General features: G+C 70.6%; 110 protein-coding genes and 1 pseudogene (2 of these 111 cut by a window edge). 52 read left to right on the top strand and 59 right to left on the bottom strand.

Annotated elements, in window-relative coordinates; all coding sequences use genetic code 11:
- Positions 1-109, top strand: partial view of a molybdenum cofactor biosynthesis protein MoaE gene (locus MMSR116_RS20160; protein ID WP_039894935.1) — the 3' end only. It extends 359 nt beyond the left edge of the window; only the last 109 of its 468 coding nucleotides appear in the window; its start codon lies off the left edge, out of view; it ends in the stop codon at positions 107-109.
- Positions 110-430: 321 nt separating this feature from the next.
- Here the strand turns inward: MMSR116_RS20160 and MMSR116_RS31425 are convergent, their stop codons facing one another.
- On the bottom strand, positions 431-577 hold the full coding sequence (locus MMSR116_RS31425; protein ID WP_010687496.1) for a hypothetical protein: 147 nt from the start codon (positions 575-577) through the stop codon (positions 431-433).
- 155 nt (positions 578-732) lie between these two features.
- On the opposite strand from MMSR116_RS31425, the gene MMSR116_RS20155 reads away from it, so the two are divergent.
- Complete coding sequence (locus tag MMSR116_RS20155) at positions 733-1,878, top strand: AI-2E family transporter (protein ID WP_010687495.1); 1,146 nt, start codon at positions 733-735, stop codon at positions 1,876-1,878.
- 21 nt (positions 1,879-1,899) lie between these two features.
- Here the strand turns inward: MMSR116_RS20155 and MMSR116_RS20150 are convergent, their stop codons facing one another.
- A complete protein-coding gene (locus MMSR116_RS20150) occupies positions 1,900-3,132 on the bottom strand; it encodes an amidase (RefSeq protein WP_010687494.1) in 1,233 nt (410 codons plus the stop codon).
- 111 nt (positions 3,133-3,243) lie between these two features.
- Between MMSR116_RS20150 and MMSR116_RS20145 the strand changes: the two genes are divergently transcribed.
- The 6 genes from MMSR116_RS20145 (at position 3,244) to MMSR116_RS20120 (ending at position 8,741) form a co-directional block, all read left to right on the top strand.
- Complete coding sequence (locus MMSR116_RS20145; protein ID WP_039894951.1) at positions 3,244-4,233, top strand: extensin-like domain-containing protein; 990 nt, start codon at positions 3,244-3,246, stop codon at positions 4,231-4,233.
- Positions 4,234-4,397: 164 nt separating this feature from the next.
- A complete protein-coding gene (locus MMSR116_RS20140; RefSeq protein ID WP_010687492.1) occupies positions 4,398-4,859 on the top strand; it encodes a hypothetical protein in 462 nt (153 codons plus the stop codon).
- A gap of 2 nt (positions 4,860-4,861) precedes the next feature.
- Positions 4,862-5,524 carry a ribonuclease T2 family protein gene (locus MMSR116_RS20135; protein WP_010687491.1) on the top strand — a complete coding sequence of 221 codons (663 nt, stop codon included), beginning with the start codon at positions 4,862-4,864 and terminating at the stop codon, positions 5,522-5,524.
- Between the two features lie 66 nt (positions 5,525-5,590).
- Positions 5,591-6,439 carry a 23S rRNA (adenine(2030)-N(6))-methyltransferase RlmJ gene (locus tag MMSR116_RS20130; RefSeq protein WP_010687490.1) on the top strand — a complete coding sequence of 283 codons (849 nt, stop codon included), beginning with the start codon at positions 5,591-5,593 and terminating at the stop codon, positions 6,437-6,439.
- Between the two features lie 222 nt (positions 6,440-6,661).
- Positions 6,662-7,948: an outer membrane beta-barrel protein gene (locus MMSR116_RS20125; protein WP_010687489.1), complete on the top strand. Its 1,287-nt coding sequence runs from the start codon at positions 6,662-6,664 to the stop codon at positions 7,946-7,948.
- A gap of 469 nt (positions 7,949-8,417) precedes the next feature.
- Complete coding sequence (locus tag MMSR116_RS20120; RefSeq protein WP_010687488.1) at positions 8,418-8,741, top strand: hypothetical protein; 324 nt, start codon at positions 8,418-8,420, stop codon at positions 8,739-8,741.
- Positions 8,742-8,757: 16 nt separating this feature from the next.
- Here MMSR116_RS20120 and MMSR116_RS20115 read toward each other — a convergent pair whose 3' ends face one another.
- The gene (locus tag MMSR116_RS20115; protein WP_010687487.1) at positions 8,758-9,306 is read right to left on the bottom strand and encodes a GNAT family N-acetyltransferase; all 549 of its coding nucleotides are present in this window, start codon (positions 9,304-9,306) and stop codon (positions 8,758-8,760) included.
- A 191-nt stretch (positions 9,307-9,497) separates the two neighbouring features.
- Between MMSR116_RS20115 and MMSR116_RS20110 the strand changes: the two genes are divergently transcribed.
- On the top strand, positions 9,498-11,012 hold the full coding sequence (locus MMSR116_RS20110) for a peptidoglycan DD-metalloendopeptidase family protein (RefSeq protein ID WP_010687486.1): 1,515 nt from the start codon (positions 9,498-9,500) through the stop codon (positions 11,010-11,012).
- 110 nt (positions 11,013-11,122) lie between these two features.
- Here MMSR116_RS20110 and MMSR116_RS20105 read toward each other — a convergent pair whose 3' ends face one another.
- A complete protein-coding gene (locus tag MMSR116_RS20105; protein ID WP_010687485.1) occupies positions 11,123-11,464 on the bottom strand; it encodes a YidB family protein in 342 nt (113 codons plus the stop codon).
- Positions 11,465-11,669: 205 nt separating this feature from the next.
- Between MMSR116_RS20105 and MMSR116_RS20100 the strand changes: the two genes are divergently transcribed.
- On the top strand, positions 11,670-11,882 hold the full coding sequence (locus MMSR116_RS20100) for a hypothetical protein (protein ID WP_244625498.1): 213 nt from the start codon (positions 11,670-11,672) through the stop codon (positions 11,880-11,882).
- Positions 11,883-11,911: 29 nt separating this feature from the next.
- Here the strand turns inward: MMSR116_RS20100 and MMSR116_RS20095 are convergent, their stop codons facing one another.
- A complete protein-coding gene (locus MMSR116_RS20095) occupies positions 11,912-12,394 on the bottom strand; it encodes a YidB family protein (RefSeq protein ID WP_432419914.1) in 483 nt (160 codons plus the stop codon).
- Positions 12,395-12,444: 50 nt separating this feature from the next.
- Between MMSR116_RS20095 and MMSR116_RS20090 the strand changes: the two genes are divergently transcribed.
- From MMSR116_RS20090 to MMSR116_RS20065, 6 genes are all read left to right on the top strand, one after another.
- A complete protein-coding gene (locus MMSR116_RS20090; protein WP_010687483.1) occupies positions 12,445-13,326 on the top strand; it encodes an alpha/beta fold hydrolase in 882 nt (293 codons plus the stop codon).
- Between the two features lie 132 nt (positions 13,327-13,458).
- Entirely contained in the window at positions 13,459-13,791 is a 333-nt protein-coding gene (gene yajC / locus MMSR116_RS20085; protein WP_010687482.1) for a preprotein translocase subunit YajC, read from the top strand.
- Between the two features lie 57 nt (positions 13,792-13,848).
- On the top strand, positions 13,849-15,453 hold the full coding sequence (secD, locus tag MMSR116_RS20080) for a protein translocase subunit SecD (RefSeq protein WP_010687481.1): 1,605 nt from the start codon (positions 13,849-13,851) through the stop codon (positions 15,451-15,453).
- 233 nt (positions 15,454-15,686) lie between these two features.
- On the top strand, positions 15,687-16,628 hold the full coding sequence (gene secF / locus MMSR116_RS20075) for a protein translocase subunit SecF (protein ID WP_010687480.1): 942 nt from the start codon (positions 15,687-15,689) through the stop codon (positions 16,626-16,628).
- Positions 16,629-16,641: 13 nt separating this feature from the next.
- Positions 16,642-17,040, top strand: coding sequence for an Mth938-like domain-containing protein (locus MMSR116_RS20070; RefSeq protein ID WP_010687479.1), 399 nt, complete (start codon positions 16,642-16,644; stop codon positions 17,038-17,040).
- Complete coding sequence (locus MMSR116_RS20065; RefSeq protein WP_010687478.1) at positions 17,040-17,918, top strand: phytoene/squalene synthase family protein; 879 nt, start codon at positions 17,040-17,042, stop codon at positions 17,916-17,918. Before MMSR116_RS20070 ends, MMSR116_RS20065 begins: the two co-directional genes overlap by 1 nt.
- Before the next feature lie 10 nt (positions 17,919-17,928).
- Here the strand turns inward: MMSR116_RS20065 and MMSR116_RS20060 are convergent, their stop codons facing one another.
- The 7 genes from MMSR116_RS20060 to MMSR116_RS20030 form a co-directional block, all read right to left on the bottom strand.
- Complete coding sequence (locus MMSR116_RS20060) at positions 17,929-18,267, bottom strand: DUF6883 domain-containing protein (protein ID WP_010687477.1); 339 nt, start codon at positions 18,265-18,267, stop codon at positions 17,929-17,931.
- Positions 18,264-18,515, bottom strand: coding sequence for a DUF4926 domain-containing protein (locus tag MMSR116_RS20055; RefSeq protein WP_010687476.1), 252 nt, complete (start codon positions 18,513-18,515; stop codon positions 18,264-18,266). Before MMSR116_RS20055 ends, MMSR116_RS20060 begins: the two co-directional genes overlap by 4 nt.
- A gap of 46 nt (positions 18,516-18,561) precedes the next feature.
- The gene (locus tag MMSR116_RS20050; protein ID WP_010687475.1) at positions 18,562-19,209 is read right to left on the bottom strand and encodes a protein-L-isoaspartate O-methyltransferase family protein; all 648 of its coding nucleotides are present in this window, start codon (positions 19,207-19,209) and stop codon (positions 18,562-18,564) included.
- Complete coding sequence (surE, locus tag MMSR116_RS20045) at positions 19,206-19,970, bottom strand: 5'/3'-nucleotidase SurE (protein WP_010687474.1); 765 nt, start codon at positions 19,968-19,970, stop codon at positions 19,206-19,208. The genes MMSR116_RS20050 and surE overlap by 4 nt, the downstream gene beginning before the upstream one ends.
- Positions 19,970-21,316 (bottom strand): serine--tRNA ligase, encoded by a 1,347-nt coding sequence (gene serS / locus MMSR116_RS20040; RefSeq protein WP_010687473.1) that lies wholly within the window; start codon positions 21,314-21,316, stop codon positions 19,970-19,972. Before serS ends, surE begins: the two co-directional genes overlap by 1 nt.
- Before the next feature lie 344 nt (positions 21,317-21,660).
- Positions 21,661-22,026: a YybH family protein gene (locus MMSR116_RS20035; protein ID WP_010687472.1), complete on the bottom strand. Its 366-nt coding sequence runs from the start codon at positions 22,024-22,026 to the stop codon at positions 21,661-21,663.
- A gap of 87 nt (positions 22,027-22,113) precedes the next feature.
- Positions 22,114-22,557 (bottom strand): OsmC family protein, encoded by a 444-nt coding sequence (locus MMSR116_RS20030; RefSeq protein WP_010687471.1) that lies wholly within the window; start codon positions 22,555-22,557, stop codon positions 22,114-22,116.
- 270 nt (positions 22,558-22,827) lie between these two features.
- Between MMSR116_RS20030 and MMSR116_RS20025 the strand changes: the two genes are divergently transcribed.
- Complete coding sequence (locus MMSR116_RS20025) at positions 22,828-23,703, top strand: ATP-binding protein (RefSeq protein ID WP_010687470.1); 876 nt, start codon at positions 22,828-22,830, stop codon at positions 23,701-23,703.
- A 10-nt stretch (positions 23,704-23,713) separates the two neighbouring features.
- Here MMSR116_RS20025 and dut read toward each other — a convergent pair whose 3' ends face one another.
- Positions 23,714-24,184 (bottom strand): dUTP diphosphatase, encoded by a 471-nt coding sequence (gene dut, locus MMSR116_RS20020; RefSeq protein ID WP_010687469.1) that lies wholly within the window; start codon positions 24,182-24,184, stop codon positions 23,714-23,716.
- The gene (locus MMSR116_RS20015) at positions 24,181-25,062 is read right to left on the bottom strand and encodes an HpcH/HpaI aldolase/citrate lyase family protein (RefSeq protein ID WP_010687468.1); all 882 of its coding nucleotides are present in this window, start codon (positions 25,060-25,062) and stop codon (positions 24,181-24,183) included. Before MMSR116_RS20015 ends, dut begins: the two co-directional genes overlap by 4 nt.
- A gap of 103 nt (positions 25,063-25,165) precedes the next feature.
- Between MMSR116_RS20015 and MMSR116_RS20010 the strand changes: the two genes are divergently transcribed.
- Positions 25,166-25,918 (top strand): DUF429 domain-containing protein, encoded by a 753-nt coding sequence (locus MMSR116_RS20010; protein WP_010687467.1) that lies wholly within the window; start codon positions 25,166-25,168, stop codon positions 25,916-25,918.
- Between the two features lie 12 nt (positions 25,919-25,930).
- Here MMSR116_RS20010 and MMSR116_RS20005 read toward each other — a convergent pair whose 3' ends face one another.
- On the bottom strand, positions 25,931-26,428 hold the full coding sequence (locus MMSR116_RS20005; protein WP_010687466.1) for a hypothetical protein: 498 nt from the start codon (positions 26,426-26,428) through the stop codon (positions 25,931-25,933).
- 504 nt (positions 26,429-26,932) lie between these two features.
- Here MMSR116_RS20005 and MMSR116_RS20000 point away from each other — a divergent pair.
- Complete coding sequence (locus MMSR116_RS20000; RefSeq protein WP_010687465.1) at positions 26,933-27,448, top strand: NUDIX hydrolase; 516 nt, start codon at positions 26,933-26,935, stop codon at positions 27,446-27,448.
- A gap of 45 nt (positions 27,449-27,493) precedes the next feature.
- Complete coding sequence (locus tag MMSR116_RS19995; protein WP_010687464.1) at positions 27,494-28,159, top strand: carbonic anhydrase; 666 nt, start codon at positions 27,494-27,496, stop codon at positions 28,157-28,159.
- A gap of 95 nt (positions 28,160-28,254) precedes the next feature.
- Here the strand turns inward: MMSR116_RS19995 and MMSR116_RS19990 are convergent, their stop codons facing one another.
- Positions 28,255-28,959: a DUF4142 domain-containing protein gene (locus MMSR116_RS19990; RefSeq protein ID WP_039894946.1), complete on the bottom strand. Its 705-nt coding sequence runs from the start codon at positions 28,957-28,959 to the stop codon at positions 28,255-28,257.
- A 437-nt stretch (positions 28,960-29,396) separates the two neighbouring features.
- Between MMSR116_RS19990 and MMSR116_RS19985 the strand changes: the two genes are divergently transcribed.
- The 5 genes from MMSR116_RS19985 (at position 29,397) to nudC (ending at position 33,563) form a co-directional block, all read left to right on the top strand.
- On the top strand, positions 29,397-30,545 hold the full coding sequence (locus MMSR116_RS19985; protein ID WP_039894930.1) for an acyltransferase family protein: 1,149 nt from the start codon (positions 29,397-29,399) through the stop codon (positions 30,543-30,545).
- Positions 30,546-30,569: 24 nt separating this feature from the next.
- Positions 30,570-31,433 carry a universal stress protein gene (locus tag MMSR116_RS19980; protein ID WP_010687461.1) on the top strand — a complete coding sequence of 288 codons (864 nt, stop codon included), beginning with the start codon at positions 30,570-30,572 and terminating at the stop codon, positions 31,431-31,433.
- A 133-nt stretch (positions 31,434-31,566) separates the two neighbouring features.
- Positions 31,567-32,154: a hypothetical protein gene (locus MMSR116_RS19975; RefSeq protein WP_010687460.1), complete on the top strand. Its 588-nt coding sequence runs from the start codon at positions 31,567-31,569 to the stop codon at positions 32,152-32,154.
- A 78-nt stretch (positions 32,155-32,232) separates the two neighbouring features.
- On the top strand, positions 32,233-32,652 hold the full coding sequence (locus MMSR116_RS19970) for an HIT domain-containing protein (protein ID WP_010687459.1): 420 nt from the start codon (positions 32,233-32,235) through the stop codon (positions 32,650-32,652).
- Positions 32,653-32,660: 8 nt separating this feature from the next.
- A complete protein-coding gene (gene nudC / locus MMSR116_RS19965; protein ID WP_010687458.1) occupies positions 32,661-33,563 on the top strand; it encodes an NAD(+) diphosphatase in 903 nt (300 codons plus the stop codon).
- A 6-nt stretch (positions 33,564-33,569) separates the two neighbouring features.
- Here nudC and MMSR116_RS19960 read toward each other — a convergent pair whose 3' ends face one another.
- The 8 genes from MMSR116_RS19960 to MMSR116_RS19925 all read right to left on the bottom strand — a co-directional run bounded on the left by MMSR116_RS19960 (position 33,570) and on the right by MMSR116_RS19925 (position 45,837).
- Entirely contained in the window at positions 33,570-34,070 is a 501-nt protein-coding gene (locus MMSR116_RS19960; protein WP_010687457.1) for a cupin domain-containing protein, read from the bottom strand.
- Between the two features lie 157 nt (positions 34,071-34,227).
- On the bottom strand, positions 34,228-35,700 hold the full coding sequence (gene cysG, locus MMSR116_RS19955) for a siroheme synthase CysG (protein ID WP_010687456.1): 1,473 nt from the start codon (positions 35,698-35,700) through the stop codon (positions 34,228-34,230).
- Positions 35,701-35,908: 208 nt separating this feature from the next.
- Positions 35,909-38,605, bottom strand: coding sequence for a nitrate reductase (locus MMSR116_RS19950; protein ID WP_010687455.1), 2,697 nt, complete (start codon positions 38,603-38,605; stop codon positions 35,909-35,911).
- 175 nt (positions 38,606-38,780) lie between these two features.
- On the bottom strand, positions 38,781-40,385 hold the full coding sequence (locus tag MMSR116_RS19945; protein ID WP_010685795.1) for a sulfite reductase subunit alpha: 1,605 nt from the start codon (positions 40,383-40,385) through the stop codon (positions 38,781-38,783).
- A complete protein-coding gene (locus MMSR116_RS19940; RefSeq protein ID WP_010685796.1) occupies positions 40,382-42,199 on the bottom strand; it encodes a NirA family protein in 1,818 nt (605 codons plus the stop codon). Before MMSR116_RS19940 ends, MMSR116_RS19945 begins: the two co-directional genes overlap by 4 nt.
- Positions 42,200-42,209: 10 nt before the next feature.
- On the bottom strand, positions 42,210-43,463 hold the full coding sequence (locus MMSR116_RS19935; RefSeq protein WP_010685797.1) for an FAD-dependent oxidoreductase: 1,254 nt from the start codon (positions 43,461-43,463) through the stop codon (positions 42,210-42,212).
- 788 nt (positions 43,464-44,251) lie between these two features.
- Complete coding sequence (locus MMSR116_RS19930) at positions 44,252-45,253, bottom strand: CmpA/NrtA family ABC transporter substrate-binding protein (protein WP_010685798.1); 1,002 nt, start codon at positions 45,251-45,253, stop codon at positions 44,252-44,254.
- A complete protein-coding gene (locus MMSR116_RS19925) occupies positions 45,250-45,837 on the bottom strand; it encodes an ANTAR domain-containing response regulator (protein ID WP_010685799.1) in 588 nt (195 codons plus the stop codon). Before MMSR116_RS19925 ends, MMSR116_RS19930 begins: the two co-directional genes overlap by 4 nt.
- 244 nt (positions 45,838-46,081) lie before the next feature.
- Here MMSR116_RS19925 and MMSR116_RS19920 point away from each other — a divergent pair, with 244 nt between their 5' ends.
- The 7 genes from MMSR116_RS19920 (at position 46,082) to MMSR116_RS19890 (ending at position 57,131) form a co-directional block, all read left to right on the top strand.
- Complete coding sequence (locus MMSR116_RS19920; protein WP_010685800.1) at positions 46,082-46,723, top strand: hypothetical protein; 642 nt, start codon at positions 46,082-46,084, stop codon at positions 46,721-46,723.
- A 509-nt stretch (positions 46,724-47,232) separates the two neighbouring features.
- Positions 47,233-49,122 carry a glycoside hydrolase family 15 protein gene (locus MMSR116_RS19915; protein ID WP_010685801.1) on the top strand — a complete coding sequence of 630 codons (1,890 nt, stop codon included), beginning with the start codon at positions 47,233-47,235 and terminating at the stop codon, positions 49,120-49,122.
- Positions 49,119-51,194, top strand: a complete 2,076-nt coding sequence (gene tkt, locus MMSR116_RS19910; protein ID WP_010685802.1) for a transketolase — start codon at positions 49,119-49,121, stop codon at positions 51,192-51,194. The genes MMSR116_RS19915 and tkt overlap by 4 nt, the downstream gene beginning before the upstream one ends.
- An 83-nt stretch (positions 51,195-51,277) precedes the next feature.
- On the top strand, positions 51,278-54,124 hold the full coding sequence (locus MMSR116_RS19905; RefSeq protein WP_010685803.1) for a bifunctional transaldolase/phosoglucose isomerase: 2,847 nt from the start codon (positions 51,278-51,280) through the stop codon (positions 54,122-54,124).
- Between the two features lie 143 nt (positions 54,125-54,267).
- Entirely contained in the window at positions 54,268-55,245 is a 978-nt protein-coding gene (gnd, locus tag MMSR116_RS19900; RefSeq protein ID WP_010685804.1) for a phosphogluconate dehydrogenase (NAD(+)-dependent, decarboxylating), read from the top strand.
- Positions 55,246-55,256: 11 nt separating this feature from the next.
- On the top strand, positions 55,257-55,982 hold the full coding sequence (gene pgl, locus MMSR116_RS19895) for a 6-phosphogluconolactonase (protein ID WP_010685805.1): 726 nt from the start codon (positions 55,257-55,259) through the stop codon (positions 55,980-55,982).
- Between the two features lie 78 nt (positions 55,983-56,060).
- A complete protein-coding gene (locus tag MMSR116_RS19890) occupies positions 56,061-57,131 on the top strand; it encodes an HD-GYP domain-containing protein (protein ID WP_039894187.1) in 1,071 nt (356 codons plus the stop codon).
- Between the two features lie 20 nt (positions 57,132-57,151).
- Here the strand turns inward: MMSR116_RS19890 and MMSR116_RS19885 are convergent, their stop codons facing one another.
- The gene (locus MMSR116_RS19885) at positions 57,152-58,276 is read right to left on the bottom strand and encodes a 2'-deoxycytidine 5'-triphosphate deaminase (protein WP_010685807.1); all 1,125 of its coding nucleotides are present in this window, start codon (positions 58,274-58,276) and stop codon (positions 57,152-57,154) included.
- 265 nt (positions 58,277-58,541) lie between these two features.
- Here MMSR116_RS19885 and apaG point away from each other — a divergent pair, with 265 nt between their 5' ends.
- From apaG to speG, 3 genes are read left to right on the top strand one after another with little or no spacing between them, the layout of a single operon-like run.
- Positions 58,542-58,934 carry a Co2+/Mg2+ efflux protein ApaG gene (gene apaG / locus MMSR116_RS19880; protein ID WP_010685808.1) on the top strand — a complete coding sequence of 131 codons (393 nt, stop codon included), beginning with the start codon at positions 58,542-58,544 and terminating at the stop codon, positions 58,932-58,934.
- A gap of 36 nt (positions 58,935-58,970) precedes the next feature.
- Positions 58,971-60,140, top strand: a complete 1,170-nt coding sequence (argE, locus tag MMSR116_RS19875) for an acetylornithine deacetylase (RefSeq protein ID WP_010685809.1) — start codon at positions 58,971-58,973, stop codon at positions 60,138-60,140.
- On the top strand, positions 60,137-60,703 hold the full coding sequence (speG, locus tag MMSR116_RS19870; protein ID WP_010685810.1) for a spermidine N1-acetyltransferase: 567 nt from the start codon (positions 60,137-60,139) through the stop codon (positions 60,701-60,703). Before argE ends, speG begins: the two co-directional genes overlap by 4 nt.
- A 33-nt stretch (positions 60,704-60,736) precedes the next feature.
- On the opposite strand, the gene MMSR116_RS19865 is transcribed toward speG, so the two are convergent.
- The 4 genes from MMSR116_RS19865 to MMSR116_RS19850 all read right to left on the bottom strand — a co-directional run bounded on the left by MMSR116_RS19865 (position 60,737) and on the right by MMSR116_RS19850 (position 66,084).
- A complete protein-coding gene (locus tag MMSR116_RS19865) occupies positions 60,737-61,993 on the bottom strand; it encodes a hypothetical protein (protein ID WP_010685811.1) in 1,257 nt (418 codons plus the stop codon).
- Between the two features lie 169 nt (positions 61,994-62,162).
- Complete coding sequence (locus MMSR116_RS19860; RefSeq protein ID WP_010685812.1) at positions 62,163-63,206, bottom strand: Hsp33 family molecular chaperone; 1,044 nt, start codon at positions 63,204-63,206, stop codon at positions 62,163-62,165.
- Positions 63,207-63,744: 538 nt separating this feature from the next.
- Positions 63,745-64,725 carry an ornithine carbamoyltransferase gene (gene argF, locus MMSR116_RS19855; RefSeq protein ID WP_010685813.1) on the bottom strand — a complete coding sequence of 327 codons (981 nt, stop codon included), beginning with the start codon at positions 64,723-64,725 and terminating at the stop codon, positions 63,745-63,747.
- A 168-nt stretch (positions 64,726-64,893) separates the two neighbouring features.
- Positions 64,894-66,084, bottom strand: coding sequence for an aspartate aminotransferase family protein (locus MMSR116_RS19850; RefSeq protein ID WP_010685814.1), 1,191 nt, complete (start codon positions 66,082-66,084; stop codon positions 64,894-64,896).
- Positions 66,085-66,352: 268 nt separating this feature from the next.
- Here MMSR116_RS19850 and MMSR116_RS19845 point away from each other — a divergent pair, with 268 nt between their 5' ends.
- Complete coding sequence (locus MMSR116_RS19845) at positions 66,353-66,826, top strand: RidA family protein (RefSeq protein ID WP_010685815.1); 474 nt, start codon at positions 66,353-66,355, stop codon at positions 66,824-66,826.
- A gap of 2 nt (positions 66,827-66,828) precedes the next feature.
- Complete coding sequence (locus MMSR116_RS19840; RefSeq protein WP_010685816.1) at positions 66,829-67,578, top strand: glycerophosphodiester phosphodiesterase family protein; 750 nt, start codon at positions 66,829-66,831, stop codon at positions 67,576-67,578.
- Between the two features lie 151 nt (positions 67,579-67,729).
- Here the strand turns inward: MMSR116_RS19840 and MMSR116_RS19835 are convergent, their stop codons facing one another.
- Positions 67,730-67,993 (bottom strand): hypothetical protein, encoded by a 264-nt coding sequence (locus MMSR116_RS19835; protein ID WP_158169070.1) that lies wholly within the window; start codon positions 67,991-67,993, stop codon positions 67,730-67,732.
- Between the two features lie 43 nt (positions 67,994-68,036).
- Between MMSR116_RS19835 and MMSR116_RS19830 the strand changes: the two genes are divergently transcribed.
- Both MMSR116_RS19830 and MMSR116_RS19825 read left to right on the top strand, forming a co-directional pair.
- Positions 68,037-69,320, top strand: a complete 1,284-nt coding sequence (locus MMSR116_RS19830; protein WP_010685818.1) for a GNAT family N-acetyltransferase — start codon at positions 68,037-68,039, stop codon at positions 69,318-69,320.
- A complete protein-coding gene (locus MMSR116_RS19825; RefSeq protein ID WP_010685819.1) occupies positions 69,317-70,477 on the top strand; it encodes a M20 aminoacylase family protein in 1,161 nt (386 codons plus the stop codon). Before MMSR116_RS19830 ends, MMSR116_RS19825 begins: the two co-directional genes overlap by 4 nt.
- A 21-nt stretch (positions 70,478-70,498) precedes the next feature.
- Here the strand turns inward: MMSR116_RS19825 and MMSR116_RS19820 are convergent, their stop codons facing one another.
- From MMSR116_RS19820 to modC, 3 genes are all read right to left on the bottom strand, one after another.
- Positions 70,499-71,050, bottom strand: a complete 552-nt coding sequence (locus MMSR116_RS19820) for a TetR/AcrR family transcriptional regulator (protein ID WP_010685820.1) — start codon at positions 71,048-71,050, stop codon at positions 70,499-70,501.
- Positions 71,051-71,055: 5 nt separating this feature from the next.
- Positions 71,056-71,523 (bottom strand): DUF1348 family protein, encoded by a 468-nt coding sequence (locus tag MMSR116_RS19815; RefSeq protein ID WP_010685821.1) that lies wholly within the window; start codon positions 71,521-71,523, stop codon positions 71,056-71,058.
- Between the two features lie 524 nt (positions 71,524-72,047).
- Complete coding sequence (gene modC / locus MMSR116_RS19810; RefSeq protein WP_010685823.1) at positions 72,048-73,151, bottom strand: molybdenum ABC transporter ATP-binding protein; 1,104 nt, start codon at positions 73,149-73,151, stop codon at positions 72,048-72,050.
- Between the two features lie 62 nt (positions 73,152-73,213).
- On the opposite strand from modC, the gene MMSR116_RS19805 reads away from it, so the two are divergent.
- Positions 73,214-73,870, top strand: coding sequence for a glutathione S-transferase (locus MMSR116_RS19805; protein WP_010685824.1), 657 nt, complete (start codon positions 73,214-73,216; stop codon positions 73,868-73,870).
- 63 nt (positions 73,871-73,933) lie between these two features.
- On the opposite strand, the gene modB is transcribed toward MMSR116_RS19805, so the two are convergent.
- The 4 genes from modB to MMSR116_RS31420 form a co-directional block, all read right to left on the bottom strand.
- Entirely contained in the window at positions 73,934-74,626 is a 693-nt protein-coding gene (gene modB, locus MMSR116_RS19800) for a molybdate ABC transporter permease subunit (RefSeq protein WP_010685825.1), read from the bottom strand.
- Positions 74,627-74,642: 16 nt separating this feature from the next.
- A complete protein-coding gene (gene modA, locus MMSR116_RS19795; protein ID WP_010685826.1) occupies positions 74,643-75,458 on the bottom strand; it encodes a molybdate ABC transporter substrate-binding protein in 816 nt (271 codons plus the stop codon).
- Between the two features lie 173 nt (positions 75,459-75,631).
- A complete protein-coding gene (locus MMSR116_RS19790) occupies positions 75,632-75,829 on the bottom strand; it encodes a hypothetical protein (protein ID WP_010685827.1) in 198 nt (65 codons plus the stop codon).
- 179 nt (positions 75,830-76,008) lie between these two features.
- Positions 76,009-76,152 carry a hypothetical protein gene (locus tag MMSR116_RS31420; protein ID WP_010685828.1) on the bottom strand — a complete coding sequence of 48 codons (144 nt, stop codon included), beginning with the start codon at positions 76,150-76,152 and terminating at the stop codon, positions 76,009-76,011.
- A gap of 277 nt (positions 76,153-76,429) precedes the next feature.
- Here MMSR116_RS31420 and MMSR116_RS19785 point away from each other — a divergent pair, with 277 nt between their 5' ends.
- Together MMSR116_RS19785 and rmf are read left to right on the top strand one after the other, a co-directional pair.
- Positions 76,430-77,350 (top strand): 50S ribosomal protein L11 methyltransferase, encoded by a 921-nt coding sequence (locus MMSR116_RS19785; protein ID WP_010685829.1) that lies wholly within the window; start codon positions 76,430-76,432, stop codon positions 77,348-77,350.
- A gap of 30 nt (positions 77,351-77,380) precedes the next feature.
- The gene (gene rmf / locus MMSR116_RS19780; protein WP_010685830.1) at positions 77,381-77,569 is read left to right on the top strand and encodes a ribosome modulation factor; all 189 of its coding nucleotides are present in this window, start codon (positions 77,381-77,383) and stop codon (positions 77,567-77,569) included.
- Between the two features lie 40 nt (positions 77,570-77,609).
- Here the strand turns inward: rmf and MMSR116_RS19775 are convergent, their stop codons facing one another.
- Positions 77,610-77,873 carry a hypothetical protein gene (locus MMSR116_RS19775; RefSeq protein ID WP_010685831.1) on the bottom strand — a complete coding sequence of 88 codons (264 nt, stop codon included), beginning with the start codon at positions 77,871-77,873 and terminating at the stop codon, positions 77,610-77,612.
- A gap of 128 nt (positions 77,874-78,001) precedes the next feature.
- Between MMSR116_RS19775 and MMSR116_RS19770 the strand changes: the two genes are divergently transcribed.
- Entirely contained in the window at positions 78,002-79,840 is a 1,839-nt protein-coding gene (locus tag MMSR116_RS19770) for an aminopeptidase P family protein (RefSeq protein ID WP_010685832.1), read from the top strand.
- Positions 79,841-79,959: 119 nt separating this feature from the next.
- Entirely contained in the window at positions 79,960-82,128 is a 2,169-nt protein-coding gene (locus MMSR116_RS19765) for a protein-disulfide reductase DsbD family protein (RefSeq protein ID WP_010685833.1), read from the top strand.
- Positions 82,129-82,134: 6 nt separating this feature from the next.
- Here MMSR116_RS19765 and phoB read toward each other — a convergent pair whose 3' ends face one another.
- The 6 genes from phoB to pstS form a co-directional block, all read right to left on the bottom strand.
- Positions 82,135-82,830, bottom strand: a complete 696-nt coding sequence (gene phoB / locus MMSR116_RS19760) for a phosphate regulon transcriptional regulator PhoB (RefSeq protein ID WP_010685834.1) — start codon at positions 82,828-82,830, stop codon at positions 82,135-82,137.
- A gap of 187 nt (positions 82,831-83,017) precedes the next feature.
- Positions 83,018-83,737: a phosphate signaling complex protein PhoU gene (gene phoU / locus MMSR116_RS19755; RefSeq protein ID WP_010685835.1), complete on the bottom strand. Its 720-nt coding sequence runs from the start codon at positions 83,735-83,737 to the stop codon at positions 83,018-83,020.
- Between the two features lie 114 nt (positions 83,738-83,851).
- Positions 83,852-84,667, bottom strand: a complete 816-nt coding sequence (pstB, locus tag MMSR116_RS19750) for a phosphate ABC transporter ATP-binding protein PstB (RefSeq protein ID WP_010685836.1) — start codon at positions 84,665-84,667, stop codon at positions 83,852-83,854.
- 22 nt (positions 84,668-84,689) lie between these two features.
- Entirely contained in the window at positions 84,690-85,586 is an 897-nt protein-coding gene (pstA, locus tag MMSR116_RS19745; RefSeq protein WP_010685837.1) for a phosphate ABC transporter permease PstA, read from the bottom strand.
- Between the two features lie 12 nt (positions 85,587-85,598).
- Positions 85,599-86,576 (bottom strand): phosphate ABC transporter permease subunit PstC, encoded by a 978-nt coding sequence (gene pstC, locus MMSR116_RS19740; protein WP_010685838.1) that lies wholly within the window; start codon positions 86,574-86,576, stop codon positions 85,599-85,601.
- An 85-nt stretch (positions 86,577-86,661) separates the two neighbouring features.
- Entirely contained in the window at positions 86,662-87,702 is a 1,041-nt protein-coding gene (gene pstS, locus MMSR116_RS19735; RefSeq protein ID WP_010685839.1) for a phosphate ABC transporter substrate-binding protein PstS, read from the bottom strand.
- A gap of 248 nt (positions 87,703-87,950) precedes the next feature.
- Between pstS and MMSR116_RS19730 the strand changes: the two genes are divergently transcribed.
- Positions 87,951-88,196 carry a hypothetical protein gene (locus tag MMSR116_RS19730; RefSeq protein WP_010685840.1) on the top strand — a complete coding sequence of 82 codons (246 nt, stop codon included), beginning with the start codon at positions 87,951-87,953 and terminating at the stop codon, positions 88,194-88,196.
- Positions 88,197-88,208: 12 nt separating this feature from the next.
- Here the strand turns inward: MMSR116_RS19730 and MMSR116_RS19725 are convergent, their stop codons facing one another.
- The 10 genes and pseudogenes from MMSR116_RS19725 to MMSR116_RS19680 form a co-directional block, all read right to left on the bottom strand.
- Entirely contained in the window at positions 88,209-88,409 is a 201-nt protein-coding gene (locus MMSR116_RS19725; RefSeq protein ID WP_010685841.1) for a hypothetical protein, read from the bottom strand.
- A gap of 116 nt (positions 88,410-88,525) precedes the next feature.
- Positions 88,526-90,199, bottom strand: coding sequence for a DNA repair protein RecN (gene recN / locus MMSR116_RS19720; protein ID WP_010685842.1), 1,674 nt, complete (start codon positions 90,197-90,199; stop codon positions 88,526-88,528).
- Between the two features lie 171 nt (positions 90,200-90,370).
- Entirely contained in the window at positions 90,371-91,252 is an 882-nt protein-coding gene (locus tag MMSR116_RS19715; protein WP_010685843.1) for an outer membrane protein assembly factor BamD, read from the bottom strand.
- 191 nt (positions 91,253-91,443) lie between these two features.
- The gene (gene lpxC, locus MMSR116_RS19710) at positions 91,444-92,391 is read right to left on the bottom strand and encodes a UDP-3-O-acyl-N-acetylglucosamine deacetylase (RefSeq protein WP_010685844.1); all 948 of its coding nucleotides are present in this window, start codon (positions 92,389-92,391) and stop codon (positions 91,444-91,446) included.
- Between the two features lie 445 nt (positions 92,392-92,836).
- Entirely contained in the window at positions 92,837-94,573 is a 1,737-nt protein-coding gene (ftsZ, locus tag MMSR116_RS19705) for a cell division protein FtsZ (RefSeq protein ID WP_010685845.1), read from the bottom strand.
- Between the two features lie 92 nt (positions 94,574-94,665).
- Positions 94,666-95,988 (bottom strand): cell division protein FtsA, encoded by a 1,323-nt coding sequence (ftsA, locus tag MMSR116_RS19700; protein ID WP_010685846.1) that lies wholly within the window; start codon positions 95,986-95,988, stop codon positions 94,666-94,668.
- Positions 95,989-96,040: 52 nt separating this feature from the next.
- A complete protein-coding gene (locus MMSR116_RS19695) occupies positions 96,041-96,994 on the bottom strand; it encodes a cell division protein FtsQ/DivIB (protein WP_039894190.1) in 954 nt (317 codons plus the stop codon).
- A pseudogene (locus tag MMSR116_RS19690) lies at positions 96,961-97,883 on the bottom strand (D-alanine--D-alanine ligase). The gene MMSR116_RS19695 and the pseudogene MMSR116_RS19690 overlap by 34 nt, the downstream one beginning before the upstream one ends.
- A gap of 111 nt (positions 97,884-97,994) precedes the next feature.
- Complete coding sequence (murB, locus tag MMSR116_RS19685) at positions 97,995-98,921, bottom strand: UDP-N-acetylmuramate dehydrogenase (RefSeq protein ID WP_010685849.1); 927 nt, start codon at positions 98,919-98,921, stop codon at positions 97,995-97,997.
- A complete protein-coding gene (locus MMSR116_RS19680; protein WP_158169069.1) occupies positions 98,918-99,208 on the bottom strand; it encodes a hypothetical protein in 291 nt (96 codons plus the stop codon). The genes murB and MMSR116_RS19680 overlap by 4 nt, the downstream gene beginning before the upstream one ends.
- A 43-nt stretch (positions 99,209-99,251) precedes the next feature.
- On the opposite strand from MMSR116_RS19680, the gene MMSR116_RS19675 reads away from it, so the two are divergent.
- A complete protein-coding gene (locus MMSR116_RS19675; protein ID WP_010685850.1) occupies positions 99,252-99,635 on the top strand; it encodes a helix-turn-helix domain-containing protein in 384 nt (127 codons plus the stop codon).
- A gap of 15 nt (positions 99,636-99,650) precedes the next feature.
- On the opposite strand, the gene murC is transcribed toward MMSR116_RS19675, so the two are convergent.
- From murC to MMSR116_RS19655, 4 genes are all read right to left on the bottom strand, one after another.
- The gene (murC, locus tag MMSR116_RS19670; RefSeq protein ID WP_010685851.1) at positions 99,651-101,057 is read right to left on the bottom strand and encodes a UDP-N-acetylmuramate--L-alanine ligase; all 1,407 of its coding nucleotides are present in this window, start codon (positions 101,055-101,057) and stop codon (positions 99,651-99,653) included.
- Positions 101,058-101,107: 50 nt separating this feature from the next.
- Positions 101,108-102,217 carry an undecaprenyldiphospho-muramoylpentapeptide beta-N-acetylglucosaminyltransferase gene (murG, locus tag MMSR116_RS19665; protein ID WP_010685852.1) on the bottom strand — a complete coding sequence of 370 codons (1,110 nt, stop codon included), beginning with the start codon at positions 102,215-102,217 and terminating at the stop codon, positions 101,108-101,110.
- Entirely contained in the window at positions 102,214-103,380 is a 1,167-nt protein-coding gene (locus MMSR116_RS19660) for an FtsW/RodA/SpoVE family cell cycle protein (protein ID WP_010685853.1), read from the bottom strand. Before MMSR116_RS19660 ends, murG begins: the two co-directional genes overlap by 4 nt.
- A gap of 525 nt (positions 103,381-103,905) precedes the next feature.
- A complete protein-coding gene (locus tag MMSR116_RS19655) occupies positions 103,906-104,121 on the bottom strand; it encodes a hypothetical protein (RefSeq protein WP_010685854.1) in 216 nt (71 codons plus the stop codon).
- Between the two features lie 405 nt (positions 104,122-104,526).
- Between MMSR116_RS19655 and MMSR116_RS19650 the strand changes: the two genes are divergently transcribed.
- The 3 genes from MMSR116_RS19650 to MMSR116_RS19640 are packed head-to-tail and all read left to right on the top strand — an operon-like array spanning position 104,527 to position 106,663.
- Positions 104,527-105,657 (top strand): S1C family serine protease, encoded by a 1,131-nt coding sequence (locus MMSR116_RS19650; protein WP_010685855.1) that lies wholly within the window; start codon positions 104,527-104,529, stop codon positions 105,655-105,657.
- Complete coding sequence (locus MMSR116_RS19645) at positions 105,654-105,908, top strand: hypothetical protein (RefSeq protein ID WP_010685856.1); 255 nt, start codon at positions 105,654-105,656, stop codon at positions 105,906-105,908. Before MMSR116_RS19650 ends, MMSR116_RS19645 begins: the two co-directional genes overlap by 4 nt.
- 2 nt (positions 105,909-105,910) lie before the next feature.
- On the top strand, positions 105,911-106,663 hold the full coding sequence (locus MMSR116_RS19640) for a DnaJ domain-containing protein (protein WP_010685857.1): 753 nt from the start codon (positions 105,911-105,913) through the stop codon (positions 106,661-106,663).
- Between the two features lie 103 nt (positions 106,664-106,766).
- Here MMSR116_RS19640 and MMSR116_RS19635 read toward each other — a convergent pair whose 3' ends face one another.
- Positions 106,767-108,236, bottom strand: a complete 1,470-nt coding sequence (locus MMSR116_RS19635) for a D-alanyl-D-alanine carboxypeptidase (protein ID WP_010685858.1) — start codon at positions 108,234-108,236, stop codon at positions 106,767-106,769.
- 294 nt (positions 108,237-108,530) lie between these two features.
- Here MMSR116_RS19635 and MMSR116_RS19630 point away from each other — a divergent pair, with 294 nt between their 5' ends.
- From MMSR116_RS19630 to clpA, 3 genes are all read left to right on the top strand, one after another.
- Positions 108,531-108,857 carry a phasin family protein gene (locus tag MMSR116_RS19630; RefSeq protein WP_010685859.1) on the top strand — a complete coding sequence of 109 codons (327 nt, stop codon included), beginning with the start codon at positions 108,531-108,533 and terminating at the stop codon, positions 108,855-108,857.
- A gap of 209 nt (positions 108,858-109,066) precedes the next feature.
- Complete coding sequence (gene clpS / locus MMSR116_RS19625; RefSeq protein ID WP_010685860.1) at positions 109,067-109,453, top strand: ATP-dependent Clp protease adapter ClpS; 387 nt, start codon at positions 109,067-109,069, stop codon at positions 109,451-109,453.
- Positions 109,454-109,490: 37 nt separating this feature from the next.
- On the top strand, positions 109,491-110,369 hold the beginning of the coding sequence (gene clpA, locus MMSR116_RS19620) for an ATP-dependent Clp protease ATP-binding subunit ClpA (RefSeq protein WP_010685861.1). Its footprint extends 1,605 nt past the window's final position; 879 of the gene's 2,484 nt are visible here — the first part of the coding sequence; the start codon lies at positions 109,491-109,493; its stop codon lies beyond the right edge, outside the window.

Here is a 110,369-nt window from a genome sequence, read left to right as displayed (position 1 = left end):
CAAGACCCGGGCGCCGTTCTGGAAGCGAGAGCACCTCGCTGATGGCACCACCGGCGGTTGGGTCGAGGCTGCGGCTCGGGACGACGCCGCGGCCGAGCGCTGGACCTGACCGCCAGGGCCACGGCCGATCGCAACGCCACGGTACACGACACACGCCGGGAAACGTTCGGATCGGCTGTCCAATCCGCCCGCTCATCCTGAGGTGCCGGAGCGCAGCGGAGGCCTCGAAGGAGCCCCCCAGAAGCCACCGCGATCCCTGGAGCCCTCCTTCGAGGTCCGTCGACGCGGGCACCTCAGGATGAGGCGGCGGGTTGAGATCCACCGGACCACCGTCTTGCCGTGTGCCGTGGCGTTACCAGCGCGCGCGGCGTCAAGTCTTCGTTTTCACGCGCCCTGTCGCTGAACCGGCCTCGACGCGGCGAAGCCGCGCCTAGACGATCAGCGCACTGAGGAGGATCGCGACGACCGCTCCGGCCACCGCGATCCCCAACAGCATCACGCTGCTGAGCTGGTCGCCGTTGTCGACCGATCGGCCCAGGCCGAGGGAATAACTCGGGGTCTCGCCGTAGGTGCTCATGCGCGCCATCCTGCCTATGCCGTCGCCGCTGTCCTGCGGCCGCCGAGACAACGCGCAGGCCGCCGTCCGGTCGCACCGCTGTGCATAGTTCTGGCGGCCAGCGCACTTGACCCGGGAGGGCTCGCAGCGTTCGTGAGCCCGGCGCAGGAGCAACGATGTCGGACAGCAGCCCCAAGGAACTGGACGGCCCGGTCGGGCCTTGGCGCGGGACGGCGCCGCTCGCGGCCTCGGGGATAGCCGTCGTCTGCTTCGTGGCGGTGCTGGCGCTCGCCTGGATGTCGGCGGGCACGATCCTGCTGATCTTCGCCGGCATGCTCCTCGGCGTCTTCCTCGATGGGCTGACCCGCGGGCTGGGCCGTGTCCTGCCCCTGCCGCGGGCCCTGCGGCTGTCGATCGCCAGCCTCGCGGTGGCGGCGGCGGTCATCGGCTTCGGGAGCTACGGCGGCGCCACGATCGTGCAGCAGGGCCGAGACCTCGGCACGACGATCAAGGATCAGGCCGGCACGGTCTCCGGCTGGCTCTCCGAGCGGGGCATCGACGTGCCGAGCCTCGCGCCGCAGGCCGGCGGCAAGGACGGCTCGACGGAGTCCGGCCAGAAAGAAGGGGGCCTCGCCGGCCTCGCCTCCGGCCTCCTGAAGGGCGGCGGCTCCTTCGTGTCGGATGCCGGCAGCGTCCTCGGGCCGGCCGCCGCGGTCATCCTGGGTCTGTTCGACGCCCTGGGCAACCTCCTGGTGATCGCCTTCCTCGGGCTCGCCTTCGCGGCCGATCCGAAGGCCTACCGAGACGGCGTCGTCCGGTTCGTGCCGCCCGCGAAGCGCTGGCGCGCCACCCAGGTGCTCGACGGTGCCGGCGAGACCCTGAGGCACTGGCTGTTCGGCCAGCTCATCATCATGGCGGTGATCTTCCTGTGCACCTGGGCGGGCCTCGCCTTCCTGGGGATCGGCGGCGCGCTGATCCTGGGGCTCCAGGCGGGCCTGCTCGCCTTCGTGCCGACGGTCGGGCCGCTGGTGGCAGGCCTCGTCATCATCCTGGCGGCGCTGGCGTCCGGCGCGAAGGCGGTGATCGGGGCGATCGGCGTCTATCTCGCGGTTCAGTGCCTGGAAAGCTACGGCCTCACCCCGTTCATCCAGAAGCGGGCGCTGGACATCCCGCCGGCCACGATCTTCGCCGGGCAGCTGATCCTCGGCGTGATCTTCGGGCTCTGGGGCATCGCCCTGGCCCTGCCGCTCATGGCGGTGATCAAGGTCCTGCTGGAGCAGCTCTACGTGGAGGATACGCTCCACGAGCAGCCGGCCACCTGAGCGGCGGCCTGCGCCACCGCGTCAGCCGCGCAGCCCGTCCTCGATCAGCCGGGCGACGGCCAGCGCCCGGCCGTCGTCGCCGAAGCGCCCGATCACCTGCACGCCCACCGGCAGGCGGTGGCCAGGCACCGGCACGTTCACGCAGGGTACGCCCATCAGCGTCCAGAGCTGGTTGAAGCGCGGGTCGCCGGTGGACGCCAGGGTGGCGGGTGCCGGACCCGACGCCGAGAAGGTCAGGATCGCGTCGTAATCCGCGAAGAGGCCCTTCAGCACCCGCCGGGCGTGGTGGCCGTGGCGGCGCGCGTCGTCGTACTGGGCCGGGCTGATCGCCGCGCCGGCGTCGAGATGCGCCCGCGCCAGCGGCGGCAGCGCGTCGGCCTGCGTGTCGTACTCCCAGGCCAGCGCCAGCCGTCCCTCGTAGTGCTGAATGAGGTTGTGGCGTTCCCAGGCCTGGGCGAGTTCCTCCGGCAGGGCGAGGTCGTTGACCCGCGCCCCGGCCCGCTCCGCGGCCTGCCGGGCTCGGACCAGCGCCGCCTCGGCCTCCGGCGCCGGGGCCCCGGCGAAATCCTGCCGCACGAGACCGATCCGGGGGGCCGAGCCGGCGTCCGCCCGCTCGATCTCCGGGCAGCCGGTGACCAGCGCCAGGGCGTGGGCGACGTCGGCCACCCCGGCGGCGAACAGCCCGACCGTGTCGAGGGCCCAGGAATAGGTCTTCACGCCGACCGTCGGGATCAGCCGGAACGACGGCTTCACCGCCGCGCAGCCGCAGTAGCTGGCGGGCCGGATCACCGAGCCCGCCGTCTGCGTGCCGAGCGCCAACGGCAGCATCCCGGCGCCTACGGCGGCGGCCGAACCCGCCGAGGAGCCGCCCGGCGTGTGACCGGGATCGTGCGGGTTCACCGTGGCGGTCGGGTCGCTGCTCGCGAAGGCCGTTGTCGTGGTCTTGGCGAGGGCGACGGCGCCGAGCTGCTTCAGCCGGCTCACCACGGCAGCGTCGCCCCGGGGCGTCCAGCCCTCGTAGATCGTCGAGCCCATCTGGGTCGGCAGGCCGGCACTGTCGATGATGTCCTTCACGCCCACCGCGATGCCGGCAAGCGGCCCCGAGTCCGGGATCGCCGGCGCCGCGTCGAGGGTGACCAGGGCGTGCAGGTCCGGCTCCCGCGCGGCGATCGCGGCGCGGCACAGGTCGATCGCGCCGCCGGGTGTCAGGGTGCCGGCGGCGATGCGGGCGCGGAGGTCGAGGAGCGAAAGCATAATGCATTCAGTCTACGCCCCGGGGCGCTGTCAACCGAGGCGCCACAGGCTGCGGCATTCCCGAAACGCCGTTGACGAACGCTTTACGGGACCGTGCGCATCGTCCCGATCATGTGGCGTGGCGTATCCCTGTTCTCGGCCCTGGCGCTGTTCGGCGCAGGCCTCACCGCGTGCTCGATCAACCATTTCGAGCGGCGTGACCCGTGGCGTGATCAGGCGGAGCAGGTCTGCCTGGCCAAGAAGCTCGTGGAGCCGTCGGAGTACATCACGCCGATCGCCGCGATGGACGGGCCGGGTCCCTGCGGCATGCAGCAGCCCTTCCGGGTGACGCGGCTCGCCGGCGGCACGGTCCTGATGAAGCAGCGGATGACGCTCGGCTGCCCGGCGCTGGCCGAGGCGGAGGCCTGGCTCGCCGACACGATCCAGCCGGCCGCCAACCTCTACTTCGGCGTGCCGGTGGCCGAGATCAACGCCGGCTCCTATTCCTGCCGCGGCCGCAACAACCAGCCGGGTGCCAAGCTCTCCGAGCACGGCTTCGGCAACGCCATCGACGTCATGTCGATCAAGCTCGCGGACGGCCACGTGATCACCGTGAAGGGCGGCTGGCGCGGCACGGAGGCCGAGCAGGGCTTCCTGCGCGAGATCTTCCTCGGCGCCTGTCAGCGCTTCACCACGGTGCTGGCACCCGGCTCCAACGTGTTCCACTACGACCATATCCACGTCGACCTGGCCCGGCACGATCCGCGCGGGCTGAAGCGGATCTGCCAGCCGCTGATCAAGTTCACCCCGCAGCTCGGCACGAGCGTCGAGCGGCCGCTGTCCCGCCCGGTCCCGCCGCCGCGCCAGCCGGCCGCCCCGCAGGCTCCGGTGGATGTGGAGGAGGACGATCCTTACGGCCTCTCGCCGATGTCGAAGGCCGGCGGCGCGACTCAGGTGGCCCGCGCCCCGGCCCGCCTGCCGGCGGCATCGGCCTACACCTCCGCGCCGCCGGTCCGGCCCGCGCCACGCGTCGCCAACGCCGCGCCCGAGGAGCCGGCACAGGAGTACGACGAGCCGCTTCAGCTCGGCGCGCCGCCGCCGAGCACCGGGCCCATCTACTGAGCGGACGGCTGCCTGTCCGCGTGGCCTTCCTGACGCGCGGTACTGTAGCGGCCGCGCCGCACCGTTCGCCAAAGCGTGGCCGCGCGATCCTCGGAGCTTGACTGGCGGCGCGGTGGCGGCATCGTTCACCGATGCAGGTCCGCACATCCGTCGAGGCACGCGCCATGCGCCCGATCCGTCACGGCTTCGCCCTCGGGCTGGCCCTCCTCTCCCTGGCACAGCCGGCGCTCGCCCGCTCGGCCCGGGAGGATATCGAGCCCGCCGAGGAGCGCGTCTTCCCGTTCGACGCCCAGATCCCCGGCTGCCAAGACCCGTCGGTTCTGGAGCGGGTCTCGACCAACTTCGCCGAGAAGGAGGCGAAGTTCTGGAACTCGTCGATGACGATCCTGTCCTTCGACACGATCGAGCGCACCGCCTGGCGGCCGTGGGGGCTCGACACCTACCCGCGCCGGTTCTGCACCGCGACCGTGACGACCTCGGACGGCGTGCGCCGCAAGGTCGACTACTCGGTCCGCGAGAGCCTCGGCATCATTGGTGCGACCTGGGGCGTCGAGTTCTGCGTCCACGGGCTCGACCGCGACCTCGCCTACGCCTACGCCACCGCGTGCCGGATGGCGCGCCCCTGACCATGCGCGGGCTCGCCGCCTGCCTCGCCGGCCTGATCCTGGCCGGTCCGGCTGCCGCCCAGGACTTCGGCGGCTTCGCCCGGCGCGGCACGCCCGGCGAGTTCGACTTCTACGTCCTCGCCCTGTCGTGGTCGCCGACCTATTGCGCGAGCCAAGGCCAGCGCCGGGACGACGTCCAGTGCGCCCCGGGTCGCGGCCTCGGCTTCGTGGTGCACGGACTCTGGCCGCAATATGCGCGGGGCTACCCCGAGAACTGCTCGGCGGTGACGCGCGCGCCGACCCGGCAGGCCATGGACGTGGCCGGACAGGTCTATCCCAGCGAGGGGCTCGCCCGGTACGAGTGGCGCAAGCACGGCACCTGTTCGGGCCTCGACCCCGCCGCCTACTTCTCCGCTGCACGGGAGGCCCGCCTCGCGGTGACCATTCCGGAGGCGCTCAAGGGCGGCGGCCCGCCGCAGACCCTGGCCCCGATCGAGATCGCCCGGCAATTCGTGGCCGCCAATCGCGGCCTGCGGCCCGACATGATGTCGGTCACCTGCGCCCGGGGGCAGTTGCAGGAGGTCCGAATCTGCTTCGGCAAGGACCTGCGCGGCTTCGCCTCCTGTCCCGAGGTCGCCCGCGGCAATTGCCGCGCGCCGGAAATCACCCTCGACGCGGCGCGCTGACATTTTCGGGCGGTCCGGCGGGGCGCCGCTGGACCTGGAGGCCCGGATCCGCTTCACCGCGCGTCCATGAACTACCGACACGCCTTCCACGCCGGCAACCACGCCGACGTGCTCAAGCATCTCGTGCTGGCGCGGGTGCTCGACCACCTGCGCCGCAAGGACAAGCCCTTCCGCGCGCTCGATGCCTTCGCGGGCCTGGGCGTCTACGACCTCGATGCCGACGAGGCGGCCCGCACCGGCGAGTGGCGGGATGGCTGGGGCCGGATGGACGAGCCCTTCGCGGAACCCGTCGAGGCGCTGCTCGCGCCCTATCGAGCGGCCGTGGCGGCCGTGCGCGCACGCCACGGCGCCACGGCCTATCCGGGCTCGCCGGCTCTCATCCGCGAGGCCCTCCGGCCGGGCGACAAGGGCGTGTTCGTGGAACTCCATCCGCTGGACGCCGCCACGCTGCGGGGGCGCTACGAGCGCGATTCGCGGACCAAGGTGCTGACCCTCGACGGCTGGACCGCCGTCAACGCCCAGATCCCGCCGCCGGAGAGGCGCGGCCTGGTGCTGATCGACCCGCCCTACGAGGTTCCCGGCGAGATCGAGCGGCTCGGCGCCCATCTCGTGCGCGCGGTCGCCAAATGGCCCACCGGCATCTTCCTGGCCTGGTACCCGGTCAAGGATGCCGCCGCCCTCGACCGCATGGTCCGCGACCTCGATGGCGCCCTGGCTCGCCCGGCGCTGCGCCTCGACCTGCTGATCGACCGGCCCGACGACCCCAAGCGGCTGACCGGCAGCGGCCTGATCGTCGTCAACCCGCCCTGGCGGCTCGCCGAGGAGGCGACGCTGTTTCTCCCGGCCCTGGCGGAGCGCTTGGCGCGCCATGACTTCGGAGGTTTTCGTTGCGATCCGTTAGGCCCTTCGGCCTGACCGGGCAGCTTTGGGCGGGCATTCTCAAGCACTGCCGCGGCTCCAACAGTGTTGACTACGCTCCGCCGGGTCGATTGTGGCGAGAAAACCACATTCATGCCTAGACCTATGCCAGCGATACGGAACTGCTCAAAAAATATGCAAATGCTAGTTCTTTGATTTTGTGTCATTCGCCGCGCGATGTCAGCTTGGCCGTAGACGAACCCCAACGAGCTGCGAGCCATGCTGAAGCGTTCAACCCTGACCGGCCTCGCCGCCGTGATGCTGTCCTCCGCCAGCGCCCTGGCGGCTGACTTGGCCGCTCCGGCCCCGGTGCCGGTGCCGCCCCCGGCCGAGCCCTGCAAGGCGACGCTTCTCGGCCCGACCTATGGCGGCGTGATCAAGGCCAATCCCAGCCCGACCTGCTTTTCCGCCGGCCCGCTCGGCGACCTCTACGTCGGGGGCGCCGTGACCGGCTACGGCTACACCCAGACCAACCCCTTCGCGTCGTTCTCGACTCCGGCGGCGCCCAATGATCGGGACCGCGCGGCGCGCTTCGACTTCTCGAACATCCAGGGCATCATCCAGAAGCCCGAGGGCGCGTTCCAGTTCTACGTGCAGGCGGGCGGCTACTCGATCCCGCAGCTCGGCTTCCCGACCCTCGGGACCTTCACCCAGACGGACCTGCTGTTCGGCCCGGTCCCGGTCGCCTTCGGCAAGATCCAGATCAACGACGAGTGGTCCGTCCAGGGCGGCCGGATGTTCACCCTGATCGGCACCGAGCTGCTGTTCACATACCAGAACCTGAACATCAACCGCGGCCTGCTGTTCGTGCAGGAGAACTTCATCAACCAGGGCGTCCAGCTCAACTACGCCAGCGGACCGCTCTCGGTGTCGCTCGCCGGCACGGACGGGTTCTTCTCCAACGAGATCACGTGGTTCACCGGCAACGTCGCCTACAAGCTCGACGACTTCAACACGGTCGGCGTCAACGGCGGTCTCAACCTCGGCCGCACCAACGCCTTCGCCCGGAGCCCGCGCTACCAGTTCGCCACGCCGGGCTTCCAGCAGAACAGCGGCATCTTCGACATCAACTACACCTACGCGAACGGTCCTTGGATCGTCTCGCCCTACTTCCAGTTCACCAATGTCGAGCGGGATCCGCGCATCGGCATCTTCAATTCCGCCTCGACCTACGGCGGGGCGCTCCTGGCGGCCTACTCGTTCACCGACAATTTCTCCCTGGCGGGCCGCATCGAGTACACCGAGCAGTCGGGCGTGCGGGGGTCCGGGACGACGAACCTGCTGGGCTTCGGCGCCGGCAGCAACGCCTTCTCGTTCACCATCACGCCGACCTTCACGTTCGACCGCTTCTTCTTCCGGGTGGAGTACGCGCACGTCGAACTCGGCGGGATCACCCGCGCCGCCATCACCGACGAGGGGCTGCTGATCCCCGGTACCGGCTTCGGCCGGACCGGCAACCGCACCTCGCAGGACCGCTACATGGTCGAGACCGGCATCACCTTCTGATCCGGTGCGCGTCCCGGCCCTCGGGCCGGACCGCAGCAGCCCCCGGCCTCGCGCCGGGGGCTTTTTTGTGCCGACGTTGCGGGTCTAGAACGCGATTGTGCGGGCCTGAATGCGCCTGGCTAGCCCGGCTGCGCGCCCGCTCGATGGGCTTCGCGACGCGGTTCCGAGATGGCACAGGGTGAGTCTGATCCGCCCCAAGCCGAGAGCCGGGCCATTCGATCCGGGTGCGCCCGAACGAACTTCGCGTCCCGAGTTGTTCCTGGAAAGAACCGCGTATCTCAGGTTCAATCAAGATCAAGCTATGATGGCGCGCATCAACGTTGCGTCTCTATTGCCTTAAGCAACAATATAGTGCTTATAAGATGTTCGATCATGATCCGATAGGTCTTCGATAGAACTTGCAATGCTGTGCTGAACGCGTTTACCCTGCGTCCTATGCTGGCCGTCGTCAGATCAGGGACAGGTTCACATGGCTTCGATCGAGGCACTTTCGGCGGCGCTCCGGAGCCTCGCGGCGCCCGGGATGACACCCAAGGCGCTGCGTGCCGCCGTCCTCGAGGAATATCCTGACGCCTCCAAGAAGGAGATCGTGCGCGCGGCCTTCCACGCGCTGATCGAATCACAGTCACAGGAAACCCTCGCGGTGGACACCCTCCACGGCTTTGCCCTGGCGGAGCGCGCGTCCGTCGACGACGAGCCGGTCTCGGTGGCGCCCCGGCGGACGAGGCGGCATCGGCGCGTCGCCGCGTCGGTCGCCGCAACGATCGCCCAACCCGTCGCCGTCGCGGTTTGAGCGCCGCGGGCCGGCGTCAGTCGCGCCGGAGCAGGCGTCGGCCCGGCCGGTGGCCTTCCTCGCCGGTATCGCGGAAGCCGAGCTTCTCGAGCAAGCTCCACGAGGCGAGGTTGGCGGGGCGGCACTCGGCGACGAGGATGCGCGCCGGGAAGTGCCCCCTCAGCGCCCCGAGGATTGCCGAGACCGCCTCGAAGGCAAATCCGCGCCCCCGGGCCGCCCCGCCGATCCAGTAACCGATCTCGATCACGCCCGCGCCGCGCAGGTGCGTCCCCACCACGCCCACAAGCTCGCGCGCCGACGCCTGCGTCGGCTCCGCGCCGGCGACGCGATGCCAGGCGCCGAGGAAACGGTCCTGTCCACGCGCGCCGCTCCGGATCAGATCCTCGGCGTCCTGCAGCGTGAAGGGCGCCGGCAGGAAGTCCACCGCCGCGGTGATCGCCGGGTCGTCCGTGAGCCGGCGGAGGTCCTGCGCATCCTCGGGCCGCAGAGCGGCGATCGACAGGCGAGCGGTCTCGATCCCGGGCAGGACGGCAAGGCTGTCGCGTGCGGCGCGGATGGTAAACATCCCTTCGATGTGGGGTGGAAGCCGGACCGGAAAAGGCACGATTCCAACGGCCCTGATCATCCCGTAGGCCGCACGAAAACCGGACCCGGTCCTTCGCGCAAGGGTCGCAGTTCTGCCGAACGGGAACGGTTGCTTAACCTGAATCCGTCTTCATTGGGGCATCAGGTTGCGTCAGGCAAACGGGTGCGTCGATGCGGGTGCGCGGTACGGGTCAGATGTTGCGGACGCTCTCGCGCTTCGCCCTCATCGGCATCATCGGCGGTGCGGCCGCCGCCTGCTCGTCGGATGCCTCGCGGCTGAGCAATCCCTTCTCGAATCCTTTCGATTCGGAGCCCTCCGCCACCGGCAGCCTGCCGGACGGGACGCTCAAGCCCGCGCCCGCGATCCGCACGGGCCGCATCCAGTCGGAGGCGCTCAGCCCGCCCTCAACCCCGCGCTCGGCCGCGACCCATTCCGCCGCGCTTGCCGCCACACCCGCCGCCGCGCCCGCGACGCGCGTCGCCTCGACCGGCACGGTCGGCTGGAACGCGCAGGGCGGCACACAGATCACCGTGTCGCAGAACGACAGCCTGAACCAGATGTCGACGCGGTTCGGCGTGCCGGCGTCCGCGATCCTGTCCGCCAACGGACTGACCAGTGCCAGCCAGATCACGCCCGGCCGGCAGATCGTGATCCCGGTCTACAACGCCTCCGGCATGAACCCGGCCGCGGCTCCGATGACCGCCCGCCCGGCCCGGGCGGCCGAGGAGAAGCGCGAGGACGCCAAGCAGGTCGAGGCCAAGATCGCCGCCAAGCGCGAGGAAGCCAAGGAGGCGGCCAAGCGCGAGGAGGCGAAGGAGGCGGCCAAGCGTGCCGCCTCCAAGGAAGCCGACCGCAAGGAAGCCGACCGCAAGGAAGCCGACCGCAAGGAAGCTGATCGCAAGGAAGCCCTTGCCCGCGAGGCCGCGGCCCGCAAGGTCGCCGACGCGAAGGCCACGAAGGAGGGCGACAAGCCGCGGCACGTGCGTCCGGGTCAGGTCGCCAAGGCCGACGAGAAGAAGCCCGACGAGAAGAAGCCCGACGAGAAGAAGGCGGATCCCAAGGCCGAGGCGAAGGCCAAGGCCGAGGTGAAGGCCCAGGAAGCCAAGGCCGAGGCGAAGGCTGCCGCCAAGGCGGAGGCCGCCCAGAAGCTCGCCGAGGCGAAGGCTGCCAAGGAGGCTGCGCAGAAGGCTGCCGCCGCCGAGAAGGCCGAGAAGGTCGCCGCCAAGGAGACGCCGAAGGCTGCCGCTCCGGCCGCGCCCGCCGCTCCGGCGAAGCCCGAGCCGGCCGCGACCGGCTCGGTCGCCGACGCGACGCCCTCGGAGAGCTTCCGCTGGCCCGCCAAGGGCCGGGTGATCTCGGGCTATGGCAGCTCCGGCAACGAGGGCATCAACATCGCGGTGCCGGAGGGCACGCCCGTCAAGGCGGCCGAGGAAGGCACTGTTGCCTATGCCGGCTCCGACGTGAAGGGCTACGGCAAGCTCGTGCTGGTGCGTCACGCCAACGGCTACGTCTCGGCCTACGCCCATAACGGCGAGATCGACGTGAAGCCCGGCGACAAGGTCAAGCGCGGCCAGACGATCGCCAAATCCGGCGCCTCCGGCAACGTGACCTCGCCGCAGCTGCATTTCGAGATCCGCAAGGGCGGCGCGCCCGTGGACCCGATGTCCCAGCTCGCCAGCAACTGAGCGGCGCATCCCGATCGCGCGGCGCGGCGGTCCCGGAAGGGGCCGCCGCTCGCCTGTATGGATGGCGTCAGGACAGGCAGGCTCGCGCTCGGTGGTCCCCGACCGCGCGTCTAGGATTTCGGCTCCTGCAGCGTCCCGTCGGGGCTGTGGCGGTCCACCGCCTCGGGGAGCACCCGAGCCAGCGTCGGGAACAGCTGATCCATCGGAATACCGAGCTTCTGCGCCATCTGGCGCACCTGCTCGTTGTCGAGGACTCTGCGCAGGTCGTCCGCGGTGATCGGCTCGTTCGGTCCGCGGCCGAGCCAGGAATTGACCTGGCTCTCGTAACCCGAGCGGCGGAGCTGGTCGAGCAGCGCGTTCAGGCCACCGGGCAGCACCTGCTGGATGATGCCGGGCAACGCCTTGAGCGCCATCTGCCCCAGCGAACCGCCGAGGGAATCGAGCAGGCTCATGCGGGTCTCCTGTCGTTAGTCGCCGGCGGTCACACGGGTGCCCGTCGCCCACCGCGGGCAGGAGGCGGCCGCCGTGCCGCGTGAAGTGTAATTTAGTCGACAGAGGACGGACAGTCGCGCGGAATCCTGGCCCGGAACGCGCTCCTGCAGTCTCGCGGCTATGAAACTCCTGGTCCTGTCCTCTTTACTTTCGTTGTGGATCAGCGTGGCCCTGGCGGCGCCGTCCGGCACGGGCCGTCAAGCGGATCAACACAGCCTGACGGACGCGGTCTTCGTGCGGCCGCTCTACGGCGTCTACCGGCATTGCGGCGGGGCGTGCCTCAAGAGCGGTGGGCTGTCCTGGTACTGCTTCGCCAAGCAGAGTTGCTACCTCAGCTGCGCTACGGCGCCGCCTCTGATGAAATGCGCGGTGCCGTGATGCCCCAGGAACGTTGCGCCCGGTCGGGCCTACGCGCCGACCTGGGTGCTGAAGTTCGGCTGGGGCTTCAGCTTGCCGTCCTCGCTCTGATCCGCCACCGCCGCCGGCAGGAACTCGGACAGAACCGTGGCCACGCGGCCCTCCGGCACGCCGAGGTCGTAGGCGAGGCGTTCGGTGACGCCGTCCGGCAGGCACGCGGCGATCGCGGAGGCCGGCACGGTCTGCCGGCTGTCCGGCCGTCCGCCCGCCGCGAGCCACGACCCGACTGCATCGCCGTGGCCGGTCTCGCGCAGCCGCCCGAGGAAGGCGGCCAGACCGCCGGGATAGAACTTCGCCAGTGCCAGAGCGAGTTTGCCGCTGCCCGCCCCGTCCAGGGCCCGCTCGGCCGCCGCCGCCACGTCGCCGATCAGGTTTCTCGCACCGTCTAGCAGGCCCATGGATCTCCCCGTCACGCTGGTTCGCCGCGTGGCAAGATCGGGCGCGGTCCGGCCCCGGCAAGCGCGTGCGGCAATTGCGCGGGCGATCCGATAGGATGCGCGTCCTGGATATGCGGGAGCCGATGATGAAGCGTGTGCAGGCCGGCGTGCTGGACATCGCCTATCTGGAGTTCGGACCGCCGGACGGACCGCCCGCCGTGCTGCTCCACGGCTTCCCGTACGACGTCCACGCCTGCACCGTGGCGGCGGCTCAGCTGGCCGAGGCCGGCGCGCGCTGTCTCGTCCCCTACCTGCGCGGCTACGGGCCGACCCGCTTTCGCGACACCTCGACGCCGCGTTCGGGCGAGCAAGCGGCGCTCGGGGCCGATCTCGTGGCCTTCCTGGATGCCCTCGGGATCGCGCGCGCCGTGCTCGCCGGCTACGATTGGGGCGGCCGGGCCGCCTGCGTGGTCTCGGCGCTCTGGCCGGACCGGTCCAGGGGGCTGGTGAGCTGCGGCGTCGGCTACAACATCCAGAACATCCCGGCCGCAGGCAGGCCTGCCGCGCCCGAGGCGGAGCACCGGCTCTGGTATCAGTATTATCTCCACAGCGAGCGCGGCCGCGCCGGCCTCGCGGAGAACCGGGAGGCGTTCTGCCGCCTGCTCTGGCAGCTCTGGTCGCCGACCTGGGCGTTCGAGGCTGCGACCTTCGCGGCGACCGCGCAAGCCTTCGACAATCCGGACTTCGTCGACGTGGTGGTGCATTCCTATCGCCATCGGTTCGGCCTCGTGCCGGGCGATCCGGCCCTCGTGGCGGTCGAGGCACGGCTGGCGGCCCAGCCGGAGATCGCCGTGCCATCGATCGTGCTTCTCGGCGCCGACGACGGCGTCGGCCCGCCGCCCGCCACCGACGCGGACGCCCGCCGCTTCACCGGTCCTTACCGGCGTGAGATCGTCGCGGGGGTGGGCCACAACTTTCCCCAGGAGGCGCCGGACGTCTTCGCCGAGGCGGTGCGCGCCCTGCTGTGAGGGCGCGGCCGGACCCACTCGCTTCGGCGTTGCTTTCGGGAAGCCCCTGGCTATAGTCCGCGCGCTTTTCGACCGGTCTGCCCATGCCGAAATCCGGCGGCAGGCCCGCTCGCCACTCGCAGGAGACGCTCGTTGATCACCCCCGCCTTCGCGCAAGGGGCCGGTACGGCCGCTGGCGGAGCGGAGATCGCCTTTCAGGTGGTCCCGTTCGTCCTGATCTTCGTGATCATGTATTTCCTGATCCTGCGACCGCAGCAGAAGCGGGTCAAGGACCACCAAGCGCTGCTGAAGTCCGTGCGCCGGGACGACACGGTCGTGACCAACGGCGGACTGATCGGCCGCGTGACCAAGGCTGCGGATGACGCCGCCGAGATCGAGGTGGAGATCGCCCCGAACGTCCGCGTGCGGGTCGTCCGGTCGATGATCTCCGAGGTCCGCGCCAAGGGCACCGTGAAGGCTGCCTGAACCGCTGGTTGAACCGGCCGGCGCAAAGCGCCGGCCCACAAGAGAAAAAGACGGCCGATGCTGCGCTTCTCCCGTGCGAAGATCTTCGCCACGCTGGGCCTGATCCTGGTGGGGCTGATGCTCGCCGTGCCGAGCTTCTTCTCCCCCGAGCAGCGCAAGGGCTTCGTCGCCAGCCTGCCCTCGTGGTTCCCGAGCTGGATCGTTCCGACGCGCGCCATCGTGCTCGGCCTGGACCTCCAGGGCGGCTCGCAACTCCTGCTCGAAGTCGACCAGAACGAGCTGATCGCCTCACAGGCCAAGGCGTTGCGCGACGACGTTCGCCGCGTGCTCCAGCAGGAGAACGTGCGCGCCGACGGCGGCATCGGCCTGCTCCAGCGGGGCGTGCAGGTGAAGATCGCGGACGACGCGGCGCGCGCCAAGGTCCTGCCGAAGCTCCAGGAGCTGGCGCAGCCGATCACCACGTCGCTCGGCCAGACCGCCGCCCGCACCCTCGACATCGCCGAGCAGCCCGGCGGCGTGGTCCGCCTGACGCTCACCGATGCCGGCATCACCGACCGCACCCGGCGCGCCGTGAGCCAGGGCATCGAGGTCATCCGCCGCCGCCTCGACTCCACCGGGACCACCGAGCCCTCGATCCAGCAGCAGGGCGCCGACCGGATCCTGATCCAGGTGCCGGGCGAGCAGAACCCCGAGCGGCTCGAGAGGCTCCTCGGCTCCACCGCCAAGCTCGAGTTCCGCATGCTCGCCGACAGCCCGTCCGGCGACGTCGACATGCTGCCCTCCAAGGACGAGAAGGGCGCCAAGGTCCCGGTCGAGCGGCGGGTCATGGCCGATGGCGGCGAGCTGACCGACGCGCAGCCCGCCTTCGACCAGCAGTCCCACGAGCCGATGGTGAGCTTCAAGTTCAACCTGCGCGGCGCGCAGCGCTTCGGGCAGGCGACCTCGGAGAATGTCGGCCGCCGCATGGCGATCGTGCTGGACAACGAGGTGGTCTCGGCGCCGGTCATCCGCTCGGCGATCACCGGCGGCTCCGGCCAGATCACCGGCAACTTCACGGTGCAGCAGGCCAACGACCTCGCGGTGCTGCTGCGGGCCGGCGCCCTGCCGGCCAAGTTCACCGTGGTCGAGCGCCGCGTCGTCGGGCCGGGTCTCGGCCGCGACTCCATCGAGGCCGGCAAGCTCGCCACCCTGGTGGCGGCGGCTCTGGTGGTGGCCTTCATGTTCGCCACCTACGGGACCTTCGGCTTCATCGCCAACATCGCCCTGATGGTCCACGTGGGGCTGATCCTGGGCCTGATGTCGGTGCTGGAGGCGACCATGACGCTGCCGGGCATCGCCGGCATCGTGCTGACGATCGGCACCGCGGTGGATTCCAACGTGCTGATCTACGAGCGCATGCGCGAGGAGCAGCGGGCCGGCCGCTCGCTGATCTCGGCGCTGCAGGCGGGCTTCGACCGGGCCTTCGCCACCATCATCGATTCGAACTCGACCATGGCGATCGCCGCCCTGATCCTATTCTTCCTCGGCTCGGGCCCGGTGAAGGGCTTCGCCGTGGTCTTCATCCTCGGCATCCTCACCACCGTCATCACGGCGGTGACGCTGACCCGGATGATGATCGCGGTGTGGTACAAGACCTTCCGGCCGAAGGCCCTGCCGTTCTGAATGAACCCACTTTCGGGAGACGCATCACCGCCGGCCTGATACCGCTGTTCCAAATCGCCCCTCATCCTGAGGTGCCCGCGTCAGCGGGCCCCGAAGGAGGGCTCCAGGGATCACGGTTGTCACTGGAGGGCTCCTTCGAGGCCTCCGCTCCGCTCCGGCACCTCAGGATGAGGGCGAGAGTGGGACAGGCGATCGGGCCGGCGCTGCGATCTTCCCAACGTTAGGTCCGAAAAATGCGCCTGCTCCGCCTCTGGCCCGATGAATCGCATTTCGACTTCATGCGATTCCGGCGCTTCACCTTCCCGCTCTCGGCGCTGCTCTCGCTCGCCACGGTGGCGCTGTTCCTGTCGATCGGGCTGAACTTCGGCATCGACTTCAAGGGCGGCACCCTCGTCGAGCTGCAGGCGAAGTCCGGCACCGCCGACGTGGCGTCGATCCGGCACACGGCGGCGGGCTTCGGCTTCGGCGAGCCGGAGGTGCAGGAACTCGGCAACCAGGGTACCGTGCTGGTACGCCTGCCGCTGCAGCCCGGCGAGCAGGGCCAGACCGCGGTGATGAACAAGGCGCACGCCGCCTTCGACAAAGATTACGACTTCCGCCGCACCGAGACTGTCGGCCCGCGCGTCTCCGGGGAACTCGTCCAGTCCGGCACGCTCGGCGTCGTGCTGTCGGTCGTGGCGGTGCTGCTCTACCTCTGGTTCCGATTCGAGCGGGAGCTGGCGCTCGGCGCCATCGTGGGCACGCTCCACGACATCGTGCTCACCGTCGGCGTGTTCATCATCAGCCGGATCGAGTTCAACATGACCTCGATCGCGGCGATCCTGACGATCGTGGGCTACTCGCTGAACGAGACCGTGGTGGTGTTCGACCGGACCCGGGAGTTGATGCGCCGCTACAAGACCATCCCCACCGTCGACCTGCTCAACCTGTCGATCAACTCGACCATGTCGCGCACGGTGATGACGTCGATCTCGTCCGCCCTGTCGCTGCTGGCCCTGGTGCTGTTCGGCGGCGAGGCGATCAAGGGCTTCGCCGTGGTGATGCTCTGCGGCGTCCTGATCTGCACCTACTCGGCGATCTTCATCTCGACGCCGGTGTTGATCTATCTGGGCCTGATGCTCTCGGGCGCCCGCGCGGCGGCCGAGCGTTCGGGCGTCCCGCAACCGGCGGAGTAGTCCTTTTTCCGAAATGGCCGATCAGCCAAGTCCGAAGAGCTTCGAATCCGGCTTCGTGCCGGGGCGCCACATCATCGACACCTACGGCAATGGCGGCTTCCGCTTCGCCGGCATGTCGCATCGCGGCTCGATCCTGCTGCTGCCCTCGGGCGTGCGGGCCTGGGACGTGACGGAGCCGCGGAACATCGACCGCACGGCGCTGCGCCCGGTCCAGGCCGAGGCGGGAGACATCGAGCTGCTGCTCGTCGGAACAGGCCTCGACATCGCGGCGATCGATCCCGCCCTGCGGGGCTGGCTGAAGGATGTCGGCGTCGGCCTCGACGTGATGCAGACCGGCGCCGCCGCCCGGACCTACAACATCCTGGTCGCCGAGAACCGCAAGGTCGCGGCCGCGCTGATCGCGGTGGCCTGATGCCGGAGGTGGAGGGCCAGACCGCCGAGACAGGGCTCGCCTTCGCGCAATCCCATTGCGAGGGCTTGGTGCGGACCGGCGATCCGGACCGCTACTACGCGACCCTCTTCGCCCCCGCCGCCGCCCGCCCGCACCTCTTCGCGCTCTACGCCTTCAGTCTGACCGTCGCGCGGGTGCGTGAGGCCGCCTCGAACCCGATGGCCGGGGAAATCCGCCTGCAATGGTGGCGCGACGCCCTGCAGGGCGAGGCCCGCGGCGACGTGCGTGCCAACCCGGTGGCGGCGGCCCTGGAGGAGGCGATCCGGGTGAACCGCCTCGGCCGCCAGCCCTTCGTCGACCTGATCGACGCCCGCGTCTTCGACCTCTACGAGGATCCGATGCCCCGGGTGAACGACCTGGAGGGATATTGCGGCGAGACGGCCTCGGCCCTGTTCCGGCTGGCGAGCCTCGTGATCGGCAACGGCTCAGAGCCGGGCGGCGCGGGGGCGGCCGGCCATGCCGGCGTGGCCTACGGGATCACCGGGCTCCTGCGCGCCCTGCCCTGGCACGCCCGCTCCGGTCAGGTCTACCTGCCGGCCGACATCCTCGGCCGCTACGGCGTCACCCGCGAGGATATCGTCACCGGTCGCGGCGGGCCGGGCCTGCGCCGCGCCTGCGCCGACCTGCGCGATCTTGCCCGGCAGCACCTGAAGGCCTTCGAGGCGGCGCGCCCGACCATCGCGCCCTCGGCGGGGGCCGCGTTCCTGCCGGTGGCGCTGGTGGAGCCCTACCTCGCCGCCATGGAGCACGCGTCCTACGACCCGCTCAACACGCCCGTCGAGCTGCCGCGCTGGCGCCGGCTGTGGCGCCTGTGGCGGGCCGCGCGGCGGGTGGGGTGAGCGGTCGCACTCAGGTCATCGGTACGGCGGTGACGAAATGGGCGTGCCCCGTCGCATCGCTGCGCCAGACCGTTCGGATATGCGGATTACGCCCATCCGGCGATAGAATGGGTCCCTCGAAGATCAGTTTGACGTCCCCACGCGCCGAGACCGTTTCGCCGATGTAGGAGGTCTCGGTCGGATGACCGAGCAGCGCCGACGAGAGCGAGAGCGGGTCGCCCAGATGGAACCCGAAACGCTTGAAGAACCGCGCCTTTGGGCCGCCTTCGATGTGGAATTCGTCCAGCAGGTAGCCGTCGATCTTACGCGGGTCGAGCGACCAACTCCGCGGCCAGTCCGGAGGACTCAAGCGTTCGCCCGTTTGACGAGGCGGAGGTCCATTGCCTCGACGGTAGCAAGCGCGCCAGCCGGCTCCGCAAATTCGACCTCGTAGGCCTCGCCGTCACGCCAGACGCCGACGATCGTGCCCTCGGACCCCACCTCCATCGTGACACCGTCATCCGTCACGGCAGCGGCGGTCAAGGCCACCCGATCGAGATCCCGCAGATCCGACCGCAGCTCATTGCGTCTGACGATGTAATGCGCGTCGACCGACATGCCCGAAGGATGACGAGTCGGCCGCCGCGGTGCAAGGGCCACCGGATCAGAGAACCCGCGCCAGTCCAGGCGCCAGAGCTGCCAGACGAATCGGCGCACCCAGCCCTACATCGGCCTCCGGTGAGGCCAGCACGGCGGCCCGGCACAGCCCGTCGCCGCCGAGGCCCGTCACCAGCCGCCCGCCGGGTTCCAGCGCCGCGCGCCAGTGCGGCGGGATCGCGTCGACGCTGCCATGGACCAGGATCCGGTCGAAGCCACCATCCGGCAATTCCGGGGCGAGCCCGTCCGCTTGGACGACGTGCACGTCGGACAGGTCGGCGAGGCGTGCGGCAGCGTCTGCCGCCAGCGTCCCGTAACGCTCCAGGCTCAACACGGCGCCGGCCCCGAGCCGGGCAAGCAGCGCCGACGCGTAGCCCGAGCCCGTGCCGATCTCCAGGACGCGCTGCCCCGGCTCCACCCGCAGCAGCGCCAGCATCAGCGCCACCGTAGACGGCGCCGTCATCGACGCGCCGCAGGGCAGCGGCAGGGCGATGTCCCGCCGCGCATGAACCCGGTGCTCGGGCGGCGCGAAGGCGTCGCGCGACACCTGCTCCATGGCCCGGAGCACCGCGGTGTCGCGCAGGCCCCTGCCCCGCAGCGCCATCACGAAGGCGGCGTTGCCGGCAGCCTCCTCCAGGCTGCCGAGGTCGATCACGCGGCGAAGGCCTGCGCGAAGCGCGTCAGCGTCGGCTCGTCGGTGAGGTCGAGGCGCAGCGGCGTCACCGAGATCCGCTTCTCGGCGATGGCCTTCAGGTCCGAGCCGTGGCCCGGCTCGAACCGCGCCTTGGCGAAGGCCAGCCAGAAATACGGGTTGCCGCGCCCGTCCACCCGCGCGTCGATCGACAGCAGCGCCTGGTTGCGAAAGCCCTGCGCCGCCACCGCGACGCCCTGCACGTCGGCCGGCTCGCAATCCGGAAAATTCACGTTGATCAGGATGCCGGGCTCGATCCCGGTCTCCAGGATCTTCCGGACCACCTTCGCGCCGAGCGTCCTCGCGCACTCCCATTTGAGCGCGCCGCGCCCGCCGGCGCCGTAGGCCTGGCTCATGGCGATGGAGCGGATGCCGAGGATCGTCCCCTCCATGGCGGCCGCGATCGTGCCCGAATAGGTCACGTCCTCGGCGACGTTCTGGCCGCGGTTGACCCCCGACAGGACGAGGTCCGGCCCGTGATCGCCGAGGATATGGCGCACGCCGAGGATCACGCAGTCCGACGGCGTGCCCTTCACGGCGAAGCGCTGCTCCGAGACCTGCCGCAGCCGCAGCGGATCGTTGAGGGAGAGGGAATGCGACACGCCGGACTGGTCGCTCTCCGGCGCCACCACCCAGACGTCGTCCGACAGCTCCCGGGCGATCTCCTCCAGGGTACTGAGCCCCGGCGCGTGGATGCCGTCGTCGTTGGTGACCAGGATGCGCATCAACGGGTGCCCTCGATCCGGTTGAGCCCACCCATATAGGGGTGGAGCACCGACGGGATCGTGATGCTCCCGTCCGGGTTCTGGTAGTTCTCCATCACGGCGATGAGCGCGCGGCCGACCGCGACGCCCGAGCCGTTGAGGGTGTGGACATAGGCCGGCTTGCCGTCCTTGGCCCGGTAGCGGGCGTTCATCCGCCGCGCCTGGAAGTCGCCGCACACCGAGCACGACGAGATCTCGCGGTGCGTGCGCTGCCCCGGCACCCAGACCTCGATGTCGTAGGTCTTCTGACTGGCGAACCCCATGTCGCCGGTGCAGAGGGTCATCACCCGGTAGGGCAGATCGAGCTTCTTCAGCACGGCCTCCGCGCTGGTCAGCATCCGCTCGTGCTCGTCGGCGGACATCTCCGGCGTCGTGATCGAGACCAGCTCGACCTTGCTGAACTGGTGCTGGCGCAGCATGCCGCGGGTGTCGCGCCCCGCCGCCCCGGCCTCGGCCCGGAAGCAGGGGGTGAGGGCGGTGAAGCGCAGGGGCAGCTCCTCCTCGCGGAGGATCGACTCGCGCACGAGGTTGGTCAGCGGCACCTCGGCGGTGGGGACGAGCCAGAAATGCTCGTCGCTGACCGGGGCGGATTCCGTACCGGCCTGCCTCTGCAGCGACTTGACGTAATCGAGGCCCTTGAAGACCGAGAACTGGTCGTCCTCGAACTTCGGCAGCTGCGCGGTGCCGAACATCGCGGCGTCGCGCACCAGCACCGGGGGCGCCACCTCCAAGTACCCGTGCTCCTGCGTGTGCAGGTCGATCATGAACTGGCCGAGCGCCCGCTCCAGCCGGGCGAGCTGCCCCTTCAGCACCACGAAGCGCGAGCCGGACAGCTTGGCGGCCGCCTCGAAATCCATCAGGCCGGCGGCCTCGCCCAGTTCGAAATGCTCCTTGCCCTCGGTCAGCCTTTCGCGGGTGGCGGCGTGGCTGCGATAGAGGACGTTGCCGTGCTCGTCCGCGCCCTCCGGCACGTCGGCCTTCGGCCGGTTCGGGATCGCGGCGAGCCTGTCCGTCAAGGCCGCATCGGCGGCGTCCTGCGCGGCCTTCAGCTCCGGCTCGACGCCCTTCAGCGCCGCCACTTCCGCCATCAGGGAAGCGGCACGCGCCTCGTCCTTGGCCTTCTTGGCGCCGCCGATCTCCTTGGCGAGGGCGTTGCGCCGTTCCTGGTTGACCTGCGCCGCCGAGACGGACGACTTCCGCGCCTCGTCCAGGGCGATCAGCTCGGCCGAGAGCGGCGCGAGGCCCCGGCGGCCGAGGTCGCGGTCGAAGGCGTCCGGGTTCTCCCGGATGGCGCGGATGTCGTGCATCGAGTCGGCTCGGGTCTTCCGCGCGGCGTCAGGCGCGCGGGCCCCGCTTTGCCGCATCGCGTCCGGTGGGACAAGCGCGGGGGAGCAGCCGGCAGAGCGGCGGACCCGGGTCAACGGATTGCAGCGCTTCCGTGCGTCGGCGGCCCTGTGACAACCACCCCGTCGTTCCGGGGCGCCGAAGGCGAGCCCGGAATCCAGAAGCGCGGACCGCGCCATGCCGTGCACGCGTGGCGGGTCCGGCTTCCGGGCCCTGCTTCGCAGCCCGGAATAACGGATCAGCCATTCCAGCATGGGGCCAACTCGTGGTGACCCGAGTTCGCAGCCCTGTAGCGTCCGGTTCGTCCTCAGCCCTTCGGCGGCGCGAGCTTCAACTGGTCGATCGCCCAGAGCCATGTCCCGTCTACCTGTTCGCGGGCGACCTCCACCGAGAACGCGCCGTTGGGAAGCCGCGCGAAGGTCATGGCAAGGCCATCGTTGCGCAGGGGCGGCAGGGTCTCGGGGTTCGGGAAATCCGACTTGCGTGCCAGCAGGTCGGCGTAGAAGGTCCGGATCTCGGCATGCCCGGTCGCGACGACGCGGCCGGCCGCCAGCACCGCGTCGGGTTCGTAGAGCGCGACCAGCCCCTCGACGTCGCCTGCATTGGCGCGCTGGTTGAACAGGCTGGCGAGCGCCTCGGGCGCCCGGGCGGCCTCTCGCGTCTCATCCGACATGGCGTGTCCTCCGGTCGTCGTCCGGCCCTGGCGGCCGTTCGGGTGCTGCGGCAATGCTTCGGGCGGCCGATCTTTCCCCGCTCGGGGTCATTTGAGCCGCGTTCCCTCGCGATCGGCCACCGAAACGGCGACCGGGATCCCAGTCTTCACGCTCTCCGAGACGGTGCAGAACCGTTCGAACTGCTCCAGCACCCGGTCGATCCGCGGCATGTCGGCGGCGGCCGCCCCGAGCTGGATGTGGACGCCGATTCCCGTGATGCGCAGCCGCCCCTCGGCGTTGCGCGCCACCCGGCAGGACGCCTCGGCCGCGACGCCGCGCGCATCCTGCCGGAACTTGCCCAGGGCGAAGACGAGGCTGGCGCAGAGGCAGTTCGCGACCCCGGAGATCAGGAGCTGCTCCGGGAAAGGCCCGGTCCCGCCGCCGATCGGCGGCGCCTCGTCGGTCCGGAGCGCCGGCAGGGCCGCGCTGAAGTCGACGGTGAAGACGTAATCCGCGACTTGGGTGATCCGGATCGTCGGTCCCTCTTCCATCGCGGTCCTTCTCATCGATCAATAAGGCGTCGCGCGACGCTTCGAGGGACGCGGCAGGTCCCCCTCCCGGGCGCGAGCGGCGTTGACGTGAAGGATCTGGTCGTCCGGCGCGGGCGGATCCCCCCGGGTCCCCTCCCCGTCCGATAGCAAACGCCCGATCCGCGTTCGCGTTCGGCAGGCCCGCGCCATGCGTCCGGATACGGATGATTTCCCCGGCTCTTCCCCGTAGAACCGGCCGCCTGACCGACCCGGAAGCGAACACCCGATCCGATGACGAGCCCGACGACCCTCGACGCCCTGATGCCTCTTCTGGAGCGCATCGCCACCGCTCTGGAGCGGACTGCGCCCGCGGTCCCGCCGGCCTTCGACCCCGAGGCGGCCGACGCCTTCCTGTGGGGGCCGGAACGCCGGCTCACGCCGGTGCCGCAGGTGGCGCGTGTGGAGATGGGACTGCTCACCGGCATCGACCGGGCGCGCGACACCCTGGTGGAGAACACCGAGCGCTTCGCCCGCGGCCTGCCGGCCAACAATGCCCTGCTGTGGGGCGCCCGCGGCATGGGAAAATCCTCGCTGGTCAAGGCGGCCCATGCCGAGATCAACGCGCGCCGCCCCGTCGGCAGCCTGCCCATGAAACTCGTGGAGATCCACCGCGAAGATATCGAGGCCCTGCCGGACCTGATGGCGCTGCTGCGGCCCGACCCGCACCGCTGGCTGGTCTACTGCGACGACCTCTCGTTCGACGCCGACGACACTTCGTACAAGTCGCTCAAGACAGCGCTCGACGGCGGCATCGAGGGCCGGCCCGGGAACGTGTTGTTCTACGCCACCTCCAACCGCCGCCACCTGCTCGCCCGCGACATGATGGAGAACGAGCGCTCCACCGCGATCAATCCCGGCGAGGCTGTGGAGGAGAAGGTCTCGCTCTCCGACCGGTTCGGCCTCTGGCTCGGCTTCCACAAGTGCAGCCAGGACGAGTACCTGGCGATGATCCGCGCCTATGCCGAGCGCTACGGTCTCGCGGTGCCGCCGGAGCAGCTGCGCGCCGAGTCCCTCGAATGGGCCACGACCCGCGGCTCGCGCTCGGGCCGGACCGCCTTCCAGTTCATCCAGGATCTGGCCGGTCGGTTGGGGACGACGCTCGACTGAGGGGCTGGGCCTACCGCCCGCTCGACCCGAAGCCGCCCGATCCGCGTGCGGAGGCGGGACCGGCCTCACCCTCCAGTACTGTGAGCACCGGTCGCGTGATGCGCGTGAAGACGAGCTGCGCGATTCGCTCGCCCGGCTCGATCCGGACCGGCTCCGTCGCGTCCCGATTCCAGGCGGAGACCATCAACGGCCCCTCGTAATCCGCGTCGATGACGCCGGTACCGTTGCCCAGCACCAAGCCCTCGCGGTGTCCACGTCCGGAGCGGGGAAAGATCAGCCCGCACCATGCGGGATCGCGGATGAGCACGCTGAACCCCGCCGGAATCAGAGCCGGCTTGGCTTGGGGCGGCAGGACCAGCGGCGCGTCGAGGCAGGCGTGCAGATCGAGGCCTGCCGCGGCCGAGGAGCCCCAGCGCGGAAATCCCCAGCCGGGCAGCCGCGGATCGAGCAGCCGCAGGCCGATTTCCGGCAGCGCGCTCACGCGCCGAGCCGCACGATCGCCTCGGCCATCGCGAGCGTCCGACGAGCGGCCTCGACGTGGAGGCGCTCGACCATCTTCCCGTCGACGGCGACAACCCCGAGGGCGCGGTTCTCCGGGGCGTCGAAGACGTCGAGCATCCGCCGTGCCTCGGCGATCTCCCCGTCATCCGGCCCGAAGGCAACGTTGGCAGGGCCGATCTGGCTCGGGTGGATCAGCATCTTGCCGTCGAAACCGAGGTCGCGACCCTGCGTGCACTCGGCCTCGAACCCGGTCGCGTCCCGGAGATCCGTGAACACGCCGTCGATCGCCGCGATCTCGTAGGCCCGCGCGGCGGCCAGCACAGTCATAAGCCAGGGAATCAGGGCCGCCCGTCCAGGCGGCCGGATGCGAGCTGCCTTGAGGAGGTCGTTGGGACCGATCACGAGGGCGGAGAGACGCCCGTCCACGTCGCGGGCGGCGCCGGCGATCTCGGCGGCGTTCACCACCGCCATCGGCGTCTCGATCATCGCCCAGACCCGCGTGGCGAGCGGCGCGCCGAGGCGGCGAAGGCGGGAACCGACGGCGATCAGCGTGTCCGACGTGCGGACCTTGGGCACGAGGATCGCGTCCGGGGCGACCGGAGCCAGCGCGACGAGGTCGGCCTCGCCGTCCTCGGTCTCGGGCGGATTGATCCGCACCACCACCTCGCGGGGGCCGAAGCCGCGGGCGGCCACGGCCGCGGCGACCTGCGCGCGCGCCGCCGCCTTGGCCTCCGGGGCGGTGCCGTCCTCGAGGTCGATCAGAATCACGTCGGCGGGGAGCGACCGTGCCTTTTCCAGGGCCCGGGCGTTGGCGCCGGGCATGGCCAGCACGCTGCGGCGGGGACGGATCTCGCTCATCACGCTTCTCCCGGGCGGCGGCGGTGCCCGCCGCGACGCGGATAGCTTTCTGCGGGCGGAGGGGCAAGAAGCGCCGAGGGCGCGGGCCGCGGGGAGACACGACATGGCGCGCTGGGTCGCGGGACTGGACGGATGCCGCGGAGCCTGGGCGGGCGCGCTCCTCGATCTTGACGATCCCGGACGACACCGCTGCGGCCTCTTTCCCGACGTGGCCGCCCTCCTCGACGCGCCGGAGCGCCCACTGATCGTTGGGATCGACGTGCCGATCGGCTTGCCCGACCGGATCCTCGGCGGCGGCCGGGCGGCCGATCGCGCGGCGCGCGCCCGCCTCGGTCCGGCACGGTCGTCGGTCTTCCCGATGCCGCCGCGGGCCGCCGTCTACGCGTCCGACTACGACGCCGCCAAGGCCGCCTCGCGCGCCGCAAGCGAGCCGACCTTCGCGCCTTCCATCCAAGGCTACAACATCTTTCGCTACGTCCGCGCGGTCGACACGCTCCTGCGAGCGCGCCCGGAGGTGCGCGGACGGGTTCACGAGGTCCACCCGGAAGTCGCGTTCCACGCCCTCAACGGCGACCGGCCTCTCGGCCTGGCGAAGAAGGGGCGCGACGCCCGGCGGGGCCTCGATCTCCGGCGGGCGCTTCTCGCCGCGGCGGGGCTGCCGAAGACCCTGCTCGATGCCCGCGTCAAGGGCGTGCCCGAGGACGACCACCTCGACGCCTTGGCGGCTCTGGTGGTGGCAGCCGACATCCTCGCGGGGCGGGCTCGGCCTCTCCCCGACCCGCCTGCGCAGGACGCGCACGGCCTGCCGGTTGTCATATGGGCGCCGGCCGTGGGCGAGACTCAGCGGATCCCGTGAGCGCGGTACGTCTCAGCGCGACGAGGCCAGGGCAGGCGGTGGCTTGAACTCGCCGCGCCATTCGGTTGTCTGGTCGGTTTGCGATGCGAAGACGGTGGTGAACGATCCGGTGCCCTTCAGGCCTGCGAACGCCCCCGTCGCCTTGGCGACCTTGAAGGTGCCCATGGCGGTGATCCGACCCTGCGCGTCCGTCACGACACGGCCGGTGAACGGGCTCGTCGCCGCCCCGTTCGGCGTGGCGAAGGTGATCGTGCCCTTCAGCGGACCCTGCCCGCTCTCCAGCGTCACCGTTTCGACGATGGTGACCTGAGCGTTGTCGAGGGGCTGGCCAGGGCTCCTGTTGATGCCGGAGCCGCGCTCCTCGATCTTCATCTTGCCGGGCGCGATCGGCTGCACGTTCTGGCCGTCGTAGTGCAGGGTGAAGGTGCCGCCCATCGGCATGGCAATGGCGCCTGTCGCTCCGGTCAGAAGCAACAGGGCCGTGGTGGAGAAACGCAGCGCGAGCGGCATCGGACATCCTCCATAGAATTGATCTTCGTGGACTTGCCCACATTTAGATTGAGCGAATACTACATTCGCGTAGATAAGATTCGTTGTCAACGCAATTTTCAAAAACGAATACAGCATTCGAAGATGTCAGATTTCATACGCTTTGGAAGCCGCTGTAATCCCTCAGCGGTAGGCTCATTGGAAGACGTTGCGGTCGAACTGTGACGAGCGCCGCATGGAGCTGCGGCCTTCGCGGGATTCGGCGCGGCGTCGGTGATGAAGAGCGCGATCGCGCAAGCCCCCGGACATCGGGACCTTCGACCGCGCTTCGGTCAGAGGCGCCACAGCGCCCGAAGCATTCTCCTGATGGCCACGCACATCAGGCCGCATTCCAGCGGCACCTCCGCTACCCTCACGCGCCCTCGATGGATGAAGGCGAGAGCTGTGTTTTCCGAAGCGGCGCGCGCGCGCCTACGGGACCACAAGCGGTGTCCAGCGCTCAAGTCGCGCCCTAGCTTCGGTCGCATGAGCGCCGCGAACCCTTTCCCGATCCGACACATCGCCCGTGCGGTCGTCCTGGATCCGCACGACCGGATCCTGCTGATCGCCTACGCGTCGGTCCATACTAGAGGCGCGGACGGTGAGCCCCTGCGATTCTGGTTCATGCCGGGCGGCGGCCTGGAGCCGGGTGAGGATCACGTCACGGCCTGCCGGCGCGAACTGGGAGAGGAGATCGGCCGGGACGACGTCGCGATCGGCCCGCTCGTCGCCGTCTGCGACGGGCCGTTTCACCTGTTCCGCCAGTCCCGGGATGCCCGCGAGCGCTACTTCCTGGTCCGCCTGCCCGACGACCGCGTCGACACGAGCCGCCTCGCCGAGACCGAGGACAATCCCGTGATCGGGACGCGCTGGTGGCCCCTCGACGAATTGCGTGCCAGCGGCGCGCGCGTCGAGCCGGCGGGCCTCGCCGACCTTGCAGCCGAAGTCGCCGCCGGGACTATTCCAGCCCAGCCGCGCGTTCTGACTTGGCAGGATCCTTGAGTTCCACTCCGCGAGACGCGGTTTCCTCTAACCGGAGACGAATTGATGTTCCCCGTATACCTGACTGAAGGATACCGGTCTTTCCTGCAGGACCGCTTCCCGACGGAGCGCCGGCGCTTCGCGCAACTCGCCTCGTCCCAGAACCCCGAGATCCTGATCATCAGCTGCTGCGACAGCCGTGTCTCGCCCAGCGCGATCTTCAATGCCGGTCCGGGTGAGCTGTTCACGATCCGCAACGTCGCCAACATCGTGCCGGTCTATCAGCCGGACGGCCAGTACCACGGCACTTCGGCAGCCCTGGAATTCGCCGTCCAGGCCCTGGAAGTGAAGCACATCGTCGTGCTCGGCCACGCCACCTGCGGCGGCATCAAGGCCTACGCCAACAAGGCCAAGCCGCTGTCTCCGGGCGACTTCATCGGCAAATGGGTCTCTCTCGTGGGGCAGGCGGAGTCGAAGGCGGGCGATCCCAGCGCGCCGGACTACCTGACGCAGCTGGAATACGCCGTGGTCAAGCAGAGCCTCGAGAACCTGATGACCTTCCCATTCGTGAAGGAGCGGGTTGACGACGGACGGACCCAGCTTCACGGCGCGCATTTCGGCGTGGCGACCGGATCCCTCCTCGTGTGCGACCCTAAAACCGGCGAGTTCAAGCCGCCGCTGGATACCGCTGGGCTCGCCGTCCGCTCGGTTGCCGCCATCGCGTGCGACTGAGGCCGATCCAACGCAAAAAAGGCGGCGGGCTCGCACCCGCCGCCTGCCGGCCCGGTCTCGGCCGGGCCGCGCGTCGTTCTACTTTGTGGGGCGCCTCACATGGCGCCCGGCAGCCGCTGAGCCTGCTGCATGTGCATCTGCAGGGCCGGAAGGGCCTGCTGGGCGTAGTTGCGCAAGGCCGGGTTCGGGCCGCCCTGGGCATAGGCCTGGGTCATGGCAATCGTCATCTGGTGCGCCTGGATCTGCTGAGCGGCGTACAGACGGTCGAAGCGCGCTCCAGCCGGGGCCGCCGACAATTCGGACAGCATCGCCTGCTGCTCGGGGCTCGGGGCCACCAGAGTCGAGGCGCCCGTGGCCGCCACGTCCCCGCGGCCGATCTGGCCACCCGCCGCGGCACCCCGCGCCGCTCCGGCGCCCGCGCCTTCGAGGCCGCCGACCGGGCCGCCCGCCAGGGTGCCGCCGACCGCACCGGTCGCCGCGCCAACACCGGCGCCCACGGCGCTGCCTGCCACCGCGATCGGAGCCGTCACAAGACCGCCGAGGCCCGGATCGCCACCGGCCATCATGCCGGGCTGACCGCCGGCGAGCGCCACGTTGGCGGCGCGGTGATCGCGGATCACCTCCTGGGCGTAGGACCGAACGCGCGGGTTGCGCGACTTGGACAGGGCGATTTGCGAGGACTGGATCTCGAAGGCGTTCGCCTGCATCGACTGGAGGCGGAAGTCGTTGGCGCCCTGGGCGAAAGCCGGGCTCGACAGCGCCAGGACCAGCGCGGAGGCGGCAGCATAGTTCTTCAGCATCGGGACCTCTGGTTCGAGATGGATGCGCGAACGGGCATGGTCCATACCATGCGGCGAGGCGAGAGCTCGCGTCGACGCGTTCGCGAATTGGTGCGTCAACGAGGCCATCAGCTTATGGTTCCTGCGGTTTTCGCTTCGGGCCAAGTCGGATCCCAACCGGGACGACGGGATCAGTCGGGTGGACGTACGCGTGGAGATCAGCGTTCGCGACTGGACCGCGATGGCCCAGATTGCCTGTTCGAGATGTGCGAACACCGCAGCCTGCACCGGAGGGGGCACACGTCGGCCTCTGCGGCCTTGCCCTGCCCCTCCGCGCAGTGGCCCGACCGCCTTCGCGCATCACCGCTCCCCTCCGGGAGCGGGCGGGAAAGGCGCGGACACGGTTCACCGACCCTCCGTTCGGGGGACGGGACCCCGGCAATCCGCGCGGCCGCCCGGTGATCCTCGTCGGCGTTCAGGTCCTGCGCGCGCTGGCCGCCCTGACGGTGGCGTGGCACCACGCGCGGCATGAGGCGGGCCTGATGGCCGCGCGCGGTGCCGGCCCGGAGCTCGATCCACAGACCCTCCTGCCGTGGTGGGGCGGGGTCGATCTGTTCTTCGTGATCTCCGGCCTCGTCATCGTGCACGCGAGCGACCGCCTGTTCCGCGTGCCCGGCGGCCGGGCGCGGTTCCTCGCCCACCGGGTCGCGCGGGTGGTGCCCCTCTACTGGCTGATGAGCCTGGTCTTCCTGCTCATCGCGCTCGTGCGGCCCGATCTCCTCGGGGAAGCCGCGGGCCTCGTGCGGGATCCCGGCGCGCTCGTGGCCGGTTTCCTGTTCTGGCCCGCGGCCCGTCCGGATGGCACCGTCCAGCCCCTCTACGGGCTGGGCTGGACCCTGAACTACGAAGCCTTCTTCTACGTGATCTTCGCTCTCGGGCTGGGCTTCGGCCGGCGCGGCGCGGTCGCGTGGCTGGCCGCGGTCCTCGTGCTCCTCGTCGCCGCCGGGACGATCGCGTCGGATCTGCCGCTGCCGCTCCGCTTCTGGGCGGATCCCATCGTCCTCGAATTCGCCGCCGGTGCGGGGCTCGCCCTCGCCTATCGTGAAGGTTTTCGGCCGTCCGCTGCAGCCCGGTTCGGGCTCGCAGGCCTCGGTGTGCTCGGTCTTCTCGTGTCCGCCCGCGCCTTGGCAGGCCTCGACGGCGCCGACGGGTTTCTTCGGCCGCTCCTCGTCGGTGTCCCCGCGGCCCTGCTGGTGGCCTCCGCCCTCGGGCCGGGTCGGGATGCGGGAGCGCGCGCGCGGTTGCCGGACGCGGTGCGCGGCCTCGTGGCACTCGGGGATGCGTCCTACGCCCTCTACCTCGTGCATCCCTTCGCCCTGCGGCTCGTGCGCGAGGGCCTGGTCAGGTCCGGCCTCGCGTCGGCGGCCTATCCTTGGGGCGGGATGGTCCTGATGCTGGTGGCGAGCGTCGCGGCTGCGCTGCTGGTCCACCGCTGCGTGGAGCGGCCGCTGACCCGCCGGGTCCGCGCCCTCCTCGATCCCGGCGCCGGGCAGAACCGTGTGGGTGCCGTCTCCCTACCGGTTTCCCACGGGCGCCACCCGGATTAGCCTGCCGCCGAGGAGGACGCCGCCATGAAGACCCTGCTCGTACCCGTCGCGATGCACGATGCCCTGCCCTCCGTCTTCGAGACGACACGGCTGGCGGCGGCGCGCTTCGGCAGCCTGATCGAGGGCGTGTCCCTGCGTCCGGCGCTGGCCGAGTACGTCCCCGTCGACATGGTCGGCGGCATGACCTGGCTGCGGGACGAGGAAGCCGACCGGGCCGAGGCCGAGGAGGCGGGCGGCCGCTTCGTCGCGTTCATGGATGCGGCCGGCATCCCGCGCCACGCCCGCGACGGCCTGTGCATCCCCGAGCGGGTTGCCGACGCGGGCCCACGCTACCGATGGCGCCAGGACGTGCCGACGGGCGACGCCTTCCTGGGCCAGTATGCGCGGCTGTTCTCGGCCACCGTGGTGGGTCGACCGGGAACCACCGACAACGCGCCGCGCATGACAACCTTCGAGACCGCGCTGTTCGAGAGCGGCCGTCCGATCCTGCTCGCCCCGCCCGAGCCGCCGGCGAGTCTGGGCACGTCGGTGTTGATCGCCTGGAACGGCTCCACCGAGACCGCCCGGGCGGTGGCTTTCGCCATGCCGTTCCTGCGGCGGGCCGAACGGGTCCTCGTACTGAGCGTCGAAGGCGGGATGGTGCCGGGCCCGACCGCCCAGGATCTCGCCCAGGCGCTGGCCTGCGAGGGCGTGGACGCCTCGCACCGGGCCCTTCCCTCGGGACGGCGCGTCCCCGGCGAGACATTCCTGGCCGAGGCCAAGGGTTTCGGGTGCGACCTGCTGATCAAGGGGGCCTACACCCAAAGCCGCCTGCGGCAGATGATCTTCGGCGGCGTCACCAGCCACGTGCTCGCCCAGGCCGACATGCCTGTGCTGATGGCCCATTGATGAGGGGCGCATCGCCGACCGCCGAGGCGATGGCCGACCGGACTGCCGCACGGCATCCCCACCGCACACCGGGAACCGCCGCGCCCACGTGGCGTTCGGCTCCCGCATCCGGACGGAAGCGATAAGGAGCCCCGTGACCCGCCTTCTCCTCGCCGCCCTGTTGTCGATGTCCGCCGCCTCCGCCGTCCAGGCCGAGTCGATGCGTTTCCGGGGAACCGTCGTGCGCGCCGACGCCGACCGCCTGGAGATCCGGCGCGGCAGCGGCAGCACACTCACGCTGCGGATGACGCCGAAGACCCGCGTCTACGCGGTCAATCAAGCGACCCTTCGTGCGATCAAGCCGGAGAGCTACGTCAGCGTGGTCGGAGCTCCGGGCGACGGCTCCCAGCGCGCGCGGGCGGTGACGCTTTACTCCCCGTCCGAGCGCGGCTTCGAGGCCGGGACTCAGCCCTGGGACAGCGAGCCCGGCGCAACGCTGACGGCCGGGTGGGTGGCCAATGTGCGTGGGCTGGCGCCGATGCGCTTGGCGCTCGCCTACCGCGATGGCCACTCCGCCTTCGAGATCCCCGCCGACACGCCGGTGACTCAGCTCTCGCCCGGCGAGAAGGCGCTGCTCGAACCCGGCGCCGCGGTGACGATCTTCGCGCGGTCGGAGCCGGACGGCGCCCTCGACGCCGGCACGGTCGCGGTGGGACGCCAGGGCGTCATACCCGGCCTCTGACGGATTGCCTTGGCCTGCGTCATCGTTCCCGACGCCGGACCGCGCGCGGACGCATGAGCTGCGCTAAACCGATCCGCGATGAGCGACTCGGATTTCACCCTCGACCCGCGCCTGGCGGCCGACACCGTAGAGGTTGGCGACTTGTCCCTGTGCCGTGTGCTGCTGATGGATGATGCCCGGTTTCCGTGGCTCATCCTGGTGCCGCGCCGGCCGGACATCAGCGAGATTACCGACCTCTCCGAGGACGATGCGGCGGCCCTGTGGCACGAGATGCGCATCGCCACGCGGGTAATGCAGGCGCTGGCCAAGCCCGACAAGGTCAACATAGCCGCCCTCGGCAACATCGTGGCACAGCTTCATGTGCACGTGGTCGGCCGCTTCCGCTCGGACCCGGCCTGGCCCGGCCCGGTCTGGGGCTTCGAGACCCGCACGCCCTACCCGCCCCACGCCCGCGCCCAGCTCCTCGAACGCGCCGGCGCTCTCTTCACCGCGGCCTGAACCTTCCGATGACCGATCCCCGCGACATCCTCGGCTTCGTCCGCAACCGCCTGGACCGCCATTCCGCCGAGCAGCCCGAGGAAGCTGTCCCGCCTCTTGAGGCGCCCGAGGCACGCCTTGTCCTGCTCTGCGGCGACCGGATCGTGCTGCGCGGACCCACCGCGCTGATCGCGCCCGCGGACGCCGCCGGCCTCACTGATGGCCCGCGCATCTTCCTCGGCCACCGGGACGGTGCTCCCGTCTTCGCCGCCGCGGCGCCCGCCGAGGCGGCGGAGCGGTTCGCCGACGCCGGGACCCGCACCCTCGATCTGCGGTCGATCGCCACCGACGCCGCCGTGGAAGCCGAGGAACTCGGACTTCTGGCGGTAGCCAAGTCGATGCTCGACTGGCACGCCCGCCACGGCTTCTGCGCCAATTGCGGCACCGCCACCACGGTGAAGGCTGGCGGTTTCCGGCGGGAGTGCCCGAATTGCGCCGCCCACCATTTCCCCCGGGTGGACCCGGTGGTCATCATGCTGGTCCGCCGGGCCGATACCTGCCTGCTGGGCCGCGGGCCGCATTTCCGGCCGCACATGTACTCATGCCTCGCGGGCTTCCTCGAGCCCGGCGAGACGATCGAGGATGCGGTGCGCCGCGAAGTCTTCGAGGAGACGCGGATCCGCGTCGGCGCGGTGACCTACCGGACGTCGCAGCCCTGGCCTTTCCCGTCCTCGCTGATGATGGGCTGCGCCGCCGAGGCGCTCGACGACGCCATCGTCACCGACCCGAGCGAGCTGGAGGATGCGCGCTGGTTCACCCGGGACGCGGTCGCCGCCATGCTGGCGGGCACGCATCCCGAGGGCATCCAGGCCCCGCCGCCCATGGCGATCGCCAACTACCTGATGCGCGCCTTCGTCGCCGGCGAGACCTGATCCGGACTAGCCGGGCTTGCCGGCACTCCGGCTCGGGTCGTCGTCCGGGTTGATGTAGTTCAGTCCGAACGGGCCGGAGCCGTTGACCTGCAGTTCGACCGGCTCGTCGGTCGTCCAGAGCGAATGGGGCATGTCCTCGGGCAGGTAGACGAAGCCGCCCACCTTGAGCGCCGAACCTTTGGCCTTGTCGAGGGTACGCCCGTGCTCGTGGTAGATCGAGCCCGAGAGGATCGTCAGCGTCTCCGGCTTCGCGTGGGTGTGCGGCGCGATCACCGTGTTGGCTGGAACCTTCACGCGCAGCACGAACGGTCCGGGCTTCGACGGATCGCCCGCGACCCGGCTGATCTGCGTGCCCTTCGGCAAGTTCGGCGGTCCCGGCTCGTAGATGGCCGCGGCTCCGTCGGGGACGACCACGAGACCGGCATGGTCGTTCTCCGCGGCCGTCGCCGGCGCGATACCTCCGAGGATTGCCAGCGCGGCCGCGGCGTTGATCCAAGTTCGTGTCATTCCATCCTCCCGAGTCGTGCCGGGGATCGCGTCCCCGCGGCTTGTTGTGGCTCCGGCCCTGGTTTTGCCCAGGTTCGGAAGCCGCCGCAGATCGTCGCGGGACGAGCCGGTATCGTCCCGCGGAGCGCCGCCCGCTCAAACCGACTCAGACGCCGCTTCAGACCGCGACGCGGTTCTGCTCGGCCTGGACTAGGAGCGCGCCCCGCATCTCGGCGAAAGCCTCGCCGACCATCAGCAGAGCCGGGCCGTCGAGGCCGGCGGCCTCGACTCGGTCGGCGAGGTCGGTGGCCGTGCCGCGCAGCGCCCGCTGGCTCGGGCGGGTGGCGTTGAACACCAGCAGCGCCGGGGTCGTGGGCGCCAGACCTTCCTCCACGGCGCGCGCCAGCAGCGCCCGCAGGGTCCGCTTGGGCATGTAGACCACCGTGGTGACGCTTGGATCGGCGAGCGCCCCCCAGTTCAGATCGTCCGGCAGGGCGCCGCGACGGTCGTGGCCGGTGACGAATTGCAGGCGGCGGGCGGCATCGCGATGGGTGAGGGACAGGCCGAGGGACGCCGCCGCACCCTGCGCGGCCGAGATCCCGGGGACCACCGTGACCGGGATGCCGGCGGCCCGGCAGGCCTCGATCTCCTCGCCGGCCCGGCCGAAGACCAGCGGGTCGCCGGATTTCAGCCGCACCACCTGCTTGCCGGAGCGGGCGAGCTGGACCATCAGCGCGTTGATGTCGTCCTGGCGGCAGGACGGGCCGTGGCCGGTCTTGCCCACCAGCATGGTGCGCGCCTCGCGGCGGGCGTAGTCGAGGATCTCGGAGGCGACGAGGTCGTCGTAGAGGATGACGTCGGCGTTGCGCAGCGCCCGCAGCGCCTTGAGGGTGAGGAGCTCCGCGTCGCCGGGACCGGCGCCGACCAACGTCACGGCACCGCCCTTCGGGGCGCTCTCGGTCTCGCCGAGCAGCTCGGCGAGGTCCCGGTCCGACGGCGCCCGGTCGGGCTCCGCGAAGGCCCGGTCGGTGAAGCGCTCCCAGAAGGCCCGGCGCTCGGCGAACCCGTGGAAGCGCGCGGTGACGCCGTCCCGCCAGTCGCGGGCCGCGGCCATCCAACGGGCGAAGCCGCGGGGCAGCATCGCCTCGATCCGGGCGCGCACCGTCTGGCCGAAGACCGGAGCGGCGCCCTCCGTCGAGATGCCGACCACGAGTGGCGAGCGGTTGACGATGGCGCCGAACTTCACGTCGCAGAGATGCGGCCGGTCGACCGCGTTGACGATGGCGCCGGCCCCGCGGGCAGCCGCCACGAAGGCGACGCACTCGGCCTCGTCCTCCAAGGCCCCGACGCAGAAGGTCGCGCCCCAGAGGTCGTCCGGGCTCCAGGCGCGTTCGTGCAGCACCACCTGCCCGTCGACGATCTCGCCCGGCACCGCGCGCAGCTCCTCGCTGGGCTCGGGCGCGTAGACGTCGACGTGGGCGCCGGCCGCCGCGAGGACCTTCACCTTCCAGGGGGCGCCGCCGGACGAGCCGGCGAGCACCACCCGCTTGCCGCGCAGGGGGACGAAGACGGGCAGCACCGCCAGCGGCTCCAGGCCGGCGGCCTTGGTCTCGCGGGGCGCGCGGGCTGCGCGCAGGGGGGTCTCAGTCACGGGCCTGTCCTGAATCGTCCTGATCCAACCGATCCCGTCTGCACCCTCATCCCGAGGTGCCGGAGCGTAGCGGAGGCCTCGAGGGAGGGCTCCAGTCGGCCGCGCGATCCCTGGAGCCCTTCTTCGAGGCCCGCACGCGCGGGCACCGCAGGATGAGGTGATCCGACAGGAGAAGCCGATCCATCCTCAACGAGAGTCTATCAGATAATCATGCGGCGCGGGCGGTCTGCCCGGCCAGCATCTTGCGGATCTCCGGTATGCACGAGCCGCAATTCGTACCGGCCTTGCAGGCGGCGCCCACCGCCTCCACGGAGCCGGCGCCTCCGGCGACGGTCGCGGCGATGACGTCCGCACCGACGCCGTGACAGGCGCAGACCACCGGACCCGCCGAGGCGGTCGCCGCGCGGCCCGAGAGCAGCGCCCGCCGCTCGGCGGCGTCGGGCGACTCGGCGGCGAACAGGACCTTGGCGGCCTCCCAGTCCGGCCGCTCGGCGGCGGGGGCGTAGGCGAGGCAGGCGACGAGGCGGTCGCCGTCGTAGACCGCGCAGCGGTAGCGGTCGCGGGCGTGGTCGGCATATTCCGCCAGCTCGCCGCCCGGCAGCGCCTCGCTCTGGATCAGCCCGCGCACCATCAGCGCCACGGCGCGGGAGCTGTCGGCGGTGGCGAACTGCGCGCCCCAGCCGCCGGTGATCGCGGCGCGTGCCCACCACCAGTCCTCGGGCAGCGCCACCTGTCGGCGCGTCAGCAGGAAGCCGCGGGCGCGGTAGCCGACGGACTCGACCGCCGCGGGGGTCGCCTTGAGCTCGGGCTGACCCGAGACCGGGTCGGTCATGCCCCGCACCAGCGCGCCGACCCGGGCCCGCGACGCGAAGGCGCCGCCCCAGTGCATCGGCATGAACAGGCTGCCCGGCACCACCGTGTCGGTCACCGTCACCTCCAGCTCGGCCGCGCCGTGCGCGGTCGTGAGCCGGGCGATGTCGCCCTCCGCGAGGCCGTGGGCCGCCGCGTCGTCCGGATGGACCTCGACGAACGGCACGGCCCGGTGCGCGGAGAGCCGCTGGCTCTTCCCGGTGCGGGTCATCGTGTGCCAGTGGTCGCGGACCCGGCCGGTGTTGAGCATGAGCGGGAACGCCGCCGAGGCCGCGAGCGCGAGGGCCGGCGGCTGCACCGCGACGAAGCGGGCGCGCCGGTCGAAGGTGTAGAACCGGCCGTCGCCGAACAGCCTCGCCTTCCCCTGCGGGGCGCCCCGGAAGCCGGAGCGCTTCGGGATCGGCCACTGCACCGGCAGGGCCGCCTCGTAGGCGGTGTCGCCGATGTCCGCGAGCGCGCCGAGGTCGAAATCGCGGGTGCCGTTGTTCTCGTAGGCCGAGAGCCCGGCATGCTCGCGGAAGATCGCGGCGGCGGAATCGAACGCGAAGGCCCGGCCGTGGCCGAGGCGGCGCCCGACATCCGCCAGCGCCGCCCAGTCCGGCCTGGCCTCGCCGGGGCTCGCGAGGAAGCGGCGCTGGCGCGAGATCCGGCGCTCGGAATTGGTGACCGTGCCGTCCTTCTCGCCCCAGGCCTGGGCGGGGAGAAGCACGGTGGTCCTGGCCCGCCCCCGCGCAGTGTCGGAATCCGCCACCGCCTCGGACACCACGTAGAGGTCGAGGCCGGCGAGCGAGTCCCGGATCGCGTCGGCCCGCGGCATCGAGACCAGCGGGTTGGTGCCCATCACCCACAGCGCCTTGATCTTGCCCCGGGCGATCGCCTCGAACAGCGCCACCGCCTTCATGCCCTCGCCGGTGATGATCCGCGGGGCGCCCCAGTAGCGGCGCACCCGGTCTACCTCCTCGGGGGTGAAGTGCATGTGGGCGGCCAGCATGTTGGCGAGCCCCCCGACCTCGCGCCCGCCCATGGCGTTCGGCTGGCCGGTCAGCGAGAACGGCCCCATCCCGGTCTCGCCGATCCGGCCGGTGACGAGGTGGCAGTTGATGATGCTGTTGCCCTTGTCGGTCCCCTGCGCCGACTGGTTCACCCCCTGCGAGAAGGCCGTGACCACCCGGCGGGTGCCGGCGAACAGGGCGTAGAAGGCCGCGATGTCGGCCTCGGTCACACCGGTGACGGCGGCGACAGCCGCGAGGTCCGGCGCGATCTGGCGGGCGCGGTCGAGGGCGCCGTCGAGGCCGGCCGTGTGGGAATCGATGAAGGCGCGGTCGCGGAAACCGTTGTCCGACAGGTAGACCAGCAGGCCCGAGAACAGGGCGGTGTCGGTGCCCGGCCGGATGCCGAGGAACAGGTCGCATTCCTGCGCGGTCTGGGTCCGGCGCGGGTCGATGACCACGAACTTGGTGCCGCGGCGCTCCTTGGCGTCGGCCATGCGGCGGAACAGGACCGGGTGGCACCACGCGGTGTTGGAGCCGACCAGCACGATCAGGTCGGCCTCGTCGAGATCCTCGTAGCAGCCCGGGACCGTGTCGGAGCCGAAGGCCCGGCGGTGGGCCGCGACCGCGCTCGACATGCAGAGCCGCGAGTTGGTGTCCACGTGCGGCGTGCCGATGAAGCCCTTCGCGAGCTTGTTGGCGACGTAGTAATCCTCGGTGAGGAGCTGGCCCGAGAGGTAGAAGGCGATCGCGTCCGGCCCGTGCTCGTCCGCCACCGCGCGGAGCTTGCCCGCGACCGTGTCGAGCGCGGCATCCCACGAGACCTGGGCGCCGTCGACCTGCGGGTGGAGCAGGCGGTTCTCGAGCGACAGGGTCTCGCCCAGCGCCGAGCCCTTCGAGCACAGGCGGCCGAAATTGGCCGGGTGCTCGGAATCGCCCGCGATGGTGGCGCCGCCCTGCCCGTCCGGGGTCGCGAGCACGCCGCACCCGACCCCGCAATAGGGGCAGGTGGTCCGCACCGTCGGCGCCGCCACTGGCTGGGTCATGGCTGAATCCTCGCAGGGTCGTCCTGGGCGGGAGCAAGCTTCGCGCCGCCGTTCCCCTCCCCCCTGTGGGGAGGGGTTAGGGGTGGGGGTGGTGCAGAAGGCACCGCCCGAGCCCCATCCTGCGCCACCCCCACCTCCGGCTCCTCCCCACAGGGGGAGGAGAGCAAGTTGCGGTTCAGTACACGTCGGCCTGATACCGCCCGGCCTTCTTAAGCGCCGCGAGATAGGCCACCGCGTCCTCGGGGCTCTTGCCGCCGAACTGCGCCGCCACGTCGATGATCGCCCGCTCGACGTCCTTGGCCATGCGCTTGGCGTCGCCGCAGACGTAGAAATGCGCGCCGCCCTCCAGCCACTTCCACAGCTCGGCGCCGTTCTCGCGCATCCGGTCCTGGACGTAGGTCTTCTCCGTCCCGTCCCGCGACCAGGCCAGGGACAGGCGGGTGAGCACCTTGTCGTCCTTCAGGCTGTTCAGCTCGTCCTTGTAGAAGAAGTCCGAGGCCTGCCGCTGGTGGCCGTAGAACAGCCAGTTGCGGCCCGGCGCCCGCGTGGCGGCGCGCTCGCGCAGGAAGGCCCGGAACGGCGCGATGCCGGTGCCGGGGCCGCACATGATAACGTCCTTCGACAGGTCGGCCGGCAGTCCGAACCCGTGCGCCTTCTGGATGTAGACCTTCACCCTGGTCTGCTCGGGCAGGCGCTCGCCCAGGTGCGTCGAGGCCACGCCCAGCCGCAGCCGCGAGCGGTGGTTGTAGCGCACCGCGTCCACGGTCAGCGACACGCGGCCGACATCCATCTTGGGCGAGGACGAGATCGAGTAGAGCCGCGGCTGCAGCTCGTCCAAGGCCTCCAGGAAGACCTCGGCGTCGGGCCGCGCGCCCGGGAACTTGTGCAGCGCGCCGAGCACGTCGAGATAGGCGGCGTCGCCGTCCGGATCCTCGCCGGAGGCGAGCGCCTGCGCCTTCTTGCGCGCCGCCCCGGAGGTGAGCAGCGACAGCAGCTGGTACAGATTGTCGGGCGCCGCGCCGAGCGCGTAGTTGATCAGCAGGTGCTCGCGCAGGGTCCTTTCCCCGATCACCCGCTCGGGCCGGGCGCCGAGTTCCGCGATCACCGCATCCACCAGCGCCGGGGCGTTGGCGGGGAACAGGCCCAGCGAGTCGCCGACCTCGTACTGGATCGGCGTGCCGTCGAGCCCGATCTCGATGTGCCACGTCTCCTTCTCGCCGCCCGGATCGTTGAGGCGTCGACGGGACAGGAACAGCGCCTCGACCGGGTTCTCGCGGCAGTAGCCGAGCGGGCCGAGATCGGCCGCCGCCTTCGGGGCGTCGTCCTCCGCCTTCGGCGCCGCGGGGGCGCCGCCGGCGGCGGCGAACTCCTCGTCCAGCTTCTTGAGCATGCGCAGGGTCTCTTTGCCGCCGGGCTGGCAAAGGTTCAGGCGCGCCTCGTTCTTGAGGAAGATGGCGTTGGCGTAGTCGGCGCAGTTGTAGCCGCACTGGCCGCAATCCTGCTGGGCCATGGCGGCCATCAGCTTCTGCGGTTCGGGCCGGTCCTTCGCCATCGCCATCCGGTCGGCGATCGGCACGGACGGGTCGTGCCAGGGGGCGTCGTCGTTGTCGGCGAGTTTGGGGCCCGTGGCGGGGCCCTCGCCGGGCGCGAGCGCCGTCGCGCCCGCGACGGCGGGGCCGAGCAGGGCCGCGAAGTAGCCCGAGAGCCAGGCGCGCTGGTCCTCGTTGAAGGGCGCGGTCTCGGGGATCAGGACGAGGGGGGGCGAGACGTAGTGGGTCATGCGGCGGCCTTCAGGGCGGGCTGGTCCTCGGCGGCGTCGCGGAGCGCCTCCGCGCCGGTGCGGCTGGTGAAGGCCTGGAAGCTCTCCTCGGGGCCCTGCCGGAGGGCGAGATAGGCGCGCAGCAGCGCCTCGACGCGGGAGGGAACGTCCTCGGCCTTCACGGCCTTCCAGATCTCGCTGCCGATCTTCGGGTTCTCGGCGAAGCCGCCGCCGACCACCACGTCGTAGCCCTCGACGGTGTCGCCCTCCTCCGAGACGACGACCTTGGCGCCGATCAGCCCGATATCGCCGATGTAGTGCTGGGCGCAGCTGTGGTGGCAGCCGGTGAGGTGGACGTTCACCGGCACGTCGAGGTTCGGCAGGGCCTTCTCGATGTGGTCGGCGATGATCAGGGCGTGGCCCTTGGTGTCGGAGGCGGCGAACTTGCAGCCGCGGGCGCCGGTGCAGGCCACGAGGCCGGAGCGGATGCCGGCCGCCTTGGTAGTGAGGCCGAGATCGAGCACCCGCTGCTCAACCTCGGCGACCTTCGCGTCCGGAACCCCGGAGAAGATGAAGTTCTGCCAGACGGTCAGGCGGATCTGGCCGTCGCCGCACTCGGCGGCGATCTTGGCGAGCGCCCGAACCTGATCGCTGGTCATCTTGCCGACCGGCAGGACCACGCCGATCCAGTTGAGGCCGGGCTGTTTCTGGGCGTGGACGCCGACATGGGCGAACCGGTCGGTGGCCTTCCGCGGCGCGACCTGCTCCGGCGCGACCCGGTCGAGCTTGCGGCCGAGCTTGTCCTCGACGGCCGCGAGGTACTTGTCGAAGCCCCAGGCGTCGAGGACGTACTTCATCCGGCTCTTGTTGCGGTTCGTCCGGTCGCCGTTCTCGATGAACACCCGGATGATCGCGTCGGCGACGGCGTTGCAGTCCTCCGGCTTCAGCACGATGCCGGTGTCGCGGGCGAGGTCCCGGTGGCCCGAGATGCCGCCGAGCACGAGGCGCATGTAGATGCCGGGCGGCATGGAAGCGCCGTCGAGCACCTCCACGGCCTGGAAGCCGATGTCGTTGGTCTCCTCCAGGGTCGGCATCACGCCGCTGCCGTCGAAGGCGACGTTGAACTTGCGCGGCAGACCGTAGAGCGAGCGGTCGTTCAGGATCCAGTTGTGCCAGGACTTGGCAAGGGGGCGCGTGTCCAAGAGCTCCTGCGTGTCGATACCGGCGGTGGACGAGCCGGTGACGTTGCGGATGTTGTCGGCGCCCGCGCCCTGGGCGGTCAGCCCGATATCGGTGAGCCCGTCGAGGAACGGCTGGGCGTGCTCGGGGCCGATCTCGCGCACCTGCAGGTTCGCCCGGGTGGTCACGTGAACGTAGCCGCCGCCATGCTGGTCGGCGAGGTCGGCGACACCCGCGAACTGCCAATGGTGCAGGATCCCGTTGGGGATCCGCATCCGGCACATGTACGAGACTTGGTTGGGCGCGACCCAGAACATCCCGTGGTAGCGCCAGCGAAAATTGTCCTCCGGCTTCGGCTGCTTGCCGGCGGCGGCCTCCTGGATCAGGCGATTGTGGCCGTCGAACGGGTTCTCGGCGCGCTTCCACTTCTCCTGCTCGCAGAGCTTGCCGCCGTCCTTGACGGTCCGATCCTGCGCCTTGATGTGGATCGCGTCCGGGCCGGTGGGCTCGGTGGGTGGTGCGGCCGCTCCGGCCCCGCCCGTGGCGAGGCCGCCGGTCAACCGGACGGCGGCGATGCCGGAAGCGAAGCCTTCGAGGTAGCGCTTCTGCTCGGCCTCGAACGCGCCCGCGGCAATCTGTGTGGTGGTCTCGGACATCCGCGCCTCCTCAAGCAGCCAGCGGCTCGGGCGCCGGGCGCCCGAACATCAAGTCGTCCACGCTCTCGATCGGATCGCCGGAGCGGATCAGCCCCTTGCAGGCGCCCTGCTCGGCGATGTCGCCGACGAATACTGCGCCGATCAGCCGGCCCTCGCGCACCAGCAGTTTGCGATAGAGGCCGGCACCGGGATCGGAGAGCACGATCGCCTCGGCATCGTCGGGCGTATCCACGATCCCGGCCGAGAAGACCGGCAGGCCCGACACCTTCAGGCTCGTGGACAGAGCCGTCCCCCGGTACTCGGCCGGATGACCGGCAAGGTGGCGGGCCAGCGTCTCGGCATGCTCGTAGGCGGGCTCGACCAGGCCGTAGATCTGGCCGCGGTGCTCGGCACACTCGCCCAGCGCGAAGATGCGCGGATCCGAGGTCGTCATCCGGTCGTCGACCGTGATGCCGCGGCCGATCGTCAGCCCGGCTACCTGCGCCAGCGCCACCGAGGGGCGCACGCCCACCGACATCACCACCAGATCGGCCGGAAGAACGGTACCGTCGGCTAGGACGAGGCGCTCGACGCGGCCATCCCCCTCGATCCGGTCGGTGTCGGCCTTGAGGATGACCCGCACGCCGCGCGCCTCCATGGCGCGCTTCACCAGCCCGGCGGCATGGTGATCGAGCTGGCGCTCCATCAGCCGGTCCATGACGTGGAGCAACGTCGTGTCGACACCCAGGCGCGCGAGGCCGACCGCAGCCTCGAGTCCCAGAAGGCCGCCACCGATGACGATGGCCCGGGCGTGCTGGACCGCAGCCCGCCGGATCGCCGCCACGTCGGCGAGATCACGGAATGTGATGACGCCCGGGAGATCCATGCCTGGCTTCGGCAGGCGGATCGGCAGAGACCCGACCGCGAGCACCAGCTTGTCGAAGGGGAGGACGTGGGTCTCGCCGACGATCACGAGGCCGTTCTCGCGGTCGATCCGCGTCACCGGAGCGCCGGTGATCAGGCGAATGCCGTGATCCGCGTACCAATCGAGGCCGCGGAAGGCGCAGGCTGCCTCATCGACTTCGCCGCCCAGCAGCGAGGAGAGCAGCACACGATTGTAGGCGGCCGTTGGCTCGGCGCCGATGCAGGTGACGTCGAAGTGGCCCGGTGAACCCTCCGTCAGCCGCTCGAGGAAGCGCAGGGAGGCCATACCGTTGCCGACGACCACCAGTCTCTCGCGCGGCAGTCCGGTCTCAGCGCCCGCGTCGTCTGCGCAGGTGTGCATTGAAGATGTCGCCATCGCTCGATCGCGTCTGGAACCTCGATTGCAGGATCGTTGGCGGACCGCCCACGAAAAAGCCGCTGCCGGTTGGCTCCCAGCAGGCTTCAGCCCCAGGAGAACCGGATCAGCGGCCTCGCTGACGGCGCTGCCCGTCGCCGTTGACGGACGACACGTATCGAGCAGGTTTCGTGCCAGATTTGGGATGGAGCGCTAAGCGCCCGCGGCGGCTCGCGAAATGCCGATATTCCGCGGCATCGCGTCCCCCCCGTTGCGTCGCAGGTGCGCTGCACAAAAATGAGGCGGGCGACAGCCAAATCGGCAGAGTCGGCGCAGTCCGGATGTCAGGAAGCCGCCGCGTGGTCTACTCAGTTTCGCAGTTCAGCCTGCTGGCTCGATTCGCGATTACGCCGGACCAAGCGATCGCAGGCAGGCTCACCGGCGCGCAGGCCTTATCGTATCTGCGCTGTTGTGCGGCGCCGATCGATCAGATCAGGGATGACAGGATCGCCAGAAGGCCCAGCGTCGGCATGGCGCCCACGGCGAGGGCCCAGTACCAGGCACGGTTTGCGCCTGGACGGCGGTTGTCGTTGCACGCCCGGGGGACCCGGCCGCCTCGGCGTACATACCGTCGAAGCTCGACCCGCATGCGCGGATGCGACGTCAACGAACCAGTGTCGAGTTTGCGGCATCCGGGCATGGCGAGAGCACAACGGCCGAGGACGTCCGCCGTTCCAGCACCGACCGTGACGCTGCCCCAGGAAAATGACGAAAGAGCTCGGCTGTCTCCGGGCTCACAGATCCGCGGCAACCGCCCGGTAGATGTCGGGCCTGTAGACTGTCGCCACCGCGGCCTCGAGATCGCCCCGCCCCGATATCTGCCGCGACAGCCACATTTGCTGAACGAGCCAGCGGGCTTGGTCGAGGCTGGGCTCCTGAACGGTGGTGCCGAAGCGGAGATGCGCCCCGTCCGTTGCCTCTGCGGCCGTGGCGCCCGGCATGGCGGCGGCGAGGAGCGTCGCGTCAAGACCGAGATAGTTCCGGCGGGCGAGGCGGTGGATCAACTCCGGCCGGTTGTCCGGGTCGGCGCACCAGCGCCCGGCCCGCGCTACCGCCCGGACCAGCGGCTGGAGGGCGCCGCCAAGTCGCTCCGATACGGCCAGTACCTTCTCCGGCGCGTCAGGCGCCAGCGCGTGCCCGAGCACCGCGACATGCCCATGGCCAGCGGCAACCGCCACGGCGTTCCACGGAGCGCCCGCGCAGAAGCCGTCCACAAGACCCCGCGCGAGGGTCTCGACGCTGTATTGCGGCGGGACCACGACCGTTCGCAGGATCGTCGGATCGAGGCCGCCGGCTTCGGCGAAGAGCCGAAGCTGGTAGGTGTGGCACGAGAAGGGATGGACCGTGCCGAGGGTCAAAGGTTGGCCAGCCCGGTGCCGAGCCTCGGCGACCTTGGCGAAGGCACGGGCGACCGCCTCCAGCCCTGTCCCCACCGGCTGCATGTCCGCCCAGAGGCCACACGACAGGGTGATGGCATTGCCGTTGACGCTGAGCTGCACGGGCACGATCAGGTCGGAGGGTGGTCCCGACAGGGCGAGGCGGCTTGCAAGCGCCAGCGGCGCCAGCATGTGCGCAGCGTCGAGGTGACCGAGTGCCAGCCGGTCGCGCAGCGTCGCCCAGGACGGCTCGGGTGTCAGGTCGAGGTCGAGCCCTTCGGATCGCGCGAAGCCGAGTTCGTGTGCGGCAACTAGGGGCGCCGCGTCGCAGAGCGGGACGTAGCCGAGTTGAAGCCTCATCCGAGCAGGTCCGCGGTCGTCACGATGGCCCGGGCGATGTCGGCGATCTTGCGCTTCTCGTTCATGGCCTTCCGGCGCAGCTGCTTGTAGGCCTCGTCTTCCGAGAGACCCTTTACGCTCATCAAGATGCCTTTGGCCCGCTCGATGAGCTTCCGGTCGGCGAGTTCGCCCCGCGCCTCCGAGAGTTCACGCTGAAGGCGTGCGAAGGCATTGAAGCGCAGGATCGCGATGTCGAGGATCGACTTGATCCGCTCCGCACGCAGCCCGTCGACGACGTAAGCCGAGATCCCGGCATCCACGGCGGCCTGCATCATGGTGGAGTCCGAGCGGTCCACGAACATTGCCACCGGCCGCTCGACCTGGCGGGAGACTCCCGACATCTGCTCCAAGATGTCCCGGCTCGGGCTCTCCAGATGGATGACCACCACGTCGGGCTTGAGCGCGGTCAGGCGTTCCGTGAGGTCGGCCGTGTCGGGGATGATCACGACGCGGCCGACGCTGGCCGCGCGCAACCCCTCTTCCAGGATCGCCGCTCGCGCGCGGCTTGGATCGATAACGGCGACGGTCAGGCTGGATTCGGTCATCGGAGCCCGGTTCGGGGCGGATCCTCGCGGCAGGGCACCCCGTCGGGGCATCCCAAGCCAAGCAAGGTATATGCCCTTCGGCGACGGCCGCCGGGAAGGCCGCGGGCGCTCGCATCGCGTCCGATTTCACGCCTTCCCCAATGCCATCACTTGCAACGACCGCGAAAAGATCCGGTCCAGCTTCCGCCGCAATGCTGGCCGCATCCTGCAGGTCTAGAAGCGGTCATGGAGATCGGTGATTCGGATGCGCAGGCCAAGTCAGCCCGCCCTCACGGACGCCGCCACGGGCCGCGTCTCGATGCCGTTCCTGCCAACGCTGGCCGTCGTGGCACTGCTGGGCGTCGCCTCGCTCTATTGCCCGTCCTCGAATCCGGCCCGGCCTGTCGTCCAGGCGAACGTGGCGCAACTGGATCCTCTCACGACTGAATCTCTTCCCTCGATCCCTGCCGCGCCGTCGCCGACGGCCTTCGTGCGGTCGGGCGCCAACGTTCCGGTGCCGAGCCGGATGCCGGCCTCGCTGGCTTTCGCGGAAGCCTATCCACTCGACGGGCTGGTGACGAAGACGGCACTCTCGACCCTGCACGCGGGAGGTTCTGCTCGGCCGGCGTCGCGCCTCGCCGCCGCGAACCGCCGCTCCTGTCCCGGCCGCCGCTGCCCGGAAGCGCCGCAGCGCGGCGCCGACCCGTTCGCCGCCGCCCACGCGGAGGCCTCAGAGGCCGCAGAGGACGGTTCGCTCCCCAGGCCGGCCCTGCCGTTTGTCGACACGGTGGCCGACACTCTGGCCCCCGCCGCCCGTGTCGTCGGAGACGCAGCCGAACTCGTGCGCACCGGCGCTGCGGCCGTGAAGGGCTCCGTGTCCCTAGCGGTGGCCGAGTGCCTGCGCTGAGGCAACGCGCGGACCGGACTGTACGGCTGAGATCTTCGAACTTCGGTGCTGCCGGGCTCCCGCTCCCCTCATGCGGGAAAGGATTGGGAGCGGGGACTGGTGCCAAAGGCGCAGCACTGCCTCATCTTCAACCATCCCCACCCCAGGCTCCTTCCACGAGGAGGGAAAAGCGCTATCGCCGCAGGATGTTGGTGCGATCCTGGAAAGTGTGGGCCGGGTGGCCCGCAGGGTTGGGAGCGAGAGCCGTGAATCCGGCTGTTGCGTCATCTCCAGACGAGGTGGATGTCGCCGAAGCCGTTTCGCCCGGCGAGCCAACCGTAGGCACGGAATGCCCGCGTCCCGGCCGATACCCGGTTCAGGGCGTGCCACGGCCAACGCTGCCTTCCCCTCGCCCTCCTACTCTCGACCTCTGACCTTCGAGCGCTTGCCCTAGACCTCTTGCACTCCCGTCCTAGGTGCATCGCAGCGGACGGTCCGGGCAGCCGTCCCTGGACCGGAGCCGGGGCCGGATGGCTGCACGCATCGAGGATTACGCGCTTGTCGGCGATTGCCGCAGCGCCGCGCTGATCAGCCGTCAGGGCAGCGTCGACTGGCTGTGCTGGCCGCGCTTTGACGCGGCTGCCCTGTTCACCAGCCTGCTCGGTACCGAGGCGCACGGTTTCTGGAAGATCTTCCCCGAAGCCGAGCATGTCGAGACACACTGGAGCTATCGGCCGGGCAGTCTCGTGCTGGAGACCCGGCACGTCACGCGCCAGGGCGAGGTCTTGGTCACCGATTTCATGCCGATCGGCGACGGATCTCATCTGGTGCGCCTCGTCGAGGGCGTGCACGGGCGCGTCGCCATGCGGATGGAGATGGCGGTCCGGTTCGATTACGGCTCAGCCGTACCCTGGGTGTCGCGATCGGAACTCGGCGACCTGCGCGCCGTCTCAGGCCCCCACAAGGTGGTGCTGCGCACCGACGTGCACCTCAAGGGCTCGGACGCGCAGACCACGGTCGCCGAGTTCACCGTGCATGCCGGCGACAAGCACCGTTTCGTCCTGAGCTACGGCCCGTCCCACGAGGACGACCCGGTCGCCATCGAGCCGCGCAAGGCGCTCGAGATTGCCGACCAGGCGTGGCGGGACTGGTCGAGCCGCTGCGCCGGCGGGACCGCCTGGGACCGGATGCTGCAGCGCTCCCTGCTGACCCTCAAGGCGCTGATCTACGAGCCCACTGGCGGCATCGTGGCGGCGCCCACCGCCTCCCTCCCCGAGGGGCTCGGCGGCGAGCGCAACTGGGATTACCGATTCTGCTGGCTGCGCGACTCCACGCTGACGCTCATCGCCCTGATGGATGGCGGCTACATCGACGAAGCCCGCAAGTGGCTCGACTGGCTGCAGCGGGCCGTGGCTGGAAACCCCGAGCAGGCACACATCCTCTACGGTATCGGTGGTGAGCGACTGCTGCCGGAGATCGAGCTCGACTGGCTGCCGGGCTACGAGAACTCGAAGCCCGTGCGGATCGGCAACGCGGCCTCCAGCCAGTTCCAGCTCGACGTCTACGGTGAGTTGTTCGACGCGCTCTACCAAGCCCATGCCCGCGGCTTGCCGGTGAGCAAGGACGGATTGCGGGTCGGGCTGGCGATCCTGGACCATCTGGAGCAGGCGTGGCGCCGGCCCGACGAGGGGATCTGGGAGGTGCGCGGGGGCGCGCGCCACTTCACCCATTCGAAGGTCATGGCCTGGGTGGCGTTCGATCGTGCCCTGCGCATGCACGAGATGCACGAATCCGGCGCCACCGAGGAGCATGCCAAACGCTGGCGCGCGGCCCGGGACGCGATCCACGCGGAGGTCTGCGAAAAGGGCTTCGATCCCGAGCTCAACAGCTTCGTTCAATCTTACGGATCGAAGGCGCTCGACGCGAGTCTCCTGCTCATCGCCCATACCGGCTTCCTGCCGCAGGACGATCCCCGGGTGGTCGGCACGGTCGAGGCCATCGGCACGGGGCTGATGCGGGACGGCTTCATCCTGCGCTACGAGACGCAAGGGCAGACCACCGACGGCCTGTCGGGCAACGAGGGGGCGTTCCTGCCCTGCACGTTTTGGTACGCAGACAACCTGATCGGCCTCGGCCGGCGGGACGAGGCGCGGGCGATCATCGAGCGCCTCGTCGGCATCTGCAACGATCTCGGCTTGGTCAGCGAAGAATACGACGTGCAAGCCAAGCGCCTTGTGGGTAACTACCCCCAGGCCTTCACCCACGTCGCGCTCGTCAACACGCTCCTCAGCTATACGCGCGGCGAAGGGCCGGCGGACCGGCAGGGTGGTAAGGGCAATGGAGCTCCTCCCGCCGTCCTGCGGCAGCGCGAAGCCGCGAAGCGGACCGCGCGAGGCGAACTGGAAGATGCGACATCATGAGCGGTGCTGACACTCCCGCCAAGGCGGCCCTCGCTGAGATCGACACGCTCAGCATCAACACGATCCGCACCTTGGCGATCGACGCGGTGCAGAAGGCCAATTCCGGCCATGCCGGTGCGCCAATGGGGCTCGCGCCGGTGGCCTACACTTTGTGGAACCGCTACCTGCGCTACGATCCGGCGCACCCGCACTGGCCGAACCGGGACCGGTTCGTGCTGTCCTGCGGCCACGCCTCGATGCTGCTCTACGGGCTCCTGCACCTCGCGGGCGTCGCCGAGAGCGACGGTGGCAACGCTCCGGCGGTGTCGCTGGAGGACATCAAGAAATTCCGCCAGCTCGACAGCCGGACCCCGGGCCATCCGGAATACCACTTCACCACCGGCGTCGAGACCACCACGGGCCCGCTCGGCCAGGGCGTCGCCAACTCGGTGGGCATGGCGATGGGCAGCCGCTTCCTGGCCCAGCACCTGAACCGGCCGAACCTGCCGCTGTTCGACTACAACGTCTACGCGGTCTGCTCGGACGGCGACCTGATGGAGGGCGTGGCCTCGGAAGCCGCCTCGCTGGCCGGCCACCTGCGGCTCGCCAACCTCTGCTGGATCTACGACGACAACACCGTCACTATCGAGGGCCACACGGAACTCGCCTTCGGCGAGGAGGTGGCGACCCGGTTCCTGGCCTATGGCTGGCAGGTGCTGCGCGTCGCCGACGCCAACGACGTCCATGCGCTCGCGGGCTCGATCGAGACCTTCCTCGCCACGAACGACCGGCCGACGCTCATCATCGTCAAGTCGGTGATCGGCTACGGCGCGCCGAAGAAGCAGGGCACCTCCAAGGCCCACTCGGACGCTTTGGGCGAGGACGAGGTGAAGGGCGCCAAGCGCGCGTATGGCTGGCCGGAGGATGCCCAGTTCCTCGTGCCGGACGGCGTGCAGGAGAATTTCCGCAACGGCATCGGCAAGCGCGGCGCCGGGCTCTACGATGCCTGGCAGGGCCTGCTCGCCGAAGCCAAGGAGGCCGATGCCGACCACGCCGAAGATCTGAACGCCTTCCTGGAGGGCCGCCTGCCCGCGGGCTGGGACAAGGACATCCCGGTTTTCGAGCCGGACGCGAAGGGCCTCGCGACCCGCGAATCCTCCGGCAAGGTGTTGAACGCGATCGCCCAGCATGTGCCGTTCCTGCTCGGCGGCTCGGCCGACCTCGCGCCGTCCAACAAATCCAACCTGACCTTCGAGGGCGCGGGCTCGTTCGGCCCGTTCTCGCCGGGCGGCCGCAACCTGCATTTCGGCGTCCGCGAGCATGCCATGGGCTCGATCGTGAACGGGCTCGGCCTCTCCGGGCTCAGGGCCTACGGCGCGACCTTCCTGGTCTTCGCCGACTACATGCGGCCGCCGATCCGGCTCGCCTCGCTGATGGAGCTGCCGGTCTTTCACATCTTCACCCACGACTCGATTGGTGTGGGGGAGGACGGGCCGACCCACCAGCCGGTGGAGCAGCTGCTGTCGTTGCGCTGCATTCCGGGCCTGGTGACCCTGCGCCCGGCCGATGCCAACGAGGTCGCTGAGGCCTACCGGGTGATCTTCTCGCTGAAGAACCAGCCGGCGGTCCTTGCACTCTCCCGCCAGCCGCTGCCGACCCTGGACCGGACGAAGTACGGCGCGGCTTCCGGAACCGCCAAGGGCGGCTACGTGCTGGCGGATTGCGACGGCACGCCCGACGTGATCCTGCTGGGATCAGGTTCCGAGGTGCAACTCTGCGTCGGTGCTTACGAGGCGCTGAAGGCCGAGGGCGTGAAGGCTCGGGTGGTGTCGATGCCGTCCTGGGATCTGTTCGAGCGTCAGGATGAGGCCTACCGCGACTCGGTGCTGCCGCCCGCCGTCAAGGCTCGGGTGGCGGTGGAGCAGGGCAGCGTCATCGGCTGGGACCGGTACGCCGGCTCCGAGGGCGCGATCATCGGCATGCACACTTTCGGCGCCTCTGCGCCGATCAAGGATCTCCAGACCAAGTTCGGTTTTACCCCCGAGAAGGTGCTGGAGACCGCGAAGGCGCAGGTGACCAAGCACAAGAAGTAGCCTGACGGCTTCCGCCTCCCTCCAGCTGGGGGGAGGCGAGTGCGTTCCGGATCCGGGACGCAGTCCGCTGACGAGGAAACGACATGAACGCGCTCAAGGCCCTGCACGACGAACAGGATCAGGCGGTCTGGCTCGACTTCGTGGCCCGCGGCTTCATCGCGAAGGGCGAGCTGAAGCAGCTCGTGGAGCGCGACGGACTTCGGGGCGTCACCTCGAACCCGTCGATCTTCGAGAAGGCGATCGGTCACTCGGACGAGTACGACGACAGCCTGAAATCCGTGCAGGCGACCGGCGACAGCCGCGTCATCGATCTCTACGAGGGGCTCGCCATCGCCGACATCCAGGCGGCGGCCGACGTGCTCCGCCCGGTCTACGAGGCGAGCGACGGCGCCGACGGCTACGTCAGCCTTGAGGTCTCGCCCTACCTCGCCCTCGATACCGAGGCGACGCTCGCCGAGGCGCGCCGCCTGCATAAGGCTGTCTCCCGCGACAACCTCATGGTGAAGGTGCCGGCGACCCCCGAGGGCATCCCGGCGATCCGCCAGCTCACCTCCGAGGGCATCTCGATCAACGTCACCCTGCTGTTCTCGCAGGAGGCCTACGAGGCCGTGGCTCGCGCCTTTATCGACGGACTCGACGCGCGCGCGAAGGCCGGCCACGACGTGTCGCGGATCGCCAGCGTGGCGAGCTTCTTCATCAGCCGGATCGACGTGCTTGTCGACAAGCTCCTCGACGAGAAGATCGCGCAGGCCAACGACCCGGACGAGAAGTTCGCCCTGGAGCAGCTGAAGGGCAAAGTGGCGATCGCCAACGCCAAGCTCGCCTACCAGCGCTACAAGGCCATCTTCGCCGAATCCAAGTGGACCGCCCTCGCTGAGAAGGGCGGCAAGGCGCAGCGCCTGCTCTGGGCCTCCACGGGCGTGAAGAACAAGGCCTACTCCGACGTCCTCTACGTCGAGGAGCTGATCGGGCCGAACACCGTCAACACGATGCCGCCCGCCACCATGGACGCGTTCCGCGACCACGGCGTGGTGCGGGCCACGATCGAGGAGGACGTGCCGGGCGCCGAGGCGGTGATGAACCGCCTCGCCCGGGCCGGGATCGACATCGAGGCGGTCGCCGAGCAACTGGTGAAGGAGGGCGTGCAGCTCTTCATCGACGCCGCCGACAACCTGCTGGGCGCCGTCGCAGGCAAGCGCGTCGCGCTGCTGGGTCACCGGCTGGACGGCCAGAGCCTCTCCATGGACGACACCCTGGCGGCCGAGGCGAAGAAGGCTGTCGAATCCTGGCGGGCCAGCGGGTCGATCCGCCGGCTCTGGGCGGGCGACGCCTCGGTCTGGTCCGGCCACGACGAGGCGAACTGGCTTGGCTGGCTGCACATTGTCGAGGAGGAGCTGGAGAAGGCCGCCGACTACGCTGCCTTCTCCGACTGGGTGAAGGCGCAGGGTTTCACCGACGCCGTGGTGCTCGGCATGGGTGGGTCGAGCCTCGGCCCGGAGGTGCTGAGCCTGACCTATGGCCAGCGCGAAGGTTTTCCGAAGCTCCAGATCCTCGACTCGACCCACCCGGATCAGGTGCGCGCCCTGGAGGCGAGCATCGACCTGGGCAAGACGCTGTTCATCGTCGCGTCGAAGTCCGGCTCGACGCTGGAGCCCAACGTGTTCCGTGACTACTTCCTGGCCCGCGCCAAGGTGGTGCTCGGCGACCGGGCCGGCGACCATTTCGTCGCCGTGACCGATCCGGGCTCCGACATGGAGCGTGCCGCGAAGGCGGACAACTTCAAGAAGACCTTCTACGGGGTGAAGCAGATCGGCGGGCGCTACTCGGTGCTCTCGGCCTTCGGCCTCGTGCCGGCCGCCGCCATGGGCCTCGACGTGAAGGCTCTCTTGGAGACGGCGCGCATCATGGTCCGTTCCTGCGGCCCGGCCGTGCCGCCGGCCGTGAACCCGGGCGTGCTCCTCGGCACGGCCATGGGCGCGGCGGCGCTGGCCGGCCGCGACAAGGTGACGATCGTCGCCTCGCCGGCCATCGACAGCTTCGGCGCCTGGGCGGAGCAGCTCATCGCGGAATCGACCGGCAAGCAGGGCAAGGGCCTCGTGCCGGTGGACGGGGAACCGGTCGGCGTTCCGGCGGTCTACGGGCACGACCGGTTCTTCATCTACCTGCGCGTCGACGGCAAGGCCGAGGCGGCGCAGGATGAGGCCCTGCGCGCCCTGGAGCGAGACGGCCATCCGATCGCCCGCATAACCCTCGACTCCATCGAGCAGCTGCCGCAGGAATTCTACCGCCTGGAGATGGCCACCGCGGTCGCCGGTGCGGTGATCGGCATCAACCCGTTCGATCAGCCCGATGTCGAGGCCAGCAAGGTCGAGACCAAGAAGCTGTTCGCGGAGGCCGAGGCGAGCGGTGCCCTGCCTTCCGAGACCCCGCTCTTCGCCGACGACGCGGTCGCGCTCTACGCCGATCCGCGGAATGCCGAGGGCCTGCCGCAGGCATCCGACGGCCTGGAGATCGCGCTGAAGGCACAGCTCGCCCGGCTCAAGGACGGGGACTATCTCGGACTGCTCGCCTACGTGCCGCGCGACGAGCGTGCGGCTTCGATCCTCCAGGAGGCGCGGATCGCCGTGCGCGACGTGCGGAAGGTCGCGACCTGCCTGGAATTCGGACCGCGGTTCCTGCACTCGACGGGTCAGGCCTATAAAGGTGGCCCGGACACCGGCGTGTTCCTGCAGATCACCGCGGAGCCGTCGCAGGATCTCCCCATCCCCGGCCGTAAGCTCGGCTTCGCCACCGTGGTGGCCGCGCAGGCGCGGGGTGATTTCGCGGTGCTCGCCGAGCGCGGCCGCCGGGCGCTCCGGGTTCACATCAAGGGCGACCTCGAGACCGGGCTGAAGCGCGTGGCGTCGGCGCTGAAGGCGGCTGTGGCGTAGGTTGCCCACCCTCTCTCCTCCCCCTTGCGGGGAGGAGCCGGAGGTGGGGGTGGCGCAGGATAGACCGCGCCGCTCGATCCTGGACCACCCCCACCCCTGACCCCTCCCCGCAAGGGGGAGGGGAAATCTGGAGGAGAGCAGCGATGCAACTCGGCATGATCGGCCTCGGCCGGATGGGCGGCAATATCGTCCGGCGCCTCCTGAGGGACGGGCACACGGCGGTGGTGTTCGATCAGAACCCGGCGGCCGTTGCGGCCCTGGTCGAGGCCGGTGCGGTCGGCGCGTCGAGCCTAGAGGACCTGGTTGCCAAGCTGGAGGTGCCGCGTGCGGCCTGGGTGATGCTGCCGGCCGGCGCGATCACCGAGGAAGCTGTCCAGACGCTCTCGAATCTGATGCAGTCCGGCGACTGCGTTATCGACGGCGGCAACTCCTTCTACGGCGACGATGTGCGGCGCGGCCTTGCCCTGAAAGAAAAGGGCCAGCACTACGTCGATGTCGGTACGTCGGGCGGCGTCTGGGGCCTGGAGCGCGGCTACTGCATGATGATCGGCGGCGACACGGAAACCGTCGACCGGCTCGACCCGATCTTCAAGACTCTGGCGCCGGGCATCGGCGATATACCGAAGACACCGAACCGCGAGGGCCGCGACCCGCGCGCCGAGCAGGGCTACATCCATGCTGGGCCGACCGGCGCCGGACACTTCGTGAAGATGGTCCATAACGGTATCGAATACGGGCTGATGCAGGCCTATGCGGAGGGTTTCGACATCCTCCGTCACGCCAATTCCCAGGACCTGCCGGCCGAGCGACGATTCGATCTCGACATGGGCGATATCGCCGAGGTCTGGCGGCGCGGCAGCGTCGTGTCCTCGTGGCTCCTCGACCTCACCGCCCAGGCGCTCGCGGGCGACGAGCAACTCACGGACTTCTCCGGCTACGTCGAGGATTCCGGCGAGGGGCGCTGGACCATCAACGCCGCCATCGAGGAGGGCGTACCGGCGACGGTCCTCTCCGCGGCCCTCTACCGCCGCTTCCGCTCCCGCGAGCATGCGAGTTACGCCGACAAGCTCCTGTCGGCGATGCGCAAGGGCTTCGGCGGCCATCAGGAGCCGAAGAAGTAGAGGGCAGTCCCATGAGCCTTCCCGCCGGTACCCATATCCTGAAGGACGCGGAGGCGGTCGCCCGCGAGGCGGCCGAGCGGCTCATCGTGGCATGCGGCGAGAACCACGCGGAGCGGATCGCGATCTGCCTCTCGGGCGGCTCGACGCCCAAGGTTCTGTACGGCCTCCTCGCCGGACCGGACTACGCGACCAGGGTGCCGTGGGAGCGGATCCACTGGTTCTTCGGCGACGACCGGGTGGTGCCCTGGGACGATGCGCGCAGCAACGTCCGGATGGTCCGCGAGGCCTTCGGCCACGGCGCGCGGATCCCGCCGACCCACCTGCACTTCATTCCTTCGGACGAGGGCGCGGAAGCTGGGGCTCGCGCCTACGAGCGCACGCTGCTGGACTTCTACGGGGCCGACAGCCTCGATCCAGACCGGCCCCTCTTCGACCTCGTGCTCCTCGGATTGGGCGAAGACGGGCACACCGCCTCCCTCTTCCCCGGCAAGCCGGCCGTGGCGGAGACCGGCCGTTTAGTCGCGCCAGTGCCCGAGTCCGGGCTGGCACCGTTCGTGCCGCGCATCACCCTCACCTTCCCGGCACTCGCCTCCTCCCGGCACGTGCTGTTCCTGGTGACCGGCGCGGGCAAGCGCGCCCCTCTAGCTCGCCTCGCTGCGGGCGAGACTCTGCCCGCCGGGCGCGTGACCAGCTTCGGCGCGGTCGCGTGGCTCCTCGACGCAGCTGCAGCCGGCTAACGCTTCCGCCTGGCGTTACGGTCTGGCAAGGTCGCGGTGGTAGACCCGGCGGGGCGGGTATGCCGCCTCAAGGGCCAGATGCGCGCGGGCACCCTCGTCCTTTACACCGACCAGCCGACGCGCCGCGCCGATCTCCTGCGCGCGCTCGAGGCGTTCGCGCCCTGCGTGATGCTCCATGCCGCGGAGGCGCCCCCGAGCGATCCATGCCTCGCCGTCATCGGCGACCTCGACCTGCTCCGGCCCTGCCCGTTCATCGGTCTGCGCTCACTCCTGGTCGCCTCGCCCGCGCTGCCGCGCCTCTTCCTGCTGCGCAGCATGGGCTCGCGCAGCCTGTCTGCGGCGCGCAGCCTCGGCGGGCGGCTCTGCTTGCCGGCCGACACGCCGGTCGCCACCGTGGTCGAGGCCCTGCGCGTGGCCATCAGATCCCCAGCCCCGATGGAGAGGCCGACGCAGGTCGAACCGGGCGCGCCGCTCGTGGCTCAGGCGGCCGACCGGGCCGGCGGCGTCATCGCCAACCTTCTCGATTCCGCGCGCGAGACCGGGAGAGTCGACGCCGCGCTGATCGACGAGGGCCTCGATCCGATCCTCGGCGCGATCAGGGTCGGCGGTCTCAACGCGTGGCTTGAGACAGTCCGCGCCTACGATGACGCCACGTACCAGCACTGCCTGCTGGTGGCGGGTCTGGCCGCGACCTTTGCCATCGACCTCGGCTTCTCGGCGGCGGACCGCCAGCTACTGGTGCGCGCCGCCCTTGTCCATGACGTCGGCAAGGCCAGAATCCCGCTGGCGATCCTGAACAAGCCCGGCCCCCTCGATCCGGCCGAGCGCGCGGTGATGCGCGAGCACGCAGCCCTGGGCCACGAGATCCTCGTGCAGGCCGGCGGGTTCGACCAGATAGTCCTCGACGTGGTGCGCCACCACCACGAGATGCTCGACGGGTCGGGCTACCCCGATGGGCTGAAGGGCGCGGCCATCCCTGATATCGTCAGGCTGATCACCGTCTGCGACGTCTACGCAGCCTTGGTGGAGCGCCGTCCCTATCGACCGCCCCTGCCGGCGGCGGATGCCGTGAAAATCCTGCACGGCATGGAGGGTAAGCTCGACGCGGACCTCGTCCGCGCGTTCGAACGCTCCGTGATCGGCTCCTGATCCGGATCCCGGCGCCCTGACTACAGGACGAAGTGCTTCGAGAGCTTCAGACCCTGGGCCTGATAATTCGAGCCGGCGCCGGCCCCATAGAGCGTCTCGGGCAGGTTGAGCATCCGCTCGTAGACGAGGCGGCCGACGATCTGGCCGTCCTCCAGCAGGAACGGCACGTCCCGCGAACGCACCTCCAGCACGGCGCGGGCCCCTGCGCCGCCCGCTCCGGCATAGCCGAACCCGGGATCGAAGAAGCCCGCGTAGTGAACCCGGAACTCGCCGACCAGGGGATCGAACGGCACCATCTCGGCGGCGTGGTCGGGCGGGACTTGGACCGCCTCCTTCGACGCCAGGATGTAGAACTGGCCCGGGTCGAGAATCAGGCTCCCCGATCCGTCGGCCGCCAGTGGTTCCCAGAAATCCGCGGCCCGGTGACGGCCCGGCGCGTCGACATCGACGAGCCCCGTGTGGCGCTTTGCCCGGTAGCCGACGAGGCCGTCGAAGCCGGCGAGATCCACCGAGACGGCCACGCCGCCCTGGAAGGACGGGCTGCCCGCGTCGACCAGCGCCGAACGCGCATGGAGCAATCCGAGCTCGGATTCGGTCAGACGTGGCGCTCCCCGTCGGAAGCGGATCTGGGAGAGGCGCGAGCCGGTCCGGACCAGGACCGGGAAGGTGCGCGGCGAGATTTCCGCGTAGAGCGGCCCGGTATAGCCTGGCTCGACCTGATCGAACGCCTCGCCCCGGTCGGTGATGACCCGGGTGAACACGTCGATGCGGCCGGTGGAGCTCTTCGGATTGGCCGCGGCCGCCAGATCGCCCGGGAGAGCCAGGCTCTCCTGGAGTTCGGCGATGTAGACGCAGCCCGTCTCCAGCACCGCGCCGGGACGCAGGTCGATCGCATGCAGCGACAGGCGCTCGACGCAGGCCTGGACCGTACGGCCCGAGCCGGGCAGGAAGCTCGTGCGGACCCGATAGGCCCTGTCGCCCAGGCGCAGATCGAGGCTCGCGGGCTGGATCTGATCGGCGGCGAATGCGCGCGCGGGGCGGATGCCGCCCGAGGCCGCGAGGGCGGCGATCGCCTGGCCCGGCAGGATCCCGGCGCGGCCCTCCGCGCCCGAATCGGCGGCTTCCTTGCCTGCGCCCGCGTTCATCGCGCCCCTGACTCCCTCGCGCGCCACCGGCAGGTCCGCGTCCGCCGTCCGTTTTCGCCGGGACTGGCTAATGGGGGCTTAACCCGTCTCGGCTGTCCCGTCATGCTGGGCCGGTCGTCCTGGCCGGGAAGCGGGGCGGTTCGGCAATCCGCGAGGTAGTCCGCCGCAATTGACGGCGATTCCGCTGCCTACTACCACCGGCCATGGAGCGCGTTTCATTCTGCTTCGTCGAATCGCACCGTCCGAAGAAGGGCCTAATAGGGCGATGTACAAGGCCGAGACGCGGGGAATTAGCGTGACGGTTCAGTCCCGCTTCGTCGAGGAGGAGTCCTCGCCGAACGAGAGCCGATACTTCTTCGCCTACACGGTCGAGATTGTGAACAACGGCAGCGTGCAGGTTCAGTTGCGCTCCCGTCATTGGCGCATCATCGACGGGCACGGTGCTTGTCAGGAGGTGCGCGGAACGGGCGTCGTCGGCAAGCAGCCGGTGCTGGAGCCCGGGGAGTCCTTCTGCTACACGAGCGGCTGCCCGCTGAACACGCCCGACGGGCTGATGGCCGGCAGCTACACGATGGCGACGGTGGCCGGTGAGAGCTTCGAGGCCGAGATCCCCGCCTTCTCCCTCGACAGCCCGCACGTCCGCCGCAGCCTGCACTGAGGTCCCGGCAGCCGGGGCCCCGCTCCGGAGGAATCCATGTCCGCGACCGGCGAGCGGCTGAGCCCGCTCGACATGCTCGCCCGCCTCGTGTCCTTCGACACCGAGAGCGATAAAACGAACCTCGCCCTGATCGAGTCCGTCTGCGCCTATCTCGACGGATGGGGCATTCCCTCTCTGCGCCTGCCGAACGCCGCGGGCGACAAGGTGGCCCTCCTCGCCACGGTCGGCCCGATGGTCGACGGGGGCGTCGTGCTCTCGGGCCATACCGACGTGGTGCCGGTGGCCGGCCAGTCTTGGACCAGCGACCCGTTCAGGCTGCGCGTCTCGGACGGCCGGGCCTACGGTCGGGGCGCCGTCGACATGAAGGCCTTCGACGCCCTGGCGCTGGCGCTGGTGCCCAAGATGCTCGCCGCCAGCTTGAGGCGGCCGATCCATATCCTGCTCTCCTACGACGAGGAGACCACCTGCCTCGGCTCGATGGACGGGATCGCCCGCTTCGGCGCCGACCTGCCGCGGCCGGCGGCGGTGATCGTCGGCGAGCCCACCGGGATGGAGGTCGCGGACGCGCACAAGAGCATCGTCACCTGCCTCACCACCGTCCACGGCCACGAGGCCCATTCCGCCCGGCCCGCCCTCGGGGCGAACGCCGTGTCGGCCGCGTGCGAGCTGGTCGCCGGCCTCAACCGGATCGCCGACCTGATGATCGAGCGCGGCGATCCCTCGGGCCGGTTCGATCCGGCCGCGACCACGGTCCATGTCGGGACGATCCACGGCGGCACGGCCCGCAACATCCTGGCCAAGGAATGCCGGTTCCACTGGGAGTATCGCGGCCTGCCGGACCTCGACCCGGCCGAGATCCCGCGCCTCTTCGCCCGGGAGGTGGAGCGGGTCACCCGCGAGCGCCTCAACCGTTACGGCGACTTCGGCCGGATCGAGACCCTGGAGGAGGTCGACATCCCCGGCCTCGCCCCCGAGCCGGGATCGGATGCCGAGCGGCTCTGCCTGCGGCTCGCCGGCCGCAACCGCACCATCGCGGTCCCCTACGCCACCGAGGCCGGGCAGTTCCAGGCGGCAGGCCTCCCGACCGTCGTCTGCGGGCCCGGCGACATCGCGCAGGCTCACCAGCCCGACGAATTCATCACCCTCGACGCCCTCGGACAGGGTGAGCGGTTCCTGCGCAACTTGATCGAGGCCTGTGCGTCATGAACGCCATCACCGGAATCACCATCAAGCTGCGGCCGCTGGAGCGGGAGGATCTGCGCTTCGTCCACCAGCTCAACAACAACGACAGCATCATGCGCTACTGGTTCGAGGAGGCCTACGAATCCTTCGCCGAGCTGCAGCAGCTCTACGAGCGCAACATCCACAACCAGACCGAGCGGCGCTTCATCGTGGCCGATCCGGGCGGCGAGCCGGCCGGGCTGATCGAGCTCGTGGAGATCAACCATCTCCACCGGCGTTGCGAATTCCAGATCGCGATCCACCCGAGCTTCCAGGGGCGGGGCTACGCGTGGCAGGCGACAAGGATCGCCATGGATTACGCGTTCAGCGTGCTCAACATCCACAAGCTCTACCTGCACGTGGACCGGGACAATGCCCGGGCGGTGCGCATCTACGAGCGCTGCGGCTTCCACGCCGAAGGGGTACTGAAGGACGAGTTCTTCGTGAACGGGCGCTATCGCGACGCGGTGCGGATGTGCCTGTTCCAGCCTGATTACCTCAAGGCCCGCGGCGGTGGTGACATCGCCGAGCCCGTGCTGAAGGTGTGAGGGAGGAGTCGGAGCCCCTCCCCCTCGTACCGCTCAGTTGCGGCCGGCACCCGTCGTCTGCGCGCCCGACTGGCCGCCCGACCGGCCGGCGCCCTGGGCACCGCCCATGCTGCCGCCGCTCATGCCGCCACGCTCGGCGCCGCCCGTCCGGCCGCCCTCGTTGCCGCCGGCCTTCATGCCGCCCTGCTGGCCGCCACGGTCCGAGGCGTTCCGGATGCCATCCTGCTGGCCGCCGCGCATGTCGCTGTTGCGCATGCCCTCGTTCCGGCCATCACGGCCGGCTTTCCGGTCCATCCCGCGATCGGCGTTGCGGTCATTGCCCCGGTCCATCCGGCCGTCGTTCCGCCCCTCGGTGCGCGAGGCGTTCCGGACGCCGTCCCGGCCGCCGTGGTTGTCGAACCGCGCGCCGGCGCGCTGCTCGGAACGGAAGCTCGCACTGACGGTGCCACCGCCGCTCAGGCGACGGTACTCCGCGGAACCATAGCGGACCCGCTGGCCGCGGATCGTGACGAAGCGATCCTCCTGCACCGAGACGAGGCGGCGGTATTCGGGCGACCCGTACAGCACCCGGTGGCCGCGGATCACGACGTAGCGCTCGCGCGGGCCGGTCTCACGGACGCTGACCAGACGGCGGTACTCGGGCGAGCCGTACAGCACGCGCTGGCCGCGGATCACGACGTAACGCTCGCGCGGTCCGCGGTTCTCGGTGACGATCAGGCGGCGATACTCGGGCGAGCCGTAGACCACCCGGCGGCCGCCGATGAAGACGTAGCGGCCCTCGCGGCGGAAGCCGCCCTCGACGCGGCCGCCGCGGATGTCGGTCCGGCTGCTGACGTCGGTCCGGCTGCTCACATCGGTCCGCCCGCGGACATCGGCGCGGTCCCCGCGGCGGTCGCCGCGCTCGCCGCGATCCGCGCGCGCGCCGTTCCGGTCGCCGCGCTCGTTCCGCTCCGCGCGGGCGCCATCGCGATCACCGCGCTCGGCGCCGGCGCGACCGCGATCCTGGGCCCGATCCTGGGCCATCCGCCCCTCGCCGCCCGCATCCCGGCCCTGTCCCGACCGGCCCGCATCGGCAGAGCCGCGCTCCGCCGACTGGCCGCCCTGCGCGCCGCCGCGCTCGGCGCCGCTCATGCGACCGCCCTCGGCCCCGGACTTCATGCTGGATTCGGCCCCGCCCTGACCGGCGCGGCCGCCCATTCCGTCTGCGCCCCGCCCGGCGCCGCCCTGCTGCTGCGCATACGCCGAGGTGCTGATTAGCAGCGCGGCCAACCCGATGGACAATTTCCGCATGGCGAACTCTCCAATGTTGAATCTGCCACGCAACGTCGAAGATTGCGGAACGGTTCAGCCTGGAGGGCCCAAAAATTTACGCAACGAATACCGAGGCCAACGCGTTTCGCGCGATGAAGCTTGACCGTAGGCGTCGTTCTACTGGTCGTCGGCACGGGTGATTCTGCCTCTACTGGCGCGGCTGCTCCGCGATCTCGGCCTCGACCTCCTGTGGATCGAGATCGTAGCGCCGGGAGCAGAATTCGCAGGTGATGACGATGCGTCCATCGTCCGCCACCATGTCGCGCCGCTCCTGCGGGGTGAACGAGCGGATCATGCCCATCACGCGCTCGCGCGAGCAGCGGCAGGTCTCGTGGACCGGCTGCCGCTCGAACACCCGGACGCCGCGTTCGTGAAAGAGCCGGTAGAGCAGGGTCTCGCTCGACACGTTGGGGTCGACCAGTTCGTGATCCTCGATCGTGGCGACCAGGGAGCGCGCCTCCACCCAGGCGTCGTCCTCCGGCGCGTCGCCCGAGAGATGCGGGTGCCCCTCCGGGATGTCGCCCGGCGGCAGGTCCGCGAGGCGGGCGCGGTCGATCGACTGGGGCAGGAACTGTACGACAAGGCCGCCGGCCCGCCAGCGCCCCTCGCCCTCCCCCACGGCCTCGGCCACCGCGAGGCGGACCTCCGTGGGAATCTGCTCGGACTGGCGGAAATACTGGTGTGCGGCTTCCTCCAGGCTCTGGCCCTCGAGGGCGACGACGCCCTGGTAGCGGCTCGCCGCGGTGCCCTGGTCGATGGTCATGGCCAAGTGGCCGGTACCGATCAGGTCGGCATCCTTGAGCGGCCCGGATCCGAGGGCGGTCACCCTGTCGGCCTCGAACCGCGCGGTGGCGCGCAGCCGGTCGGGCGCCTCGAAATCGACCACGATCATCGACACCGGACCGTCGGTCTTGGTCTGGAGCTGGAACCGCCCCTCGAACTTGAGGGAGGAACCGAGCAGCACCGTGAGCGCCGCCGCCTCGCCGAGGAGCCGCGCGACCGGGTCCGGATAGCCGTGGCGGCGCAGGATCGTGTCGACGGCGGGCCCCAGCCGGACGACACGCCCGCGCACATCCAGCGCCTCCACGGCGAAGGGCAGCACGGCGTCGTCCGCCCCCGCGTGGCCGTTGCCGGCGGCGGGGGGCTGCGACTGGAATGGCGACTGGGATGGCGACTGCGTTCCTGAGGTCATGCCCTCTCCGATCGATGAGTCCGGCGCCCGTCACGACCCATTCGCGGATCGGGCGGCCGCCCGGGCGGAGCCGTGTTCCGGGTGGGCCGGGCCGCGTGAGGAATGGACCTTGACGGAGCGATCGATCCCTCACCCCGCCCGCGCCCGAGCGGAGGCGCGGAACGCCGTATCCGGTGCCGGGACGCCGCCTGCCGGCGGCCGTGATGGGGAGGCGGACGGCGTCGGCCGCCCGCTCATGCCTATATGGTGCGCCGCTTCTCCGAGCGCGAGCCCAGGGCTCAGCGGATGTGCGGTGGGCTGCCGACGGTAAACGCCAGTGCCGGCGGCGCGTTGATCGGATGATCCCACCCACCGCCTCATCCTGAGGTGACCGCGAAGCGGGCCTCGAAGGAGGGCTCCACGGATCTCGGAACGATCTGGAGGGCTCCTTCGAGGCCTCCGCTACGCACCGGCACCTCAGGATGGGGGGTGGATGGGAAGGCCGGTCCGAGCCTTCGCGCTGCCGTGCCCTCTTGTGGGCAGGCCGACGCAGGCCTGCTCAGAGCCCGCCCGCGTGGAGGCACCAGGCCAGGATGCCCTTCTGCGCGTGCAGGCGGTTCTCGGCCTCGTCGAAGACGACGGAGCGCGGGCCGTCCATCACCTCGGCCGTGACCTCCTCGCCCCGGTGGGCGGGCAGGCAGTGCATGAAGATCGCGTCCGGGTTGGCCGCCGCCATCAGCTTGGCGTTGACCTGATAGGGACTGAGCAGGTTGTGCCGGTGGGCCTCGTCGTCGTCGCCCATCGACACCCAGCAATCGGTCACGACCGCATCCGCGCCCTCGACCGCCGCGAAGGCGTCCGTGGTGACGTGGATGTCGGCACCCTCCTGCTGCGCCCAGGCGAGCAGGGCGGACGGAGGGGCGAGTTCGGGCGGGCTCGCGACGTTCAAGGTGAAGTCGAACCGCGCGGCCGCGTGGACCCAGCTCGCCAGCACGTTGTTGGCGTCGCCCGACCACGCCACCGTACGGCCCTTGATCGGCCCGCGATGCTCCTCGAAGGTCAGCACGTCGGCCATGATCTGGCACGGATGCGAAACCTTGGTCAGGGCGTTGATCACCGGGACGGTGGCGTATTCGGCGAGCTCCAGCATCTGACCGTGGTCGAGGATGCGGATCATGATCGCGTCGACGAAGCGCGACAGGACCTGCGCGGTGTCGCCCACGGTCTCGCCGCGACCGAGCTGCATCTCGGAGCCCGTGAGCATCAGCGTCTCGCCGCCCAGCTCGCGCATCGCCACGTCGAAGGAGACGCGGGTGCGGGTGGAGGGCCGGTCGAACACCATCGCGAGGGTCTTGCCGGTCAGCGGGCGCTCGGCGGCGACCTCGCCCTTGCGGCGGAGCGCCTTGATGGCGGCGCTGGCGTCCAGCACCCGGCGCAGCTCCGCCCCGGAGAGATCCTTGAGATCGAGGAAATGGCGAGGGCCGGCACCGTTCAGGTGCCTGGCGGGGGCCGGGGCCCGGCCGTCAATCTGGGCTTTCATCGCGTCACAATAACTAGAGTCTGCTCAACGATCACCTGATCATGAACCGCACTCTACCTCCTGGCAGGGGCATCTCCGTCACGCGCGGCGGGACAGGCCGCGCCCGGAAATGCTTCGGGCCGCCCCCCGGGGTCCGGGGGCGGTATTCTGAGCCGGTCGGGCTCGGCGTTACTCGGCTGCGCCGCGGGCGGCCTCGAAGCCGGACGCGGCCGCGTCCAGCCGGCGGACCGCCTCGTCGATCTCGGCGTCGCCGATGGTGAGCGGCGGCAGCAGGCGCACGATGTTGTCGCCGGCCGGGATCACCAGCAGATGCGCGTCGCGCGCGGCGGCGGCGAAGTCGGTATTCGGCACGCCGAGCTTGAGCCCCAGCATCAGGCCCTCGCCGCGGATCTCCTCGAAGACGTGCGGGTGCCGGTCGCGCAAAGCGGCGAGCTTCTGCTTGAGCAGGAGGCCCGAACGGGCGACGCGGTCGAGGAAGCCGTCCGCCAGCACGACGTCCAGCACCGCGTTGCCCACCGCCATGGCGAGCGGGTTGCCGCCGAAGGTCGTGCCGTGCGTGCCGGCCGTCATGCCGCGGGCAGCCTCGCGCGTGGCGAAGCAGGCGCCCATCGGGAAGCCGCCGCCGATGCCCTTGGCCGCGCTCATGATGTCCGGGGTGATGCCGGACCATTCGTGCGCGAACAGCCGGCCGGTGCGGCCGACGCCGGTCTGGACCTCGTCCATGATCAGCAGCAGGCCGTTGGCATCGCAGATCTCGCGCAGGCGGCGCAGGTCCGCGTGGGGGATCACCCGTACGCCGCCCTCGCCCTGGATCGGCTCGATCATCAGCGCCGCCGTCTCCGGTCCGATCGCCGCGTCCAGCGCGGCCCAGTCCCCGGCCGGCACCTGATCGAAGCCCTCGACCTTCGGGCCGAAGCCCTCGATGTATTTCTGCTGGCCGCCGGCCGCGAGCGTCGCCAGCGTGCGCCCGTGGAAGGCGCCCGCGAAGGTGACGATCCGGTAGCGCTCGGGATGGCCGTCGGCCGCGTGGTACTTCCGGGCGATCTTGATCGCCGCCTCGTTGGCCTCGGCTCCCGAGTTGCAGAAGAACACCACGTCGGCGAAGGTCGCCTCGACCAGCCGCCGGCCCAGGCGCTCGCCGCCCGGGATCTCGAACAAGTTCGAGGTGTGCCAGATGCGATTCGCCTGCTCGGTCAGCGCCCCGACGAGGTGCGGATGCGCGTGGCCGAGGGCGTTCACCGCGATCCCGGCGCCGAAGTCGAGGTATCGCTCGCCGCCCTCCGTCACGAGCCACGCGCCCTCGCCGCGCTCGAAGGCGAGCGGCGCGCGGACGTAGGTCGGCAGAAGGGCTGACGTCACGGGTCCCATCTCCGTTTCTCGTAGAAGCCGAGCAGGCGTTAGCCGGCTCCAAATGAAAGTGCCGCCTCAGTGATGGGCGGCACGCGCGCGATTACTATGAAAGTGCCGGGCGCTGTCAACGTTTCGCTGATCAGCGGGCACGCGCGGCAGGTCTGCGCGATGCTCCCCCAAGGCCGTCTTCTACTCCGCGACGGCGGCGCGCCCCCCTTGCGCGGCGGGGGGCACCATGCTCCAGCTCCGGCCGGTCACAGTCAGGGAGCGAAACCCGATGAGCACGGTCAAGGAACGCCTGGAGACGCTGGGCCTAACCCTGCCGAAGGCGGCGGCCCCGGTCGCCAACTACGTGCCGTTCGTGCGCACGGGCAACCTCGTGGTGATCTCCGGCCAGGTCTGCTTCGGCGCGGACGGGACCATCGCGGCCGAGCACACGGGCAAGGTCGGCGGCACCGTCTCGGCCGAGGCCGGCAAGGCGGCCGCGCGCCTCTGCGCGCTCAACGTCCTCGCCCAGCTCGAGGCGGCGGTGGGCGACCTCGACCGCGCGGTGGTCCAGTGCGTCCGGCTCGGCGGCTTCATCAACGCGGCGCCGGGCTTCTCGGCGGTGGCCGGCGTGATGAACGGCGCCTCCGACCTGATGGTCGAGCTGCTGGGCGAGAGCGGGCGGCACGCCCGCTCCACCGTCGGTGTCGCGGAGCTGCCCCTCGACGCCGCCGTCGAGGTCGAGGCGCTGTTCGAGGTCCGCTGAGGGTGGCCGTCCCCGACTGGCTCACCGCGCGGCCGATCGCGCATCGCGGGTTGCACGACCGGGCCGCGGGCCGGCCGGAGAACACGCTGGCGGCTGCCCGGGCGGCCGTCGCGGGCGGCTTCGCCATCGAGTGCGACGTGCAGCTGAGCGCCGACGGCGAGGCGATGGTCTTCCACGACGCCGCCCTGGGGCGGCTGACCGGGGCGAGCGCGGCGGTGGCGGAGCTTTCCGCGGCCGAGCTCGGGCGCCTCGCGGTGGCCGGCTCCGCGGAGACGATCCCGACGCTCCCGGCCTTCCTGGCGGCGGTGGCCGGGGCCGTGCCGGTCGTGATCGAGGTGAAGTCCCGCTACGACGGCGACCTGCGGCTCGCGACCCGCGCCGCCGCGGTCGCGGCGGCCTGCGACGGGCCGGTGGCGCTGAAATCTTTCGATCCGCAGGTGGTCGCGGCGCTGCGCGACCTGTGCCCGCCGACGATCCCGCGGGGCATCGTGGCGGAGACCACTCAGGACGATCCGGCCTACGCGGCGCTGCCGCCGAGCGCGCGGCTCGCCCTGTCCAACCTCCTGCACTTCGCCGAGACCCGGCCGGACTTCCTGTCCTGGCGGGTGGACGACCTGCCCTGCGCGCCGACCTACCTGTGCCGGCTGCTCGGCCGGATCCCCGTGATGACCTGGACGGTGCGGAGCGAGGAGCAGCGCGCCCGCGCGGGCGCGCACGCGGACCAGATGGTGTTCGAGGGCTTCGTGCCGTGATCAGGCTGGCCTCCGGCCTCGCCTCGGTCATCCCGGGGCCGCGCAGCTGAGCCCGGGCGGCCGGTGTCTGAAGAACATCGTCCCGCACCTTCGGATCGGCTTCGATTGAGACGATCCGGTAGGGCAAGGTCCGGCCCGCCCGACCCGGATATCACGTCACCCGCGGCCCAGGCGAACCGAGCGCAGTCGAGACGACGATCGTACCCGGCACGTTCGTATCCTGCGTGTCGAGATTGCTCTTCTCGCACAGGACATCCTCGACGAAATCGTCCGGCGAAGACCGGTCGGCCACCCTGCCGATGCCGGGGTCTGAGGCGTGCCGGGCCATCGTGCCGAGTCGCGTACCCGGATTCGGCCAGGAAACGGTGTGACGTCCGCGGCCATCTGACAAGGCTGCCATCGCCGCCGCGCGCATCCGCCCGCTTGCCCCGCCCCGGACACCGGCTAGACTCGGGGACATGAAGCACGCACCCGGGCCGACGCCGGAATCCCCCACGCTCACCGTGCGGGCGCTGCCCGGATTGAAGGAGATCGGCGCCGCGGACTGGGATGCCTGCGCCTTCTCCCCCGAGACCCTGGCGGGGGGCGACGAGACCCACAACCCGTTCCTCTCGCACGCCTTCCTGTCGGCGCTGGAGGATTCCGGCTGCGTCTCCCGCCGGACCGGCTGGCTGCCGCTCCACGTCTCGGTGGAGCGCGACGGCCAGCGCCTCGGCGTCGTGCCCTGCTACCTGAAATCGCACAGCCAGGGCGAGTACGTGTTCGATCACGGCTGGGCCGACGCCTACGAGCGCGCCGGCGGATCGTACTACCCGAAGCTCCAGGTGAGCGTGCCGTTCACGCCGGTGACCGGCCCGCGCTTCCTGATCGCCCCTGGCGCGGATCCGGACGAGGCCACCGCCGGCCTCGTGGCGGGCCTGCGGGCGCTGCGGGGCGAGACCAAGGCCTCCTCGATCCACGTCACGTTCATGCGCGAGGCCGAGTGGGACCGGGCCGGCGCCGCCGGGTTCCTGCTGCGCACCGACCAGCAGTTCCATTGGGAGAACGACGGCTACGCGACCTTCGACGACTTCCTGGCCGCCCTCGCCTCGCGCAAGCGCAAGACCATCCGCAAGGAGCGCCGCGACGCCCTCGCCCCCGGGATCACCGTGGAGCACCTGACCGGCGCCGCCATCACCGAGGCCCATTGGGACGCGTTCTACGACTTCTACACGGACACGGGCTCGCGGAAGTGGGGCCGACCCTACCTGAACCGCCGGTTCTTCTCGCTCCTGACCGAGCGCATGGCCGACAGGGTGCTCCTGGTGATGGCGAAGCGCGACGGCGCCTACATCGCCGGCGCCATCAACCTGATCGGCGACACGGCGCTCTACGGCCGGAACTGGGGCTGCATCGAGGACCACCCGTTCCTGCACTTCGAGGTCTGCTACTACCAGGCGATCGATTTCGCGATCGCCCGGGGCCTGACGCGCGTCGAGGCCGGCGCGCAGGGGGAGCACAAGCTCGCCCGCGGCTACCGGCCGGTCCTGATGCGCTCGGCCCACGACATCGCCGACCCGGCGCTGCGCCGCGCGGTGGCCGATTACTTGCAGCGGGAGCGCGCCCACGTCGCCGAGGCGGTGGACGTCCTCGACACGCTCACGCCGTTCCGGCGCACCGACTCGGGCAGCGCCTGCGCACCCGCCGCGACGCCGTCCCCCGACACTCCTCCCGCAAGTCCCCCCGAGAGTTCCGAGACATGAGCCCGATCGACCGCATCCAGACCTATGCCGACGAGCTGACGGCGCTCCGCCGCGACCTGCACGCCCATCCGGAGCTCGGCTTCGAGGAGGTGCGCACCGCCGGCATCGTGGCCGACATGCTGGAGAAGCTCGGCTGCGAGGTGCATCGCGGGATCGGCGGCACGGGCGTGGTCGGGCTGCTCAAGGGCCGCACCGACAACGGCCGCCGGATCGGCCTGCGCGCCGACATGGACGCCCTGCCCATCGAGGAGGAGACCAACCTCCCCTACCGCTCGACCTATGCGGGCAAGATGCACGCCTGCGGCCATGACGGCCACACCACGATGCTGCTGGGCGCGGCGCGCTACCTCGCCGAGACCCGCGACTTCGACGGCACCGCGGTGTTCGTGTTCCAGCCGGCCGAGGAGGGGCGCGGCGGCGCCCGGGCCATGCTGAAGGACGGCCTCTTCGAGAAGTTCCCCTGCGACGAGATCTACGGCCTGCACAACCAGCCGGGCGGCGGCCACGGCATGATCAAGCTGCGGCCCGGCCCGATCATGGCGGCGGCGGATTTCTTCGACATCCACATCCGCGGCAAGGGCATCCACGCCGCCCAGCCGCACCGGGGCACCGACCCGATCATCGTCGCCGCCGGCCTCGCCCAGGCGCTGCAGTCGATCGTCTCGCGCAACGCCGACCCGCTGAAGTCCATCGTGCTGTCGATCACCCGGATCGAGGCGGGCTCCGCCTACAACGTCATCCCCGAGACGGCGCATCTCGCCGGCACGATCCGGACCTTCGACAAGGAGACCCGCGCGCTCGCCGGCACCCGCATGCGCGAGCTGGCGGCGGGCTTCGCGGCGGCCTACGGCGCCGAGGTCACAGTCGACCTGCAGGACGTGTTCTCCGTGCTGGAGAACGCCCCCGAGCAGGCTGCCGCGGCCACCGAGGTCGCCACCGAGCTGCTCGGGGCCGACAAGGTCGAGGCGAACGTGGTCCCGAAGATGGGCAGCGAGGACTTCGCCGACATGACCATGGCGGTGCCGGGCGCCTATGTCTGGCTCGGCGCCAACCCGGGCCCCGGCCTGCACAATGCCGGCTACAACTTCGACGACTCGATCATCCCGATCGGCAGCGCCTTCCTGGCGCGGATGGTGGAGCGCCGCACCGCCGCGTGAGGCACCGGGCCGCCGCGCCGCTCAGCCAGCGGCGGCCACCCTTCCTTTCAGCGCCGTCATCGCCCGGGTGAACACCGCCGGCTCGTCGAGGGCGCGGGCCAGGACGATCGCCCCCTGGATCTGGGCGACAACCTCCTCGGCCAGGGCGGTGCTCGCCACCGGGTCCCGGCCGGACCGCCGCAGGGCCTCGGCCAGCGCCGCGACCCAGCGCGCGAAGTAGCTCCGCACCGCCTCGGCGAAACGGTCGCGCTCCGAGCCGAGGGCCACGACCCCCACAAGACAGACCCGCCGGCCGGACCGGAAGTACGTCTCGACGGCGTCGAACATGGTCGACACAGCCTCGTCGGGGTGCTCGGCCTCGCGCAGGGGTGCGTACAGGTTGGTCTCGAACCACGCGTCGATCTCGGCCAGCACGCAGGCGGCCATCTCGGCCTTCCCGTCGGGGAAGAGGTTGTACAGGCTGCCCTTGCCGAGGCCCGTCGCCCGGCTGATCAGCGTCAGGCTCGCGCCCTCGTAGCCGTGCGCGCGAAACACCTCCGCGAGCACGGGCAGCAGACCGGCACGGCCGCTCACCGCCGTCAGAGACCGAGATCGCTGAGGCCCGGATGGTCGTCGGGGCGCCGGCCCAGCGGCCAGTGGAACTTTCGCTCGGCCTCCGGGATCGGCAGATCGTTGATGCTCGCGATCCGGCGGCGCATCAAACCGCGCGCGTCGAACTCCCAGTTCTCGTTGCCGTAGGAGCGGAACCAGCGTCCCTCGGCGTCGTGCCACTCGTAGGCGAAGCGCACGGCGATGCGGTCGCCCCCGAAGGTCCAGAGCTCCTTGATCAGCCGGTAGTCGAGCTCCTTCGTCCACTTGCGCTGGAGGAAGGCGACGATGGCCTCGCGGCCGGTGAAGAACTCGCTTCGGTTCCGCCAGACGCTGTCCGGCGTATAGGCGAGCGAGACGCGCTCGGGATCGCGCCCGTTCCAGGCATCCTCGGCCATGCGGGCCTTCTGGGCCGCGGTCTCGGCGGTGAAGGGCGGGAAGGGCGGGCGATCCGACATGGGACGTTGCTCCGAGGTTTGTACCGATCGGTACAAACATGGTCACGTTCCTCCGTCTCCGTCAATCGCCCTTTCCGTCCGCCTCCGCGAAGGCGGTTAAGCGCCCAGGAGTAGGCGATGGTTCAGCGTCGCATCGGCCATCTTCCTTCAGGGCCCCTCCCGTCACGAACTCAGCCCTCGACCTGCGCGATCGACGCGGGATCAGCCCGCGCGCCGCCACCGGTCAAAAGCGGTGCCGGCTCGGACAAAGTGCGCGCGGCGTTACGGCTACCCGTGTCGACAGCCCGCCGGATCGATGCGAACGTCACCGTTGCCGTGCCGCGATCCAACGCGTGCCGAGACGGGAGGGGCTCATGTCGCCGGAGTTGCGGGAATCGCGCGCCGCCCTGATTCTGCTGGCCGCCTCCGTGGGCGCGGTCCTGATCTTCGGCGCCTTCACGCTGCTGACCCAGATGGGGTGACGGGCGGCTGCCCGCGCCGCGCCGCCCGAACGCGGCTATCCAGCCGGCGATGCCAGAGCGTCGTCAGATCGTGACCGGCGCGCGCACCAGGCCGATCCCCGCCGGGTCGAAGGCGGCGCTCTTCACCACCGCGTAGACGGGGCGCCCGATGTCCAGAGCCAGCTCGCGGGAAGCGGCCGCCGTCAGCCGCGCCACGAGGCGCGCGCCGTTGCAGTCGATCTCCACGGCCATCTCGGATCCTGACGGGCTCAACCCGCAGACCTGACCGGCCAGGATGTTGCGCGCGCTGAGCCCCCGCGGCCGCTCGGTGGCCACCAAGACGTCCCGCGCGGGGATCCGGATCCGCAACCGCGTCCCGGCCGGGCGCGACAGTCCCGGCACCAGCAGCTCCCCGGCGGTCCCGGTCAGGCGCGTGAGGCCGGTCTGCGCATCGCGCTCCGTCACCAGCATGTCGAGGAGCGCGCCGGCCTCCGCCTCGTGGACGGGCACGAGGTCGGCCCGGCGCAGGATCGCCTCGGCGGGTCCGGCGGCGGCCACGCGCCCCGCTTCGAGGACGACCACCGTGGTGGCGAGCCGCGCCACCTCCGAGACGGCGTGGCTCACGTAGACGATCGGCACGCCGGCCTCGTCGCGCAGGCGCTCGATGTACGGAAGGATCTCGGCTTTGCGGGCCTCGTCCAGAGCCGCCAGCGGTTCATCCATCAGCAGGAGGCGTGGCCCTGCGAGCAGCGCGCGCCCGATCGCGACCCGCTGGCGCTCGCCCCCCGAGAGGCCGTCCGGCCGCCGGTCCAGGAGAGGGTCGATGCCGAGCATGCCGGTCACCGCCGCGAAGGTGGCCGGATCCTTGGGCCGACGGGCGAAGGCGCGGCCGTAGCCGAGATTGCTCCGCACGCTCAGATGCGGGAACAGCCGCGCATCCTGGAAGACCACGCCGATCCGCCGCCGGTGCGGCGGCAGGAAGATCCGCGCCGCGCCGTCGACCAGCACGGTCCCGTCGGCGACGATCCGGCCCCGATCCGGTCTGGCGAGCCCCGCGATCAGGTCGATCAGCGTCGTCTTGCCCGAGCCCGAGCGCCCGAACAGGGCGGTCAGCCCCGGCCCGGCCTCGAAGGCCGCCGCCAGGGTGAAGGCGCCGCGCCGGAGCTCGACGTCGACCTGGATGCTCACGCGGCGCCTCTCGGATAACACGGGACGCGGCGCGAGACGGCGCCGGCCCGGACGCGCCCGCCATGATCACGGTCCACCATCTCGAGAACAGTCGCTCGCAGCGCGTGCTGTGGCTGCTGGAGGAACTCGGCCTGCCCTACCGGGTGCAGCGCTACGCGCGCGATCCCCGCACCCTCCGGGCCCCGCCCGAACTCCTGGCGATCCATCCGCTGGGCAAGTCGCCGGTGATCACCGACGCGGGGCGCGTGGTCGCCGAGACCGGTGCCATCGTCACCTATCTGACCGCGAAGGCCGGCGGTCTGCTGGTGCCGACCGAGGGCACCGAGGCCCACGCGCGCTACACCTACTGGCTCCATTACGCGGAAGGGTCGGCGATGCCGCCGCTGCTGCTCAAGCTGATCTTCTCCCGCCTCGCCCCGGGCAGCCCCCGGCTGCTGCGCCCGCTGGTCCGCCGGATCGCTGACCGCGTGCTCCAGGGCTTCGTCGATCCGGACCTGCGCCGGCACGCGGCCTACTGGGAGGCGGAACTCGCCGACCGGCCCTACTTCTGCGGTGCGGACTTCACCGCCGCCGACATCATGATGAGCTTCCCCCTGGAAGCCTTCGCGGCGCGCGGCACCGGTGCGGGCCCGCGCGTCACGGCGTGGCTCGCCCGCATCCACGACCGTCCCGCCTATGGCCGGGCGCTGCAGGCCGGCGGTCCCTACGCGTATGCGTGAGCAAACCTGCCCAGCGTCCCCGCGCCCGTCCGCGGATCGGGATCGCCGCGCCCGCGCCGCCACTCAGCCGGCTCCCAGCCGCCGCCCGGCCCTGGCGGCCAGAAACTCCGACACCAGCAGGGCCGTGACCGACACGGCGATCGACACCAGGGTGAGGCGCAGGGCCGGACCCTCGCCGCCCGGAACCTGGGTCAGCGTGTAGATCGCCGAGGGCAAAGTCTGGGTCTCGCCCGGGATGTTCGACACGAACGTGATGGTCGCGCCGAATTCCCCCATCGCCTTGGCGAAGGCCAGCACGGCGCCCGCGATGCAGCCCGGCAGGCTGAGCGGCAGCGTCACGGTGACGAACACGGCGAGCGGCCGTGCCCCCAGCGTCGCCGCCGCCTGCTCGAGCCGACGGTCCACCGCCTCGATGGACAGGCGCATCGCCCGCACCATCAAGGGGAACCCCATCACCGCGCAGGCGAGTGCCGCGCCGGTCCACCGGAACGAGAACACGATCCCGATTTCCGCGAGGGCGGCCCCCAGCGTCCCGCGCCGCCCGAGGAGGAGGAGGAGCAGGTAGCCGGTCACCACGGGCGGCAGGATCAGCGGCAGGTGGACCAGGCCGTCGAGGAGGGCGCGGCCGGGGAAGCGGCGCCGGGCCAGCAGCCACGCCACCGCCAAGCCGGGGCCGAGGCTCGCGAGCGTGGCCACGGTGGCCACGCGCAGGCTCAAGGCGACGGCGGTCCACTCCTCCGGGGTCAGGCCGAGCACGGCGGAGCGCGCGCCGTTACTGGCTGGCGCCGGGTTGGGCGACCACCGTGAAGCCTTGTCGCGTGAAGAAGCCGCTGGCGGCCGGGCCGCGCAGATACGCGAGCAGGCCGGCGGCATCCGGGTTGCGCGAGTCCTTGATCAGCGCGGCCGGATAGACGATCGGCGGGTGGCTGTCGGCCGGGAAGGTCGCGACCACGTGGACGTTCGGGTCGGCGGCCGCGTCCGTGGCGTACACGATGCCGAGGGGCGCCTCGCCGCGGGCGACCAGCAGCAGGGCGGCGCGGACGTTCTCGGCCTGCGCCACCTGCCCCTTCACGGCGTCCCAGGCACCGAGTTTCTCCAGGGCGGCCTTTCCGTACTTGCCGGCCGGGACCGCGTCGATCGTCGCCATCGCCAGCTTGCCGCCACCCAGCGCCTTCGTCAGCGTGGTGCCGAGGTCCGGCGCCAGCGCCATCTGGGGATCGGAGCCGGCGTTCCTGGGCCCGGGCGCGACCAGGACAAGCGCGTTGCGCAGGAGGTCGCTGCGCGTCCCAGGCTTCAGCAAGCCCGCCCGCTCGACATAATCCATCCACGCCTGATCGGCCGAGATGAACAGGTCGGCCGGCGCCCCGGCCTCGATCTGCTTGGCCAGGGCGTTGGAGCCCGCGTACGAGATGCGGGCCGTTTTCCCGGTCTGCCGGCCCCAGGCGGCCGAGGCCTCGTCCAGGGCGTTCTTCAGGCTCGCCGCCGCGAAGACGAGCACGGGCTCCTCCGCCCGAACCGATCGGGCGGCGGGGAGAAGCGTCAGCACGCCAAGGGCGAACGCGAGCGAGACTCGTCGGGTCAGGCGCATGGACGATCGATCCTGTCGAGACCCGTTATATCCGTTCGGGTACGACGGGGATCATAGGGTCACGTTGCGGATCGGCCAAGCGGATCGGCCAGGCGGATCGGCCAGGCGGATCGGCCAAGCGGATCGGCCAAGCGGATGGACGATCCTCAGCGGCACGCCGTGGACGCGCGCCTTCAGCCGCTCTGGCTCTCGTGGTGGTCCTTCGGCGCGGCCTCGGCCCGGTGCAGACGGCTCAGCAACACGAGGATGCGGCCGGGCAACGGCCCATCCGGCGTCGGGCCGCCGAAGACCCGCTCGCGGGGCCGCGCAGGCAACGCGGCATCGTTGACCACCACGGGCCCACGCGGGCCGGAACGCCGGGACTTGGTCACGCTGTACGCACCTTGCTCAATCGTCGGACACGCCGAAAGCCGGCGAAAACGCTGCTCCGCGATGCGAGTTCCGCGGCTGCAGGTTCTTGTGATGAACGCTTGGCCATCCTGCCGCATTCCTGGGCGCTGTCGGCTGAGAATCGGGAGTGCCGTCTCGGGTTGCCCGCCCTTCGGCCGTCTCACCAAGTCCGGATATCGCGCCGCTCGGTCGGGTCGACATCCGGCAGGCCGACCATGTCGGCCGCCACGAGCTTCGCCCACAGCGTGGCCGCTGCCGTCGTCAGGAGCGCGACGCCGACGCTGAAGAGGAGAGGCGAATTCATGGTGCGCTTTGATCTGTCAAAACTGGCGCGCCGGTCCGTCAAGAGCGGCGCGCCCGAGTTGAGGGTCTGGCCTTGGGGAAGCCGAAACTGTTTAAGCACACATCCATCGGATGGACACTGTATATGCGCAGTGTCGATACATGTATTGCCGATTGTGTCCGGTCGGCCACAAGCGCCGATCGCACCGGGCTGGTCCCGTTCCGCGGTCCCGACGCGCGCGATTTTTTTCGCTCCGGCCCCCTGTGATGCCGCGCGCGCGGGCGCTACAGCCCGCCACATGCTCGAAGGCCTGCCGCCCCACCGCCCGTCCCACGTCCTGCGCCTGCTGACCGACGAACGCTCGGCCCGGGCGATGACCGACCTGCTGGGCGAGATGTTCGATCCCACGGAGACCGCGGTGGCGGCCTTCGAGGATGCGGATGGCCGGACATGGCGGCTCGAAGCCTATTTCGCCGACGCGCCCGAAGAGGACTACGTACGGGAGCTGATCCGGCCGGTGATCGGCGACGCGGCCGATGCGGCGGAGTTCCATACGATCGCGCAGCAGGATTGGGTGCGCGCCTCGCTGGAGGGGCTGAAGCCCGTCCGGGCCGGACGATTCCTCATCCACGGGTCCCACGATCGTGATGCGGTGCGCGCCAACGACCTGCCCATCGAGATCGAGGCGGCCCTGGCTTTCGGCACCGGCCATCACGGTACGACCCTCGGCTGCCTCCGGGCCCTGGTCTCCGCGCTGAAGCGACGGCGTCCGAAGCATGTGCTGGATGTCGGGACCGGGACCGGCATTCTCGCCTTCGCGGCCGCCAAGGCTCTGCGCCGGCCGGTGATCGCCGGCGATCTCGACGCCGAGGCGGTGCGCACCGCCCGCGAGAACGCCCGCGCCAACGGGCTCGGCCCCTATCTCAAGCTCTACGAGGGCGCCGGCGTGCGCCACCGCCTCGCGGACAGGCCGCGGCATTTCGATCTGGTCTTCGCCAACATCCTGGCGCGGCCCCTGCGGCTCCTCGCGCCGACCCTCACCCGGGTGGTCGCGCCGGGGGGCGTGCTGGTGCTGTCGGGCCTGATCGAGCGCGACGTGCCGGGCGTGCTCTCGGCCTACCGCCTCCAGGGCTTCTCCCTCGTGAGCCGCGGGCTGATCGAGGGCTGGGTTGCGCTCGTGCTGATGCGCGGCGGCGCGGCCCGACGACCCCGCCGCTGAACCCGGACCGGCCGGGCGGGTTGTGCGGGCATGAGCCAGCCGTCGCTCCCCGATCCGCCGTCGGATCCCATCGCCGAGGGAGCCCGCGCCCGGGCGCAGGGACGGCCCAAGGATGCGTGTCCCTATCCGGCGCACTCGGCCGCCCGGGCGGCCTGGCTGGAAGGCTACGACGGCGCGCCGGTCGACCGCGCCCCGGACCTGCCCATTACGGACGCCTGACCGTCAGGAGGCGGCGGGGACGTGGCCGGCGACGATCGCGTCACTTCGCGGTCCGCAGCTGCCCTGGTGCCCGTGATCTGTCCGCCGCCGCCTCGACCGGCGCCGTCGACGAAGATGCGTCCGCCTGCGCCACCGGGGCACCCAGCGCCGCCATCAGCACGCGCAGTCCCTCGATCCACTCCTCGACCTCGCCCAGCGACGCGAACCCGTCGCGCCGGACGACGGTGTCGGGTTCGATCGTGACGACGGCGTCGAAGCGGCCGTCCGGTCTGTCGCAGATCCGATAATAAACGCGGCGTGGCATCGCAGATGAATAGGCTAAATTCCGCGGCGTGATAAGATTGGACGCGATCTTTTAACCCTCAACGAGGGCGCGCCGCAACGCTGGCTGCGCGGTTGCGAGCCGGGACCGCCGGGCGCTAGGCTCGCGCCATGTCAGAGCCCAGCTCCTCCCCGTCGCGCCGCCGCTTCCAGACCTTCGACGATCCGAGCCACCGCAAGGGGGCCGAGCGGATCGAGGCCCTGCGCGCCGCCCTGCGCGAGACCGGTCTCGATGGATTCGTCGTGCCGCGGGCCGACGAGCACCAGTCCGAATACGTGCCGGCCGACGCGGAGCGGCTGGCGTGGCTCACGGGGTTCACCGGCTCGGCCGGGACCGCGATCATTCTGATGGAGTCCGCCGCGCTGGTCGTGGACGGCCGCTACACCCTCCAGGCGCCCGAGCAGGTCGATACCGGGATCCTCACGGTCGTGCCGCTGTCCGAGACGACGCCGGAGGCCTGGATCGCCAGCAACCTCAGGCGCGACCAGGTGCTGGGCTACGATCCCTGGCTGCACACGCCGGATGGGCTCGCGCGCCTGGAGCGGGCGGTGGCGAAGGCCGGCGGCACGGTACGGGCCGTCCCGAACCTCGTCGACGCGGTCTGGGCCGGGCGGCCCAAGCCGCCCGCCGGTCCCGTGGTCACACATCCCGACGCGCTCGCTGGGCAACCGGTGGCCGAGAAGCTGTCGCGGGTGCGGGCCGCCCTGGCTGAGGCAGGCTGCGACGCGCTGGTGATCTCGGACCCGCATAATCTCGCCTGGGCGTTCAACCTGCGCGGGTCCGATGTCGGCCATACGCCCCTGGCGCTGGGCTACGCGATCCTCCCGCGCGACGGCGCGGCGCGGCTGTTCCTGGTCTCGCCGAACGTCGATCCGAGCCTGCGCGCGGCCCTCGCCCCGGTCGCCGAGATCCTGACCCGCGACGAACTCGACGACGGGCTCGCCGCCCTGGGCGGCGCGCGCGTCCGGCTCGATGCGGCGACCGGCGCGGTGGCGCTGAAGGAGAAGATCGAATCGGCGGGCGGCACCGTCGATGTCGGCAAGGATCCGATCACCGGGATGAAGGCGGTCAAGAACGCCGCCGAGATCGCCGGTACGCGCGCCGCCCATGCCCGCGACGGTGCCAGCGTCGTGCGGTTCCTCGCGTGGCTCGACGGCGCGGCCGCCGCCGGAACGCTGACCGAGATCGCCGCCGTGGAGGCGCTGGAGGATTTTCGCGCGGCCGGCGGCGACCTGCGCGACGTCTCGTTCCCGACGATCTCGGGCTCGGGCCCGAACGGGGCCATCGTCCATTACCGGGTGACCCGCGCCAGCGACCGGACCGTGCGGCCGGGCGAGCTGTTCCTGATCGATTCCGGCGCGCAATACCCGGACGGCACCACCGACATCACCCGCACCGTCGCGGTCGGCGCGCCGACCGCAGCGATGCGCGACCGCTTCACCCGGGTGCTGAAGGGCCACGTCGCCATCGCGCGGGCGGTCTTCCCGACCGGCACCACGGGGGCGCAGATCGATGCCTTCGCCCGGGCGCCCCTCTGGCAGGCGGGCCTGGATTTCGACCACGGCACCGGGCACGGCGTCGGCGCCTTCCTGTCGGTCCACGAGGGACCGCAACGGATCGCCAAGACCGGCACGGTGGCGCTGGAACCGGGCATGATCCTGTCGAACGAGCCGGGCTACTACGCGAGCGGCGCCTACGGCATCCGGATCGAGAACCTCGTCCTGGTGGAGCCCCGCGCGATCGCGGGCGGCGAGCGGCCGGTGCTCGGCTTCGAGACGCTGACGCTCGCGCCCTACGACCGCCGGCTGATCCAACCGGACCTGCTCAACCCGGACGAGCGTGCCTGGATCGACGCGTACCATGCGCGGGTGCGGGAAACGCTTGGACCGAGCCTCGATACCGAGACGCGCGACTGGCTGGACGCGGCGACTTCGCCGCTCCCGGGCTGACCCACGGGCTGGCGATTTTCAAGGCCGCCCATGATATGGCCCCCGATCATGGACCGGCTCGCGCAGCGCAAAGCTCTGCACTCATGAAACCGCGGCCGCCCTGCGCGCGAAGGGACAGCATGATCCGCCGCCTTGCCATCCTGATCCTGGCGCTCGCCGCGAGCGTCTCGGCCGCCGTCGCGCAGGGTCTTCCGCAGGGCTTCCGCACGCCCCCGGACCTCGTGCGATCGAGCCTCCTCGCCGAGCCCGCAGCCGTCGCGGGGGCGCAGCCCTTCACCCTGGCCGTGCGCATGCAGGTGAAGCCCGGCTGGCACGTCTACTGGCGCAATCCCGGCGATTCCGGGCTGCCCCCGGAGGTGACCTGGACTCTGCCGGCGGGCTTCAACGCCGGCGCGATCCGGTGGCCGGCCCCGGAGCGCATCCCGATCGCCACGCTCATGAACTACGGCTATGAGGGCGAGGTCACGCTGCTCGTGCCGGTCACGCCGTCGCCGAGCCTCGACCCCGCCGACCCGGTCCGGATCCAGGCCAAGCTGACGTATCTCGTCTGCGAGACCGAATGCGTCCCCGGTTCGGCCGACCTCGCCCTCACCGTACCGGTGGGCGAGGCCAAGCCCGATCCGGACAACGCCGCGCTGTTCGCGCGCGCCCGCGCCGCCCTGCCCGCCCCGGCTCTGTGGCCGCTGCAGCTCTCCAGCCAGGGCGACACGCTGCGGCTCGACTTCGCGGCGACCGGCCTGAAGGCCGAAGCGATCCGGAACGCCGCCTATTTCCCCTATTCCGAGACCGCGATCGACAACGCCGCCGCGCAGGTCATGACGGTCGACGAGACCGGCCTCCACCTCACCCTGGCCCGCAGCAGTCCGGCCGACGCGGTTCCCGGTTCCCTGCCCGGCGTGCTCACCCTGGACGAGGTGAGCGCGGGAGGATCGCGCCGGCTCGCCTTCGCGTACGGCGACGAGCCGGCACCTCCCGTGAGCGCGTCGTCGGCCCCGGCCGCGTCGGTACCGGTCCCGCAGGCGCCCGCCCCCGACATCGACACGCTGACGCTCGCCACCGCCGCGGTGTTCGCCTTCCTCGGCGGGTTGATCCTCAACCTGATGCCCTGCGTCTTCCCGGTCCTGTCCATCAAGGTCCTCGGCCTCGTGCGGCACGCGGGCGAGAGCCCGTCGCGCCTGCGGCTGCACGGCCTCGCCTACACCGCCGGGGTGCTGGCGAGCTTCCTGGGGCTCGCCGCCCTGCTGATCGCCCTGAAGGGCGGCGGGTCTGCGATCGGCTGGGGATTCCAGCTGCAATCGCCCCTCGTGGTGGCGGGGCTCGCCTACCTTCTCTTCGCCATGGGCCTGAGCCTGTCCGGCGTGGTCCATGTCGGCGGCCGGCTCGCGGGCATCGGCGACGGCCTCGCCCGGCGCGCCGGCCTGAGCGGCTCCTTCTTCACGGGGGTCCTTGCCACCCTGGTGGCGACACCCTGCACGGCGCCGTTCATGGGCTCGGCGGTGGGCTTCGCGCTGACCCAGAACGCCGCCGTGGCGCTCGCGGTCTTCGCGAGCCTGGGCCTCGGCCTCGCCCTGCCCTTCCTGGTCCTGACCCTCTGGCCGCCGGCCCTGCGGGCGCTGCCGCGGCCGGGCGCTTGGATGGAAACGCTCAAGCAGGTCCTGGCCTTCCCGGTCTACGCCACCGTGGCGTGGCTTGTCTGGGTGCTGGCACAGCAGGTCGATCCGCGCGGCCTCCTGGCGGCCCTGATCGGCCTCGTGCTGGTGGGCTTCGCCGCCTGGGCCTGGGAGCACGGGCACGCCGGACCCCGGACCTCGCGGATCGCGCAGGCCGCCGCAATCCTGGCGCTGGCCGCCGTCGGGGCCATCGCCGCGACGCTTCCGCGGGACCGCGCCGCGCCGATCGCACAGGCCGCCGCCGACTGCGTCGAGCCGTTCACCCAGGCCCGCCTCGACGCCCTGGTGGAGGCCCGTCGGCCCGTCTTCGTGGACATGACCGCGGCCTGGTGCATCACCTGCGCGGTGAACGAGGCGACCTCGCTGTACACCAGGGCCGTGCGGGCCGCGATGGCCGAGCGCGACGTCACCTACATGAAGGGTGACTGGACCAACCAGAACCCCGAGATCACCCGCCTTCTGGAGAAGTACGGTCGCAGCGGCGTGCCGCTCTACCTGCTCTACAGCGGCAGCGGGGCGCCGCAGGTGCTGCCGCAGATCCTCACCGAGGGGACGGTCCTGGCGGCCCTGGAGGCGGTGCCGGCTGGCGCGGGCCGGAGCGCGGCGCTCGCCCGCTGAGCGGGGCTACGTCTCCAGCGCGAAGGTCTCGTCGAAGGCGTATCCGGAACCGCGGACCGTGCGGATCGGATCGGGCTGGCGCGGGCTGTTCAGCGCCTTGCGCAGGCGCCCGACATGCACGTCCACCGTGCGCTCGTCGATGTAGACGTCGTGTCCCCAGACCCCGTCGAGTAGCTGCTCGCGGGAGAAGACCCGGCCGGGCGCCAGCATCAGGAACTCCAGCAGCCGGAACTCGGTGGGCCCGAGATGCAGCTCCTCGCCGCCGCGGCGGACGCGGTGCCCGGTGCGGTCGAGTTCCAGGTCGCCGGCGGCCAGACGGTCCGAGACGTGGGCGGGCTTGGCCCGGCGCAGCAGTGCCCGGATCCGGGCGAGCAGTTCCGGCACGGAGAACGGCTTGACGATGTAGTCGTCGGCCCCCGTCCCGAGGCCCCGGATCCGGTCGCCCTCCTCGCCGCGGGCGGTGAGCATGATCACCGGCAGCCGTTCGGTCTCGCGCCGCGCCCGGATGCGGCGGCAGAGTTCGATTCCGGAGAGGCCCGGCAGCATCCAGTCCAGCAGGACCAGATCGGGGATCCGCTCGGCCAGGAGCAGCTCCGCGTCGTCGCCCCGCGCCGCCGTGTCCACCAGGAAGCCCTCGGCCTCCAGATTGTAGCGCAGCAGCGTGGTCAGCGCCTCCTCGTCCTCGACGATCAGGACTTGCATGCTCACGTTCGATGACCCGTTCACGAGGCGGCGCCGTTCAGCCTGCGGACGCGCCGGCCCCCTCCGGAGCGGGCGGCCGGGCGGAAGGTGCGGGAGGCGCCGCTCAGCCTCAACCCGTACCCACCGATTCTCCGGCGGCGCCCCACAGGAATGAGCGCGCCCCGGCGCCTGTGTCGAGGCGGCCCGACTACGGAGCCTGCCCGCGCTCCACCGTCGCGTAGTTCGACGCATCGTTCTTCGGCCGGTCGCCCGCCAGGGTCTCCCCGGTGGCGAGGTAGTGGATGGTCTCGGCGATGTTGGTCGTGTGGTCGCCGATCCGCTCCACGTTCTTGGCGCAGAACAGGAGATGCGTGCAGAACGAGATGTTGCGCGGATCCTCCATCATGTAGGTCAGGAGTTCGCGGAACAGGGAATTGTACAGCGCGTCGATCTCGCCGTCGCGCTCCCAGACGTCGTGGGCCGCCTGGATGTCGCGGCTCGCATAGGCGTCCAGCACATCCTTGAGCTGTCCCTCGGCGAGGTCGCTCATGTGGCGGACACCCAGCACGATCTTCTGCGCCGGGGCGTGGTCGGAGATCGCCACCACGCGCTTGGCGACGTTCTTGGCGAGGTCGCCGATCCGCTCCAGGTCGCCCGAGACGCGGATCGCCGAGATCGTCTCGCGCAGGTCGATCGCCAGCGGCTGGCGCCGGGCGATGAGGAGAACGGAGCGCTCCTCGATGTCCCGCTGGAGCGCGTCGAGGCGCTTGTCGGCGATGATCACCGCCTGGGCGAGCCCGTCGTCGCGGCGCACGAGGGCGTCGGTCGCCTCCGCGGTCATCTTCTCGGCCACGCCGCCCATCTCGGAGATCGAGCGACGCAGATCCTCCAGGTCAGTGTCGTAGGAGCTGACGATATGGCCGGGCATGGTGGATCCTTCGATAAGGGCCCCGCATCGCGATCCGCGGGGGCTGGCGGGGATCCGCCGCCCCGCCGCCGCGGCGGCGAAGGCCGGTATGGTTCGTCGGAGCGTCCGGCCCGATCAGCCGAACCGCCCGGTGATGTAGTCCTGCGTGCGCCGCTCGGTCGGGTTCATGAACATCCGGTTGGTCGGACCGAATTCCACGAGCTGCCCCAGATACATGAAGGCGGTGAATTGCGAGATGCGCGCCGCCTGCTGCATGTTGTGGGTGACGATCACGATGGTGAACTCGTCGCGCAGCTGCTCGATCAGCTCCTCGATCCGGCCGGTGGAGATCGGGTCGAGCGCCGAGGTCGGCTCGTCGAACAGGATGACCTCCGGGCCCTGCGCCACCGTGCGGGCGATGCACAGGCGCTGCTGCTGGCCACCGGAGAGGCCGGTGCCCGGCTGCCGGAGCTTGTCCTTCACCTCGTCCCAGAGGGCAGCCTTGCGCAGGGCCTCCTCCACCCGGCCGTCGAGCTCCGATTTCGGCAGCTTCTCATAGAGGCGCAGGCCGAAGGCGACGTTGTCGTAGATCGACATCGGGAACGGCGTCGGCTTCTGGAACACCATGCCGATGCGCGCGCGCAACTCGTTGAGATCGATGGACGGGTCGAGGATGTTCTCGCCATCGAGGATGATCTCGCCCTCCGCCCGCTGCTCCGGATAGAGGCTGTAGATCCGGTTGAAGCAGCGCAGCAGCGTGGACTTTCCGCAGCCCGAGGGCCCGATCAGCGCCGTGACCTGCCGGTCGTGGAAGTTGATCGAGACGTCCTTCAGTCCGTGGAAGCTGCCGTAGTAGAAGTCCAGGCCCTTCACGGCGATGCGCACCGGGCGGCCCTCTTCGGCGTGGTTCCGGTTCAGCTCGACCGTGGGGATCGCGGAGGCGGCGTTCATCGTCGTATCCTCGAAGGGGGGTTCAGCGCGCGGTCTGCGGCTTGATCACGAAGCGGGCGACGATCGACAGCGCCAGGATGGTCCCGGTGATCAGCAGGGCCCCGGCCCAGGCCAGACTCTGCCAGTTCGGGTAGGGCGAGAGGGCGAACTGGTAGATCATCACCGGCAGGTTCGCGACGCCGCCCATCAGGTCGGGCGAGAACCATGAGTTGTTGTTCAGGGCCGTAAACAGGAGCGGCGCGGTCTCGCCGGCGATGCGCGCGAGCGCCAGGATGATCCCGGTGACGATGCCGGCCGAGGCCGCCCGCCACGTGACGCTCGTGATCACCGTCGAGGGCGGGGCGCCGAGGGCGGCGCCGGCCTCGCGCAGCGTCCCCGGCACCAGCCGCAGCATGTCCTCGGTGGTGCGCACGATCACCGGCACCGCGATGATGGCGAGGGCCACGCCGCCGGCCCAGCCCGAGTAGGTTCCCATCGGCCGCACCATCAGGGTGTAGACGAACAGGCCGATCAGGATCGAGGGCGCCGACAGCAGGATGTCGTTCAGGAAGCGGATCACCGCGGCCAGTTTCGAGCCGCGGCCGTACTCGGCGAGGTAGGTCCCCGCCATGACGCCGATCGGCGTGGCGATGGCGATGCCGATGCCGGTCAGCACGAGGCTGCCGAGGATGGCGTTGGCGATGCCGCCGCCCTCGGAGCCGGGACCCGGGGTCGGGTTCGTGAACATGGCCGGCGTGAAGCCGCGCACGCCCTGGACGATCAGCATGACCAGGATCGAGCCCAGCACCACGGCGCCCACCACGGTGGCGACCGTGCAGGCGACGCGCAGGGTCCGGTCGGCGATGCGCCGGCCCGGGCGGACACGGCCGCTCCGCCGCAGGGCGGTCTCGGCGGTGGCGATGGTATTGGAGGCGTCCATCATGCGGGCTCCTCAGGCGGCCTTGACGCGGCGCGTCAGCAGCCGGGCGATCATCAGCACCACGAAGGTGATCACGAACAGGATGCAGCCGAGCGCCATCAGGGCGTTGAGCTGGAGGCCGTCCGCCTCGTTGAACTCGTTGGCGATGCGCGACGCGATGGTGGAACTCGGGTCGAAGATCGAGGCCGAGAGGCGGTTCGCGTTCCCGACCACGAAGGTCACCGCCATGGTCTCACCCAGCGCGCGACCGAGGCCCAGCATGATCGCCCCGATGATCGAGACGGCGGCCTGCGGCACGAGCACGTGGCGCACCACCTCCCAGGTGGTGCAGCCGATCCCGTAGGCGCTCTCGCGCAGGACGGTGGGGATCTGGTCGAGCATGTCGCGGGCGATCGAGGCAATGAACGGCACGATCATGATCGCCAGGATGATGCCCGCGGTCAGCACGCCGACGCCCGACGGCACCCGGGCGTAGAACAGCGTGCCGACGATCGGCAGGCCCTCGACGAGGTTCGAGACCGGGATCTGGACGAAGCGCGCGAAGAGCGGGGCGAACACGAACAGGCCCCACATCCCGTAGATGATGCTCGGCACGGCGGCGAGCAGCTCGATCGTCATCGCGACCGGCTTGCGCGCCCATCCCGGACAGAGCTGCGTCAGGAAGACCGCGATCCCGAGGGACACGGGGACGCCGATGAGCAGGGCCAGGAAGGCCGACGCCACGGTGCCGATCACGGCGACGAGGGCGCCGTACTGCTCCGTCCCGACGTTCCAGGCGCTGGAGGTCAGGAACCCGAAGCCGAACTCGCGGAAGGCGGGCCAGCCGCCGTAGAGGATCGAGCCGAGGATGCCGGCGAGGACGATCAGAACGAGGAGCGCCGCGCCGTACGCGCAGGCCCGGAACAGGGCATCGAGGTTCCGGCTCGGTCCCTTCCGCGCGGCGGTGGCACGGGTTCGGCCGAGGGCGATCGTCTCTGTCAAAGCGGACATCCGCGGTTCTCTGCGAAGGGTGGCGTGGTAGCGCGGTGCAGTCCAAGAAGCGAGGGAGGAGGTCGAAGCCTCCTCCCCGCCACGCTCACATGTTGAAGACGGGCTTGCCGTCCTTGCCCTTGATGGTCTTCCACTCCTCGTGGATCAGCGCCACGACGTTGTCGGGCAGCGGAACATAGTCGAGATCCGAGGCGAGCTTGTCGCCGTTCTTGTAGGCCCAGTCGAAGAACTTGAGCACGTCGCCGACCTTGGCCGGATCGGCCGGATCCTTGTGGACGAGGATGAAGGTCGCCGCCGTGATCGGCCACGCGTCGTCGCTCGGCTGGTTGGTGAGCGAGATGCCGAAGCCGGGCGCCGCCTTCCAGTCGGCGCTGGCGGCCGCGGCCTGGAACGCCTTGTCGTCGGGCTGCGGGAACTTGCCGGCCTTGTTCTGCAGCAGGGCGTAGGCGAGCTTGTTCTGCTTGGCGTAGGCCGATTCGACGTAGCCGATCGAATTCGGCACCTGCTTGACGGTGGCGGTCACGCCCTCGTTGCCCTTGCCGCCCTGGCCGACCGGCCAGGAGATCGTGGTGGCCGCGCCGTACTCCTTCTTCCAGGTCTCGGAGGACTGGGAGAGATAGGTGGTGAAGATGTTGGTCGTCCCCGAGGCGTCGGAGCGGTAGACCGGCGTGATGTTGGTCTCGGGCAGCTTCAGCCCGTCGTTCAGCTTGGCGATCCGCGGGTCGGTCCACTTGGCGATCTTGCCGGCGTAGATGTCGGCGAGCACCTCGCCGGTGAGCTTGAGCTTTCCGGGCTCGACGCCCGGGATGTTCACCACCGGCACGACGCCGCCCATCACGGTGGGGAACTGGACGAGGCCGTCCTTGGCGAGCTGCTCGGCCTTCAGCGGCGCGTCGGTGGCGCCGAAATCGACGGTCTTGGCCTGGATCTGCTTGATCCCGCCGCCCGAGCCGATCGACTGATAGTTGAGGCCCGAACCGGTCTCCTTGCGATAGGCCTCGGCCCACTTCGAGTAGACCGGGAAGGGGAACGTGGCCCCGGCGCCGGTGATGTCGGCGGCGAGCGCCGCCGACGCCATCTGAACCGTCGCGAGGCCGACGGCGAGCGCGTAAGCGAAGGGTCTCAAGGGAATCTCCGTTGCCGTCGGGCGAGAGCCTGCGCCGCTCCGCCGGCAAGCCCATGCCCGCGGCTGAGCTGTGCGGCCGAACTCCGGATGGGACATCGTCCGAAGAGGCTTGGCGCCGGCCGCCCGATGGCGGGGCGGTTACGACAGGTAGATGACACCGGCATGACATCGCCCTGCGGGAATGCACGGCACGGTTCATCGCCTTTGCGCGTTCATCCCTCTCAACGGCAGGAACGGATGGGTCGGACGTGGCGGGCGAGGAGGTCGATACGGCGCTGGATGCCGATCCCGCATGGCTGGCCCTGCACGCCGAGCGGGCGGCGGTGGAGCGCGCCCTGACCCTGGCGCAGGCGCGCCAGAAGTTCAGCACCGATCAGAATACGGTCGCGGAGGCGCGGCGCGAGGAAGCCGAACTGCTCGTCAGCCTCGATCGGATCCTGACGCTGATTCGAGCCGCCGAGTACCGCCGTCGTCCGGGGGCGCGCCGCTGGTAGCGTCCGGCGGGATCAGCCGGCCCGGCGGAGTTCCCGCTCCTTCTGGCGCAGGCGCAGGAGCAGCTCGACATGGGCGTCGGTGATCGGCTGCGTGTCGATGCTGCCTTCGTAGACCGTGCGGAGAGTGTTGCCGAGCCGGTGCGTGTCGATCGCCTGCTTCTGCGGCTGAACCGCACGCAGAGGCCCGTCGGACTCGACAGCCGTCAGCTTCATGGCGTCCTCCCGCCCATCCACCGGCACGATGCGCGACAACACCGGGATTCCGGCACTCTCACCACGAATGGTTAATAAAACGTTACCGTCAACCAAAGGTTAAGGTTGACGCGCCGTCACGCATCCGCGCCCTGCAGCAGGCGCGCCGCCGCGGCCCGGGCCTCGTCGGTCACGGTGGCGCCCGCCAGCATCCGGGCGATCTCCTCCCGTCGCTCGCTCACGGGGAGGCTCGACACCCGCGTCGCCACGCGGCCGGCGCCCTTCACGGGCGCCTTGGCGATCAGGAAGTGCGTGTCGGCGCGTGCCGCGACCTGCGGCGCGTGGGTCACGGCGACCACCTGCACGGTCGCCGCGAGGCGTGCGAGGCGCAGCCCGATGGCGTCCGCCACGGCGCCGCCGACGCCGGTGTCGATCTCGTCGAAGATCAGCGTCGGCGCCGAGCCCTTGTCGGCCAGGACCACCTTCAGGGCGAGCATGAAGCGCGACAACTCGCCGCCGGAGGCCACCTTCATCATCGGACCCGGCTTGGTGCCCGGATTGGTCTGGGCCCAGAACTCCACCCGGTCGGTGCCGGCCGGGTCGCGCGAGTCCGGATCGGTGGCGATCTCGGTGATGAACCGCGCCCGTTCCAGCTTGAGCGGCGGCAGCTCGGCCTTCACGGCGGCATCGAGCTGCTTGGCCGCCCGGCGCCGCCCGGCGCTGAGCTTCTCGGCCGCCTCCGCGTAATCGGTCTCGGCCGCCGCCAGCGCCTGTTCCAGGCCCGACAGCGCCGCCTCGCCGGCGTCGATCGCCGCCACATCGCCGGCGTAGCGCTCCGCGAGGGCCGCGAGGTCGTCGGCAGCGACGTCGTACTTGCGCGAGGCGGCCCGGAGGGCGAACAGCCGCTCCTCCACCCGCTCCAGGTCGCGGGGATCGAACTCCGTCTCGGCGACCGCGGCGTCCAGCACGGCCCGAGCTTCGTCCAGGGCGACCATCGCGGCGTCCAGGGCGTTCACGCACGGATCGACGAGGGCCGGAAGCTGTGCGGCCCGGCGCTCCAGCTTGCGCAGGGCGGCCGAGAGATGGGGCACGCCGGAATGTGGGCCACCCACGGCGTCGAGGGCTTCGTTCAGCTCGCGCGCGACCTTCTCGGATTGCTGCATGACGCTGCGGCGCTCGGCGAGCTGGGCCTCCTCCCCGGGCAGGGGCGCGAGGGCGCCGAGTTCTTCCACGGCGTGGCGCAGGAAGTCGGCCTCCTTGCGCGCCGCCTCGACGCGGGCGCGGTGATCGGCCAGTTCGGTCCGCGCGGCGCGGACCGCCCGGGACGCCGTCGCGACCTTCGTGAGCTGCCCCTGCAGGCCCCCGAACGCGTCGAGGATCGCCCGGTGCGACGCCGGATCGGCCAGCGCCCGGTCGTCGTGCTGCCCGTGGATCTCCACGAGCGCCGCGCCGATGGCGCGGAGCACCTGCACGCCCACCGGCTGGTCGTTGACTAAGGCGCGGGTGCGGCCGTCGGCCATCTGCGTGCGGCGCAGGATCAGATCACCCTCGGTATCGATCTCCGCCTCGGCGGCGATGCGGCGCGCCGGATGGTCGGGGGCCAAGTCGAACACCGCCGTGACGACGCCCTGGGCCTCTCCGTGGCGGACGAGGCGCCCGTCGCCGCGGCCGCCCAGCGCCAGGGCGAAGGCGTCGAGCAGGATCGATTTGCCCGCACCGGTCTCCCCGGTGAGGACGCTCAGGCCCGTCCGGAAATTCAGTTCGAGCCTGTCGATCAGAACGATGTCGCGGATCGCGAGCTGCGCCAGCATGCGGCGGCGGGGATTCCTCTGGATGGGATCGCAGACATAAGGCCGCTGCGGCGCGGAATCACCCCAAAAATGCGTCGCACCGGCAGCGAGGCGCGCGGGAACGGCAAGGGCCCGGAGCGGCGGCTCCGGGCCCTGGAACTTCGCGGTCCGGGCCGTCGCCGGCCCGGCCTGTCACTCGGCTGAGGCGGTCTTGCCCGTCACCGTGCGATAGATCTTCGAGAGGAAGGAGGACTTCTCCTCGCGCGGCTCCAGGCCGTTCTGCGCCAGAAGTGCGTGCGCGTCCTTGTACCAGGGGCTCTCGGGGAAATTGTGCCCCAGCACCGCGGCGGCGTTCTGCGCCTCCTGGGTGATGCCCAGCGCCCAGTAGGCCTCGGTCAGGCGCTCCAGGGCCTCCTCGGCGTGACGGGTCGTCTGATACCGGGAGACCACGTCGCGGAACCGGTTGATCGCGGCCGGGAAGTTGCGCTTCTCAAGGTAGAAGCGGCCGACTTCCATCTCCTTGCCGGCGAGCTGGTCGCGGGTGATCTGGATCTTCGCCTTGGCGTCCGCGGCGTATTCCGAAGTCGGGTATTTCTGGACCAACTCCTGCAGGGCGCTCAGCGCCTTCTCGGACCGCTCCTGATCGCGGGTCACGTCCGGAATCTGCTTATAGTTCGACATGGCCATCAGGTACTGCGCGTAGGCCGCATCCTTGCTGGCCGGGTGGCGCTGCAGGTACCGCTTCGAGGCATTGATCGCGTCGTCGTATTTCTGGCCCTCGTAGTTCGCGTAGGCCGTCATGAGCAGCGCCTTCCGAGACCATTCGGAATACTGATACTGCTTGTCGAGGCTGTCGAACTTCTTGATGGCGCCGTCGTAGTCGCTGTCTTCCAGCTTGGCCAAGCCGTCGCTGTAGAGCTTGTCGGCCGGGACGTCCGGCACGACCTCGGGCTTGTACTTCTCGGCGAAGATACTGGTCGGATCGAAGTCGCAGCCGCCGAGGCCAAGGCCGAGAATGGCCACGAGGGGCGCCGCGAAGGCTGCCGCCCGGCGATGACGAATGGTGACAGGCATCTGGCGCTCTTTCCCGGAACCGGCGCCGTCCCGCGCCGTCGTGCCATCGCGTGAGGGGGATCCGACCCTTCCGGGCCGTGCCTCCCGTTCACGGACCGTTAAACCGTGCCGTTTGATTCGGGCACGAAAGCGGCAAGGCTGCGGCGATCAGGATCGGTTTCCGGCTGTGTCTTGTAGGCCACAGGCGCTTTTCAGAGATCGCCCGCGAAGGCGGCGATGCCCAGACCGACGCCCAGCTCGGAGAGCACGGTCTCGCGGCGGGAACCCTGTGCCTCGACGATGGCGTAGTTGGCCCGATCGGAGAAGAGCGCGGACAGCACCCCGACATTCATCCGGTGGCCGCCGCAATAGGAGCGGTACGCGCCCTGGATCGGCAGTCCCGCCAAGGCGAGGTCGCCGACGGCGTCGAGGACCTTGTGGCGGACGAACTCGTCCGGAAAGCGCAGGCCCTCGGGGTTGACCACCGCGCTCTCGCCGACCGCGACGGTGTTCTCCAGGGACGCGCCGAGGGCGAAGCCCGCCTTCCAGTAGCGCTCCACATCCCGCATCATCCCGAAGGTGCGGGCGCCGGCGATCTCGCGGCGGTAGGAGGCGGGCGACAGGTCCATCGCCTTGCGCGAGCGGCCGATCACCGGACTGTCGAAATCGATCTCGACGTCGAGGCGGAAGCCCCGATCGATGGGGCGGAGTTCCGCGAAGGACCGGCCGGTCTCGATGCGGACGTGGCGCAGGATCTTCAGCCAGCGCCGGGGTGTGTCGCAGGTGGCGATCCCGACTTGGTCGATCGCCTGGACGAAGGGGAGCGCCGATCCGTCGAGGATCGGCATCTCGGGCCCGTCGATCTCGACGAGGGCGTTGTCGACCCCCAGCCCGTACAGGGCCGACATCAGGTGCTCGACGGTGGCCACCGCGCCGGTCTCGACGTCCCCGAGGACGGTGCAGAGCTCGGTGGCGGAGACCAGGGCGTGATGGGCCTTGATCAGGCGGTCGTTGCCGTGGGTGGTGCCGGTTCGAAGGAAGGCGATGCCGTGATTGGCGGGAGCGGGCCGGATGGTGATCTCGGCGGGGTTCCCGGAATGGACCCCGATACCCGAGAGAGTCGCCGGCCCTTTGAGGGTCGTCTGTTTATGCGTTCGCATTCCTTAGCCCCAGGCCGCGATCAGGTCCCACCATCCCAACGGGGAGGGTGAGGAAACTGGCTGATCCGTCCGCTGCTTGATGCCCCTGCCCACGCTATCAGGTTGTGTCCTGGTGCGCGTCTCTTCGGTCTCGACGTTTCTATAGCTGCACCGCACAGGGCAGCCAAATCACGGATTCTTACGCTGTGTTACAGACACGCTTGCGCGCAGCCCGCAGTAAAACGTTGATCCACCAAAGGCTTAAAGGTTGGTTAATGCGTGGCTAACCGGCGGCCGTTCTGTGGCATGGATGCATCAAGTCAACAGGTGACTCGCCGCGATCGCATGGCCGAAGCGGCAGCGCGTGCGCGGAATCGCAACCCAGAGTTGCTGCAACGCGGCGCGGGAGCCGGCGTCTCCGCCGGCTCCCGCGCCGTTGAGGGTCCTTCTCAGGATCCGGAGCCGGTCAGTTCGCCTGGCGGCGCAGGAAGGCCGGGATCTCGAGCTGGTCGTCGTCCATCATGCGCGGCTGCGGCGCGACGCGGCCCTGAGCGTCCAGGTTGCCCTGGGCCGGACGGTACTGCGGCACGGCCGGAGGGGCCGGGGCGCGCGGCGCCGGCGGCTGCGCCATCTGCGGCTGGGGTGCCGCCGGCGGGGCGGCCCGGGTCGGAAGCGGGGCGCCGTCCGCCTCGTCGCGACGGCCGCCGGATCCGAGGGTCGCCAGCCGGCGGAGCAGCGAGGTGCGCTTGGATTCCGGTGCGGGCTCCTCGGCCGCGCGGCTCGCCATGATCTGGGTCTGGGCGATCGGCGGCAGCTCGTGGATCTGCGGCATCCGCGGCGCGCGGGCGAGCGGCGTGCCGGCCGGCGCGGCCGCGCGCGGCGGAACGAACGGACCGGCCTGGAGCGGCTGCGCGGGTTCGGCCGGATGGGGCGCAGGGGCCGGGACGAAGGGCGCGGCGGCGCGCGGCTGAGCCGGCGCGAGGACGACGTCGTCGCGGGTCACGGGGGCGGCCGCCTCGAAATGCGTCTGGGGCCGCGGCTCGGGCCGCATGTCCAGGCCCGCCTGCGGCGCGGCCGGCATCGGGGCGGGAGCCGGGGCCAACGCCTCGGTGCGGATGCTCGGCACCGGCGAGGCGGCGCGGGAGCGGGCCTCGGCGCGCAGGCGCTCGGCGACCTCGGCGATGCGCTGCTCGGTCTCGGCGATGGCCGGGTTGTTCGGCGAGTTCGCCGAGATCAGGGCCGGCTCGATGCCGGTGGCGACCACCGACACGCGGATGATGCCGTCCAGGCTCTCGTCGAAGGTGGCGCCCAGGATGATGTTGGCGTCCTGATCGACCTCCTCGCGGATGCGGGTGGCGGCCTCGTCGAGCTCGTACAGGGTGAGGTCCGAGCCGCCGGTGATCGAGATCAGCAGGCCGCGGGCGCCCTTCATCGAGACGTCGTCGAGGAGCGGATTGGCGATGGCGGCCTCGGCGGCGCGGTTGGCGCGCTTCTCGCCCGACGCCTCGCCGGTGCCCATCATGGCCTTGCCCATGCCGCGCATGATCGCCCGGACGTCGGCGAAGTCGAGGTTGATGAGGCCCTCCTTCACCATCAGGTCGGTGATGCAGGCGACGCCCGAGTAGAGCACCTGGTCGGCCATCGCGAAGGCGTCGGCGAAGGTGGTCTTCTCGTTGGCGACCCGGAACAGGTTCTGGTTCGGGATCACGATCAGGGTGTCGACCGCGGCCTGCAGCTCCTGGATGCCGGACTCGGCGGTGCGCATGCGGCGCATGCCCTCGAACTGGAACGGCTTGGTCACGACGCCGACCGTCAGGATGCCCATGTCCCGGGCCGCGCGGGCGATGACCGGGGCGGCGCCGGTGCCGGTGCCGCCGCCCATGCCGGCGGTGATGAAGCACATGTGGGCGCCCGAGAGTTGGTCGCGGATCTCGTCGATCACCTCGTCGGCGGCGGCCGAGCCGACCTCCGGGTGCGAGCCGGCGCCGAGGCCCTGGGTCACGCCCAGGCCCATCTGGATCACCCGCTCGGCCTTCGAGGAGGTGAGCGCCTGCGCGTCGGTGTTGGCCACGACGAACTCGCAGCCGAGCAGGCCCGACTCGATCATGTTGTTGACGGCGTTGCCGCCGGCGCCGCCGACGCCGAAGACGGTGATGCGGGGCTTCAGTTCCCGGATGTCCGGCGCCTGGAGTGTGATGGCCATGGTGTCGAGCCTCTCGCTAACCTTGCTGTCCGTGCGGCGCCGCGGCGCCGGATTCGCGTCGACACACCCGCCAGAAGGCGGATGCGAAACCTTCAGAAGCTGTCTCGGAGCCAGCGGCCGACCTGCGAGATGTAGCCCCCGGTTCCGGTGGCCGCGAAGGCGCTGTGGCCCCGCGGCTCGAAATGTTCGGCGTGGGCCACCTGCGGGTAGACCAGCAGGCCCACCGCCGCCGAGAAGGCCGGCCCCTTGGCGGCCTCGGGCAGGCCGCGGATCCCCAGCGGCCGCCCGATCCGCACCTGCCCCTGGAGGACGCGCCGGGCGACCTCCGGAAGCCCGACCAGCTGGCTGGCGCCGCCGGTGAGCACCACGCGCCGCCCGGCCTGGGCGGCGAAGCCCGCGTCCCGCAGGCGGTCGCGGACCAGCTCGACCACCTCCTCGACCCGCGGCTTGATGATCCGCACGAGCTGCGAGCGCGGGATATGGGCCGGGGCCTCGCCCTCGTCCTCGCCGACGCCGTGCACGGCGATCATGTCCCGGTCGTCCGACGGGGTGGACAGGGCCGAGCCGTAGAGGGTCTTCAGCCGCTCGGCCGCCGCCATGCGGGTGGAGAGGCCGCGGGCGATGTCCATGGTGACGTGGTGGCCGCCCACCGCCAGGGCGTCCACGTGGACGAGGTGCCCGCCCGAGAACACACCGACGCTGGTGGTGCCGCCGCCCATGTCGACGACGCAGACGCCCATCTCGGCCTCGTCGTCGACGAGCGCCGAAAGGCCGGACGCATAAGGCGTGGCGATCACCGCCTCGACGCCCAGGTGGCAGTGTTCCACCGCCAGCATCACGTTGCGGGCCGCCGCCAGCTCGCTGGTGACAACGTGCAGGTCGACGCTCAGCGCCTCGCCGATCATGCCCGACGGATCGATCACGGCGCCCTGCCCGTCCAGGGCGTAGCCGGTGGGCAGCGCGTGGAGCACGGCGCGGCCGGGGCTGACGCCGTGGGCGCTCGCGGTCTCGAGCACCCGCTCGACGTCGCTGCCCGTCACGGTGCCGGAGCGGACGTTCACCCGCGCCTGGAAGTGCTGGGAGGCGAGCCGGCCGCCCGACATGTTGACGATGACCGACTGGACCTCGACCTTGGCCATCCGCTCGGCGGCGTGCACCGCCTGACGGATCGCGCCCTCGGCGGCGGCGAGGTCGACGATGGCGCCGCCCTTCAGGCCGAGCGAGCGCTGATGGCCGATGCCGATGATGCGCGCGAGGTGGGTGCGGCCGCGCAACGTCGTCAGCGCCTCGGCGGGCTGCAACTCGGCGATGAGGCAGACCACCTTGCTCGTGCCGATGTCGAGCACCGACAGGGTGGTCGAGCGTCGCGCGGAGAGCGGCTTCAGGCGCGGCGTGAGGCCGTGTTGGCTGTGCATTGACGCTACCGGACGCGGGGTGCGGGACGGGCGGAGATCGTGGTCGAGGGCATCAGCTGGCCGCGCCCTTCTTCTTCGCCTTCTGGGCTTCCGCGCGGGCGGCGGCCGCTTCTTCGGTCAGGCGCACAACGAGGCGGTCCGGCATGCGCAGGTCCACCGCGATGATGTCCTTCTCGAGGAGGCCGGCCTCGCGCTCGAAGCGGACGAGCCGGGCGAGGGCCGCGGCCGGGTCGGACTCGGGCAGGCGCACGTCGACGCCGTCGAGCTTGAGAGTCCAGCGCCGGCCGGAAACGTAGGTCCCCGCCTTGATCCGGTCGGCCAGCGGCCCGGCGGCGGCGACCAGGGCGAGGTATTCCGGCAGCTTGGTGTTGGCGTCCTCGCCGACCACCAGGGGCAGGCTGGCGTAGCGATCGTCGCGCATGGCGTCGATCACCGTGCCGTCCGCCGCGATGACGCTGAGTTCGCCGTTCTTCTGCCAGAGGGCGGCGGGCTCGCGCTCCACCTGGGTGATGGCAATCTCGTTCGGGTAGATCTTGCGGACCGAGGCCTGGGCGATCAGCGGCACGCGCAGGAGCTTCTCGCGCACGGCGCCGACGTCGAGGAAGGGGACGGAGGAGCGCCAGTCGATACCGGCGGCGGCCAGCACCTCGCGCTCGTACATCCGCGAGATGCCCGAGATGGTGACACGCTCCACGCCGAAGCCGGCGAGGCGCGCGGCGATGTCCAGGGGGCGGCCTTGCTCGGCCACGAAGGAGTCATAGCGCCCGCTCGCCACGAACCCGGCGAGCGCCGCGGCGGCGAACGACAGAGAGACGGCGACGGTCCCGGTACCCCGGGGCAGGCGCTCGCTGAGGCGCTGGCCGGAGCGGAGCCGGCGAACCGAGAGCGCGCGTGCGCGGCGGCCGGTGAGCCGCCCCAGGAGAGCGCCGACGAGGCGCGCGGGGCCGCTCCGACCGGCGGCGTCGCCGCCGCTCAGCGATTCAGGGAAGCGTCCTCCACCATCCATCGGACGAGCTCACCGAAACTCAGGCCCGCATGGGCCGCCATCTCCGGCACAAGGCTCGTCTGGGTCATGCCGGGTTGCGTGTTGACCTCCAGCACCACGAGCAGACCGGTTCCACCCGGTGTGTCGTCGTAGCGAAGGTCGGCACGGCTGACGCCCCGGCAGCCCAGTGCTTGATGCGCCGTTAACGACAGTTCTTGGACACGCTGGTAAACATTTGGTTTAAGTTCGGCCGGCAGCACGTGCACCGAGCCGCCGGGGGCATATTTCGCGTCGTAGTCGTACCAGCCCCCATTGGCGGCCTTCACCTCGATGACCCCGAGGGCCCTGTCGCCCATCACCCCGCAGGTGAGCTCGCGACCCGCTATGTAAGGTTCGACAAGGACTTGCTCGCCGAAGGTCCAGTCCTCGGAGGCGAGGATCTGGGGCGGGTGCGAGCGCCCGTCGCGCACGATGATCACACCCATCGATGAGCCCTCCGCGTTGGGCTTCACCACGTAGGGTGGCGGCATGGGGTGTGTCCTGGCGGCCTCAAGACGGTTAACGATGCGGCCCCCGGCACGTCGACGCCGGCGGCGCGCATCGCCATCTTGGCCTTCTCCTTGTCCATCGCGAGCGCCGAGGCGAGGACGCCGGAATGGGTGTAGGGAATCTTCAAGATCTCCAGCAGGCCCTGGATCGTGCCGTCCTCGCCGTCCGGGCCGTGCAGCGCGTTGAAGGCCACGTCGGGCCGGAGCGTCGTCAGCACCGAGGCGATGTCGGGGCCGACATCGACGCGCGTGACCCGGAAGCCCTCCCCTTCGAGCGCGTCGGCGCAGGCCTTGCCGGAACTGAGGGAGACCTCGCGCTCGGCGGAGGTGCCGCCCAGCAGGACGGCGACGTGCTTGGACATCAGGGCACCTCGAATAGATCGGCTTCAATCAGGATCTGAACGCACCCGAACGGTCGCTGCGGCGGCCGAGCATCGTATCTCCGCCTCCCCGGCGCATCCGGAACGCCGCTCTTACGTCGCGCCGGTGGGCCGGCCGATGCGCCGGATCTCCCAGCGCAGCTCGACCCCACTGGTGTCGCGGACGCGGCGCCGGACTTCCTCGCCGAGCTGCTCGATATCGGACGCGGTCGCGCTACCGGTATTGATCAGGAAGTTGCAGTGCATCTCGCTGACCTGAGCGCCGCCCCGCGTCAGCCCGCGGCAGCCGGCGGCGTCGATGAGCTGCCACGCCTTGCCGCCGTCCGGGTTGGCGAAGGTCGAGCCGCCTGTCCTCTCGCGGATCGGCTGCGCGGCCTCTCGGGCGGCCGTGACCCGCTCCATCTCGGCCTCGATGGCAACCCGATCGCCGGGCCGGCCGCGGAAGAGGGCGCGCGTAAAGATCACGTCCTCCGGGGCGTCCGTATGCCGGTAGGAGAAGTCCATGTCGGCATGGCTGAAGGTGCGCAACGCGCCCCCGCGATCGATCCCGCGGGCTTCCACCAGCACGTCGGTGGTCTCGCCGCCATGCGCGCCGGCGTTCATGCGCAACGCGCCGCCGATCGAGCCCGGGATGCCGCGGTAGAAGGCGAGCCCGTCGAGCCCGGCCTCGGCGGCCGCCTTGGCGAGGCGCATATCCGGCACCGCGGTGCCGACGGTCAGCGTATCGCCGTCGATCGCGACGCTGCCGAAGGCCTTGCCGCCGAGGCGGACCACAACGCCCGGGACGCCGCCGTCCCGCACGATCAGGTTGGAGCCGAGACCGATGACCGTCACCGGCACGTCCGGATCCAGGGCGCCGAGGAGGCGGGCGAGATCCTCCTCGTCGGCGGGGGTGAAGAGAACCTCGGCCGGCCCGCCGACGCGGAACCAGGTGAGGTCGGCCAGTGGCTGATGGCTGAGCAGGCGCCCGCGGAGATCGGGCGCGGCGGCGCGGATGCGGCCGTGGAGGGATGCGGTCATGCTAAGCTTCGCGCCGGGAGAACCGGCGTGCGTGAGGGGATCGCGAGGCGATGGTTGAGGAGGCGGGCACAGCTCTGGTCTTCACGTGGGCCGCCGCGCGAAGCCTCGGTCAGTTGCCGAAGGACGCCGAGGATCTGATCCGTGAGTAGCTCCGACTCTACGCACGCGACCCCGGAAGTCTCGCCAACAACGTGAAGGCGCTCAAAGGTGATGGAAAGCGCTTGCGCCTGCGCGTCGGCGACTGGCGAGCCATCTTCAAGATCGAGCCCGATCGGATCATAGTCCATGCAGTCGGCCCGCGCGGCTCGATCTACGATTAGGACACCGTCCTTGACGATCGTCAAAACGAAGACGCCCGCCGGAGAGGCCATCGTGATCCTGCCGGAAGCCGACTTCGAGCGCCTGAGAGAACTGGCGGAGGATGCGATCGACGCTCGGCTGATCGATGACTCAGCGGCAAGGCTGGCCGCCGGAAAGGAGGAACTTCTCAGCGAGGCTGACCTCGATGCTCTTCGCGTGGCGCCGAGCCCGCTGGCGTTCTGGCGGGCCCGCCGGGGCGAAACGGCCGCTGCTTTGGGAAGGGCTTGCGGCCTCGCGGAGGAGGAGTTCAGTGCACTTGAAGCGGGCGCATGGACAGCGGACATGGCGGTTTACGGACGGCTCGCGCGGGCGCTCGGCATCGATGCCGAGGATCTCGTGCCGGACGCGCCCTGACGCACCGTCATCCCCTCACCGCCCCCGCGCGGCGAGCTCGTCCGGCAGGGCATAGGCCCACTGAGTGATCGTGCCGGCGCCGAGGCACACGACGTAATCCCCGGGCTTCGCCAGCTCCGCGACGATCCCGGCAAGTTCCTCCGGCCGCTCCAGGGCCCGGGCGTCGCGGTGTCCGCGGGAGCGCAGACCCGCCACGAGGCTGTCGCGGTCGAACCCCTCGATCGGCTGCTCGCCCGCCGCGTAGACCGGGGCGACGATGACCGTGTCGGCGTCGTTGAAACAGGTGCAGAAATCGTCGAACAGCGACTGGAGGCGGGTGTAACGGTGCGGCTGCACCACCGCGATCACGCCCTGCTCGGTCGACGCGCGGGCGGCCTTCAGGACCGCCTTGATCTCCACCGGATGGTGCCCGTAATCGTCGAAGATCGTGGCGCCGTTCCACTCGCCGGTGCGGGTGAAGCGCCGCTTCACGCCGCCGAAGCCGGCGAGCGCGTTGCGGATCGCGTCCGGCTTGACGCCGAGTTCGTGCGCCACCGCCAGCGCCGCCGTGGCGTTCAGCGCGTTGTGCTTGCCGGGCATAGGCAGGACGAGATCCTCCATTTCCATCCGGTAGCCGGGGCGACGGTCGCGGATCATCACCCGGAAGCGGCTCTGGCCGCCGCGCAGGTCCACGTCGATCAGGCGCACGTCGGCCTGCGGGTTCTCGCCGTAAGTGATGATCCGCCGGTCCTCGATATGGCCGACAAGATCTTGGACCACCGGGTGGTCGATGCACATCACCGCGAAGCCGTAGAACGGGATGTTGTCGATGAAGCGCCGGAACGCGTCCTTGATCGCCTCGAACGAGCCGAAATGATCGAGGTGCTCGGGGTCGATGTTGGTGACGATCGCGACGTCCGCCGGCAGCTTCAGGAAGGTGCCGTCCGACTCGTCGGCCTCCACCACCATCCACTCGCCCGCGCCCATGCGGGCGTTGGTGCCGTAGGCGTTGATGATGCCGCCGTTGATCACGGTCGGGTCGAGGTTGCCGGCGTCGAGCAGGGTCGCCACGAGCGACGTGGTGGTGGTCTTTCCGTGCGTGCCCGCGATGGCGACGCAGGACTTGAAGCGCATCAGCTCGGCCAGCATCTCGGCGCGGCGCACCACCGGCAGCCGACGCTCCCGGGCGGCCTGCAACTCGGGGTTGTCGCGCCGGATCGCCGTGGAGACCACGACCAGGGCCGCCTCCTCGACGTTCTTGGCGTCGTGGCCCACGAAGGTCCGCATGCCCTTCTCGGCGAGACGGCGGACATTGGCGTTGTCGGACGCATCCGACCCCTGCACCGTGTAGCCGAGGTTGTTCATCACCTCGGCGATGCCGGACATGCCGATCCCGCCGATGCCGATGAAGTGGATGGGGCCGAGCTTGTCGGGCAGCTTCATGGGTCGAACCGTCTGGTGGCGGGACCGCCGGTCGCGGAATCCCTCAAGAATCAGGTGCGGGCAGCCGTCTCGACGACGACCTCGGCCAGCCGCTCGGCGGCGTCGTGGATGCCCGCGCTTCTGGCCGCATCGGCCGCCGCGGTCAATTTTGCCGGCGTCGCGAAGCAGGCGGTGAGTTCCGCGGCGAGGCGGTCCGGCGTGAAATCGGGCTGCTTCACCGCCAGCGCCGCGCCGATGGCGTCGAGGGTCGCGGCGTTCGCCGCCTGGTCCTGATCGAGAGATCCGGGCAACGGCACGAGGATCGAGGGACGGCCGATCGCCGCGAGTTCCGAGACCGTCGAGGCGCCGGAGCGCGAGACCACGAGGTGGCTCGCCGCCATGCGGGCCGGCAGGTCTTTGAAGAACGGCGCCGCCTCGATCCCGGCGAGCCCCATGGCAAGGTAGCGGTTCTGCACCGCGGTCAGGTCCTCGGGGCGGACCTGCTGGACGAGGTGCAGCCGGGCGCGCAGGACGGCGGGCAGGCGCGCGATCGCCTCGGGGACGACCTCGCCCATGACCCGGGCGCCCTGGCTGCCGCCGAAGACCAGCAGGCGCAGGACGGCATCCGCCCCGAAGGCCGGATAGGGAATCTTGGACGCCTCGATCACCGCGGGGCGGAGCGGGTTGCCGGTGTGGATGCGGGGGGCGCGCGCCTTGTCGGGCACGCCGCGGACGACCTTGAAGCCCGTCGCGATGGTGCGGGCGCCCCGCGCCAGGAAGGCGTTGGCCCGGCCCATCACGGCGTTCTGCTCGTGCAGGATCGTCGGAACCCGCAGGATCTGACCGGCGAGCACCGGCGGCACGGTCGGGTAGCCGCCGAAGCCCACGATGGCGGCCGGGTTGATCCGGCGGATCTCCTTGGCGGCCACGCCGAAGCCGCGGCCGAGCGTCAGCACCGCGCCGGCCCGCTTCAGCGGCGAGCGGCCGGACGGCGTCGCCGACGCGATGGTCACCACCTCGGAGGCCGGGAACTCGGCGGCGATCGCGTCGACCCGGGCGTCGGTGGCGAGCGCCACCCGGATGCCGCGGGCGCGCAGCGCGTGGGCGAGGCTCTCGGCCGGGAACAGGTGGCCGCCGGTGCCGCCCGCGCAGAGCAGGATCGTGGGGGTGAAGACCGTCACCGCATCACCCCGGCGACGGTGGCGGGCGCGGTGCCCGGGGGCTTCTGGCTGAGCATCACGGTGCGGGGACGCTTGCGGGTCAGGGCGACGAGGAAGCCGGTGCCGAGCGCCAGGGAGATCAGCGACGAGCCGCCGTAGGAGACGAAGGGCAGCGTCATGCCCTTGGCGGGCATGAGTTGCGTGTTCACCGCCATGTTGATGCAGGCCTGGAGGCCGAACAGCGTGGTCAGGCCGGTGATCGCCAGGCGCGAGAAGGTGTCGTCGGTGCGCCGTGCGAGCTTGAGGCCGCGCAGCACGATGTAGGCGAACAGGGCCACGAGGCACAGGCAGACGATCACGCCGAACTCCTCGCCGGTGACGGAGAAGATGAAGTCCGTGTGCGCGTCCGGCAGGTGGCGCTTGGCCACCCCCTCCCCCGGGCCGGTGCCGAACCAGCCGCCCGACCGGAACGATTCCCGCGACCAGAAATCCTGGAAGCCGCCGCCCGAATCCTTGTCGAGGAACTTGTTGAAGCGCTCGCGGACGTGATGGAAGAACAGATACGCCGCAAACACACCCCCGAGGCCGAGCACGCCGAGCACCGCCACCCAGATCAGGTGGAGGCCGGCGACGAAGAACAGCGCGCACCACACCATGGTAATCAGCATGGTCTGGCCGAAATCGGGCTGCAGCAGCAGCGGCACGATGGTGATCGGCAGGAGCAGCAGCGCCAGGATCCCGCCCGGCATGTCACGGCGCTGCGCGCCCTCCGAGAAGGCCCAGGCGGCCACCACCACGAAGGCGGGTTTGACGAACTCGGACGGCTGGAGGCCGAAGGAGCCGAACTGGATCCAGCGGTGCGCGCCCTTGATCTCGGGGCCGAACTTGCCGGCGAGCAGGCACAGCACGACGCCGCAGACCCAGGTGATCAGCGCCAGCCGGCGGATGCCGCGCAGCGACAGGAACGAGACCGCGCAGATCAGCAGGATGGTCGGGGCGAGGTACATCGCCTGCCGGTTCAGGAAATAGAAGGTCGGCAGGCCGATCCGCTCGGCGACCGGCGGACCGCCGCCCATCAGGAAGACGAGGCCCGCGATCATCAGCGCGAACAGGGCCGCGAGCAGCCCGCGATCCACCGTCCACCACCAGTCCGTCAGGGGGGTGCGTTCCGCGCGTGACATCATGCCGGGCGACGACTCCAGGCCGCGCGGATGCCGATCCGCGCGGGTCGGGCCGGATCCTGTGCAGGAATGGTAAACGGAGCCTTAGGGTCGGCGGCGACGCCCCTCGATCAGGGGCCGGGTTTCGACCACGGGCACCGAAGAACTGCAGAGCGGTCGACTGCGGAGCGGTCTCGCGCAGGTCCGGAGGCCGAGGGGCCCGTCGCGTCGGGGACAGGGTCGGGAACGATCGCGCGCCCGCGGGGTCGCTCGGCTGCCGGAGATGCCAAGCCCGGTCACGCGGCCGGTATCGCGGGCCAGCGTGGGCGGCGATGCCCGACCCGTCGAGAGACACGCCTGTGGCAGCCGATCTGCAGCCGCTGTCGAATCGGACCCTCAACCCACAACGATTGCGGATCCCGGGTTCCACCGTGCGGCCCCGGGATCGTGGGGTGAACATTGCCTTGAGGGACCGTGGCTTCGCGACGGCCGCGGCCTCGCATGCCCGCCCGGACGGGCTCGTTCCGCCCTCCCCGCTATCCCCGTTCTTCAGTTCAGGTACGTGCGGATCCAGTTCGGCGAGAGGATCTCGCCTTCCTCGGTGATGATCCAGGGCTGCTTGGCTGGATCGGCCAGGGCGCCAGCGGCGGCCGCGATGGCCTCGCGCAGGGTCTGGTAGCGCTCGGGCTGCGCGAGCGGGGTGCTCGCCGGGGCCGTGCGCCAGATCGTCAGATCAGCGGGCCGTTCCAGAGCTTCGGTTTCCATGGGTACTCGTCCTTCCGAACCGTTTTGGACCGTTCAGATCGCCGCCGCCCGTCCGTACCTGCGGACGGCGGGGATCGATGGTCTGCGCGTCAAAGCAAGCATCTCTGCGGCAGCTTTGCGATCAATTCTGGCGGATTACGCAGCCGGCTCCCGGTGCTGAGACACCAGACGAGGGCCAGTGAGTTGTTCCATATCTCTATTGAGCACGGATTGCCTGATGTCGACTTGCGAGAATTGTGGCTCTCGAATGATGACCATTCCGTTAGCCAGTAAGGGCCGCCTTCCGGTGTGTGCCAGAACACGTGTGGCGTGTGTCGGCGGCGGTCTGCATCCTTGTTGACGCCCCGATCCTGAACGCGCACTTAAGGCCCGCGCCCGGCGAGGGCCCCTGTATCGGAGACACCCGTGCCGGATCGCACCGTGCGCATCGTGCTCGCCGCGGTTCTGGTCCTGCTGGCGCTCTACGTCGCCCAGCCCTACCTGCAGCCGCTGCTCTACTCGGCCGATGCGCCGCGGGCCGTGACGGCGCGGGGCGATCTCGCCCAGTCCGAGACGGCCACGATTGCCCTGTTCGAGCGGGCGAGCCCATCGGTCGTTCACGTGTTCGCACAGGGTGCGGCGCAGAACCGCGACCTCCTCGACCTCGACGAGGGCGGCGGCGAGCAGGGCGGCACGCAGACCGGGACCGGCTTCGTCTGGGACGGCGCCGGCCATGTGGTCACCAACACGCATGTGGTGCAAAATGCCGCGCAGAGCGGCGGCTTCGTGTCGGTCCGGTTGAGCGACGGCACGGTGGTCTCGGCCACCCTGGTCGGCCTTGCGCCGTCCTACGACCTCGCGGTCCTGCGGCTCGGGCGGGTGACCCAGATGCCGCCGCCCCTGGCGATCGGCACCTCGGCGGACCTCAAGGTCGGGCAGTCGACCTTCGCCATCGGCAACCCGTTCGGCCTCGACCACACGCTGACGACCGGTGTGATCAGCGCTGTGCGGCGGCGGATGCCGACCAGCGAGGGTCGCGAACTCTCCGGCGTCATCCAGACGGATGCGGCGATCAATCCCGGCAATTCCGGGGGGCCGCTCCTCGATTCCGCCGGCCGGCTGATCGGCGTCAACACCGCCATCGTGTCGCCTTCGGGCGCCAGCGCCGGGATCGGCTTCGCGATCCCCGTCGACGTCGTGAACCGCGTCGTGCCGGAGCTGATCCGGGTGGGCCGGGTGCGCAACCCCGGCATCGGGATCATCGCCGCCCAGGAGGCGGCCACGGCGCGTCTCGGGATCGACGGCGTGGTGATCGTGCGGGTCCTGCCCGGATCCCCGGCGGCCCAGGCCGGCCTGCGCGGCGTCGATCTGCAGACCGGCGATATCGGCGACGTGATCGTCGAGGCCAACGGGCACCCGGTCCACCGGCTGGCCGACCTCACGGCGGCCATCGAGGAAGCGGGACTCGGCACGGCCGTAACCCTCAAGGTCGAACGCGATGGCCGGGTCCGGCAGGTCCGGCTCACGACGGCCGACGTCGCGGAGAACCGCCGATGAACGCGCGCACGCTCGCGGCGCTCCTCGCCCTCTCGGCAATCGGTCCCGTTTCGGCCGCGGAACAGCCGCGGCGGTCGAAGCTCTGTCCGGAGGACCTGCCTGAGGGCGTGCGCCTGCCACCGCAACCCGGCTGCGGCGCTGGGCCTGTCGGGGCCGAGCCGAAGCGGCGCTCGGGTGAATACGACCTGGGGGACGGGACGACGCTGCGGTTCGGCGGCCGGGTCACGTCCGAGTTCGGTGTGCGGCGCTAGCGATGGCGCTGTTTGCCGGCCTGCTCGCCTGCCTGACGCTGTGGTGGCTGTCGAAGAACAGCGGCGGCCTCGGCCGACGGCTCAAGCGCGCCCTCGGTCAGGGGGCCGGCGCCGTGCTCGGGCCCGTCCGCTGGCCGGCCTTCGGCGCCTTCGCGCTCCTGGCAGCCGGCTTCCTCCTGTTCCGCGGCAACCTCGTCCTCGCGGCGCTCCTCGGGCTCAGCGGGATCTGGCTGATCGAGGGGCAGGCATCGATGACCGCGCGCCTCGCGCGCCTCCTGAAGCGCCCCTTCGGAGCGCGACAGCCGGAAAATCGCGTCCGGACGGCGCTGCTGGAGGCGCAGCTGAACCCGGACGGCACACTGTACACGGGCCGGGTCTTGGCCGGGCCGGACGCCGGCGCGCGGCTCGATGCCATGCCGGCGGAGGCGGTGATCGACCTGCTGCGGCTCTGCCGCCAGCGCGACGCCGCCGGGGCGGCCCTGCTAGAGCCGTATCTCGACCGCCGGGCGCCCGGCTGGCGTGTAGACGCTGAGCGCGATCGAGACCCGCGGCCGCGCCGCCCGCCGAACCCAGGGACGATGACGCAGGAGGAGGCGTACCAGATCCTGGGGCTTCAGCGCGGGGCGACCGCTGAGCAGATCCGGTCGGCCCACCGGTCTCTCATGAAGAGCGCCCACCCCGACCAGGGGGGAAGCGCCGAGCGGGCGGCGCGTGTCAACGCGGCCCGGGACAGGCTTCTGAACCGACATCGCTAAACTCCACGCGCGTTGTCAGAGATCTACAGATGCTGGACCGCGGGCGGACACCCCGCGGGATCACCGTTTCGACGCGCCTGCGCGTCGCACCATCGTGAGGTGCTCAGCTCCGGGTCGCGAAGCAGCTGAAGCCGCTGCGCTTCAGGGCCGAGCAGGCCTCCTGGGCAGAATCCTGCTCGGCGAAGCCCGAGAAGCGGGCGCGAAACAGGGTCGTGCCGCCGTGCTCGACCTTCACCGTGTAGGGGGCCGCCTTCGAGAGGGTGCTGCCCACCTTGGCGCGCGCCTCCGAGAGCATCGAGCGGGCCTTGGTCTCGTCGTCCATGGCGCCGAGCTGGATCACCCAGGCGGTGGGGACGACGCGCGCGCCGGAGACCGCCTTCGGCGGCTCGTCGCGTTCGACCGAGGCCACGCGGGCGGCCGACTTGGTCGCGCCCGGGAACGGGGCCTGGGCACTGCCGGCGCCGGCATAGGCCTGCGCGGCCTTCGGGATGCCCTGCGGGCCGGGCTTCCAGGTGCCGCCCGGCGTCGTCGTCTTGGACGGCGCGAGATCGAGGGGTTCGCCCGTGGTGCCGGTGGTCTCGACATCCTCGTCGTCGGCGGACGCGACCTGCGTGCGGGTCCGTGAGACCGCGTCGGCGACCACCGCCGGGCGGGCGCGCTCGGCCACCTCGGTGACGGGCGCCGAGATCCGCGCGCCGGCATAGGCCCGCGGCAGGCTGGAGCGGACGAGGTCGGCCATGATCCGGTCGCGGCTCGCGCCCGACTTGCCGCCGAGCACGATCGCCACGATCTGGCGGCCCTCGGACTTCGCGGCGGTCATCAGGTTGAAGCCGGAATCGCGGGTGTAGCCGGTCTTGATCCCGTCCACGCCCTGGACGTTGCCCAGCAGGTGGTTGTGGTTGCCGATCACCCGGCCGCGGAAGGCGAAGGAGCGGGTCTGGAAGTAGCGGTAGTAGTGCGGGAACCGGTCCTGGATCGCCCGGGCCAGCACGGTCAGATCGCGGGCTGTGGTGATCTGGTCAGGATCGGGCAGGCCCGAAGCGTTGGCGTAGTGCGTCCGGCTCATGCCGAGCGCGCGGGCCTTCGCGGTCATCATCTCGGCGAAGCGCTCCTCGGAGCCGGCGATGTTCTCGCCGATGGCGCAGGCCACGTCGTTGGCCGACTTCGTCACGATCGCCTTGATGGCGTCCTCGACCGAGATGGTCTGACCCGGGCGCAGACCCAGCTTCGAGGGTGCCTGCGCGGCGGCGTGGGCCGAGATGGTCAGGTCGGAATCGAGGGCGAACTTCCCGCGCTCCATCTGCTCGAACAGCATGTAGAGCGTCATGACCTTGGTGATCGAGGCCGGGTGGCGCAGGGCGTCCTCGTTCACCGCGTGCAGGGTCTTGCCGCTCTTCACGTCGACGACCATGGCGGCGTAGGGCGGGTTGTAGCCGCCGCCGGCGCGCACGTGATGGTGATGCCGCCCGCGCCTGGCTTCCGCCGGCGAGGCGAGAGCCGTCAGGACCGCCGCGGCCGCGAGGGCGGCCGGCAGCGCGGGGATGGTCCGGGAGCGGCCTACTACGCTACGCATCACGCCTGATTGCCTCGCGAAACCGGCGCTCGCCGGTCGTGTCCCCTGCGTGAGCCCGCCTTGATCGCGTGGCCCCGCTGCATCATCGGAGAGTTAGGCAAGCGCAGTTACAGGCCCGTTAATGCCGACGCTTCGAGTACCGGATCCCTGCGTTTGGGAGGCCACTTATCGGCGCCCGGGCGCGCCGGCTTGACGCTCGCTGACGCGGCGCACAAAGTCGGCGCAGATCCGCATTCGCTGGCCGTGCCGGTCGAGTATGGCCTTCAGGGCCGGCGGCGGCCTGGAGGTCGGCCCATGTCGAACGATCGCGCCTTCCCCGCATTCCCGCCCTCCGCCGGGACGCGCTTGGCGCTGCGTCGACTCGGTCACGCGACCCGGACGGCTCAGACGCTCGGCATCGAGTGGCTCGATTCCGCCAGGCAGGGGCTCGACGACCTGGCCGCTACGGCGCAGCGCCTCGCTGCGGCTCGCAACCCGGCCGAGGTCCTCGCGGTGCAGACGGCCTATCTGAGCCGCGCCGGCGAGCGTTTCACTGCGCGCGCGACGGCGGCCAACAGCCTCGTGGCGACACTGGCCGGTGATCTCATGAATCCGGTGGCGTCGCGCGGCGACCGACCCTGACCTGGGCGTCGGCGGACCTGCGCCGGACGCAAGCTTCGCGGGGCGGACAAACGCGCACAGGCGTCTGGCGAAGTCGGCTCACCGTCTGTAGATTAATGACCGTGGAGCTGAGCGCTGCCCCCGGCAGGGCCAGGACAGGTTCGCCCGCTAGGGTCGGCGACGCCCGCTCCAATCGAGGGATCGGTTCGACGCACATGATACAGGTCCCCATGCAGGGCACCGCGATTTCGACGAGGGTTCTCCGGCCGGCGCGCAGCGCGATCACGGCGTCCGGCTCGCGCGCCCCGGGAGGCGACGACCGGTCCAACACCGCGATCATCACCCGCACGAAGCCCCGCACCAAGCGGCCGAGTCTCTACCGGGTGCTCCTCCTCAACGACGACTACACGCCGATGGAGTTCGTGGTGCTGGTGGTCGAGCGGTTCTTCAATAAGAGCCACGAGGACGCCTATCACATCATGATGCACGTGCATCAGAACGGGGTCGGAGAGTGCGGGGTCTTCACCTACGAGGTGGCGGAGACCAAGGTGACGCAGGTCATGGACTTCGCGCGCAAACACCAACATCCTCTCCAGTGCGTTATGGAAAAGAAATAGGCGCCGCTCGCGGTAGGCACCCACACAGAGGCCAGCTTTGCCAAGCTTCTCACGCAGCCTAGAACAAGCCCTCCACCGCGCTCTGGCGCTCGCCGGGGAGCGCCGTCACGAATACGCGACGCTGGAGCATCTCCTGCTCGCCCTCGTGGACGACCAGGACGCGGCCGCGGTCATGCGCGCCTGCAACGTCGAGATCGACACGCTCAAGCGCAGCCTCGTCGACTACGTCGACACCGAACTCTCCAACCTCACCGGCGACGGCCGGCAGGACGCCAAGCCCACGGCCGGGTTCCAGCGCGTGATTCAGCGGGCCGTGATCCATGTCCAGTCCTCGGGTCGCGAGGAGGTGACGGGGGCGAACGTGCTGGTGGCGATCTTCGCCGAGCGCGAGAGCCACGCCGCCTACTTCCTGCAGGAGCAGGACATGACCCGCTACGACGCGGTCAACTACATCAGCCACGGCATCGCCAAGCGGCCCGGCGCCTCCGAGTCGAAGCCGGTGCGCGGCGCCGAGGACGAAGGCGCCTCCGAGCGGCCGAGCGACGAGGGCGATCCCCGCGGCGGCGCCAAGAAGAAGGGCGACGCACTCGACGCCTACTGCGTCAACCTCAACAAGAAGGCGCGCGACGGCAAGATCGACCCGCTGATCGGCCGCGAGACCGAGGTCCAGCGCACCATCCAGGTGCTCTGCCGCCGGCAGAAGAACAACCCGCTTCTGGTCGGCGATCCCGGCGTCGGCAAGACCGCGATCGCGGAAGGGCTGGCGCGCAAGATCATCCAGCACGAGGTGCCGGAGGTTCTGGCCGACGCGACGGTCTTCTCGCTCGACATGGGCACGCTGCTCGCCGGCACCCGCTACCGGGGCGACTTCGAGGAGCGCCTGAAGCAGGTGATGAAGGAGATCGAGGCGCACCCG

Source organism: Methylobacterium mesophilicum SR1.6/6 (genome assembly GCF_000364445.2).
Classification (GTDB): domain Bacteria; phylum Pseudomonadota; class Alphaproteobacteria; order Rhizobiales; family Beijerinckiaceae; genus Methylobacterium; species Methylobacterium mesophilicum_A.
This window is presented reverse-complemented; position numbering and strand designations above follow the sequence as displayed.

Coding starts and splice junctions, on each gene's coding strand:
- MMSR116_RS19930 (WP_010685798.1), bottom strand. CDS start 45,253: ATGAGGCTTCAACTCGGCTACGTCCCGCTCTGCGACGCGGCGCCCCTA.
- MMSR116_RS19630 (WP_010685859.1), top strand. CDS start 108,531: ATGTCGAACGATCGCGCCTTCCCCGCATTCCCGCCCTCCGCCGGGACG.
- MMSR116_RS20135 (WP_010687491.1), top strand. CDS start 4,862: ATGCGCGGGCTCGCCGCCTGCCTCGCCGGCCTGATCCTGGCCGGTCCG.
- pgl (WP_010685805.1), top strand. CDS start 55,257: ATGAGCCTTCCCGCCGGTACCCATATCCTGAAGGACGCGGAGGCGGTC.
- secF (WP_010687480.1), top strand. CDS start 15,687: ATGCGCCTGCTCCGCCTCTGGCCCGATGAATCGCATTTCGACTTCATG.
- MMSR116_RS20120 (WP_010687488.1), top strand. CDS start 8,418: ATGGCTTCGATCGAGGCACTTTCGGCGGCGCTCCGGAGCCTCGCGGCG.
- secD (WP_010687481.1), top strand. CDS start 13,849: ATGCTGCGCTTCTCCCGTGCGAAGATCTTCGCCACGCTGGGCCTGATC.
- MMSR116_RS20005 (WP_010687466.1), bottom strand. CDS start 26,428: ATGCCGCTCGCGCTGCGTTTCTCCACCACGGCCCTGTTGCTTCTGACC.
- ftsZ (WP_010685845.1), bottom strand. CDS start 94,573: ATGGCCATCACACTCCAGGCGCCGGACATCCGGGAACTGAAGCCCCGC.
- MMSR116_RS19980 (WP_010687461.1), top strand. CDS start 30,570: ATGAAGACCCTGCTCGTACCCGTCGCGATGCACGATGCCCTGCCCTCC.
- MMSR116_RS20015 (WP_010687468.1), bottom strand. CDS start 25,062: ATGAGCGAGATCCGTCCCCGCCGCAGCGTGCTGGCCATGCCCGGCGCC.
- modA (WP_010685826.1), bottom strand. CDS start 75,458: ATGCGCCTGACCCGACGAGTCTCGCTCGCGTTCGCCCTTGGCGTGCTG.
- MMSR116_RS19660 (WP_010685853.1), bottom strand. CDS start 103,380: ATGATGTCACGCGCGGAACGCACCCCCCTGACGGACTGGTGGTGGACG.
- MMSR116_RS20055 (WP_010687476.1), bottom strand. CDS start 18,515: ATGTCGGTCGACGCGCATTACATCGTCAGACGCAATGAGCTGCGGTCG.
- MMSR116_RS20140 (WP_010687492.1), top strand. CDS start 4,398: ATGCGCCCGATCCGTCACGGCTTCGCCCTCGGGCTGGCCCTCCTCTCC.
- MMSR116_RS19655 (WP_010685854.1), bottom strand. CDS start 104,121: ATGGAAACCGAAGCTCTGGAACGGCCCGCTGATCTGACGATCTGGCGC.
- pstC (WP_010685838.1), bottom strand. CDS start 86,576: ATGTCCGCTTTGACAGAGACGATCGCCCTCGGCCGAACCCGTGCCACC.
- MMSR116_RS19765 (WP_010685833.1), top strand. CDS start 79,960: ATGATCCGCCGCCTTGCCATCCTGATCCTGGCGCTCGCCGCGAGCGTC.
- MMSR116_RS19645 (WP_010685856.1), top strand. CDS start 105,654: ATGAACGCGCGCACGCTCGCGGCGCTCCTCGCCCTCTCGGCAATCGGT.
- phoB (WP_010685834.1), bottom strand. CDS start 82,830: ATGCAAGTCCTGATCGTCGAGGACGAGGAGGCGCTGACCACGCTGCTG.
- tkt (WP_010685802.1), top strand. CDS start 49,119: ATGAGCGGTGCTGACACTCCCGCCAAGGCGGCCCTCGCTGAGATCGAC.
- MMSR116_RS19845 (WP_010685815.1), top strand. CDS start 66,353: ATGAGCACGGTCAAGGAACGCCTGGAGACGCTGGGCCTAACCCTGCCG.
- MMSR116_RS19865 (WP_010685811.1), bottom strand. CDS start 61,993: ATGCGGAAATTGTCCATCGGGTTGGCCGCGCTGCTAATCAGCACCTCG.
- MMSR116_RS19830 (WP_010685818.1), top strand. CDS start 68,037: ATGAAGCACGCACCCGGGCCGACGCCGGAATCCCCCACGCTCACCGTG.
- speG (WP_010685810.1), top strand. CDS start 60,137: ATGAACGCCATCACCGGAATCACCATCAAGCTGCGGCCGCTGGAGCGG.
- MMSR116_RS19920 (WP_010685800.1), top strand. CDS start 46,082: ATGCGCAGGCCAAGTCAGCCCGCCCTCACGGACGCCGCCACGGGCCGC.
- MMSR116_RS19785 (WP_010685829.1), top strand. CDS start 76,430: ATGCTCGAAGGCCTGCCGCCCCACCGCCCGTCCCACGTCCTGCGCCTG.
- MMSR116_RS19990 (WP_039894946.1), bottom strand. CDS start 28,959: ATGCTGAAGAACTATGCTGCCGCCTCCGCGCTGGTCCTGGCGCTGTCG.
- MMSR116_RS20145 (WP_039894951.1), top strand. CDS start 3,244: ATGTGGCGTGGCGTATCCCTGTTCTCGGCCCTGGCGCTGTTCGGCGCA.
- MMSR116_RS19860 (WP_010685812.1), bottom strand. CDS start 63,206: ATGACCTCAGGAACGCAGTCGCCATCCCAGTCGCCATTCCAGTCGCAG.
- MMSR116_RS19715 (WP_010685843.1), bottom strand. CDS start 91,252: ATGCCTGTCACCATTCGTCATCGCCGGGCGGCAGCCTTCGCGGCGCCC.
- MMSR116_RS31420 (WP_010685828.1), bottom strand. CDS start 76,152: ATGAATTCGCCTCTCCTCTTCAGCGTCGGCGTCGCGCTCCTGACGACG.
- apaG (WP_010685808.1), top strand. CDS start 58,542: ATGTACAAGGCCGAGACGCGGGGAATTAGCGTGACGGTTCAGTCCCGC.
- MMSR116_RS19950 (WP_010687455.1), bottom strand. CDS start 38,605: ATGACCCAGCCAGTGGCGGCGCCGACGGTGCGGACCACCTGCCCCTAT.
- pstA (WP_010685837.1), bottom strand. CDS start 85,586: ATGGACGCCTCCAATACCATCGCCACCGCCGAGACCGCCCTGCGGCGG.
- MMSR116_RS19945 (WP_010685795.1), bottom strand. CDS start 40,385: ATGACCCACTACGTCTCGCCCCCCCTCGTCCTGATCCCCGAGACCGCG.
- MMSR116_RS19925 (WP_010685799.1), bottom strand. CDS start 45,837: ATGACCGAATCCAGCCTGACCGTCGCCGTTATCGATCCAAGCCGCGCG.
- MMSR116_RS19995 (WP_010687464.1), top strand. CDS start 27,494: ATGTTCCCCGTATACCTGACTGAAGGATACCGGTCTTTCCTGCAGGAC.
- MMSR116_RS19695 (WP_039894190.1), bottom strand. CDS start 96,994: ATGGATGGTGGAGGACGCTTCCCTGAATCGCTGAGCGGCGGCGACGCC.
- MMSR116_RS19915 (WP_010685801.1), top strand. CDS start 47,233: ATGGCTGCACGCATCGAGGATTACGCGCTTGTCGGCGATTGCCGCAGC.
- MMSR116_RS19960 (WP_010687457.1), bottom strand. CDS start 34,070: ATGACACGAACTTGGATCAACGCCGCGGCCGCGCTGGCAATCCTCGGA.
- phoU (WP_010685835.1), bottom strand. CDS start 83,737: ATGCCCGGCCATATCGTCAGCTCCTACGACACTGACCTGGAGGATCTG.
- MMSR116_RS20105 (WP_010687485.1), bottom strand. CDS start 11,464: ATGAGCCTGCTCGATTCCCTCGGCGGTTCGCTGGGGCAGATGGCGCTC.
- MMSR116_RS19970 (WP_010687459.1), top strand. CDS start 32,233: ATGAGCGACTCGGATTTCACCCTCGACCCGCGCCTGGCGGCCGACACC.
- nudC (WP_010687458.1), top strand. CDS start 32,661: ATGACCGATCCCCGCGACATCCTCGGCTTCGTCCGCAACCGCCTGGAC.
- recN (WP_010685842.1), bottom strand. CDS start 90,199: ATGCTGGCGCAGCTCGCGATCCGCGACATCGTTCTGATCGACAGGCTC.
- ftsA (WP_010685846.1), bottom strand. CDS start 95,988: ATGCACAGCCAACACGGCCTCACGCCGCGCCTGAAGCCGCTCTCCGCG.
- MMSR116_RS20035 (WP_010687472.1), bottom strand. CDS start 22,026: ATGTCGGATGAGACGCGAGAGGCCGCCCGGGCGCCCGAGGCGCTCGCC.
- MMSR116_RS20025 (WP_010687470.1), top strand. CDS start 22,828: ATGACGAGCCCGACGACCCTCGACGCCCTGATGCCTCTTCTGGAGCGC.
- MMSR116_RS20130 (WP_010687490.1), top strand. CDS start 5,591: ATGAACTACCGACACGCCTTCCACGCCGGCAACCACGCCGACGTGCTC.
- clpS (WP_010685860.1), top strand. CDS start 109,067: ATGCAGGGCACCGCGATTTCGACGAGGGTTCTCCGGCCGGCGCGCAGC.
- MMSR116_RS19885 (WP_010685807.1), bottom strand. CDS start 58,276: ATGAACGCGGGCGCAGGCAAGGAAGCCGCCGATTCGGGCGCGGAGGGC.
- MMSR116_RS20125 (WP_010687489.1), top strand. CDS start 6,662: ATGCTGAAGCGTTCAACCCTGACCGGCCTCGCCGCCGTGATGCTGTCC.
- murB (WP_010685849.1), bottom strand. CDS start 98,921: ATGACCGCATCCCTCCACGGCCGCATCCGCGCCGCCGCGCCCGATCTC.
- surE (WP_010687474.1), bottom strand. CDS start 19,970: ATGCGCATCCTGGTCACCAACGACGACGGCATCCACGCGCCGGGGCTC.
- serS (WP_010687473.1), bottom strand. CDS start 21,316: ATGCACGACATCCGCGCCATCCGGGAGAACCCGGACGCCTTCGACCGC.
- MMSR116_RS19635 (WP_010685858.1), bottom strand. CDS start 108,236: ATGCGTAGCGTAGTAGGCCGCTCCCGGACCATCCCCGCGCTGCCGGCC.
- argF (WP_010685813.1), bottom strand. CDS start 64,725: ATGAAAGCCCAGATTGACGGCCGGGCCCCGGCCCCCGCCAGGCACCTG.
- MMSR116_RS19815 (WP_010685821.1), bottom strand. CDS start 71,523: ATGTCGGATCGCCCGCCCTTCCCGCCCTTCACCGCCGAGACCGCGGCC.
- MMSR116_RS19940 (WP_010685796.1), bottom strand. CDS start 42,199: ATGTCCGAGACCACCACACAGATTGCCGCGGGCGCGTTCGAGGCCGAG.
- MMSR116_RS19770 (WP_010685832.1), top strand. CDS start 78,002: ATGTCAGAGCCCAGCTCCTCCCCGTCGCGCCGCCGCTTCCAGACCTTC.
- MMSR116_RS20030 (WP_010687471.1), bottom strand. CDS start 22,557: ATGGAAGAGGGACCGACGATCCGGATCACCCAAGTCGCGGATTACGTC.
- MMSR116_RS19935 (WP_010685797.1), bottom strand. CDS start 43,463: ATGCACACCTGCGCAGACGACGCGGGCGCTGAGACCGGACTGCCGCGC.
- MMSR116_RS20090 (WP_010687483.1), top strand. CDS start 12,445: ATGAAGCGTGTGCAGGCCGGCGTGCTGGACATCGCCTATCTGGAGTTC.
- MMSR116_RS19835 (WP_158169070.1), bottom strand. CDS start 67,993: ATGCGCGCGGCGGCGATGGCAGCCTTGTCAGATGGCCGCGGACGTCAC.
- MMSR116_RS19680 (WP_158169069.1), bottom strand. CDS start 99,208: ATGGACTATGATCCGATCGGGCTCGATCTTGAAGATGGCTCGCCAGTC.
- MMSR116_RS19825 (WP_010685819.1), top strand. CDS start 69,317: ATGAGCCCGATCGACCGCATCCAGACCTATGCCGACGAGCTGACGGCG.
- MMSR116_RS20065 (WP_010687478.1), top strand. CDS start 17,040: ATGCCGGAGGTGGAGGGCCAGACCGCCGAGACAGGGCTCGCCTTCGCG.
- MMSR116_RS20150 (WP_010687494.1), bottom strand. CDS start 3,132: ATGCTTTCGCTCCTCGACCTCCGCGCCCGCATCGCCGCCGGCACCCTG.
- MMSR116_RS20000 (WP_010687465.1), top strand. CDS start 26,933: ATGAGCGCCGCGAACCCTTTCCCGATCCGACACATCGCCCGTGCGGTC.
- MMSR116_RS19805 (WP_010685824.1), top strand. CDS start 73,214: ATGATCACGGTCCACCATCTCGAGAACAGTCGCTCGCAGCGCGTGCTG.
- rmf (WP_010685830.1), top strand. CDS start 77,381: ATGAGCCAGCCGTCGCTCCCCGATCCGCCGTCGGATCCCATCGCCGAG.
- pstB (WP_010685836.1), bottom strand. CDS start 84,667: ATGAACGCCGCCTCCGCGATCCCCACGGTCGAGCTGAACCGGAACCAC.
- murC (WP_010685851.1), bottom strand. CDS start 101,057: ATGAAGCTGCCCGACAAGCTCGGCCCCATCCACTTCATCGGCATCGGC.
- MMSR116_RS20070 (WP_010687479.1), top strand. CDS start 16,642: ATGGCCGATCAGCCAAGTCCGAAGAGCTTCGAATCCGGCTTCGTGCCG.
- MMSR116_RS20010 (WP_010687467.1), top strand. CDS start 25,166: ATGGCGCGCTGGGTCGCGGGACTGGACGGATGCCGCGGAGCCTGGGCG.
- MMSR116_RS19905 (WP_010685803.1), top strand. CDS start 51,278: ATGAACGCGCTCAAGGCCCTGCACGACGAACAGGATCAGGCGGTCTGG.
- MMSR116_RS19640 (WP_010685857.1), top strand. CDS start 105,911: ATGGCGCTGTTTGCCGGCCTGCTCGCCTGCCTGACGCTGTGGTGGCTG.
- MMSR116_RS19725 (WP_010685841.1), bottom strand. CDS start 88,409: ATGAAGCTGACGGCTGTCGAGTCCGACGGGCCTCTGCGTGCGGTTCAG.
- argE (WP_010685809.1), top strand. CDS start 58,971: ATGTCCGCGACCGGCGAGCGGCTGAGCCCGCTCGACATGCTCGCCCGC.
- MMSR116_RS31425 (WP_010687496.1), bottom strand. CDS start 577: ATGAGCACCTACGGCGAGACCCCGAGTTATTCCCTCGGCCTGGGCCGA.
- MMSR116_RS19775 (WP_010685831.1), bottom strand. CDS start 77,873: ATGCCACGCCGCGTTTATTATCGGATCTGCGACAGACCGGACGGCCGC.
- gnd (WP_010685804.1), top strand. CDS start 54,268: ATGCAACTCGGCATGATCGGCCTCGGCCGGATGGGCGGCAATATCGTC.
- MMSR116_RS20110 (WP_010687486.1), top strand. CDS start 9,498: ATGCGGGTGCGCGGTACGGGTCAGATGTTGCGGACGCTCTCGCGCTTC.
- lpxC (WP_010685844.1), bottom strand. CDS start 92,391: ATGCGAACGCATAAACAGACGACCCTCAAAGGGCCGGCGACTCTCTCG.
- MMSR116_RS20155 (WP_010687495.1), top strand. CDS start 733: ATGTCGGACAGCAGCCCCAAGGAACTGGACGGCCCGGTCGGGCCTTGG.
- MMSR116_RS20115 (WP_010687487.1), bottom strand. CDS start 9,306: ATGTTTACCATCCGCGCCGCACGCGACAGCCTTGCCGTCCTGCCCGGG.
- MMSR116_RS19890 (WP_039894187.1), top strand. CDS start 56,061: ATGCGCGCGGGCACCCTCGTCCTTTACACCGACCAGCCGACGCGCCGC.